This is a genomic window from Desulfosarcina widdelii, from assembly GCF_009688965.1.
In the GTDB taxonomy this organism is placed as follows: domain Bacteria; phylum Desulfobacterota; class Desulfobacteria; order Desulfobacterales; family Desulfosarcinaceae; genus Desulfosarcina; species Desulfosarcina widdelii.
The window spans coordinates 1092916-1208258 of the sequence record NZ_AP021875.1; the positions used below are offsets into that span (position 1 = coordinate 1092916).

The 115343-nt window shown below is 53.6% G+C and carries 100 protein-coding genes and 2 riboswitches (2 of these 102 only partly in view); of the genes, 38 read left to right on the plus strand and 62 right to left on the minus strand.

What is annotated here, in order from left to right; all coding sequences use genetic code 11:
* The 6 genes from GN111_RS05135 to GN111_RS05160 form a co-directional block, all read left to right on the plus strand.
* Nucleotides 1-812, plus strand: partial view of an NAD-dependent epimerase/dehydratase family protein gene (locus GN111_RS05135; RefSeq protein WP_155302726.1) — the 3' portion only. The gene continues 202 nt to the left of window position 1, outside the view; only the last 812 of its 1014 coding nucleotides appear in the window; its start codon lies beyond the left edge, outside the window; the stop codon is at nt 810-812.
* Nucleotides 813-874: 62 nt separating this feature from the next.
* A complete protein-coding gene (locus GN111_RS05140) occupies nt 875-1198 on the plus strand; it encodes a hypothetical protein (RefSeq protein ID WP_155302727.1) in 324 nt (107 codons plus the stop codon).
* 35 nt (nt 1199-1233) lie between these two features.
* The gene (locus tag GN111_RS05145; protein WP_155302728.1) at nt 1234-2352 is read left to right on the plus strand and encodes a M24 family metallopeptidase; all 1119 of its coding nucleotides are present in this window, start codon (nt 1234-1236) and stop codon (nt 2350-2352) included.
* A 3-nt stretch (nt 2353-2355) separates the two neighbouring features.
* Entirely contained in the window at nt 2356-3261 is a 906-nt protein-coding gene (gene xerD / locus GN111_RS05150) for a site-specific tyrosine recombinase XerD (protein ID WP_231715676.1), read from the plus strand.
* A 10-nt stretch (nt 3262-3271) separates the two neighbouring features.
* Entirely contained in the window at nt 3272-4057 is a 786-nt protein-coding gene (locus GN111_RS05155) for an HD domain-containing protein (RefSeq protein ID WP_155302729.1), read from the plus strand.
* A gap of 288 nt (nt 4058-4345) precedes the next feature.
* On the plus strand, nt 4346-5980 hold the full coding sequence (locus GN111_RS05160; protein ID WP_231715677.1) for a PfaD family polyunsaturated fatty acid/polyketide biosynthesis protein: 1635 nt from the start codon (nt 4346-4348) through the stop codon (nt 5978-5980).
* A gap of 209 nt (nt 5981-6189) precedes the next feature.
* On the opposite strand, the gene GN111_RS05165 is transcribed toward GN111_RS05160, so the two are convergent.
* A complete protein-coding gene (locus GN111_RS05165) occupies nt 6190-6756 on the minus strand; it encodes a hypothetical protein (protein WP_155302730.1) in 567 nt (188 codons plus the stop codon).
* A 310-nt stretch (nt 6757-7066) separates the two neighbouring features.
* Between GN111_RS05165 and GN111_RS05170 the strand changes: the two genes are divergently transcribed.
* On the plus strand, nt 7067-13756 hold the full coding sequence (locus GN111_RS05170; protein WP_155302731.1) for a type I polyketide synthase: 6690 nt from the start codon (nt 7067-7069) through the stop codon (nt 13754-13756).
* Complete coding sequence (locus GN111_RS05175) at nt 13753-14466, plus strand: fumarylacetoacetate hydrolase family protein (RefSeq protein ID WP_155302732.1); 714 nt, start codon at nt 13753-13755, stop codon at nt 14464-14466. Before GN111_RS05170 ends, GN111_RS05175 begins: the two co-directional genes overlap by 4 nt.
* A gap of 293 nt (nt 14467-14759) precedes the next feature.
* On the opposite strand, the gene serA is transcribed toward GN111_RS05175, so the two are convergent.
* Nucleotides 14760-16340, minus strand: coding sequence for a phosphoglycerate dehydrogenase (gene serA, locus GN111_RS05180; protein WP_155307915.1), 1581 nt, complete (start codon nt 16338-16340; stop codon nt 14760-14762).
* 492 nt (nt 16341-16832) lie between these two features.
* On the opposite strand from serA, the gene GN111_RS05185 reads away from it, so the two are divergent.
* Nucleotides 16833-17957, plus strand: coding sequence for a DNA-methyltransferase (locus GN111_RS05185; RefSeq protein ID WP_155302733.1), 1125 nt, complete (start codon nt 16833-16835; stop codon nt 17955-17957).
* Between the two features lie 246 nt (nt 17958-18203).
* On the opposite strand, the gene GN111_RS05190 is transcribed toward GN111_RS05185, so the two are convergent.
* Both GN111_RS05190 and GN111_RS05195 read right to left on the minus strand, forming a co-directional pair.
* On the minus strand, nt 18204-18470 hold the full coding sequence (locus GN111_RS05190) for an EscU/YscU/HrcU family type III secretion system export apparatus switch protein (RefSeq protein ID WP_155302734.1): 267 nt from the start codon (nt 18468-18470) through the stop codon (nt 18204-18206).
* The gene (locus tag GN111_RS05195; RefSeq protein WP_155302735.1) at nt 18467-20074 is read right to left on the minus strand and encodes a hypothetical protein; all 1608 of its coding nucleotides are present in this window, start codon (nt 20072-20074) and stop codon (nt 18467-18469) included. The genes GN111_RS05190 and GN111_RS05195 overlap by 4 nt, the downstream gene beginning before the upstream one ends.
* Before the next feature lie 364 nt (nt 20075-20438).
* Here GN111_RS05195 and GN111_RS05200 point away from each other — a divergent pair, with 364 nt between their 5' ends.
* Both GN111_RS05200 and GN111_RS05205 read left to right on the plus strand, forming a co-directional pair.
* On the plus strand, nt 20439-20741 hold the full coding sequence (locus tag GN111_RS05200; RefSeq protein ID WP_155302736.1) for a hypothetical protein: 303 nt from the start codon (nt 20439-20441) through the stop codon (nt 20739-20741).
* A 185-nt stretch (nt 20742-20926) separates the two neighbouring features.
* Entirely contained in the window at nt 20927-21367 is a 441-nt protein-coding gene (locus GN111_RS05205) for a hypothetical protein (RefSeq protein WP_155302737.1), read from the plus strand.
* Nucleotides 21368-21513: 146 nt separating this feature from the next.
* On the opposite strand, the gene yjgA is transcribed toward GN111_RS05205, so the two are convergent.
* The 7 genes from yjgA to GN111_RS05240 form a co-directional block, all read right to left on the minus strand.
* Nucleotides 21514-22005 carry a ribosome biogenesis factor YjgA gene (gene yjgA, locus GN111_RS05210; protein WP_155302738.1) on the minus strand — a complete coding sequence of 164 codons (492 nt, stop codon included), beginning with the start codon at nt 22003-22005 and terminating at the stop codon, nt 21514-21516.
* Between the two features lie 31 nt (nt 22006-22036).
* Nucleotides 22037-22447: a hypothetical protein gene (locus GN111_RS05215; protein ID WP_155302739.1), complete on the minus strand. Its 411-nt coding sequence runs from the start codon at nt 22445-22447 to the stop codon at nt 22037-22039.
* Nucleotides 22448-22588: 141 nt separating this feature from the next.
* Nucleotides 22589-23875, minus strand: a complete 1287-nt coding sequence (locus GN111_RS05220) for a TRAP transporter large permease (RefSeq protein WP_155302740.1) — start codon at nt 23873-23875, stop codon at nt 22589-22591.
* Nucleotides 23872-24372 carry a TRAP transporter small permease gene (locus tag GN111_RS05225; RefSeq protein WP_170302136.1) on the minus strand — a complete coding sequence of 167 codons (501 nt, stop codon included), beginning with the start codon at nt 24370-24372 and terminating at the stop codon, nt 23872-23874. Before GN111_RS05225 ends, GN111_RS05220 begins: the two co-directional genes overlap by 4 nt.
* Nucleotides 24373-24712: 340 nt before the next feature.
* Nucleotides 24713-25720 carry a TRAP transporter substrate-binding protein gene (locus GN111_RS05230; protein WP_155302742.1) on the minus strand — a complete coding sequence of 336 codons (1008 nt, stop codon included), beginning with the start codon at nt 25718-25720 and terminating at the stop codon, nt 24713-24715.
* A 131-nt stretch (nt 25721-25851) separates the two neighbouring features.
* Entirely contained in the window at nt 25852-26769 is a 918-nt protein-coding gene (locus GN111_RS05235; protein WP_155302743.1) for a TRAP transporter TatT component family protein, read from the minus strand.
* Between the two features lie 355 nt (nt 26770-27124).
* Nucleotides 27125-27739, minus strand: coding sequence for a TetR/AcrR family transcriptional regulator (locus GN111_RS05240; protein WP_331457722.1), 615 nt, complete (start codon nt 27737-27739; stop codon nt 27125-27127).
* Nucleotides 27740-28866: 1127 nt separating this feature from the next.
* Between GN111_RS05240 and GN111_RS05245 the strand changes: the two genes are divergently transcribed.
* The 8 genes from GN111_RS05245 to GN111_RS05280 all read left to right on the plus strand — a co-directional run bounded on the left by GN111_RS05245 (nt 28867) and on the right by GN111_RS05280 (nt 39408).
* Nucleotides 28867-29373 carry a hypothetical protein gene (locus GN111_RS05245; protein WP_155302745.1) on the plus strand — a complete coding sequence of 169 codons (507 nt, stop codon included), beginning with the start codon at nt 28867-28869 and terminating at the stop codon, nt 29371-29373.
* A gap of 386 nt (nt 29374-29759) precedes the next feature.
* A riboswitch (cyclic di-GMP riboswitch) is annotated at nt 29760-29839 on the plus strand.
* A 181-nt stretch (nt 29840-30020) separates the two neighbouring features.
* Nucleotides 30021-30695, plus strand: coding sequence for a DUF6160 family protein (locus GN111_RS05250; RefSeq protein WP_155302746.1), 675 nt, complete (start codon nt 30021-30023; stop codon nt 30693-30695).
* A gap of 224 nt (nt 30696-30919) precedes the next feature.
* On the plus strand, nt 30920-31720 hold the full coding sequence (locus GN111_RS05255; protein WP_155302747.1) for a hypothetical protein: 801 nt from the start codon (nt 30920-30922) through the stop codon (nt 31718-31720).
* Between the two features lie 394 nt (nt 31721-32114).
* On the plus strand, nt 32115-33350 hold the full coding sequence (locus GN111_RS05260) for an alpha/beta hydrolase (RefSeq protein ID WP_170302137.1): 1236 nt from the start codon (nt 32115-32117) through the stop codon (nt 33348-33350).
* A gap of 176 nt (nt 33351-33526) precedes the next feature.
* On the plus strand, nt 33527-34258 hold the full coding sequence (locus GN111_RS05265; RefSeq protein ID WP_155302749.1) for a tetratricopeptide repeat protein: 732 nt from the start codon (nt 33527-33529) through the stop codon (nt 34256-34258).
* Nucleotides 34259-35008: 750 nt separating this feature from the next.
* Nucleotides 35009-35752, plus strand: coding sequence for a C39 family peptidase (locus GN111_RS05270; RefSeq protein ID WP_155302750.1), 744 nt, complete (start codon nt 35009-35011; stop codon nt 35750-35752).
* Nucleotides 35753-35955: 203 nt separating this feature from the next.
* On the plus strand, nt 35956-37422 hold the full coding sequence (locus GN111_RS05275) for an SPOR domain-containing protein (RefSeq protein WP_170302138.1): 1467 nt from the start codon (nt 35956-35958) through the stop codon (nt 37420-37422).
* A 267-nt stretch (nt 37423-37689) separates the two neighbouring features.
* Complete coding sequence (locus GN111_RS05280; protein ID WP_155302752.1) at nt 37690-39408, plus strand: OmpP1/FadL family transporter; 1719 nt, start codon at nt 37690-37692, stop codon at nt 39406-39408.
* Between the two features lie 256 nt (nt 39409-39664).
* Here GN111_RS05280 and GN111_RS05285 read toward each other — a convergent pair whose 3' ends face one another.
* Nucleotides 39665-40606 carry an SPOR domain-containing protein gene (locus GN111_RS05285; protein ID WP_170302139.1) on the minus strand — a complete coding sequence of 314 codons (942 nt, stop codon included), beginning with the start codon at nt 40604-40606 and terminating at the stop codon, nt 39665-39667.
* A 594-nt stretch (nt 40607-41200) separates the two neighbouring features.
* Nucleotides 41201-41321, plus strand: a riboswitch (cyclic di-GMP riboswitch).
* 220 nt (nt 41322-41541) lie between these two features.
* Between GN111_RS05285 and GN111_RS05290 the strand changes: the two genes are divergently transcribed.
* Nucleotides 41542-42024 carry a hypothetical protein gene (locus tag GN111_RS05290; protein WP_155302754.1) on the plus strand — a complete coding sequence of 161 codons (483 nt, stop codon included), beginning with the start codon at nt 41542-41544 and terminating at the stop codon, nt 42022-42024.
* A gap of 496 nt (nt 42025-42520) precedes the next feature.
* Here GN111_RS05290 and rlmD read toward each other — a convergent pair whose 3' ends face one another.
* Nucleotides 42521-43909 carry a 23S rRNA (uracil(1939)-C(5))-methyltransferase RlmD gene (gene rlmD / locus GN111_RS05295; protein WP_155302755.1) on the minus strand — a complete coding sequence of 463 codons (1389 nt, stop codon included), beginning with the start codon at nt 43907-43909 and terminating at the stop codon, nt 42521-42523.
* A 673-nt stretch (nt 43910-44582) separates the two neighbouring features.
* On the opposite strand from rlmD, the gene acnA reads away from it, so the two are divergent.
* A complete protein-coding gene (gene acnA / locus GN111_RS05300) occupies nt 44583-47327 on the plus strand; it encodes an aconitate hydratase AcnA (RefSeq protein ID WP_155302756.1) in 2745 nt (914 codons plus the stop codon).
* Between the two features lie 4 nt (nt 47328-47331).
* Here acnA and GN111_RS05305 read toward each other — a convergent pair whose 3' ends face one another.
* Nucleotides 47332-47943: a hypothetical protein gene (locus GN111_RS05305; RefSeq protein WP_155302757.1), complete on the minus strand. Its 612-nt coding sequence runs from the start codon at nt 47941-47943 to the stop codon at nt 47332-47334.
* 334 nt (nt 47944-48277) lie between these two features.
* Here GN111_RS05305 and GN111_RS05310 point away from each other — a divergent pair, with 334 nt between their 5' ends.
* Together GN111_RS05310 and GN111_RS05315 are read left to right on the plus strand one after the other, a co-directional pair.
* Nucleotides 48278-49645, plus strand: a complete 1368-nt coding sequence (locus GN111_RS05310; RefSeq protein WP_170302140.1) for an adenylate/guanylate cyclase domain-containing protein — start codon at nt 48278-48280, stop codon at nt 49643-49645.
* 2 nt (nt 49646-49647) lie between these two features.
* Nucleotides 49648-49863 carry a hypothetical protein gene (locus tag GN111_RS05315; protein WP_155302759.1) on the plus strand — a complete coding sequence of 72 codons (216 nt, stop codon included), beginning with the start codon at nt 49648-49650 and terminating at the stop codon, nt 49861-49863.
* 41 nt (nt 49864-49904) lie between these two features.
* On the opposite strand, the gene manA is transcribed toward GN111_RS05315, so the two are convergent.
* Nucleotides 49905-51107, minus strand: a complete 1203-nt coding sequence (gene manA, locus GN111_RS05320) for a mannose-6-phosphate isomerase, class I (RefSeq protein WP_197740494.1) — start codon at nt 51105-51107, stop codon at nt 49905-49907.
* Between the two features lie 191 nt (nt 51108-51298).
* On the opposite strand from manA, the gene GN111_RS05325 reads away from it, so the two are divergent.
* From GN111_RS05325 to GN111_RS05335, 3 genes are all read left to right on the plus strand, one after another.
* Nucleotides 51299-51988, plus strand: coding sequence for a radical SAM protein (locus GN111_RS05325; protein ID WP_231715678.1), 690 nt, complete (start codon nt 51299-51301; stop codon nt 51986-51988).
* Nucleotides 51989-52237: 249 nt separating this feature from the next.
* Nucleotides 52238-52933: a 7-cyano-7-deazaguanine synthase QueC gene (gene queC, locus GN111_RS05330; protein WP_155302760.1), complete on the plus strand. Its 696-nt coding sequence runs from the start codon at nt 52238-52240 to the stop codon at nt 52931-52933.
* 195 nt (nt 52934-53128) lie between these two features.
* Complete coding sequence (locus tag GN111_RS05335; protein ID WP_155302761.1) at nt 53129-53782, plus strand: lysoplasmalogenase; 654 nt, start codon at nt 53129-53131, stop codon at nt 53780-53782.
* Between the two features lie 4 nt (nt 53783-53786).
* Here the strand turns inward: GN111_RS05335 and GN111_RS05340 are convergent, their stop codons facing one another.
* Together GN111_RS05340 and GN111_RS05345 are read right to left on the minus strand one after the other, a co-directional pair.
* The gene (locus tag GN111_RS05340) at nt 53787-56702 is read right to left on the minus strand and encodes a DEAD/DEAH box helicase (protein ID WP_231715679.1); all 2916 of its coding nucleotides are present in this window, start codon (nt 56700-56702) and stop codon (nt 53787-53789) included.
* 374 nt (nt 56703-57076) lie between these two features.
* Nucleotides 57077-58192 carry an IS110 family RNA-guided transposase gene (locus GN111_RS05345; RefSeq protein ID WP_155301902.1) on the minus strand — a complete coding sequence of 372 codons (1116 nt, stop codon included), beginning with the start codon at nt 58190-58192 and terminating at the stop codon, nt 57077-57079.
* A 695-nt stretch (nt 58193-58887) separates the two neighbouring features.
* Between GN111_RS05345 and GN111_RS05350 the strand changes: the two genes are divergently transcribed.
* From GN111_RS05350 to GN111_RS05360, 3 genes are read left to right on the plus strand one after another with little or no spacing between them, the layout of a single operon-like run.
* On the plus strand, nt 58888-60126 hold the full coding sequence (locus GN111_RS05350) for a hemolysin family protein (RefSeq protein ID WP_231715680.1): 1239 nt from the start codon (nt 58888-58890) through the stop codon (nt 60124-60126).
* Nucleotides 60127-60987, plus strand: a complete 861-nt coding sequence (locus tag GN111_RS05355) for an ion transporter (RefSeq protein WP_155302762.1) — start codon at nt 60127-60129, stop codon at nt 60985-60987. It abuts the gene before it with no gap.
* Nucleotides 60977-61729 (plus strand): DUF3047 domain-containing protein, encoded by a 753-nt coding sequence (locus GN111_RS05360; RefSeq protein WP_197740495.1) that lies wholly within the window; start codon nt 60977-60979, stop codon nt 61727-61729. The genes GN111_RS05355 and GN111_RS05360 overlap by 11 nt, the downstream gene beginning before the upstream one ends.
* A gap of 30 nt (nt 61730-61759) precedes the next feature.
* On the opposite strand, the gene efp is transcribed toward GN111_RS05360, so the two are convergent.
* The 3 genes from efp to mltF form a co-directional block, all read right to left on the minus strand.
* Nucleotides 61760-62320 (minus strand): elongation factor P, encoded by a 561-nt coding sequence (gene efp / locus GN111_RS05365; RefSeq protein ID WP_155302763.1) that lies wholly within the window; start codon nt 62318-62320, stop codon nt 61760-61762.
* A gap of 32 nt (nt 62321-62352) precedes the next feature.
* A complete protein-coding gene (gene trpF / locus GN111_RS05370; protein WP_170302141.1) occupies nt 62353-63114 on the minus strand; it encodes a phosphoribosylanthranilate isomerase in 762 nt (253 codons plus the stop codon).
* A gap of 90 nt (nt 63115-63204) precedes the next feature.
* Nucleotides 63205-64680 (minus strand): membrane-bound lytic murein transglycosylase MltF, encoded by a 1476-nt coding sequence (mltF, locus tag GN111_RS05375; protein WP_155302765.1) that lies wholly within the window; start codon nt 64678-64680, stop codon nt 63205-63207.
* A 213-nt stretch (nt 64681-64893) separates the two neighbouring features.
* On the opposite strand from mltF, the gene guaA reads away from it, so the two are divergent.
* Both guaA and GN111_RS05385 read left to right on the plus strand, forming a co-directional pair.
* A complete protein-coding gene (gene guaA, locus GN111_RS05380; protein WP_155302766.1) occupies nt 64894-66423 on the plus strand; it encodes a glutamine-hydrolyzing GMP synthase in 1530 nt (509 codons plus the stop codon).
* Nucleotides 66424-66430: 7 nt separating this feature from the next.
* Nucleotides 66431-67288: a hypothetical protein gene (locus GN111_RS05385; RefSeq protein ID WP_170302142.1), complete on the plus strand. Its 858-nt coding sequence runs from the start codon at nt 66431-66433 to the stop codon at nt 67286-67288.
* A 37-nt stretch (nt 67289-67325) separates the two neighbouring features.
* Here the strand turns inward: GN111_RS05385 and kdsB are convergent, their stop codons facing one another.
* Together kdsB and GN111_RS05395 are read right to left on the minus strand one after the other, a co-directional pair.
* A complete protein-coding gene (gene kdsB, locus GN111_RS05390) occupies nt 67326-68072 on the minus strand; it encodes a 3-deoxy-manno-octulosonate cytidylyltransferase (RefSeq protein WP_155302768.1) in 747 nt (248 codons plus the stop codon).
* A complete protein-coding gene (locus GN111_RS05395) occupies nt 68069-68398 on the minus strand; it encodes a histidine triad nucleotide-binding protein (RefSeq protein ID WP_155302769.1) in 330 nt (109 codons plus the stop codon). The genes kdsB and GN111_RS05395 overlap by 4 nt, the downstream gene beginning before the upstream one ends.
* Before the next feature lie 337 nt (nt 68399-68735).
* Between GN111_RS05395 and GN111_RS05400 the strand changes: the two genes are divergently transcribed.
* From GN111_RS05400 to GN111_RS05415, 4 genes are all read left to right on the plus strand, one after another.
* The gene (locus tag GN111_RS05400) at nt 68736-69902 is read left to right on the plus strand and encodes a response regulator (protein WP_155302770.1); all 1167 of its coding nucleotides are present in this window, start codon (nt 68736-68738) and stop codon (nt 69900-69902) included.
* 7 nt (nt 69903-69909) lie between these two features.
* Complete coding sequence (locus tag GN111_RS05405) at nt 69910-70707, plus strand: motility protein A (RefSeq protein ID WP_155302771.1); 798 nt, start codon at nt 69910-69912, stop codon at nt 70705-70707.
* A gap of 13 nt (nt 70708-70720) precedes the next feature.
* A complete protein-coding gene (locus tag GN111_RS05410) occupies nt 70721-71491 on the plus strand; it encodes an OmpA family protein (RefSeq protein WP_155302772.1) in 771 nt (256 codons plus the stop codon).
* A 310-nt stretch (nt 71492-71801) separates the two neighbouring features.
* Nucleotides 71802-73550: a transposase gene (locus GN111_RS05415; RefSeq protein WP_155302773.1), complete on the plus strand. Its 1749-nt coding sequence runs from the start codon at nt 71802-71804 to the stop codon at nt 73548-73550.
* A gap of 21 nt (nt 73551-73571) precedes the next feature.
* On the opposite strand, the gene flgL is transcribed toward GN111_RS05415, so the two are convergent.
* The 37 genes from flgL to GN111_RS05600 all read right to left on the minus strand — a co-directional run bounded on the left by flgL (nt 73572) and on the right by GN111_RS05600 (nt 107599).
* Complete coding sequence (gene flgL / locus GN111_RS05420; protein ID WP_155302774.1) at nt 73572-74444, minus strand: flagellar hook-associated protein FlgL; 873 nt, start codon at nt 74442-74444, stop codon at nt 73572-73574.
* Nucleotides 74445-74467: 23 nt separating this feature from the next.
* On the minus strand, nt 74468-75874 hold the full coding sequence (flgK, locus tag GN111_RS05425; protein ID WP_155302775.1) for a flagellar hook-associated protein FlgK: 1407 nt from the start codon (nt 75872-75874) through the stop codon (nt 74468-74470).
* A gap of 52 nt (nt 75875-75926) precedes the next feature.
* A complete protein-coding gene (locus tag GN111_RS05430) occupies nt 75927-76439 on the minus strand; it encodes a flagellar protein FlgN (protein WP_155302776.1) in 513 nt (170 codons plus the stop codon).
* Nucleotides 76440-76458: 19 nt separating this feature from the next.
* Complete coding sequence (locus GN111_RS05435; RefSeq protein WP_155302777.1) at nt 76459-76794, minus strand: flagellar biosynthesis anti-sigma factor FlgM; 336 nt, start codon at nt 76792-76794, stop codon at nt 76459-76461.
* A gap of 136 nt (nt 76795-76930) precedes the next feature.
* Nucleotides 76931-77269 carry a rod-binding protein gene (locus GN111_RS05440; RefSeq protein WP_155302778.1) on the minus strand — a complete coding sequence of 113 codons (339 nt, stop codon included), beginning with the start codon at nt 77267-77269 and terminating at the stop codon, nt 76931-76933.
* Nucleotides 77269-78375 carry a flagellar basal body P-ring protein FlgI gene (locus GN111_RS05445; protein ID WP_155302779.1) on the minus strand — a complete coding sequence of 369 codons (1107 nt, stop codon included), beginning with the start codon at nt 78373-78375 and terminating at the stop codon, nt 77269-77271. The genes GN111_RS05440 and GN111_RS05445 overlap by 1 nt, the downstream gene beginning before the upstream one ends.
* A gap of 78 nt (nt 78376-78453) precedes the next feature.
* Nucleotides 78454-79215 (minus strand): flagellar basal body L-ring protein FlgH, encoded by a 762-nt coding sequence (locus GN111_RS05450; protein WP_155302780.1) that lies wholly within the window; start codon nt 79213-79215, stop codon nt 78454-78456.
* Between the two features lie 11 nt (nt 79216-79226).
* Entirely contained in the window at nt 79227-80225 is a 999-nt protein-coding gene (flgA, locus tag GN111_RS05455; protein WP_155302781.1) for a flagellar basal body P-ring formation chaperone FlgA, read from the minus strand.
* A 4-nt stretch (nt 80226-80229) separates the two neighbouring features.
* Complete coding sequence (flgG, locus tag GN111_RS05460; RefSeq protein WP_155302782.1) at nt 80230-81018, minus strand: flagellar basal-body rod protein FlgG; 789 nt, start codon at nt 81016-81018, stop codon at nt 80230-80232.
* Between the two features lie 76 nt (nt 81019-81094).
* A complete protein-coding gene (flgF, locus tag GN111_RS05465) occupies nt 81095-81841 on the minus strand; it encodes a flagellar basal-body rod protein FlgF (protein ID WP_155302783.1) in 747 nt (248 codons plus the stop codon).
* Nucleotides 81842-82177: 336 nt separating this feature from the next.
* A complete protein-coding gene (locus tag GN111_RS05470) occupies nt 82178-82627 on the minus strand; it encodes a hypothetical protein (protein WP_155302784.1) in 450 nt (149 codons plus the stop codon).
* Nucleotides 82628-82700: 73 nt separating this feature from the next.
* Nucleotides 82701-83459, minus strand: a complete 759-nt coding sequence (locus GN111_RS05475) for a FliA/WhiG family RNA polymerase sigma factor (RefSeq protein ID WP_155302785.1) — start codon at nt 83457-83459, stop codon at nt 82701-82703.
* A 156-nt stretch (nt 83460-83615) separates the two neighbouring features.
* Complete coding sequence (locus tag GN111_RS05480) at nt 83616-84503, minus strand: MinD/ParA family protein (RefSeq protein ID WP_155302786.1); 888 nt, start codon at nt 84501-84503, stop codon at nt 83616-83618.
* Nucleotides 84504-84523: 20 nt separating this feature from the next.
* Nucleotides 84524-85942, minus strand: coding sequence for an Ada metal-binding domain-containing protein (locus GN111_RS05485; protein WP_155302787.1), 1419 nt, complete (start codon nt 85940-85942; stop codon nt 84524-84526).
* Nucleotides 85932-88043: a flagellar biosynthesis protein FlhA gene (flhA, locus tag GN111_RS05490; protein ID WP_155302788.1), complete on the minus strand. Its 2112-nt coding sequence runs from the start codon at nt 88041-88043 to the stop codon at nt 85932-85934. Before flhA ends, GN111_RS05485 begins: the two co-directional genes overlap by 11 nt.
* Before the next feature lie 257 nt (nt 88044-88300).
* On the minus strand, nt 88301-89368 hold the full coding sequence (gene flhB / locus GN111_RS05495) for a flagellar biosynthesis protein FlhB (protein ID WP_155302789.1): 1068 nt from the start codon (nt 89366-89368) through the stop codon (nt 88301-88303).
* Between the two features lie 3 nt (nt 89369-89371).
* Nucleotides 89372-90160 (minus strand): flagellar biosynthetic protein FliR, encoded by a 789-nt coding sequence (gene fliR / locus GN111_RS05500; RefSeq protein ID WP_155302790.1) that lies wholly within the window; start codon nt 90158-90160, stop codon nt 89372-89374.
* Between the two features lie 25 nt (nt 90161-90185).
* On the minus strand, nt 90186-90455 hold the full coding sequence (gene fliQ, locus GN111_RS05505; RefSeq protein ID WP_155302791.1) for a flagellar biosynthesis protein FliQ: 270 nt from the start codon (nt 90453-90455) through the stop codon (nt 90186-90188).
* A 14-nt stretch (nt 90456-90469) separates the two neighbouring features.
* Nucleotides 90470-91279, minus strand: a complete 810-nt coding sequence (fliP, locus tag GN111_RS05510) for a flagellar type III secretion system pore protein FliP (protein ID WP_231715681.1) — start codon at nt 91277-91279, stop codon at nt 90470-90472.
* Nucleotides 91276-91659: a FliO/MopB family protein gene (locus GN111_RS05515; protein ID WP_155302792.1), complete on the minus strand. Its 384-nt coding sequence runs from the start codon at nt 91657-91659 to the stop codon at nt 91276-91278. The genes fliP and GN111_RS05515 overlap by 4 nt, the downstream gene beginning before the upstream one ends.
* A complete protein-coding gene (gene fliN, locus GN111_RS05520) occupies nt 91656-92042 on the minus strand; it encodes a flagellar motor switch protein FliN (protein ID WP_155302793.1) in 387 nt (128 codons plus the stop codon). The genes GN111_RS05515 and fliN overlap by 4 nt, the downstream gene beginning before the upstream one ends.
* A gap of 3 nt (nt 92043-92045) precedes the next feature.
* Nucleotides 92046-93029, minus strand: a complete 984-nt coding sequence (gene fliM, locus GN111_RS05525; RefSeq protein ID WP_155302794.1) for a flagellar motor switch protein FliM — start codon at nt 93027-93029, stop codon at nt 92046-92048.
* Nucleotides 93030-93038: 9 nt separating this feature from the next.
* Nucleotides 93039-93497, minus strand: coding sequence for a flagellar basal body-associated FliL family protein (locus tag GN111_RS05530; RefSeq protein ID WP_155302795.1), 459 nt, complete (start codon nt 93495-93497; stop codon nt 93039-93041).
* Between the two features lie 341 nt (nt 93498-93838).
* The gene (locus GN111_RS05535; protein ID WP_155302796.1) at nt 93839-95086 is read right to left on the minus strand and encodes a flagellar hook protein FlgE; all 1248 of its coding nucleotides are present in this window, start codon (nt 95084-95086) and stop codon (nt 93839-93841) included.
* Between the two features lie 23 nt (nt 95087-95109).
* Entirely contained in the window at nt 95110-95793 is a 684-nt protein-coding gene (locus tag GN111_RS05540) for a flagellar hook assembly protein FlgD (protein ID WP_155302797.1), read from the minus strand.
* A 53-nt stretch (nt 95794-95846) separates the two neighbouring features.
* Complete coding sequence (locus GN111_RS05545; RefSeq protein ID WP_155302798.1) at nt 95847-97469, minus strand: flagellar hook-length control protein FliK; 1623 nt, start codon at nt 97467-97469, stop codon at nt 95847-95849.
* Nucleotides 97466-97927 (minus strand): flagellar export protein FliJ, encoded by a 462-nt coding sequence (fliJ, locus tag GN111_RS05550; RefSeq protein ID WP_155302799.1) that lies wholly within the window; start codon nt 97925-97927, stop codon nt 97466-97468. Before fliJ ends, GN111_RS05545 begins: the two co-directional genes overlap by 4 nt.
* 233 nt (nt 97928-98160) lie before the next feature.
* Complete coding sequence (gene fliI, locus GN111_RS05555) at nt 98161-99480, minus strand: flagellar protein export ATPase FliI (protein WP_155302800.1); 1320 nt, start codon at nt 99478-99480, stop codon at nt 98161-98163.
* Between the two features lie 10 nt (nt 99481-99490).
* The gene (locus GN111_RS05560) at nt 99491-100204 is read right to left on the minus strand and encodes a FliH/SctL family protein (RefSeq protein WP_170302143.1); all 714 of its coding nucleotides are present in this window, start codon (nt 100202-100204) and stop codon (nt 99491-99493) included.
* Nucleotides 100197-101159 (minus strand): flagellar motor switch protein FliG, encoded by a 963-nt coding sequence (gene fliG / locus GN111_RS05565; protein ID WP_155302802.1) that lies wholly within the window; start codon nt 101157-101159, stop codon nt 100197-100199. Before fliG ends, GN111_RS05560 begins: the two co-directional genes overlap by 8 nt.
* 198 nt (nt 101160-101357) lie before the next feature.
* Complete coding sequence (gene fliF, locus GN111_RS05570; protein ID WP_155302803.1) at nt 101358-102959, minus strand: flagellar basal-body MS-ring/collar protein FliF; 1602 nt, start codon at nt 102957-102959, stop codon at nt 101358-101360.
* Nucleotides 102960-102993: 34 nt separating this feature from the next.
* Complete coding sequence (locus GN111_RS05575) at nt 102994-103383, minus strand: four helix bundle protein (RefSeq protein WP_155302804.1); 390 nt, start codon at nt 103381-103383, stop codon at nt 102994-102996.
* A gap of 93 nt (nt 103384-103476) precedes the next feature.
* Nucleotides 103477-103779, minus strand: a complete 303-nt coding sequence (fliE, locus tag GN111_RS05580) for a flagellar hook-basal body complex protein FliE (RefSeq protein WP_155302805.1) — start codon at nt 103777-103779, stop codon at nt 103477-103479.
* The gene (gene flgC / locus GN111_RS05585; RefSeq protein WP_155302806.1) at nt 103776-104216 is read right to left on the minus strand and encodes a flagellar basal body rod protein FlgC; all 441 of its coding nucleotides are present in this window, start codon (nt 104214-104216) and stop codon (nt 103776-103778) included. The genes fliE and flgC overlap by 4 nt, the downstream gene beginning before the upstream one ends.
* A 4-nt stretch (nt 104217-104220) precedes the next feature.
* Entirely contained in the window at nt 104221-104646 is a 426-nt protein-coding gene (gene flgB / locus GN111_RS05590; RefSeq protein WP_155302807.1) for a flagellar basal body rod protein FlgB, read from the minus strand.
* Between the two features lie 51 nt (nt 104647-104697).
* On the minus strand, nt 104698-106056 hold the full coding sequence (locus GN111_RS05595; protein ID WP_155302808.1) for a sigma-54-dependent transcriptional regulator: 1359 nt from the start codon (nt 106054-106056) through the stop codon (nt 104698-104700).
* 496 nt (nt 106057-106552) lie between these two features.
* Nucleotides 106553-107599 (minus strand): sigma-54 interaction domain-containing protein, encoded by a 1047-nt coding sequence (locus GN111_RS05600; protein ID WP_155302809.1) that lies wholly within the window; start codon nt 107597-107599, stop codon nt 106553-106555.
* Between the two features lie 840 nt (nt 107600-108439).
* On the opposite strand from GN111_RS05600, the gene GN111_RS05605 reads away from it, so the two are divergent.
* From GN111_RS05605 to flaF, 3 genes are all read left to right on the plus strand, one after another.
* Complete coding sequence (locus GN111_RS05605) at nt 108440-109258, plus strand: flagellin N-terminal helical domain-containing protein (RefSeq protein ID WP_155302810.1); 819 nt, start codon at nt 108440-108442, stop codon at nt 109256-109258.
* A gap of 275 nt (nt 109259-109533) precedes the next feature.
* Nucleotides 109534-109923: a flagellar biosynthesis repressor FlbT gene (locus tag GN111_RS05610; RefSeq protein ID WP_155302811.1), complete on the plus strand. Its 390-nt coding sequence runs from the start codon at nt 109534-109536 to the stop codon at nt 109921-109923.
* On the plus strand, nt 109913-110284 hold the full coding sequence (gene flaF, locus GN111_RS05615) for a flagellar biosynthesis regulator FlaF (RefSeq protein WP_155302812.1): 372 nt from the start codon (nt 109913-109915) through the stop codon (nt 110282-110284). Before GN111_RS05610 ends, flaF begins: the two co-directional genes overlap by 11 nt.
* An 87-nt stretch (nt 110285-110371) precedes the next feature.
* Here flaF and GN111_RS05620 read toward each other — a convergent pair whose 3' ends face one another.
* The 3 genes from GN111_RS05620 to GN111_RS05630 form a co-directional block, all read right to left on the minus strand.
* Nucleotides 110372-112789: a tetratricopeptide repeat protein gene (locus GN111_RS05620; RefSeq protein ID WP_170302144.1), complete on the minus strand. Its 2418-nt coding sequence runs from the start codon at nt 112787-112789 to the stop codon at nt 110372-110374.
* Between the two features lie 131 nt (nt 112790-112920).
* Nucleotides 112921-114582 (minus strand): methyltransferase domain-containing protein, encoded by a 1662-nt coding sequence (locus GN111_RS05625; RefSeq protein ID WP_155302814.1) that lies wholly within the window; start codon nt 114580-114582, stop codon nt 112921-112923.
* 67 nt (nt 114583-114649) lie between these two features.
* Nucleotides 114650-115343, minus strand: the final stretch of a protein-coding gene (locus GN111_RS05630) for a tetratricopeptide repeat-containing sulfotransferase family protein (protein WP_155302815.1). 1166 nt of this gene lie beyond the right edge of the window; 694 of the gene's 1860 nt are visible here — the last part of the coding sequence; its start codon lies off the right edge, out of view — the gene reads right to left on this strand; it ends in the stop codon at nt 114650-114652.

A 115343-nucleotide genomic window follows, 5' to 3' on the forward strand; every position in this document is an offset into this window, starting at 1 on the left:
AGGGCACTGTTTTTCACGTGGCCGCCAAAGCCGGTGTATGGGGTCCCGACGAGGCATTCTTTCGCCCCAACGTGACCGGCACCCGCAACGTCATCGAGGCCTGCCGGGCCTGCGGTGTGGGACGGCTGATCTACACCAGCAGTCCCAGTGTGGTTTTCGACGGCACGGACATGCAAGGGATGAGCGAAACGGCGCCCTACCCGGCCGACTTTCACGCCCCCTACCCCCGGACCAAGGCCATGGCCGAACAGGAAGTGCTGGCGGCCGCCGATGAAAAACTGAAGACCCTGGCGCTGCGGCCTCACCTGATATGGGGGCCGGGAGACCCCCATCTGGCGCCGCGCATCATCGCCAGGGCCAAAAGCCTGCGGCAGGTGGGCGGCGGCGGCAACCGGGTGGATACCATTTACATCGACAACGCCGCCCGGGCCCATGTACTGGCCATGGAGGCGCTGGAGAGAAAACCCGAAATTTCGGGCAAGGCCTATTTTATCAGCGACGACGACCCCATTTTGCTGTGGGAAATGGTCAACCGCATCCTGGATGCCGGTGGAAAACCTCCGGTGAAACGAAAAATTTCACCGCGAGCGGCTTTTTTCATCGGCGGCCTGCTGGAGTGGATCTACCGCACCTTCGGTTTTAAAGGCGAGCCCAAAATGACCCGCTTCGTCGCCCGTGAGCTTGCCACCTCCCACTGGTTCGACATTTCGGCAGCCAAACGGGATCTGGGTTACACAGCCGAGGTTGCCATCGACGAAGGCATGCACCGCCTGAAGACCTGGCTGACTGAATCCGGTTTACCATGCGAATAAAAAAGTGATATTAAAGACCGTGCACTGAGCGTTAAAGCCCATGTGAAAAAGGAGAACGAACCATGAAAGCCTTTGCTGTCATATTGCTGTCCATCTTTATCGCCTGGACGCCCTGCATCCTGCCGGCCGCGTTCGGCAGCGAGCCCGAAGAAAAACAGCCGTCCAGTCCGGGCAGCGTCTGGCAGGAAGTCAAAGAAGACTGGGTCGAAATCGGCAAAGGAGCCAAGGATGCCGGCGTTGAAGTGGGAAAATCGATCAAAAAGGAGTTCCAGGAACTGCCGGAAAATATGCGCAAGGGCTACCAGGAGACCAAAGAGGCCTTGAAGGGTGGTACCGGTGGCAACTCCGAGGGGACTTCGACGAATAAGGACAATAACCAGCAATAATAATCAGGTATTTTATCAATTGACAAGGAGCACTTTTGAACGCAACGCATCGCAGCCGGATCGCCAAAATCAGGGAGAAACTGGCCGACCTGGAGTTGGACGCCTTGATGGTGTCTATTCAGGAAAACCGTTATTACCTATCCGGATATACCGGTGAAGACGCCCAGTTCGACGAATCGGCCGGCGTGCTGTTGGTCTCTGCCAGTCAACTGGTACTGGCTACGGACAGTCGCTTCGACCTTCAGGCCCGGGCCGAGGCGCCCGACTTCGAAGTGGTCTGTTATCGAAAAGGCCTCGAAAAGGAACTGCCCGCCATCGCCGCCAACCTGGACATTCGCCGGCTCGGTTTTGAAAGTGTGCGCCTTTCCCACAAAAACCATGCCGCCTATGCCAAAGCGCTGCAAACCGTTTCACCACCGGTAGAACTGGTGCCCACGGAAAATCTGGTGGAGGACCTGCGCAAAACCAAGTCCGAAGAGGAGATCCAGGCGACGGTCGACGCCCTTCGCCTGGCCGAAAAGGCCTTTTCCCGTGTGGTGGCAACGATCCGTCCGGGGATGACCGAAAAACAGGTGGCCTGGGATATGGAAAAAGCCATGCGCGAGTTGGGTGCCCAGGGACTCTCCTTTCCCGTGATCGTAGCCTCGGGTCCCAACAGCGCCCTGCCCCACGCCATTCCTTCGGATCGACGAATCGTAGAGGGCGAACCCCTGCTGATCGATTGGGGGGCACGACTGAACGAATACTGCTCGGATACCACCCGGACCCTGGTTGTGGGGAAACCGAAAGATCCCTTCCAAAACGTTTTCGATACGGTCGTCGAGGCCAGGGATCGAGCTATCGCCGCCATCCGGGCCGGCGCCAGCGGCACCGAGGTGGACAAAATCGCCCGCGACTTCATCGATAAAAACGGGTTTGGAGACAAATTCGGCCACGGCCTGGGCCACGGCACAGGCCTGGCGGTCCACGAAGCTCCGCGTTTGAGCCCGATCAAGGACGACCTGCTGGAAGCGGGTATGATCGTCACGGTCGAACCAGGCATCTATCTTCCGAACTGGGGGGGCGTTCGCATGGAAAATCAGGTGGTTGTCATTCAAGATGGGGTTCGGGTACTCAACGATCCCGCCCCTTTCAACCCCTGCATTGGAAACTGACCCTTGGTCCCGCTGTCCGAATACCTGCGATACCTGGATCGCTACCAGTCTTTTCTGGTGGTGGAGAAAGGCCTGAGCCGAAAAACCGTGGATGCCTACAGCGCCGACCTGATCCGATTCGGTCGGTTCCTGGAGAAAAAAGAAACGACCGCCGTGGCCAACATCGACACCCAGTTGATTCTCGGCTACCTGATCCATCTTCGAAAGCGGGAGTTGGGCGCCCGCTCCCGGGCGCGTCATTTAATCAGCCTGCGGGGATTTTTTGCCTTTCTGACCCGCGAAAAAATTATCGAGACCAACCCGGCCAGCCAGATCGACCTGCCCAAAACCGGCATGCAACTGCCCGACGTCCTCTCCGTTGCCGATGTGGAGGCCCTGATCAACGCGCCGGACCGGACCAAGCCCGAGGGCCTGCGGGATGCCGCCATGCTGGAACTGATCTACGGTGCCGGTCTGCGGGTATCTGAACTGATTGGTCTGGAAATGACCGGCATCAACCTGGAAGCTGGATTTGTCCGGGTTTTTGGCAAGGGGGGCAAAGAACGGGTGGTTCCGGTGGGTCGCATGGCCACGGACGCGATCCGGGCCTATCTTGAAGATTCCCGGCCGCAGCTGCTGAAAAACGGCTCCAGCCCCCACCTGTTTGTCACCCGCCGGAAAAGCGGTATGACCCGCCAGAGCTTCTGGAACCTGATCGGCCGATACAGCCGCCTGGCCAAGTTGAAAAAAAAAGTGACCCCCCACACCCTGCGCCACTCTTTTGCCACCCATCTGCTTGAAGGCGGCGCCGACCTGCGTGCCGTGCAGACCATGCTGGGGCACGTGGACATCTCCACTACCCAGATCTATACCCACGTGGCCCAGCGCAAACTGATGGAGGCCCATAAAAAATACCATCCCCGAGGATAACCGTTTCGACATGCAAAGCATTCATCTCTCCGATATACAGTCCTGGTTTAGCGATTATACCCGATCCTTCCTAACCGGCGAACCCAATAAGGACAGTGCCCATCAACTGAAAATCGACCATACTGCCCGGGTCTGTAAAAATATCCGTATGCTGGCAGCATCCATCGACCTGTCTGAAGACCAGATGCGCATTGCCGAAGCCGTGGCTTTGCTTCACGACCTGGGACGCTTCGAACAGTACAAACGATACGGCACCTTCAATGACCGCAAATCTGTCAACCACGCCGCATTGGGAGTCGAAATCATGGAAAAGACCGGGGTGCTGGAAGACCTTGACGACGACGAACGAAAACGGATCGTCGATGCGGTTCGTTTCCATAACGCCCCGGCGCTGCCGTCCGGCAAGCCACCCGAGGAACTGATTTTCCTGCGCCTGATTCGCGATGCCGACAAGCTGGATATCTGGAAGGTGTTCGCCGATTATTACCGTTACGACAATGAACCGGAAACAGCCATCGTCCAGCATCTGCCCGACCGACCGACCTGGGCACCGTCGATCATCGAAGACATCGTAAACAGGCGTATGGCCAGGTTTTCGCACATGGAAACCCTGAACGATTTCAAATTGTTGCAGCTCAGTTGGGTGTTTGACCTCAATTTTCCGGAAACCTATTTTCTGGCCAGGCAAAGGGGAGACCTTGCGGTAATTGCCGGATCCCTGCCCGATGTTCCAAGCCTGCGCCGTGCCGTGGCTGTGGTGATGGAAGAACTGGAGGTGAAGGGAAAGCGGGGGTGAGATATGATATTTGGGATATGGGATGTGCGATGTGAGCTATCGGATTGTTAAATTCGTTGATTGGTTCGATTGGTTGATTGGTTTTCAACTGCAGGCCACATAACAATTTTTAATGATGAATTGTAAATTAGTATTCAGAAATCGGTTAACAATTAAGAATTTAAAACTAAAAATTCATAATTGGACTTGTCCGCGTTTATCCGTGTTAATCAGTGGCCTGTTAGACTCCCTGCGTACTATGCGCTTCGAACGAAATGGGCGGTATTTGTAAAGAAAGGTATTTTATAGGTGACCCAAATAAAGACAACCATCGGCACCTGGCTACCGGCCGGCGATCTGCCGAACACCGAAAAAGGGGCTTTTTCTGAAGCGCTGCGGCAGATCGACCGCCCCTTGTATGCCGTCGATGTGGACGGCCGCCTGGGTGTTGCGCGGGACGGCAGCGCCATTCTTGGTAATCGAGAATTTTCCTCAGCAAACGGCTGCCCTCTTCTGGGATGGTCCCCCCCCCTGCCATTGGAATCTTTGGGCGATCCGGGTTTTAAAAAGGATCACGGTCTTCGCTTGGCTTACGTCTGCGGCGCCATGGCCAACGGCATCACCTCCACAGAAATGGTGGAAGCAGCAGCCCGGTCCGGCATGATCGGATTTTTCGGCGCCGGCGGGCTCTCCATCGGGCAGATCGAAGCCGCCATCGACAGGCTTTCAACTTCTCTCGGCGATTTGCCCTATGGTTTCAACCTGATCCACAGCCCCAACGACATGACCCTTGAACAGCAGACTGTGGATCTATATCTCGCCAAAGGCATTCGTCTGGTTTCGGCGTCTGCCTACCTGGACCTGACCACCCCCTTGGTCCAGTACCGCATCCATGGCATCCATGAAAATGCCCAGGGCGAAGTTGTCTGCCCCAATCGGATCATTGCCAAGGTATCCCGCGAGGAAGTGGCCCGAAAATTCTTTGCCCCCCCGCCTGAAAAGCACCTGCAGCGGTTGCAGGACCAGGGAATCATCAATGCCCAACAGGCTGCCCTGGCCTGCCGGATCCCCATGGCCCAGGATCTGACTGCCGAGGCCGACTCCGGCGGCCATACCGACAACCGGCCGGCCCTGTGCCTTTTCCCCACCATGCTGGCCCTGCGGGACGAAATGGCTCGCCAGTACAATTACAGCCTCCCGTTGCGTGTGGGCCTTGCCGGCGGTATTGCCACTCCCCGATCGGCCGCCGCGGCATTTGCCATGGGCGCGGCTTACATTCTGACCGGATCGGTGAATCAGTCCTGTTTGGAGGCCGACACTTCTCCTTTGGTGAAAAAGATGCTGGCCGAGGCCAGACAGGCGGACATCATCATGGCGCCGGCGGCAGACATGTTCGAGATGGGAGTCAAGGTACAGGTACTCAAACGCGGAACCATGTTCTCCATGCGGGGGGCGCGTCTTTATGACATCTACCGGACCTACGACCGATTTGAAGACGTACCCGAAGACCAGTGCAAACTGGTTGAAGGGTCCTTTTTAAAGTGTTCCTTCGACCAGGAGTGGCAAAATACCCGCGCCTTTTTCCTGGAGCGTGATCCCTCTCAGGTGGAACGGGCCGACAAAGACCCCAAGCACAAAATGGCCCTGGTGTTTCGTTCCTACCTGGGCCGGGCTTCGCTTTGGGCCAAAAGTGGGATCGCCGATCGTGCTATCGATTATCAAATCTGGTGTGGTCCGGCCATGGGGGCCTTTAACGAGTGGGTTAAGGGCTCCTTTTTGGAGGCACCGGAAAACCGTAAAACGGTAACCGTGGCCAAAAACCTGCTATATGGAGCCGCAGTTATCCTGCGTCTCAACAACTTGAGAAACCAAGGGGTATGTCTTTCTGAAGGGGATTTTCGTGTCGAGCCATTGAGCGAAGAGCAGTTGGACCGGATGGCATGAGAGAACCGATGAGGGAAGATGGACGAAGGCTTTTTGTGAGACTGTCATTATTGCCAGGTTCGCAAAAAGTAACCAATTCCATTTTTTCGTCATTTCGGAGAAGGCCGGTGCAGGTAGTGAAGCTTTAGCGCTATCCAGTCTTTTCAATATGTTCTGGATACCGGATCAAGTCCGGCATGACGCTTCTGCGACTTTTTACGAGACCATCATTATTGAGTGAGTTTGGCGACCACCGTGTCGTACAGCGCCGACATGTTGAGCCCGTGCATGTCCGGATGGCGAAGGACACTGGATGCGCTGAAATCCTTCTCAGGAATGAATTCCTCCCCGTAGGTCACCACCGTCTGGCGATTGCCGACACTTCCTCTCGGCTGAACGTCAATGACTTTGCGGATCAGATAGCGAAAGTCAGTTTGCGAATCGCTACCCGGCGATGCAAGCGGACAGAAATAGAGCCACACATCGTTTGAAAATGATTCCGAATCTTTTTTGTTCTTTCCTGAAAAATCCCAATCGAAAAAACCGTTTGATCCCAGCCAGGAAGTCACTTCGTCCAGCACTTTCCGACTGTCTGTCACCGACAGCTTGAGATGGGCCAGGAGATATCCTCCGAAAAAAACTTTGAACAGATCCTTGAATAGATATTGGCGGGCATAGCCCGATTGCATGCCTCCCAGCGGATCGGGCGGCAGAAATGACCGGGACCACCGTTTCCAGCGGGCCAGATTGACCTCAAGTTTTTGTGCCAGTTCCCGATTGGTATAGTAGCGAATCATCTGGGTCCAAAATACAGGCGAAAAAGGAAATACTTCTGTTTTTACAAATTGTTAAAATATTCAAGCGGCTCGACTTCAAACTCAAGGGCGTTACTGAGAGCTCCTGCAGGCGTCAAAGCCAACCTGATAAGTTGTTATATCTACCTAACAAGTAATTTAAAGCTTGTCAAACTCTTGTTTTTTAACGATCAATGAATTATATTACCTCTTTATAATCCATATGGACAAAAACCGGATTATAGGACTGAAAATCCCTATCGATTTTCGGTTTCCGGGAAAACGCATATCAGGCATCTTTCGACTTTTACCCATGAATAAGAAACCATACCAGCAGCCGGTGGCTATCATCGGCATGGGCGGCATGTTTGCCGGATCGGCCAATGTAAAAGATTACTGGCGGGTTCTGCTCAACGGAGTCGACTGCATCAGCGATCCGCCGGCCAGCCACAAGCCGTTGAACGATTATTTGGACGGCGACCCCAAACGTCCCGACCACATCTACTGCAACCGTGGCGGGTTTCTGCCCGAAATGCCCTTTGACCCCACGGAATTCGGCATCCCCCCGGCAGCTCTGGAGGCCACCGACACGTCCCAGTTGCTGGGCCTGGTTGCCGCCAAAATGGCCCTGACCGACGCCGGCTACGGCGATGACCGCGATTACGACCGGGAGCACACCTCGGTAATCTTAGGGGTTACCGGTACGCAGGAATTGGTCATCTCCCTCGGTTCGCGCCTGGGGCACCCTTACTGGCGCAGGTCTTTAGAAGGCAAAGGCCTCAGCGACGAGCAGAAGAAATCGATTCTCGATGACATTGCCGACAGTTATGTTCCCTGGCAGGAAAATTCCTTTCCCGGCCTTTTGGGCAATGTGGTGGCTGGAAGGATCTGCAACCGACTGAACCTGGGCGGCACCAATTGCGTGGTGGATGCCGCTTGCGCCAGCAGCATGGGCGCCATCCATTTGGCTTTGATGGAGCTTGCCGCCGGCAAGAGCGAAATGGTCGTCACCGGCGGCGTCGATACCATCAACGACATCTTCATGCACATGTGCTTTTCGAAAACCGGCGTTCTGTCCCACACCGGTGACGCTCGTCCCTTTTCCGCCGACGCCGACGGTACGGTGCTGGGCGAGGGCATCGGCATCCTGGTTCTCAAGCGCCTTGAGGACGCCCAACGCGACGGCGACCGCATTTATGCCCTCATTCGCGGAATCGGCTCCTCCAGTGACGGCAAATCCCAGAGCATTTATGCACCGCGCGCCGAAGGACAGATGCGTGCGCTTGCCGAGGCATACCGCAATGCGGGCATTGACCCGGAAACGGTTGCACTGGTGGAAGCCCACGGCACCGGTACACGGGTGGGAGATCAGGTGGAGTTCACCGCCTTGAAAAACGTGTTCGGTACTGCCACGCCCAACGGCAACCGCTGCGCGCTGGGATCTGTAAAATCCATGATCGGTCACACCAAGGCCGCCGCCGGCGCTGCGGGACTGATCAAATCGGCCCTTTCCCTGTATAACAAGGTGTTGCCGCCCACGATCAAGGCCGATTCGCCGGACCCCAAACTGGGAATCGAATCCAGTCCCTTTTACCTGAACACCGTCGCCCGGCCCTGGTTTTCTAAAAACGGTACACCCCGGAGAGGCGGGGTCAGTTCCTTCGGCTTCGGTGGCAGCAATTTCCATGTGGTGCTCGAAGAGTATGCGCCGGATAAAAAAGAGATTGCCTGGGATGGCTCCGTTGAAATCCTGGCCTTTTCTGGAAGCGACGCCGACGCTATCATCGGGAAGTTGAAAGACTTGGACCACCAACTGAAAGATGAAACGACGACCGCCCAACTGGCCCGTATGGCCCAGTCCTTGAGGCATCGTTTTTCATCTGCGGACCTTTTCCGGCTGGTTACGGTAATCGATACCGCCCTTGGGTCCCGACCGATTCGAAAACGCCTGGACGAAGCCCTTGGCATCGTTGCCGGCGGCCAGTCCAAAAGCGTGCCCTCGTCCGGCATCTATTTCCATACGGGAGGCAGTTCCGCCGGAAAAATCGCCTTTCTCTTTCCGGGCCAGGGAAGCCAGTATCCGTATATGGGCAGGGACCTGGTCTGCCTTTTCCCCGATGCCATGGGTGCCATTGAAACCGCCAACACACATTGCGACCTCGATGCTCCGCTGTGGGAACTGCTTTTTCCGCGCCCCGCCTTAGATAAAGAACAGAAGCGTTTCCAGGTCGAGGCCCTTCGCCGGACCGATGTGGCGCAGCCGGCCATCGGATCGGTCAGCCTGGCCATGCTGAGCATTCTCGAATTTTTCAACCTGCGGCCCGACGCCGTCTGTGGGCACAGCTACGGTGAATTGCCTGCCCTGTATACCGCCGGTCGCATTGATCGAAAAACGCTTCAGCATCTCAGCGCCTTGCGCGGCCGTTTGATGGCAGAGGCCGGGCGTGGCGGCGATGCGGGCAGCATGCTGGCAGTAAAGGCCCCTGCCGACGAATTGGAGCAGGTGGTCAAGCAGCATCCCGACGTGGTGGTGGCCAATGTCAACAGCCCCGACCAGGGAGTGCTGTCCGGACCGACAACAGCCATCGATGCGGCAAAAGCCGATTGCAACGCGAAAGGCTATCGCAGTGTTGCCCTGCCGGTTGCCGCGGCCTTTCACAGCCCGATAGTGGCCGACGCCGCACGGACTTTCTCCCACGCACTCGAGTCCATCGCTTTTACAACGGGAAAGATACCGGTCTATGCCAATGCGACGGCAGAGCCGTATCCAGACGACCCGCAGGCCGGTATCGAATTGCTGGGCCGACAGATGACATCGTCGGTACAGTTTCAGCGCACCGTCGAACAACTTTACGCATCGGGTGTCCGCACCTTCATCGAGGTGGGTCCTAAAACTGTACTCAGCGGACTGGTTCGCGCCACACTCAAAATGGACGACGTCTCGGTCGTCCCCCTGGACCGCTCCGCCGGAAAAGCCTCGGGAATATTAGACCTGGCCCATGCCATTGGCCAACTGGCCGCTTTTGGCGTCGGTCTCGATCTCACCCGCTGGGAAAAGGAAGCGCCTGCTTCCCGGAAACAAAAGATGGTCATTCCGCTTTCAGGGGCCAATTATCGGTCTCCCCGAAAAACACAACCGAAATCCGAAACGAGAGAAGCGGTTCGCCCTACCCCCGTCCGTAGCGCCCCTTCCGCTTCGCCACAACCCCCAGAGACCTCTTCAAACAGCCAAACGACCATGCGATCAGCCGAAAAAAACAATCATTTCAAAACAGCAGCCGGCTATCCGCCAGCTTCGACCGGACCAACGCAGCCGCCGGATTCAACGACTATGGACAACACGCTGGCCATCGTCCGGCAGGGACTCGCCTCCATGCAATCGCTGCAGGAACAGACGGCCCTGGCCCACCAGAAATTTCTGGAGGCCCAGGCCCAGGCCAGTCGAACCCTTCAGGAGATGATGCAAAGCGCCCGCCTGGCCGCCGGATTACCTCCCAACGAAACGGGCGTGCCCGTCGCTGAACAAACGCCTTTGCCGGTGTACACCCAACCCGTTTCGCCGCAACCACCGCCTGAACCGCTGCCTGTGACGCCGGTGGTGCCGGCAACCTCTGCTGCCAGTGCACCGCCTGCAGAGCCGGCCATCGTAACGACACCGGCCGTTGCCCGCACACAAAATATCGAACTAAAACCGGAACCCGCATCCAAATCGAATGCAAAAATGGATGGTTCCGACACCGTGGCAACCACCCTGTTGTCTGTGGTGTCCGAACTGACCGGCTATCCCGTCGATATGCTGGGGCTGGAAATGGACATCGAGGCCGATCTGGGCATCGACTCCATCAAACGGGTGGAGATCCTTTCTGCCATGGAAGAACGCATGCCCCAACTGCCCCAGGTCACCCCCGACATGGTCGGCAGTCTCAAAACCCTGGGGCAGATCTGCGATTTTCTGGCCGCCGAAGAGACCAGCTCTTCTTCCGTTGAAAACTCGTGTCAAACGCCCGAAGCCTCCAATTCAGATGCGGATGCGGCCGTCGCCGTTCAAAATACCCTGTTGTCCGTGGTGTCCGAACTGACCGGCTATCCCGTCGATATGCTGGGGCTGGAAATGGACATCGAGGCCGATCTGGGCATCGACTCCATCAAACGGGTGGAGATCCTTTCTGCCATGGAAGAACGCATGCCCCAACTGCCCCAGGTCACCCCCGACATGGTCGGCAGTCTCAAAACCCTGGGGCAGATCTGCTATTTTCTGGCCGCCGAAGAGACCAGCTCTTCTTCCGTTGAAAACTCGTGTCAAACGCCCGAAGCCTCCAATTCAGATGCGGATGCGGCCGTCGCCGTTCAAAATACCCTGTTGTCCGTGGTGTCCGAACTGACCGGCTATCCCGTCGATATGCTGGGACTGGAAATGGACATCGAGGCCGATCTGGGCATCGACTCCATCAAACGGGTGGAGATCCTTTCTGCCATGGAAGAAAGGATGCCCCAACTGCCCCAGGTCACCCCCGACATGGTCGGCAGCCTCAAAACCCTGGGGCAGATCTGCGATTTTCTGGCCGGAGGAGGGTCTGCAATTGCAGCGCAGCTGGAACCGGCAATACCGCAGCCTGTCACGTCTGAACCCAACACAACGTCCATCGAGATTCCCCGGCAGATCGTCGATGTGGTGGTCCTGCCGGAACAATCCGGCCGCAAGCTTCGCATCGCGGCGGGTCGATGGATCGGTGTACTCGACGACAAAACCGACTTCGTCAAAGCTGTCGTCCGTTGCCTGGAAAAATCCGATTTTTCATGCCGTATGTTGGACAAGGACCAGATTGCCGATGCTTCGAACCTGTCCGGTCTGACGGGGCTGATCCTCTGCGAGGGAACCGATCCGGAAACCGCATTTCTGGCGGCAAAAGCCGCTGCGGCGAAATTGTCGGATGCCGCTTTAACAGGAGATGCCTTTTTTGCGGCCATTACCCGCCTGGACGGCGCCTTCGGATTTACCGGCAATCCTTTCGACCATGCCGAACAGGGCGCCCTGGCCGGCCTGGTCAAGACCGCCCGGCTGGAATGGCCGTCTGTCGCCTGCCGGGTGCTGGACATTTCACCGGATTTTAACGACATAGAGCTGGCTGCAGAACGAGCCGTAGCCGAACTGTTGACTGTAAGCCCACAAGACCCGGTTGAGATCGGCCTGTTTCCCGGAAAGCGTGTGACGCTGCAGCCGGTACCCGCCGAAACCTCCGACGGCATCCTCGATTTGAAATCATCCGACGTTGTGGCAATTACCGGCGGCGCCCGGGGTGTGACCGCCGCCTGTGCCCTTGCTCTGGCCCATGCCAGCGGTGCCGCCATTGCACTGATCGGGCGTTCACCGGCGCCCTTCCAGGTGCCTTCCTGGCTGGCTGGCATCCAAGACGAAGCGGCCATGAAAAAAGCCATCGTCAACCATGCGTTTGCCGATGCGCAGCCGACCCCCAAGGAACTGGAAGCCGAATTTAAACGGCAAAAGGCCAATCAGGCCATTGCCGGTATCCTCCAGCACCTTGCAGACGCAGGTGTTCAGGCCGCCTATTTCAGCGCCGACGTGACCCGCGCAGAGGGGTTGAAGTCCGCCTTCTCTAAAATCCGAAAGAATCTGGGACAGATCTCAGCGGTCATCCACGGTGCCGGTGTGCTCCATGATCGCCTGATCGTGGACAAATCCCCGGAGCAGTTCCGCCAAGTCTATAGTACCAAAGTACAGGGATTCAAAAACCTTATCGAAGTTACCGCGTCAGACCGGCTGCGCCATCTGGTGCTGTTTTCGTCGGTCAGTGCCCGCACGGGCAACACCGGACAGTGCGACTACGCCATGGCCAACGAGGTGCTCAACAAGATGGCCCGGGTGGTGGCGCAACAGCGCCCTGATTGCCGCGTCAGCGCCATCAACTGGGGGCCGTGGGACGGCGGCATGGTGACGCCTTCCTTAAAAAAGGCCTTCCAGGAACAGCACATCGATCTGATTCCGGTCGAAGCCGGCGCCGATTTCATGGTGGCCGAAATGAAAAACGCCGATCCCGCACCGGTGGAGGTGCTCATCGGCAGCATGCTCGAAACGCCGTCTGTTGAGGATGAAGCCAATGAAACTGCCATGGGCCTTCTGGAGCGGCGTGAACTGGATCTGCTGCGCTATCCGGTGTTAGCCTCCCACGTCATCGGCGGCAAGCCGGTGGTCCCCTTTGCCCTGATCGGCGAGTGGATTGGCCACGGCGCGGTGAAGGAGAATCCCGGTTTTACCCTGCACGGCATCGACGACTTCCGCCTGCTCAGCGGCATCCGAATCGAACAGGAAAAAAAGCTGGTCCGTCTTCTGGCAGGAAAGGCCCGAAAAAACGGGAATGGATGGCATGTGGCCGTGGAACTGCGCAACGGTGTAAAAAACGGCAAGGACGTGATTCACTCGCGTGCCCGGGCGTTGCTGGTGGACCGGCTTCCCGATGCCCCGACCTACAAGGGCAATGGGAAAAACGGCAGCCGCCCCTACCCCAGGGATCTGGATGCCGTCTACGGCGAAATTTTATTCCACGGCGACCAACTGCGGGCCATCCAACATATCGAGGCCTATTCCGACCACGGCATGACGGCCCGATTGACCGGCGCCCCCAAACCCGAGGCCTGGATGCAGGACCCCATCCGCGAGCGCTGGACAGCCGATCCCATGGTGCTGGACGGAGCTTTTCAGATGGCCATTGTCTGGTGTTTCGAGCAGACCGGCAGCGTCTGCCTGCCCAGCTATGCCCAATCCTATCGCCAATACCGCCCGTCCTTTCCCGAATCCGGAGTGACGGCCGTGATGACGGTGACCCGTCACACCCACCGCAAGATGGTGGCCGACTTCACCTTTCTGGATGCCGACGAACAGATCATAGCTACTCTTACGGGCTACGAGGCGACGGTGGACCAGGCCCTCATCCATGCCTTCAGGAATAACACGCAAACATCTGTTATCCAGGAAAATCGATCATGATAAAACTGCCGATCAAAAACAACCGTGAAACCTACACGGTCAATCCCGGCAAACTGATCGCCCTGGGTCTGAATTACCACGCCCACATCGCCGAAAGCGTTTCGGTGAAGGTCAAAGGGTTCACGACAGAGGTCCCCCCGGAACCGCTGCTTTTTCCCAAGACGCCCAATGTTCTTGTCGGACCGGACGCACCCATCGTAATACCTGCGTTTTTAAAAGAGTATGGATTCGACGAACTGCGGACCGATTACGAGGCGGAACTGGCCGTGATCATCGGCCGGCGCTGCAAAAACGTACCGGAAGCCGACGCCATGGACTGCGTGCTGGGTTACACCTGTATGAACGACGTCAGCCAGCGAAACATCCAAAACGGTGATCGCACCGGATGGTTCCGGGGAAAATCCCTGGACACCTTCGGCCCGATAGGACCGTTGGTGGTATTGGCCAAGGACCTGCCCGACCCACAGAATCTGCAGATCCGCTGCCGGCTCAACGGTAAAACCGTGCAAGAAGGGCATACCAGCCAGATGATCTTCACGATTCCCGAGATCATCGCCTTTGTTTCTAAAAATTTCACCCTCGAGGTCGGGGACATCATTCTCACCGGCACACCGTCAGGGGTAGGTCCGCTGCACCACGGAGACAGCGTCGAAGTGGAGATCGAAGAGATCGGTGTTCTGAAAAACACGGTCATCGACGAAACGCGCTGATTTCAACTGAACGCAACCTTTTTGATTTCATTACCAAAAAACAAGCGCCCCATTGGTTGATGATCTACCAATGGGGCGCTTATGTTTCTTTTTTGCGCGGATATCTATTAAGCTTTAGTGTCTGGTTCCCATGCTCCGCGTAAGAACCCATAGCCTGCTACCGTAAAAGAATGCTCCCATGCGGGGCATGTGAAGGCTATGAATTCCCCTCTTGCGGGAATGACATGTCCGGTGACTTTTTGCGAGCCTGTCGACCGCTCAACAATACCATTTCGTTGTTCACCTACCTCCGATCACAGTTCCAGCGGGGTGACCGTATTTACCATCTGCGCCGAGCGCAATTCCTCTATCACCTCAGGGGGCACCTGGGTGTCGGTCTGCAGAAAGATGATATTGTGTTCTCCGTCTTGCTCCTGGCCCACGTGCATGCGCCCGATGTTGATGTTGTGCCGGCCTAAAGTGGTGCCGATGCCGCCGATGGCGCCGGGGCGATCCTTGTTGAATATCAAAAGGATATGGCCTTCGGGAACCAGTTCCAGGCGGAAATTGTTGATCTTGACGACCTTGATGTCCCTGCGTCCGATCAAGGTGCCGGCCACCACGTTTTCCCCTTTTTCCGTGGCCACCCGCAGGGTGATCAGATGGGTGTAATCTTCGGCTTCCGCAGTGGTCGATTCGGTGACCTTGATGCCCATATCCTTGGCGACCACCGGGGCGTTTACCGAATTGACCGCGTATTTTACCATGGGGGTGAGCAGTCCTTTGAGGATGGCCGTGGATACGGGAGCCATGTCCATTCCTTTGAAATCACCAGTATATTCAATGGTTACGGAATTAACCGGCCCATCGGCCAGTTGAGCCTGGAGGCAGCCCATGCGGTCGCCCACCGCCATGTAGGGTCCGATTTTTTTCAGCAGGTCCCCGGCAACCGAAGGCACGTTGACGGCATTGATGACGGTTCCGTTGATCAGGTAGTCGATGATTTGCTGGGCAACGGCAACAGCAACGTTTGTCTGGGCTTCCCGGGTGGAAGCGCCCAGATGGGGGGTGCAGATCAACCGGTCCAGTTCGAACAGCCGGCACTCTCCGGGAGGTTCGGTTTCGAACACGTCCAGGGCCGCACCGGCCACCTTGCCCGATGCGATGGCCTCTTGCAGATCGTCCTCGTTGACGATCCCTCCTCGGGCACAATTCATGATCATGACCCCGTCTTTCATCTTGGCAAAGGCGGTCTTGTCCAACAGCCCGGTGGTTTCCTTGAGTTTGGGGACATGGACGGAAATATAATCGGACTGGGCGTAAAGTTCGTCCAGGGTAATGCTCTCGAAACCTGCCTTTTGGATCTGTTCGGGAGTAACGAAGGGATCGTAAACCACCACCCGCATGCGCAGGCCCCTGGCACGGTCGGCCACGATGGATCCGATCTTGCCGAAGCCGATAACACCCAGGGTCTTGTTGTAGACTTCCCGTCCCTGGAGCTTTTTCTTGTCCCATCGACCGGCTTTCAGGGAAAGCGTGCCCTGGGGAATGTTGCGGGTTAGGGCCATCATCATGGCAATTGCGTGCTCAGCGGTGGTTACCACATTACCCGTGGGGGTGTTCATCACCACGACACCGCGCTTGGTGGCTGCAGGGATGTCCACATTGTCCAGGCCGATTCCGGCACGCCCCACCACCTTCAATTTTTTGGCAGCGTCGAGGATCTCCTCGGTCACCTTGGTTGCGCTGCGGATGACCAGGGCATCGTAGTCGCCAATGATTTTCTTGAGTTCTTCGGGTGGTAATCCAGTGTTCACATCCACTTCAATACCATCGGTGTCCTTAAAAATCTGAATCCCCGCATCGCCGAGTACATCACTGACAAGTACTTTGATCATCTCACTCCCCTTCCTTGAACACACATTGACGACATCGTAAGAAGTCCGATATCTTCGTTACGCTTCATCCCTCGTCACTGCGGAGTACGTTCAGGTACGCCTCATTCCTCGGGATTCGCAAGCCTTGATCTCGAACTTCTTACGACGCCGCCTGAAAATCGATCTATTGGAAACCCTGCAATAATGAAAAAATCGTTTCTATGCACAAAAACAAACCGGTCGTATGAGCCGATTATTCTTGTCCGATTTGAACTTGAAAGTCAAGTTTCAAAGCGAACCCTTCGGTTTTCCTCAATATTAATTTTATTTAGATTTCTTTTAGTTATCTTAAGATATATTGCATATATGGAAGATTTTGGAGGTGAAATTGATGAAAATTTCAGTTGCGATGGTTATCCAATGTGGTCCGCTACATGTAAAAAGATTCAAATTGTAAAAAGGGCCGCCTTGTGTCAGATGAAAAGGCTCAAAGAGAGGAGAATCCGCACAATGCAAACCGAACAGCAGGTTGTTTTTGCCGATGCGGCCCGAATGTCCGGAATTTCATCCCGGAGCGTTCACCTGGCGGTGACCTCACCGCCCTACCCCATGATCGAAATGTGGGATGCGGTTTTTTGTTGCCGAAACGAGACGAAAAAGGCCTTGCGGCATGAAAAAGGGATGCAGGCCTTCGAATCCATGCACCGGGATCTTGATCGGGTATGGAAGGAACTGGACCGCGTGCTGGTTCCCGGCGGCATCGCTTGCATCAACATCGGGGACGCCACCCGGACCCTGGACGGTGAGTTTGCCCTTTACCCCAACCACAGCCGTATCCTTTCCGCCATGCTGGCCCTGGGATTCACCAATCTACCCAACATCCTGTGGCGCAAGCAGACCAACGCACCCAACAAATTCATGGGTTCGGGCATGATGCCGCCCGGAGCCTACGTGACCCTGGAACACGAATACGTCCTGATTTTGCGCAAAGGCGGCAAACGCCTGTTCAACGATCCGGAGGCCAAAACAAACCGCCGGCAGAGCGCCTTTTTCTGGGAGGAGCGCAACCACTGGTTTTCCGATGTGTGGATGGATTTGAAGGGAACCCGGCAGAATACCGGCGACAAGAAGCTGCGGCAGCGCAGCGGGGCCTACCCCGTTGAACTGGCCTATCGACTGATTTCCATGTTTTCCGTTATGGGCGATACGGTATTGGACCCATTTTTAGGCACCGGAACCACCCTGTGGGCCGCGGCCGCAGCCGGGCGCAACGGCATCGGCTACGAAATGGATAGTGCTTTTGCAAAGATGATCGGTGAGAGCTGTCGTCAGGCGGTGCCCCAGGGGCGTCACCGCATCGCCGAGCGCCTGGACGCCCACCTGCAATTCGTGCGTGAACGCGAGGAAAACGGAAAACCCATTAAATATACCAATCAGGTCTACGGTTTTCCGGTAATCACCAGGCAGGAGACCGAACTGCTGCTTCCGCTGCCGGTTTCCGTTGAAGAATCGGCTGAGAATCGATGGCAGGTGAAATACGATGTTCCCATGGCTTCCGCTGAGGGAAAGCCGGCTCCGATTCCGGAAAAGGAGGCGACGCCAATGAAAGCCGGACAACTATCGCTGTTCAACTAGCGAAGCTCATCCGAGCGCAGGAGCGGCTTCCAGCTGCGAAAATATCAAAGATCGCGGCTGGAAGCCGCTCCTACGTTTCCAAGAACCTTGTGATAGGATCAATCAAACCGATCGTCACAGGCGATTGCGTAAGAATGCCGAGATCAAGGCTTGCGAATCCTGAGGAACGAGGCGTATTCGTTATACACCGCAGAGACGAAGGATGAAGCGTAACGCCGATATCGGGATTCTTACGCAATCGCCCGATCACAATTTGCCGTTAAGCCTGTAAATAAACACCAACACCTCCGCCACGGCACGGTAAAGCTCCGCCGGAATTTCCGTTTCCAGTTCCATGGCCTCCAGGACATTGGCCAGATTGGGATCTTCATGCAGGGGGACATCGTTCTCCCGGGCCACCTGCACAATCTGATCGGCAATGTGCCCCTTGCCTTTGGCCACCACCCGCGGCGCCATGCTTTTGGCCTGATCGTACTGGAGCGCCGCGGCCTTGCGAATCCGTTTGTCGTTCATACACTCACATCCAATTGCCGCTGGCCGGGTAGAAACAGCTCTTCCCCGTCGAACGCCTCAATTTTTTTCTCGTTGACCACCACGTTGACGGCAACCGTGTTGAAAACCGGTTTCAGTGCTTCGCCGATGCGGTGCTGTTCGTCCTGAACGAGGGTCTGGATATCGGCGTTGGGAACGAAAAAAGTGACGTTCAGATCCCTTCCCATCATCCACAGATCCGTTCGCACCGCACCCATGGGGTCCATGTCCAGCAGCAGGGAAACCCGCGGTTTTTTTTGTTCGCCATCCCTGCCTTTTCTGGCGTAATACACCTTGAGCTGGGCGTTGCGGGGGTTGTCCGTTAAAAACAGTAGATGCGAAAAGGCTTGCAGAACATCCGGGTCCACCGGTTTTTCCGTGGCCCCGGTCTGCTGATGATCGATGTGGGACACTGCCCGCTGGACAACGCTTTTCAAGGTCTCCAGCAGATGTCGGTCCGCAGCTTGTGCATCTTGAGGTTGGGCGTCCAGAAATTGTCTTAAAACCAAGAGGTTGGGCTTGAGGTCCGTAACCATCAGGTTGCGGATTGCCGGCTGTTCGGCCAGTTCGACGGGCGGCAAAGGCCCGGAGCGTCCCTCCAGCTTCTGGACCGTCTCGGCCAATCGTTTTTCGAAGTAGATGCCAGAATTTTCGACAAAAGCCCTGACCCGTGCCGCCAGGGTACCTACGTCGCCCTCCGGCGATGCCGGGGACAGGATCTGTTGGAGGTTGGTCAGCGCCTTTTTCATGGGATCGGGCAGGTCAGCGTTATTGAAGGAGCTGGAAGGGCGGGAAGGTTGATCCAGCAGTTGACGGATCTGATCGCGCAATACGGCAACCTCTCCGGAAGTTGGGGGTGCCGGTGTAGCAGCGCCCGCCTTTCCGGCGGTCTGCAGCGTGGGCTCCGATGGCATCGATGGGGTCGCTTGACCCTGAACGGCGGGCTGTTTTGGGGCTGCCTGACCGGAAACGACGGCCTGATTCGAGGCTGCATGGGGGGGGAAAGACGCCGGCCCCGGTTCCCGGGCATCGGCGGCGGATCGTGTTTGCGGAGCCAGCGCCAGGGTAATCTCCTGTCCGCTGCGTACAACCTGCAAGGGGACCACCTGCCCCTGTCTAACCGGGAAATCGATTTTGGTAAAGGCCTTGAATCGGCCGAAATCCACCAGTTTGAGACCGTCTTTTTCAAAACCCGTGATTCGTCCCTCGAGCGTTTCACCGGCTTTCAGCATGCCGGCGTTGGGCGAAAGAAAGGGGCGTTCGGACACTGGCTCGAACAGGCGAATCTCCAGGGGACTGCCCGACCGGGCCTGGTTACCTTGACCCTGCTCGGGAACCATCATCAATCGAAGCCCCTGTTCGCCGCCTTCAACCCGGATTTGTACGTTCTGGCCGCTGACGACCGGCATCGGCATGCGGGCGTAGGCCTTGAACTTGCCGAGGGAAAGCAGGGCGTCCCGGCCGTTTTCCACCTCCAGAACCGCAGCCGTCAACTGATCGCCGGCCCGCAGCGCCATGGCGTCAGGGGAAAATTTTCCCCCTTCTGTAGGTTTTTGCTGGAAAAGGGTCGGCCACTGGATTTGCATGGGGAGGTCTCCGGTTGCTTTAACTAAAGCAGGCGATTAGGGCGAAACGCCTGCTTTGGTTAGTGTTCATCCAGAAATTGGAAAATTTGGTCGAGATCGAGGCGCACGAAAAATTTTACCGCAGGAATATAGTTGATATTCTGAGGATAAAATTTTTCGCGCAACAAAGATATCGGGCAAATTGGTCATTTCTGGACGGACACTGTTAATAGATACCAGTTTTTAATCTTTGGCAACCCTGTAGAACCGGTTTTCCAACGATACCGGATTCGAAGCGCATCGCATCCGGTTGCCTAAGACAGACCTTTGTGGTAAACATCAAACCCTTGTAAAAGAACCCGCTTCAGCCTCCAAAAAGGAGCCCATGTTTTCAGGAATACAGGAAATTCTGCTGATCGTGCTCATTGTTCTGGCGATCTTTTTGGTTCCGCGGATGACGAAATCCAAGCCGGTGCCGGAGCCGCCCAGGCTGCGTCGGTCGATCCCTCCCCTTTCCGGGCCCTTGCGTCTGGCCATCGTCATCTCCATCCTCTGGCCCGTTGGCTGCGCGCTATATTTCAAACCCTGGCGCGAGGCCCTTGTCCCTTTTGCCGTGGTCGGTATCGGTCCGGTGGTCGTGGCCTGGAGTTTGAACTGGGTAGTGGCGGGGATGCGGCGAAAACCCTAACTCGTACCCATTCATAAATGGCCAATTCGCTTGATATCTTCGTTGCGCAAAAAATTTAATCCTCGGAATATCAACCATATACCTCCGGGTAAATTTTTCGCTGCGCCTCGATCTCAACCGAATTTGCCGATTTCTGGATAGACACGAACGATTGCTATGTTTTAAAAATGATTTGGAGGTAAACCATGACCCACGAAGATGCCGGCCATTACGCGGCCAAACACCCGAATGCCAAAACCGATTCTGCCATTGCCGCAGCCATAGAGGAAAAACAGACCGACGGGCGCATCACCTGCGCGGCGGCCCACGCGATTGCATCAAAGCTGGATTGTTCGCCGAACACGGTTGGGGTGAACATCGATCTGTTGGAGATGCGAATCGCCAAATGTCAGCTTGGTCTGTTCGGACACGGCAGTGTGAAGGGTAAAACCGTCGCCAAAGCTTCTTTAGTTGCCGGCGAACTGGAAACGGCCATCCGTGCGGCCATGGACGGGGATCGCATCACCTGCAAGGCGGCCTGGGATGTGGCCGAACGGCTGAATCTCAAACGGCTGGATGTGGCCTGTGCCTGCGAGGCACTGGAGGTCAAGATTGGGCAGTGTCAGCTGGGGGCGTTCGGATCGTAATCAGTGCCCATCCAGAAATTGCTAATTCGCCCGATATCTTTGTTGCACGAAAAATTTTATCCTCGAAATATCAATCATATGACTGCGGTAAAATTTTTCGTGCGCCTCGATCTCGACCAAATTTTCCTATTTCTGGACGGGCACTGTTATTCTGCCAGATCCCTGAGGTAGCGAAACAGGTTGCGGGCGGATTTCGGGTGTTTGTTGTTTTGTTTTTCCTTGCGGGCGCTGCGCACCAACTGCCCCAACCGCTGACGATCCGCCTTTGGAAGGGCGTCCAGGATCTCCATCATCGCTTCATCGTCGCCGTCCACCAACCGGTCCCGCCAGGCTTCAAGGCGGTGAAAATCCCTCGCCCGTTGGTATTCGCCCTGTTCGATTTCAAGAAGGGCCTGTTCGATGGGTGCGACATCGACATCGCGCATCAGGGAACCGATGTACTGCATCTGGCGGCGGCGGGCGCCGCGGGAGGTCATGGGTCGGATGTCGGAAATGGCTTCGATGAGTCGAGTGGTAAGGTCCATTCTACGTATCTGCTCGTCGGAGAGCTGGACCAGTTTTTCACCGATTTTCTGAAGGGCGATGGCCTCTTTTTTAAGCTGGGTTCGGCTTTTTTTTAACTCGCCTGGTTCTTCCATTCTTTATTAACTGGTAAGAAGTCGTCATATTTTATTGATTCATGTAGAGTGACTGAAAGTCCACGCGGTTGCCGCTCCAGCCCTCCACCATGCGGGTATTGTTGGTTCGGTAGGTGACGCTTTCCACGTTCATGTGAATGGAAAAGAGTACGTCCGGGTTGGAGGAGCCCGGATGAATGTTCTTGGTGAGGCTGCCGGGTGAGGACATTGTTTGGCCGTTGTCCGTCAACGTCACGCCTGTGGTGTTGTCTATTCCCGGCGTATTGGAGGACGTTAAATCTTTAGGCGCAGCGCTATGGGCTGAAACGATGGTTCCACTGTTGCCCTGGACCGCCCCCATCTGATCGTCGGTCAGCGACTTCATGTCGGCTGTGGCCGGAGATGCCACAGAGATCGTCAACAATACAGCGAATAGGCAGGAAAAGAAGCAGTACCCTTTCATGGTTGCCTCCTCAACTCGAAAATACAATTGTTGTCGCGGCAGAAAGAATCAAAAATAACTGGCTGGATCGTCAAGTCATTTAAAACCAATCGCTTCCATAGGTCAAGGAATAAAAACGAAGTTTCAGGGCTAGAACGATGTTCACGACCCTACAAGAAACAGACTCAACCACGGCACGTAAGTAATCACCACCAGAACAACCAGCAGCAGTAGCAGGTATGGAATCGAGGCTCGGTAAAGCAAAGTCACCGGTTTTTCAAATTTCAGGCTGGAAATGAACAGGTTGATGCCCACCGGCGGCGTGGAGTAGCCGATTTCCAGGTTCACCAGGAAAATCACGCACAGGTGAATGGGATCCACCCCGTAGGACAGAGCGATGGGAATAATGATGGGCACCACGATGACGATGGCCGAAAAGATGTCCATGATGCAGCCTACGGCCAGCAAAAACAGATTCAGACCGGCCAGGAACATCAATTTACTTTCGCAAAAGGTCGTCAGGAAAACGAGGATCCGGTTGGGAATCCGCTCATCCACCAGAAACCCGGTGAACCCCAGGGCGAATCCCAGGATGACGATGATGGCGCCGGACAGGACCGCGCTTTCAACGATGATCGACGGCAACTGGCGCCAAAACGAGACCTCCTTCAGAACGAAGCACTCCACCACCACGGCGTAGACCAGCACCACAGCCGAAACTTCTGCAATGGTGACGAACCCGCCGTACACCCCCGCCAGAATGATGCCGATCACCGGCCAGTCCCAGATGCCGGCGACAAAGGCGGTTTTCACCCGTTGGAAGGAGATGTCGCTTTGGGGACGTCTCTGCGGTGCACCCATTTGTTTGAAAAAAGCGTAGCCACTAAGCACCACAATGAGCAGGATTCCCGGTACCAGCGCGGCCTTGAAAATCCTGCTGATATCCACCTGGGCGATCACCCCGTAAAGGATCACGGGCAGGCTCGGCGGAAACAGCAGCCCCAGGCTTCCAGAAGTGGTCAAGAGCCCCAGGGTGAATTTTTCCTCGTATCCCCTGCTTCGCATCACCGGATAGAGAATGCTGCCCAGGGCCACAATGGTCACACCGCTGGCGCCGGTCAGGGCCGTAAAGAAGGCGCAGGAACACAGGGCTGCGATGGCCATTCCGCCGGGCAGCCATCCCAGCAGGGCTTCGATGAAATCCATGATGCGCTGGGGGGCCCGGGTTTCGGTGAGCAGGCAGCCTACGAAGGTGAACAGCGGCAGGGCCACCAGGACCGGCATGGATCCCAGACGGTTCATCTCGATCAGAATCATCTGCAGGGCCAGAAGGTCATGGTCCACAAAGAATAAACAGGCCATGGACAGCGCCGCGATAACCGTGAACACCGGGGTTTCCAGCAGCGCCAGCGTCAAAATGGCCAGAATGGCGAGGGTCAGTGGATTCATCGGCCCGACTCGCCTGTGGCAGCCGAATCACCGGAGGGGTGGGAATCGGGTGAGACCATCAGCGCAGCCAGGTAGCGAAAGGCGGTGGAACCGAAAAAAATGGGAAAAATAATCGCCAGCCATCCCCAACCGCCGAACATGGCGATTTCGTTGCGCACGAAATCGATGGAGGTGATCAGCAGCCCGGCCATGACCGCGGCACCGAACAGGCTCACGACGCGACCGGACCATTTTCGGACGGTTTGGCTGCAATATCGCAGCACGAGTTCCAGACGGATGTGCCGGCGCTGTTTGAGGGCCAGGGAGGCGCCCAGCAGGGCCATCCACAGAACCAGGCTGGGGGCGGATTCAAAAATTCGATGGGAAGGCAGATGAAAAAGGTTGCGCGACAGGATGCTGAACAGGACGGCAGCCACCAGCAGGGCGAAGCAGGCTACGATGACGCATTTTTCAATCCGCGCCAATGCATCGTCCAGTCGTTTGATAAATCGGGTCACAGATTTTTTGATGGGTAACGTAAGGGTGGAAGATAATAACGACTCATATTCCCGCATGGGGCAAAACACAAATCCCAAATTCCAAATCTCAACCAACTAACCAACCAATAAAACCAACAACTAAAATCCCCACATCCCAGATCTGATCATTCACCGCCCCCTTCGCTCGAGACACAACGATCGTACAGGGTTTTATAGGACACGGATAAACGCGGATGAACACGGATCGGTTAATACGCCCAGCCTTCGGCTGAAAACCAACAAACCAACAAACCAATCCAACCAATAAAACCAATCAACAAATCAACCAACTTTTCCTCTGCGTCTCTGCGGTGAACAATCACTTTTTTCCAGCCCGGTATTCCGCAATCAACCCCCGGATGCGGTCCAGCAATTCCTGGGAGTATAGGGAGGGAACGCTCATCTCGTAATTTTTCTGCGCACTGCGCTGAAATGAAGCGATCTGCTCGGATGTGGGCGCGATCCTTTCGATGCCGGCTTCCTGGATTACCTGCATGGCCTCGTCGTTGTCCCTGCGGGTCAGCCGGACCAGTTCGGCGGAATATTGTTTGACCAGACGGCTGACAATCTCCCGGTTTTCAGGCTTCAGCCGGTAAAAGGCGCTTTTGGTCATCAACAGGGCGCCGGTGGAGTTGACCATGGGAAAATCGAGCAGGTATCGGACCCTCGCGTACCACTGAAAGGCAACGGCTGCAAGCGGCGGAGAATAAAAGGAATCGATCATTCTGGTATCCAGCCCGGTGTTCACATCGGCCAGTTGGAGCGGATATCCCTGAACGCCGAAGGCTTCCAGGAAATTCTCCGCCACCCGGTCCCCTTTCCAGACCCACATCTTGGTCTGTTTCAGGTCGGCCACGCTGCTCAATGGCCGCTGGGAAAAGAGGTAGACGAAACCGGCCTCGGCGAATCCCAGCAATACGTAGCCTTTTTCCTCGAAACGGGCGGCAAAGTCGTCGAACATTCGCTCTTTGACGTAATCGACCTCCTCGTAGCTGTCGAAAAGCAGGGGCGCTTCCAGCACCCGGATTTCGGGCAGCACCATTCCCAGCCCTACCCCGGAAAAACCTCCGGCATGCAGGCGGTTGACGCGCATCTTGCGCAGCACGTCCACCTCGTCGCCGCTGACCCCGCCGGCATAAATCTTGACGGCCACCTCCCCTTTTGTCTCCTTGGCCACCGCGTCGGCAAAATCGTGCAGGGTATTGGTCCAGGTGCTGCCCTCGGGCATGACCACCGCGATTTTGATTTCCGTGGGGGCGGCATGGGCAGGCCCGCTCAGGCTGCATAGGATCAATGCGACAATGAAAATCAATGAAATTTTATTCATATAAAGCTCCAGAAAATATAACCGCCCGCTTCGCTCGAGGCGCAGAGAGCGCAGAGAGGTAAAGCGTTTTGCCCTTCAGGCGAAAGAAAAATCTCTGCGTCCTCTGCGTCTCTGCGGTGAATAAAAATCTTTTAATCAAACAACCGATCCACCGCCGCCAGGTAAATCCCAGCCCGCTTTGCCGCAATGGAATTGTACAGCGCCAGATCGCCATCTTTAGCCGGGTATTCCGCAATGCGCTGCATGATCGCCACGAACCCCTCGCGGTCCTGCTGCTGATGCAGGCAAAAACGCCCGTAAAACAGGTCCGCCAGCAGATAGTCCTCTCCGGCGATCTGCCGCAGCTTCCGGTAATGACCGCCGGCCTTTTCCTGGCTGCCCCCCATCATGGGCGGCCGTGATCCGAAATAGGCCAGCAGGAACAGATGTGCGCCACCGTAATTGTATGCTGGATCCAGGTCGATGACCCGCTCCATCACCTTTCTGGCCACATGGGCCTGGGAAACGGCCCGAATGGAATCGAGATTGCGATTGACCCAGGCCCCCAAATTAAATCCGTACCAGAACAGGGGTGCAACATCGTCCTTGTCCAACTGCTCCAGATACGGGTCGATGTCAGCAACCCTGGCAAAAGCAGTGCGGGCGCCGGGCGTTCCCAATTCCAGGGCATCCATGGCGTAGTTCATGCCCTTTTCGTAAGTGTGGTTGAGTTGATTTTTTAGGTTATCGATGTCCGGTTCCTGATCCGTATCAGCGTAGATGTCCCTTTCGAGTCGGGTTTCCAGAAAACCGAACCCGTAGCTGCCGTACATCCGTGCGATCAAAGTGGTCAGGCGGCGGTCATCGGGGCTGTTGGCCAGCATGGCTTCCAGCAGTTTGATGTTGGCGGGGATGGCCTTTTCCGTTAAATCCAGGTCGCTGTCGCACTCGAAGGCGGTGACGCCGCTGTCCACCATTTCGGTCATCTGGCGCACGATCAGCGTTTTGGGAGAGCAGGCAATGACAAAGGCCGCGATGACAGCCGTCAGAATAATTCGTTTACGCGTCATAGCAATTGGATCTCATATCTAATCGTTCACCGCCCGCTTCGCTCGAGACGCAGAGTTCGCAGAGGTTTAAAAGATTGCGCCTTTCAAGCGCAAAAAAAAGATTCTAGGTTTTCTGCGTCTCTGCGGAGAACGATTTATTCCTGAATTTCCCCAATCTCATATCTCACATCCGGCACCTCACTGCTTTCCAACCAATCCAACCAACTTAACCAACCAACGGCTTTTAACTCTGCGCTCTCTGCGCCTCTGCGGTGAAAGCCCATATCTCACATCCCATATCCCAAATCACCCATCCTGCAACCCACCGCTGTCCAAACAACGAACCAATTCAACAAATTCAACCAACCAACCGCCCTCACTCCTCCCCACCCTTTTCCGGCGCAGCGGCAATTTCCCTGGCCGGCAGTTTCTGAAGATCCTCGGGAATCCTGCCCGTCGTGAAAACGCTGCTGATGATGCGCACCAGCCGGTAGACATGGCGTTTGATCTCCTCCTGGGATCTGCCTGGATAGTTCTTGAAAGCCATGACCACGCCGGTGATGGAAGCATATATGGCGTGGGTGACCAGCCGATTGTTGTTCCCGATATCGGTTTGTTGGTTGACCCGCTCCAGGATGTCCAGAAAATGCCGCTGCATGGCGTTGTAGCGATCCAGGGCCTTGGGCTGAATCTGGCCGGTAACCATGAAATGGCCCATCATCTGGAAGACGGATTCGTTTTCCATCAGGTAGTTCACGCTTCCCATGGCCAGCTCTTCCAGCGACGTACGCCCTTCTTCGAGGTTTTTTTCAAACAAATCCTCCACCACTTGCATGTGGCGCACCAGGGCCTCGACAAACACATCGTCCCGGCTGGGAAAATAGCGATAGATGGCCGCGGCCGATATTCCGGCGCGCTTGGCGATGTCCCGCATGCCGATCTTGTGGAACTCTTTCTGGCTGAACAGATCCATGGCGGCGTCGATGATCAGGTTTTTGCGGGTCTACCGCTCTTCTTTCCTCAGCTTCTGAAAGGTTGACATTTCCGATTCCTGCATCCTTTCCACCTTTGGGGGGAGCAACATCAATGGCTTTGTAAAATGTGCCAGGCTCGTCATGCCGGACTTGATCCGGCATCCAGAAGATATTGAAAAAACTGGATAGCGCTGAAGCTTCACTTCGTGCCCGGCCTACGCCGGAATGACGCCAACCCGGCATATTCGACTTTTTACGAAACCGTCAATATTCGTTTCCCCCGGCAGCATTGTGGGTAATGAATAGGCGGGCTTGGCGATGACGGCAAACAATGGGCTGTGAACGGTGATCGGTACGAATGGCCGGCCGGCCATCGTCCTAATGGAAATGTTAATATAAAACGTTTAAAATGACCGGATTTGCCGTTGGTGGATAGGTACCTCGCCCCCTACCCTCAAAAAACCATAACTGTGCTTCAGTCCATTAACGCAGTTCACTCGTATTAACAACAAAAATCGGAAAAATTTTTAATTGTCTTTTGTGAAATTTATGTAATAGTCATTACCCAAAAATTGTGGCATTAATTTCACAGACATTCTTTCTCGAAGAGGATCAATGGTTTTGAGTATAAACTAATTACTGTTTATTTCCTTTTTTAACTTTTAGTTATGTCGATTTATGAATTTCTCACTTAAACTTGGCACTGGATCTGCATTTATCTCATTTCAGAAAATGAATTGTATTTACAAAAAAATATTTACCTATTTTTCCTGTTGACAAGCGGTTTTTTTTTCGTAAGATGGTGAACATTGTTTACAGCAACATATCGTGTCCCGTTTTACTACCAATGTTAGAACCAGTCTATAATAAGTGAATATGAATACACTTTTCGAATTTGCACTGAATGGCAATTCATTTTTAACCTGAACGGTCATCCCTTGTCGCCTTTAGTTAACGTTGTTCTTGATTTTTACTGCGATATTTCAAGCTGAACGGAATTCAATCGATGCTGATCATGCAAGCTAAACCGACTCGTCGCAATCCCCAATTCAATAAAAGTCATCGTATTCTGTTCCGACGGATTCTTGCTTCGATGATCCTGATGTTGTTGTTCCTGTTCCTGCCTTCTTCAGGAACCTGCGAAATGGCCGCCATGACCGACGACGAACTGGCCCGGGTCACTGGCCACGGCTTTTCCGAATTTACCCTTACCAACGTCGACGGAGTGGACATCGCCCGCATCGATCTCAACCTGCAGGCGTCCACCTACGCCACCATGGACTCCCTGAAAATGGGTTACTGGGATAATGGCGGTACGGGTTGGGACCAGAACTGGCTGGGCGTTTCCATCGGTTCCAACGAAACGGACATGGTGCTGAGCGGCTTCGTTCTCCAGGCGGAGTTTACCGATATCGACAATGCAGCTATTCGCGAATTGAAAAGCATTACCATGGGATTCCAAAGCGCCACCGGTACGCTGTCCGCCAACTTCGCCAGCCTCAGTGAACTCACGGTTGAAAATGCATCACGGGACAGCAGCATCAGTGATGCTACCTACACGTTCACCGGTGGTCCGCTGATGTTGCACATCAATGTGGACGGGACCAATGCTGGGATCTGGTTTGATTTCGGCACGGCCACAAGGGATTGAAGATGTGGGATCTGAGATTTGAGATATGCGATTTGGTGTAGTGAGGAGAGGATTTATGTTCACCGCAGAGACGCAGAGGACGCAGAGAGTATGGGGGAGGAGGAGCCTTTTGGGCTGACATACGCTGCGTGCTCTGCGCCTCGAGCGAAGGGCGTTGAAAAGAGGAAAAGCAATTTTGAATGTTGAATTTTTAATTTTGAATGAAGGAGTTGATTCCGTTTAACAATTCAAAACTCAAAATTAGCTTAACCATTTAACCGTAGTACGAAAGGAGGTGATGAAACCGAAGAGACATTCGAGACGGAAGGACCAATGGGCATAATCGGATCAGGGTTTTGCGCATAAAAACCGGCTCGAATGCAAAAGGAGGAAGTTTCGTGAGGAGCCATAGATAAAGCCAAACTCCGGGCAACCGGAGGACGGAAAGTCACGAATCCGAGTTGTTAGCTCATAGCTCATTGCTTATAGCTCATAGGACAAGGAAAAGAACCTTCGACTATCAGCTATCAGCCACAAGCGACCAGCTCAAGGGAATGGACAAAAACCTTCCAACTATGAGCGATCAGCTATCAGCTACGAGCTGCCACCCGGATGGTCGGGCCGCCTGTGGTAAGAGTTCAAACATCTTATCATAGGAGAAAAAAGAAATGAAAAAAGTTTTAGCAATCATCGCAATCGTTATGTTGGTCCCCTTCACCGCTTTTGGTATGGAAATGATGGCCGACACGGCCTTGGAAGATGTTACCGGTCAGGCCGGTGTGAGCATCTCCATTGACAACGTTCAGATGGATTTCCAGATGGGATACCTTGGTTGGGGTGATAGCGACGGTATCCTCTATCCTGATGACCTCGCTACTGCTGGCCTTTCTGACTTGCTTGATACTATCGAAGATGGTGGTTGGGTTTACCTGAGCCAAATGAAATTCTTAGGCATTGTTATTGACAAATACATGGTAGGAACTGCTGGTATAACACCATTGAATCCAACTTTTCACGACGGAACTGCCTTCGCTGCTGCTGATCTGTCGGCTTTGACAATTGATGTCGGACAGATTTATACACAATTTACTTCAGCATTTGTTCCTGACACTGTGAATAATCTTGCTACGGGCGTTAAGATTGGTGTGCCCACATTATCAATTGTTGTTGTCCAGATTGCACCGTTTAACATTTCTCTGGTTTCTTACGCTACAGACCCTAATACAGGGGATTTGATACCCGCGACTCCCGCTACAGACAGCACCGACACTCTGGGCACTATGGCCATGGGCGCCATTCAACTGGATACCAAGGGCGGCAGCATCACCATTTTCGCCCATTAATTCTTGAAGACACTATTTAATCGCCACTAAAAAACGATGGAGAAGGATGCATATGTTTTTACAGATATTGCCCTTCTCCATCGTTCTCTTTTCAGAGAAAATTCACCAAACCGACAGATATGAAAAAAAATGCATCATCGAAAATCATCTTTGTCACTCTTTTAAGCGTTTTCATTATTGCCACCCCTACAATGGCAGAAATGGAGGCAATGAGCGACAAGGCGATGGAATTAGTGACAGCCCAAAGCGGCTTCAGCGCGTTTTTTTGGGATATCAACTTCGATTGTCAGATTGGATCTCTTCGCATTTACGACACGGATTCCGATCGTTCCACCGATCCTGACGCAGGGGTTCTGGAGTTTCAGAATTACACTGTTTTGAATGGGTACCTGAATACCGAAACCCAACCCGTCTCCTTCGATATTTTTTCAATCGAAGATGAAGCCCACCCCATGGATGGTCATTCGTATATGATGTGGACTGCTCTGGATTGGCAGCAGAATATCAATTATGCAGTCGATCGATTTCTTTTCTGCGGACAGGACATCGGCAGCCTGTTTTTGGATGAAGTCCAGAAACCTTCATACTACATGATGATCGGATCCCATGGGTCCGGCATCGATTTCGAATACGGGATCGATCTTGACATCGGTGCGGCAACGTACCAATACAACGCTTCAGCAACCGATGGATCGTTTACACTGTCCAACATCACGTTGGCCCAAAATTTCAGTGACATGGACGATTTCGACATCGATGATAGCTCAACCTGGAATATTCCCACCGACGCCAGTCTGTGGGAAGCCAACGGACATTTTGTTATCGGGGACGTCGACAATGGCAATCCAGCCACGATAGACATCGGTTACAACACCACCGATAATTTTGGAGCGATGCGGATTTCACTTCCCATGGCGGGCAGCATCCGGGTGGAAAGCCTTGAATTTGGCAGCCGGAATTTCGGTCCTCTCGCCATCGACGGATTGCAGGTGCATCGATTGGACGTTTACCTGCTGACCAATTAACAGCTAAGAAGCATCAATCTTCATCGGCCTGAATACTTTGTACAACGTTCAACTTTTCAGAGATTTTATGTTCTTAGACAAACCCGAGCAAAATCGAAAAAAAATTTCCCACCGTTTTTTATCAATTATCTGGAAAATGCCTCTCTTTCTCGAATTGAGTGCCCTTTTCCTTTTTTTCTTTTTCAGCCTCCACCCCGCATTGGCATCTGCACAATCCCGGCTCAACGAAACCGTCGTTCCTTTTGCCAATGCCGACCATGGAGACTGGCAGATCCATCCCAAATCGTTACAGGTCAGCCGGAATTCAACTCAATTTTCGTGCGTCGCTAAGAAAAATTCTGAATATGCAGCGATTATAAACGGAAAACTCCAACGCCCTTTCAAGAAAATCGGCATGGGAACACCGATAATCAGCCCGAACGGGAAGCATGTGGCCTACACAGCCTATACGCAGGGCAAGTGGCACATGATTATTGACGGGCAGATGCATTCCGGGTTCGATAACGCATCACCCCCCATGTTCAGCCCCGATTCAGATCACATGGCCTACGGCGTTCAGTATGGGAAAAAACAGGCGGTAGTACTGGACGGTAAGATAGGCCCTCACTTCGATGGCATACTGCTTAGACCCGGACAATTCAAATTCAGCCCCGATTCATCGAGGTTGGCTTACATTGTAGCCAAAGACGAAAAAATGGCATTGGTTGTAAACGGCAAGATGGATGATTCTTACGATGCCGTTGCAAAGCCTTCATTCAGCCCCGACGGCAAGCGTCTGGCCTACACCTTGAAAAAGAAAGATCGGTGGCACGTTTCGGAAAACGGCAAGTTGGGACCTGGTTTCGATGCCGTGGATGTTCCTCTGTTCAGTCCTGATTCCAAGCATGTGGCCTATCTGGCCCAAAGCGGTCAAAAAATGCTGCTTGTCGTTGACGGCCAAAAAAACAGCCAATGGGATGCGGTGGCAAATCCCATTTACAGCCTGGACAGCAGGCGTCTCGCCTATGTGGGAGTCAATAAAAACAAATGGCTCATGGTAATTGACGGCGAAGACGGCGAGCGTTTCGACCGTATTGGTGCCTTTAAATTCAGCCCGGATTCCAAACGCATCGCCTACTCGGCCCAGGACGGTCACGAGTGGACAATGATCGTCGATGGTAAAAAACAAGAAAGATTCGATATCGTTTCCATTCCGGTATTCAGCCCGGATTCTGCCACCTTTGCTTACGCAGCCAAAAAAAATGACCTTTGGAAAGTGGTGTTCAACGGCATGCCTGGACCAGCTTACGACACGGTAACTATGCCCGCTTTCAGTCCGGACGGCAACCGCACGGTCTACATGGCCCAGAAATCTGACAAATGGACAGTGGTTGTCGACGGCCAGGAAGGTCCATGGTTCGACGGCACTTCTCTGGCTACCTTCAGCCCGGATTCCAAGCATGTGGCCTATCTGGTCAAACGCGGACAAGCCTGGTCCCTGGCTGTGGACGGCTTGCCTGGCGAGAAGCTGTTTATAGGCGGCGTCAAGGGCGCTGCCCTGGTGTTCGACAGCAAAACGCGTTTTCATACCCTTGTGATGGGGGTGGATGGGCATGCGTTTGCACGGGTGGATGTGGAAATTGCGGAGTGATGATTGGTTCACCGCGGAGACGCAGAGGACGCAGAGATAAAATCGGTTGATATGTTTGATTGGTTGAATTGGTTTGTTGTTTGAGATTTGGAATTTGAAATTTATTTGTGATTTGGTGCTTGGAATTTGGGATTTCACCTAAGGCGCTTGGGGGATTTGAGATGAAAAGAGGATGGATGAAATTCGTTTTTATTGTGTTGCCTTTTCTGTTGATACCTTTTTCTGCATTGGCCGGTACCGTAGCAGAAGCCGACGCGCTGTACGATCAGGGCGGACTGGATAATTTTGGCAAAGCCATCGGAATTTACGAACAATTGCTGGAAGCCGCTCCCGGCGATTTCGATCTCAACTGGAAGTGTGCCCGTGCCTACCGCGAGTATGGCGAAACGGCCAAAAAGCAGGAAGTGGAAGGTTGGAAGGATATCTGCAAGGAATATGGCAAGAAAGGCATGCATTACGCCGCCAAGGCCCGGGAGATCAATCCCGATCACCCGGCAGGACACTATTATTACGGGCTAAGTGTGGGGATCTACTCCGACGGCACCGGCATCCTGACCGCCTTGAAGGAAGGGTTGAAGGACAAAACCCAGAGCAGCTTCGAAAAGGCCTATGAACTGGACAAGATGTACGAGGACGCCGGTAGCATCCTGGCCCTGGGCCGCTTCTGGGCGGTGTTGCCCTGGCCCCTGGCTAGCAAGAAAAAATCCCTGGCCTACTATCGCGAATACCAGAAGACGCCCTATTTCCAGCAACGCGACGAGGGCAAAATCTATCTGGCAGAGTTGCTCATCGACAAGGGCGGCAAGGATAACAAGGCCGAGGCCAAACAGATACTGGAGCAGGCAGTGCAAACCGACGACGCTTATTTTAAGGCGTGGGCCAAACGGCTGATGGTCAAAGTACAATAGGTCGTGCCCATCCACAAATGGCCAATTTGCCCGAGATCTTAGATAGAAACAGGATAGCGTGGGAGCGGCTTCCAGCCGCGATAAATCTGAGGCTATGTTAAAATCGCGGCTGGAAGCCGCTCCCACGTATACTTGCAGCTGTTCAGACAAACAGGGACCCAAGCATTTTTAACCGAGAACGAAACTTTTATTTGCTAAAGTGAACACTGTTAAAAACTATGTTCCTGATTTGCGATGTGTGATATGGGGGTTGGGATTTGTGATCTGAGGCATGAGATCTGAGATATGGGATATGAAATTATAGATATCACCGCAGAGGCTCAGAGGACGCAGAGATATAAACGGTTGATTGGTTAGATCAATTCGTTGGTTTGTTGAATTGGTTGATTGGTTTGCAGCCGCAGGCTTGCCTGGCAACCTATCCGTGTTGATCCGTGTCCTATAAACGCCTCTGCGATCTCTGCGCCTCGAGCGAAGCGGGCGGTGAGTTTTAAGATTTTGATCTGGTTTGAGATTTGATCATTGTCATTTGGAATTTATTTGAGATTTGGTGCTTGTGATTTGTAATTTTTTGGCTTCCGCGGAGAGAATGAACTCGCAGAAAGTCACCAGACTTGTCATTCCCGCGCAGGCGGGAATCTACAACTATCTGAAAGTACTGGATTCCCGCCTTCGCGGGAATGACATCAATGGACCAAATTAGACTTTTTGCGATTTCATCATAATTAAAGGGATTCACTAAACCGAACTATGCACGTACTGGCCGCATTCGTTATCATCATCGCACTCTACTCGGGCTTTCACCCCATCAACGATGCCCCGAAGAACGAGCTGACGGTCACCACCGACGGTGCTGACCGGGTCAAGATGCGCGATACGGTCACCCCCCTGGAAGACCTGAAAAATCAAAATGTGGTCAAACAGACTTACGACTATTCCTGCGGGTCGGCGGCACTGGCCACCCTGCTCAACTTTCATTTCGGCGAAGACTTCGACGAACGCCAGGTAATCCAGGGATTGCTGCGCCACGGCGACAGCGAAAAAATCGCCCAACGGCGGGCCTTTTCCCTGCTAGACATGAAGCGTTTCGTGGCCGTTCTGGGCTACAAAGGGGTGGGCTACAAGGCCGAGTATGAAGATTTGACCACCCTGGACGGTCCCTGCATTCTGCCCATCAAGATATTCGGCTACCGCCATTTCGCCGTTTTTCGCGGGATTTACAAGGACCATGTCTTTCTGGCCGATCCGTGGCGGGGCAACATCAGCTTCACCAAGGACGAGTTTCTGGAGAAGTGGTACCAGAACGTGATTTTCATCGTCTACCCGGAAGGGGCGCGGGAAGTCGGTCTGCTGAGCCTCCGGGAGGGCGACTTGCGCTTCATTGACGAAGACGATGCCCGGAAGATTATTTTCGATCCGGCTCTGGATGTTAAGCCGCCGGTGGATCGGTGGATCGATGATCGGCCGGGGGAGCGGCAGGTTTATAGAAGATAGGGTTCACCGCAGAGGCGCAGAGGACGCAGAGATAAAACCGGTTGATTTGTTTGATTGGTTGAATTGGTTTTCAGCCGCAGGCTTGCAGAACATCCCATCCGCGTTCATCTGTGTTAATCCGCGTCCTATAAAATTTCTGCGAACTCTGCGTCTCTGCGGTTATTATCATTTGAAGTGAAAAGGTATTGCTTACTATGGTTAAAATGAGAACTTTTTTTGCCGTCACAATCATATTGACTCTTTTTTGCACCAGCGCTTTTGGCCAGGATACGACCTACACCGTCCAGGTGGCCGCCTGCGAACGGCTCGACAGTGCGGAAAGCATCGTCAAGGACCTGGAAGCCAAGGGGTACTCTCCGTACATCAAGGAAACCGCAGACCAGAACGGTAAAACGTGGTTTATCGTCCGTCTGGAAGACTTTTCCTTGAAGGGAGCGGCCGAAGCGTCAGCCAGCGAATTCAACGCCGACACCGGTTCGACGGCAGTGGTTACGACAACTGCTGCGGCTGAGCCAGCACAACCGGTTGCCGAAACAGAAGCGGTATCGCCCTCCCCTTCCCCACAGGAAGTTGCCAAGCCATCCGAACCGAAACCGGTGGTTGTTCCGCCGGCCCCGGCCCCGCCCTCCCAACCGGCAGTTGCCCAGCCCACCGAACAGGCCCCGGCCGTGATGGCGATTGACGAGCCGCCTCAGTCGGACCGCCGGATGGACGAACTCCAGAAGGAACTGGAATCGCTGCAGGAAGAGATGAAGCAGATCCGGGAGCAGCAGGAAGCCCGCCGAAAGCTGGAGATCACCGAGGACGAGAAAGCCGCCAAGGAAAAAGAGATCCTGCAGGCCGCCGGCCGCGAATACACGACCATGAAAAGCAACACCTTGGGATTGGAACTCAATTTCAATTACCAGTATTACTCCTACGATGTGATCACCCAGGCAACAGAAGTCGAACAGCACGCCAACCACAATCTTACCAGCTCCATTTTCACCGAGTACGCAGTGCTGGACAACATGACCCTGAACCTCAACGTTCCCTTTTCCTACAAGTGGGACAACACCGGCACGGACGTTGCCAAGGAAGTGACCGATCTGGGTGATGTCTCCGTCGGCTTCCAGTACCAGCCCTTGCGCTCAGGCGGCACGCTTCCCACTACCATCCTGTTCGGCAGCTTCACTTTCGACATGGGACGCAGTCCCTACGAAATCAACGTCGACAAAGACCTGGCCACGGGCAACGGGTATTACTCGGCCGCCGCCGGCCTTTCCATGAGCAAGACCATCGACCCGATCATCGCCTTCGGAAATGTGAGCTACAACTATACGTTCAAGGCGGAAAGTCTTAACCAGCCTCGCAACGGCCTGACCTTGAGGGAAGTCGATCCGGGGGATTCCATCAGTGGCACCCTGGGGATGGGATTCGCCCTTTCCTACAACGTCTCCATGAACTTCAGCTACCAGTATACCTATCGCTTCAGTTCCACCTACACCTGGGAGGAAATCGCCGATACCTACAGCGGCAGCCAGACCCAGTCGATGCTTTACATCGGCACCGGATGGCGCTTCACGCCCAAGACCTCGCTGAACATGAAGGTAGGCATTGGATTGACGGACGAGGACCCGGACTTTGTGGTCAGCTTCCGGTTGCCGTTTGAGTTCGATCTGAGTGACTGAGTGGGGTTTGGGATGTGAGATGGGAGATATGGGATTTGGGATAGCACCGCAGAGGCGCAGAGGGCGTGGAGTTTTAAGCGGTTAGTTTGTTTGATTGGTTGAGTTAGTTGAATTGGTTTGTAGAAAGATTGGATGTGAGATCTGGGATATGAGACTTGTGATGTCAGTGCTGATTTGTGATTTGGAGTTTGGAATTTATTTGTGATTTGGAATTTGTGATTTTACCGAATGGGTTGAAACCTGGGCTGTACGAGTTGAGATGGCGATATGGGTGTGAAAGCGGCGGTTAAAGCGAACGGGTTGATCATGGCGATTGTTTGGATGCTGATCACAGCCGCACCATATGCGTACGCCGCCTTCCACGAACAATTGGCCATCGACACCGTAGCCATTTCCCTGGCCAACACCGTCACCGCCCGGCCGCCGGGCCACGCCTCCATCCATTACAACCCGGCCGGGTTGTCCCAATTGCCCGACGGCAAGTATTTTTCCAACGGCCTGACCGTCCCCGTCATCGAAAAGACTTCCTCCTTTAGTCAGGACCCCGACTTCGAAGGATTTCTGGGGGGATTCAAGGACGATCCCGTAGACGGCAAGAGCGGCACCAGCAGCAGCGGCCGCATGTACCTCCCCTTTTACAACGACACCATCGATTTTCTCTTCGCCCCGACCTTAGGCCTTTCCTACCGTAAGCCCGGTTCCAAATGGACCTTTGCCGTTGGCCAATACGCGCCCTTTGCCGTGGGTCTGGTCCACGGAGACGAAGGCGACCCTTCGGTTTACGGCGGCAAGTCGGTTTACCAGCAGCACCTGGTTTACATCGCCCCGGCGGTCAGTTTTCAGATGACCCCCACCTTTTCCGTGGGCCTGACCGTCGGTCTGGGCCAGACCGCCATGGGGGCCGAGGTGGACATGCGTGCCCCCAACGACATGGTGGCCCTGACCAAGGTGTTGGGCGATGCCACTGCGGGGCTGGAGATTCCCATTCTCTCCGAACTGACCCTGCCTCCACCCTGGTTCGGCGGCGGCATCGGCCCCTACAGTCAGGTGGCCAGTCTGGACATGAGCCTCCGGGACGACTTTTCCCCCAACTACAACGTGGGGCTGTTATGGGAGCCATGGGAATGGCTGGCCTTCGGGGTTTGCTATCAAAGCGAAATCAAAACCCAGCTTACCGGTAACTATCGGATCGATTACAGCGAAGACTGGCAGCGCATGGTCAACTGGTTCGGCAGTTCCCCGTTGCTGGTCATCACTTCGGGGGTGTTCGATTTGCCCATGACCCCTGTTTCCCACCAGGCGGGGACGGTGACCAGCCAGATTACCTTTCCCCAGCGAGCCCAGTTCGGCATCAAGATCAAACCCTTCAGCCGTCTGAGCCTCATGGCCGACCTTCACTGGGCCGATTGGTCGGTGCTCAAGGAAGACAAGTTCATATTCGACCAGGACATCCAGCTCCTTCGGCTGGTCAAGATGCTGGGCTACACCGGCGGCAACGACACCATGGTGCTGACAAGAAATTTCAAGGATACCTGGCACTGGAGCGTGGGCCTCGAATACGACATCCTGGACTGGCTGACCTTCCGCTGCGGCTACGAAAAACGCGAAACCTCGGTCCAGCCGGAGCTGTTCGACCTGATGTACGCCCTGCCAGACCTGGAAAATTTCGGCACCGGCTTCGGCATCAAACTGAAAAACGGAATGACCATCGACATCGCCGCCGGATACGTGATCAACGAAAGCTATGCAGTGCCCAACAACACCAGCACCAACATGAATTCGACGGTTTTCACCAACCCCGTCTACAATCCCTACGCCGGCCTGGATTATGAACAAAAAACAGTCACTTACATGGGATCGTTCAAACTCTCCATGCCCACCCATGTGATGGCCGAGATGCTCCACCATCAGCTGGAAACGATCAAACACATCTTTTCCTACCTGAATCCTTTCAGCAAAAGGGATGGTGATTCCTCACACGAGTAGCTTCATCTTACCAAGCTATTTCTCGTGATTTATGTCGCAATCGAATCTATTCGGATATGGGATTTGAGATCTGAGATGTGGGATATAGGAACATCCTGAAAAAGTTTATTATTCACCGCAGAAACGCAGAGATAAAAGCGGTTGTTTGAGTTGGTTGGTTAGATTGGTTGAATTCGTTAGTTGGTTTTCAAGCCGCAGGCTTGTGTAAGAACTTATCCGCGTTCATCCGCGTTGATCCGTGTCCTATAAAATTTTATCAGTTGCCTATCCTCGTGGCCCCTTCCGGCAGCGGCATCGCCTTGGCCCAGTCTTGTCCCTGCTCTTTTTGCTGCCGGGCGTATTGCCGGGCAGCCTGATCGTTGGAAAAGGCCCCAACGCAGACACGATACCAGGGAGCCGGGTCGCCTTCGATGGAAGCGCGACAGATATAGGCAGAATGGTTCCCTTGGGCCAGGGTGGTAGCCTTTTCACGGGCTGCCCCCTCTTTGCGGAAGGAGAACAGGTGAACGGTGTAGCGCAGATCCGTAACATGGTCAGGTGGGCTTTCGCTTGGCCCGGACTTTCGATCCGGTTTGGAGGGCTTTGGGGAAGAAGAATTGACCGCCACAGATGTTGTGGAACGGTTTGACGAATCCTGTTTTTCCCGGCTTTGGGCGGCCGCCTGATCGTAGGCGTTCAGTCGATTTTCAAAGGAAGTTTTGTCCCCGAAGACGGTTTCCCTTTTCAAGTGCTCGACGGCCATCTGCTGGACCCGGACAGCCGCTTCCATATTGCCCGCTTCGGCATAGGCCGCTGCAAGCGTATCCATGAAGTTGGCTTCGGGAAACCGCTGGACCACTTTTTCGGCCAACGCAACGGCCCGCGTGCCGTCCCGGTAGCGCGGGTCCGGACAGGTGGCCAGCATCCAGGCCAGTTGATTGGCGCCGACGGAATAATACGGGTTGATCTCCAGCGCCCGTGTGGCGTCGTCAATGGCCCGGTCGTAGGTTTTTTTATGATACCAGGCCACGGCCCGATTGCTCAGGGCCTCGTAGTCATGGGGGACGGTCTCTATGGTAATAGTGAAAGCCTTGATGGCTGCGTCGTACTCTCCAGCCTGGAGAGCGCGCAGGCCGGATTCGTAAGGGTTGTCCTGGGCCAGTGCGACCGGAGCGATAGCGACGCACAAAATGATAGATAGGCATAGAATCCAGATCAAAGGGGTTCGGAAGGATTTTTCAGGTTCAGACCTTGAAAAAACGTTACCTATTTTTGAAGAAAAAAATTGCATAAGGAATTCTTGATAAAATCGTAAAAAGCCGGAATTCTCATTTTCTCGTCATTCCGACGCAAGCAGAATCCTTTAATTTCAATTGATTATGGATGCCGGATCAAGTCCGGCATGACGAACCTGAGACTTATTACGAGTTCATCGATTCTTGATAATATCAAGTTTCACAGCTATTTACCGATACCCTTTTAACCGCCAATGACCGATATTACAAGGTCCGAACCGCTGAAAGTCGCATTGCCGACGGACTCGTAAAAAGACCGAGATCAAGGCTTGCGGGCCGCGATAGCGAGCGTGAGCGAGCGAACAGCAAATCGACATTCATCCTTACGGCGAACAGTTATGTTCCATCCTGAGAATACCGCAATCGCGGGTGCCGCAGGCAGCGGACTTTGGCGTACGCCGCAGTGACGAAGGATGAGCGTAACGCCGATATCGGCCTTTTTATGAGTCCGTCAATGCTCTTTGACATGCTGCCAGGGTAACCTCGCACACTGTACCTGCGACAGGTTTTTCAATGCCTGAACGTAACGCCAAACCATAGGTAACTGTGGGACGGAAAGCCACGGGTCCAGGTTAGCTTATAGCTCACAGCTTATAGCTCATAGGAGAAGGTCACGACCTTCGACTATCGGCTACCAGCTACACCCTATAAACTTAATTTGGATAGCCGGGTCGCCTCCTGCGCCAAACCCCGGGTAACCGGGAGACGGAAAGCCACGGGTCCGAGTTAGCTCGTTGCACACGGCTCATCGCTCATAGGAAGGGATTTAATCCGATGCCTATCAGCTATGAGCGACACGCTATGCGCTCAATTCGGACAGCCGGGCTACCTGCGATGAAATTCGCAGAAAGGAGTTGTCATGAAAAAAGGTAGTTTCCTGCTCATCGCATTGATGAGCGTAATGTTGTGCGTGCCGGGTCCCGGGTTTGCGAAAATGACCGCCATGACCGAAAATGAGATGGGAGGGCTTACCGGCCAGGGAGGAATCGCGGTCCTGCCAGGAGATGTTATTCAATCCCTGAGCACGGTCGCACTGACCTCCGGTGGTTGGGCCGCTTCTGCCAACGCGCTTGGCTATGGCACCGCCGGTCTTTACCAGATGGCCGAGGCCGGATGCCTGCCTCTGGACACGCCCATTCAACTGGACATGGTCCTTACGGGCAAGGATGCCGAGCCGCTGGCCCTGCAAAGCCTTACACTGGCTGCGGGTGCTATTGGATTGGTGAATCCCATGATGATCGGTATGATGGGGTTGGGGTCGATTCCCGGAGCCTTCGATGTGTCCATGGGCGATGTCTCCGTGGAGATGTCCGGCACGATCGAGTTTTCTTTGCATCCTTGAAACCGTTCGGGCAAATGGAAGAATCTGTGCCCTGGCAGCATGACCCATTTCAATCAGAAACGGCTATTTTGCCCGATATCGGCGTTATGCTCAACATTTGATCCTCGGAATATCGACCATATGCACCTCAAGGGCATTTCCTTCGGGCACCTGTGGTCAAATGTTTTGCAAGCCTTGATCTCGAACAAAATCCCTCGTTTCTGAGAAACCAAGGAAAAAGCGGGGCTTCGCTCGAGACGCAGAGAGTGAAAGCTTTTCGTCTTTCAGGCGAAAGAGAAACCTCTGCGTCCTTAGCGCCTCTGCGGTGAAAAATAAACTGTTTAAGTACACAAGGGTTTTACAGAACGCGGATTAACATGGATAAATCATTACGCCAGCCAGCGGCTGAAAACCAACCAACCCATTCAACCAAACAAACCAATCAACGAATTAAACGATCTGACCTCTTTGCGCCCTCCGCGTCTCTGCGGTGATATCACTCATCCCAAATCTCAAATCATGTCTTTCGCACCAACCTGGCCACCGATTCAATATGAAAGGTGTGGGGAAACATGTCCACCGGCTGGACCTCCTCCAAGGTATAATCCGCTTTCAGTTCCAGCATGTCCCTGGCCATGGTGGCCGGGTTGCAGGATACGTAGACGATCTTTTCCGGACCCATCCGGCAGACCTGTTTGAGGACGTCCTTGTGCATGCCGGCCCGCGGCGGGTCGATCACCAGCAGGTCAGGTGTCGTCTCGATGTTTTCCAGGGTGTCCTTGATGTCTCCGAGGATGAACGAGCAGTTGTCGATGCCGTTTGAAAGGCAGTTCTTGCGGGCGTCGGCCACGGCGCTTTCCACCAGTTCCAGGCCGATCACCCTGCGGGCCTTAGCCGCCAGCCAGATGGCAATGGTGCCTGTGCCGCAGTACAGATCCACTACGGTTTCGTCGCCTCTCAGATCGGCATAGCGCCCCACCGTTTCATACAACCTGCCGGCCCCGCGCGTATTGGTTTGGAAAAACGAATTGGCTGAAATCTCGAATTCGAAATCGCCGATGCGGTCCGTCAGCACCGGCTCGCCGGCCAAATGGATTTCCCGTTCGCCGATGGCCACGCCCGAGCGCCTGGCGGTGATGTTGTTGACCACACAGACCACCTCGGTAAATTGATCCATGAGTAGGTCAGCCAGCGGTTGAACCGCATCGCGATCCTCGCTGGCCGTGACGATATTGACCATCCACCGGTCCCGGTCCACCGAGTGCCGCAGCATGAGAAAGCGCCAGAATCCTTCGTGGGACCGCAGCCCGTATACAGGGCGGTCGGATTGCCGCATATACCGCCTTACCGATTCCAGGATGCGGTTGCCCGTATCCGGCTGCAGCAGACAGGCATCGGTGTCCAGCACCTTGTGAAAGGTGCCCGGCACATGCAGGCCCAGCGCAAAGCCGATATCGGCATCGGTACCCAGTTCGTGGGGCATCAGCCAGCGGCGGTCCGAACAGGAAAACTCCATCTTGTTGCGGTAGCCGAACACCCGTTCCGACGGCAAAGTGGGATGCACCCGGACGCCTTCCATCATGGCGATATGCTCCAGGGATTCGCTGACGTGACGGCGCTTGAATTCAAGCTGGTGGGGGTAGTCGATGAACTGCCACTTGCAGCCGCCGCAATATCCGCTGTAGGGACACGGTGCGTCCACACGCATGGGAGACGGACGCAGCAATTCCTGAACCACGGCCTCGGCGTAATTGCGTTTTTTGCGGACGATGCGGGCGGCAAGGCGGTCGCCGGTCACGGTTTGATCGATGAACACCGCAAAGCCGTCGATCTTGGCCAACCCCTTGCCGCCGAAGGCCACGTCAATGACATCGCACTCCACGATCTGTTTTTTCTTAACGGTCATTCTAATCCTTTCAAATATTACCGCCCGCTGCGCTCGAGACGCAGAGATCGCAGAGAGTTAAGCGCTTTTCGCCTTTCAGGCGAAATAAAAACCTCTTCATCTTCTACACTTCAATGGTGATTTCAAATATCCCACATCTCACTGCGCAAATCTCAGATCTCAAAGCCCACATCCCGGGTTTCGAACCAATCAACTAATTAAACCAATCAACAAATCAAACGATTTGATCTCTCTGCGTCCCCTTCACCTCTGCGGTGAAACCATTTTGGAACCGTCAATGGGCCATGACCACACGTTTGTCAAGCGCCAATGCGTCCCCAGGGAAAAGATTGCCTGCGGACGGCTTTGAAGCCGCCTGAACCGGAAAATTCCGTTTTTTTGCTTGCCCTGTGGTTCGATTTCCTTTAATTTATGGGGATTGCACGGTTTGGCAAACGATCCCCCGTTGCCGGGTGTGATGCTCACAATTTTCCATTCGGAGAACGACGTACGATTTCATCCATTTTTAATGGTTTCGCAAAAATACGGAAATAGCATGTTGGTGTCATTCCGGCGTATGCCGGAATCCAGTCATTTCAATTTGTTCTGGATGCCGGATCAAGTCCGGCATGACGAGTCTGGAACTTTTTTCGATACTGTCATTTTTAACTGCCAATAAAAAAAAGGACCCGCCATGAAAAACACGGATTACGCAAAGGCCCTTACCATCGACGATAAAAGCTACACCTTTTTCGATTTCAATCAATACGCCGCCGACGCCGACGCACCCATCGACAAGCTGCCCTACTCCATCCGCATCTTGGTGGAAAACCTGCTGCGCAAGCTCGACGGACGCGTGGTCAAGGAAAACGACCTTTCCAACATTGTCCATTGGAAAAAGAGCTACGACGCTCCAGTGGAGATCCCCTATCACCCGGCCCGGGTGTTGATGCAGGACTTTACCGGCGTGCCGGCGGTGGTGGACCTGGCCGCCATGCGCGATGCGGTCAAGGCCCTGGGCAAGGATCCCGCCAAGGTCAACCCCCTGGTTCCCACGGAACTGGTGGTGGACCATTCCATCCAGGTGGACAATTTCGGCACCGACGATTCCCTGGAAAAGAACGTAGCCAAGGAATACGAGCGCAACGGGGAACGCTACGAACTGCTCAAATGGGCCCAGAAAAGCTTTTCCAATTTCAAGGTGGTGCCCCCCAATTCAGGCATCTGCCACCAGGTAAACCTGGAAAACCTCGGCCGTGTGGTGATCAGCGACGAGACGGACGACAAGGCCATCGCCTTTCCCGATACGGTGGTGGGCACCGACTCCCACACCCCCATGATCAACGGCATCGGCGTCATGGGCTGGGGGGTCGGCGGCATCGAGGCCGAAGCGGTGATGCTGGGCCAGCCCTACTACATGTCCATTCCCGAGGTAGTCGGCGTGCGCCTCACCGGGAAACTGAAGCCCGGCGTCACGGCCACGGACCTGGTGCTCACCATCACCGAAATGCTGCGCAAGGTCAATGTGGTCGAAAAGTTCGTGGAGTATTTCGGAGCGGGCATGAAAAGCCTTTCCGTCACCGACCGGGCTACTATCGCCAACATGACCCCGGAATACGGGGCCACCCTGGGCTTTTTTCCCATCGACGAAAAGACCCTGGACTATCTAAAGCTGACCGGTAGAACCGAACGCGCCCGTCTGGTGGAGGCCTGGGCCAAAACAACGGGCATGTTTTACACCGGCGATGCGGATCCCGAATTTACCCAGGTGGTGGAACTGGACCTGGCCACCGTGAAACCGTCCTTGGCAGGCCCCGCACGCCCCCAGGATCGTATCGCCCTGCCCGATCTGAAAAAGACCTTCGCGGATATTCTGGGCTGCGAATACGACCGCGACGCCGAGGTGAAACAGCTATCGGAATTTCACGACGAATCCGGCAGCAAGACCGTGCGTGCACTGCGCTGCCGTCCGGTGGCCCAGCGCCGCTTCGATCTGGAGATCAACGACCGGCCGGTAATCATCGGAGACGGGAACATCGTCATTGCCGCAATCACCTCCTGCACCAACACCTCCAACCCCCATGTGCTCATGGGCGCCGGCCTGATCGCCAAAAACGCCGTGGCCCGCGGGTTAAAGGTGCCGCCGTTCGTCAAGACCTCGCTGGCGCCGGGCTCCAAGGTCGTCGAGGACTACCTCCAGTCGGCTGGCCTGGTGCCCTATTTCGACGCCCTGGGCTTCCATCTGGCCGCCTTTGGCTGCACGACCTGCATCGGCAACAGCGGTCCGCTGCATCCGGCCATCGAAAAGATCATCGTGGAAAACGATCTGAACGTGGCGGCGGTACTCTCGGGCAACCGTAATTTCGAGGCCCGCATTCACCAGAACATCAAGTCCAATTTCCTTGCTTCTCCCATGCTGGTGGTCCTTTTCGCCCTGGCCGGACGGGTGGACATCGACCTGACCATCGAGCCGGTGGGCCTCGATCCCAACGGCCAGCCGGTGTACCTGGATGACCTGTGGCCATCTTCGGATCAAATCGGGGCACTGGTCGATGCCCACGTCAAAGCGGAATTTTATCAAAAGGAATACGCGCGGATTTTCGACGGCGACCGCTTCTGGGGGGCCCTGGACGTTCCCGAAAGCACCACCTTTGCCTGGAACGAGGACTCGACCTACATCAAAAACCCACCCTATTTCGAAGGATTTTCCCTGCAGACGGAACCTGCGGGTGATATCGCCGACGCCCGTACCTTCCTGCTGCTCGGCGACACGGTCACCACCGATCACATCTCGCCGGCTGGCGCCATCCCAGAAGACTATCCGGCCGGTCGCTACCTGATCGAAAACGGGGTGACCAAAGAACAGTTCAATTCCTACGGTTCGCGCCGCGGCAACCACGAGGTCATGATGCGCGGCACCTTCGGCAACATCCGCATCATGAATCAATTGGTAGCACCCAAACAGGGCAGCTACACCCTGAAATTCCCAGAGAAAAAGGAAATGTTCAACTACGATGCCGCCATGGCCTACAAGCAGGAAAACACCCCCCTGATCGTTCTGGGCGGCAAGGAGTACGGCACCGGTTCTTCACGGGACTGGGCGGCCAAGGGCTCCAACCTGCTGGGCATCAAAGCGGTCATCGCCCAATCCTACGAACGCATCCATCGGAACAATCTGGTGGGTATGGGTGTTTTGCCACTGGTGTTCGAAGAAGGTCAGAGCGCCCAAAGCCTTGGGCTGGACGGTTCGGAATCCTACACCATTTCGGGCATCGATGGCATGGCGCCTCGTACACGGCTTTCGGTCAAGGCCGTCAAGGAGGACGGCCAGGAGATCGAATTCAAGGTCACCTCGCGCCTGGATACGGAAGTGGATGTGGAATATTTCGAAAACGGGGGGATTCTACCCTGCGTAATCCGCAAAATGATGGCGGTGTGAAAGGTTACAGCAGGCCGGCTTTTTTCTTGACCATCAGCAGTCCCGGACTCAGGTTCAGGTGCATGAGGCTGGATCGATAGCCCATGTCGAGAAAAACCTTTTCCAGACCATCGAAGAGCACCGGTTGGTCGGGCCATTTGAAGGATTTCTCCTGCCGGCGCAGTTCCTGCCACTGCATTTTGGCCCGGGGATCAGCTTCAAACACCGTCTCCATGGCCCGGTCGCAAAGAAACATGGCGCACACCACCGGCCGCACGGCCCAGATGCATCCATCTTCGGTTAGATAGACGCAGCGGTGTCCGTTGTTGGCCTGCTGCAAAACCGCCTCCATGCGGTCCAGTTGTCCGGGGGTGGCGTGCAGCGCGTTGACCACGGCATCGGCAAAAAAGGTGATGATGCCGTCTTTGGAGCAACAGGCGCTGGTCCGACTCTGGTAGCAAAGACGGGTGCAGACGTCGCTGAAATGGCGTTGCAGAAAATCGTCTACCGCCTGCCTGAAACGGTCATAAGGGCCGATTTCATTTTTCAACGCGCTGCGCTCGGACGCATCCATGCGCGCCAATCCCTGGCGGACGATACGTAGTGTTTCGAGTTGTTCCTGCTGGTAATCGTTCATATTTCACCAACCAAACCAACTAACCGCTTTTATCTCTGCCTACTCAGCGCCTCTACTGTGAATAAAGATACCGATTCTCTGGCACGAATTCACGGATTTGTATACCATAGATCGACCCCGCAAAAAAGAAGTCCGCCGAGGTCTATTTTTTCTTGACCCTGTTCCCCATATTTCGGATAAATGTGAATCCAATTCGACACGATCCTTTACCGATTCGATGACTGCGAGAAACGGAACTGGACGCGATGGAAAAGGAGGAGCCGAGCTTTTCCATTGGAAGCCAGAACCGTTGCCGACCGTAGATGCTGCCTCAACCATACAGGAACTTAGCGCCATGCCAGACGACAACGGCCCCACCGGTCATCCCATGAATGAAATCGCCCGACGGTTCACGGCCGCTGACCAGTCTGGCCGGAGTCGGCCGGAACCGGAACCCAGCGATCCCCCCGCGCCCGTTTCGTCCAATGATGATGCGGCCATGCAGGCCCATTATCCGCCGACCATTCCTGGAGCCCTGCCGCCCTTGTCCCTGATGCCGGATCAAATCGAAGCGCCGGCTTTCTTCGTGGACCGAGACCTTTCCGTCCGTTGGATGGCCGCTAACGGCAAGGACCGTTTTTCCAGTGCCCTGGCCCGAACCTTGGCGCCTTCCGCCGACGATAATATCTTCAATCTGTTGCTCCAACCTGAAATCAAGGAATCCCTTTCGGACTGGCAGGCTTTTTTTTCGTTTGTCTACACCAGCTTGCGTCGCTCCACCGCCCGGGAAACGTTCGACCGACAAACGGATTTTATCGCCAGAGAAGATCGGCCCGGTGCTGACGGCGGCCGGGTTTTGGAATCGCACGTCCATCGGTTTCAAGTGGACAGCACGCTTGTAGGGGAAAAAAACAGGCAGCGGCAATCGGCCCTTCGCGCTTTCTGCCTGCAATTCACCGAAGGCACCCTTTTTCTATTGCGCGGCGATCCATGGTCCAGGTCCGAACCCGAAGACAAAACGACCGACAGGCCTGACGTTTTCATCGAGCCTGCCGACCGCAAGGAGACCATCTGTGTCCTGTCGGCAAGGCTGAACGACTCTCACCGCATCGCCGACACCATGCTTGCCGACGTGTTCTTCAAAATGATGAACCAGGTCTGGGAGGCAACCGACGATGCGGTGGCCGATCTTGGAGGCGTTCGGGTCGGATGCAACGGCGCCCAGATCAGGTACCTGTTCAAGTGTCATGCCGGCAGAAATCCCATATTCAGCGCCATCAGCTGTGCCACCCGTATGAATGAACGGATGCGGCGGCTGCAGGAAAAAATAGCGGCCCGAATGGGATGGGCCGAGGAACTGTGCATGAATATGGGCATCTGTCACGGCGAAACCGACACACAGGTATCGGGCACGGACGACTGCATGGAATTCATGATTCCCGGCGGGGCCTTGGATCAGTCCTCCCATCTGTCGGCTCTCGCCGGCAAGGGAGAGATCTGGATTACGAAACACGCCGTCGTCCAACTGCCCAAGAAACTGGTGGATCGGGTGGTGCTGGGCATCGACCGTCAGGGGGAATTTTTGCGCAACTTTTTTACGCGAATCGCTGACCTGCCGCCCCGGCAGGTTCCCGATCGGACAGCAACGGAAATGGGAACTCTGGCCGTCGCCCGTATCCTCAACATCCAGACCCCGGCACCGCTGGAGACCAAAAAGGATTAGCCATGTCGGAAAACAGCCCACTTGTTCGGGTGCATGTCAATATTGAACTTTCTGCAGCAGCGCTTCAGGCCGTTGTCGCCAACACCAAAAAAAAGGCCGGCACGGACGATAAGGGCCACTACCGGTTGGATACGGCCGATGCGCTTTCGGAACTGATTTCCCGGTTTCTTCAGGAAAAAGACTTCGATGCTTTTTCTAAGGATGAAAACAATTATTAGTAAAATCGTGAAGTTCGTTTTCGGGACGGCTTCGTAAATTATTACGGCAGCGGGACCGAAGCCTTGTAAAGCGTCACTTCGCCGTTAAGGGCATAGTCCGAAAGGCCGGCGGGGACCAGCAGGCTGTCGCCCCTGGCCACGGTCATTTCCTCGGTTAAACCTTCGCAGCAGATCGTCCCCTCCCCGGATGTGCACAGGAGCAACTCCACACTTCTCTTTTTTGAAGAAACATAAGGCCGTTCAGGCGTGGCCTGGATTCGGCCGAGTGCGAACTCCTCGGCCGGGCAGGGATAGACCGTTTCGCCGGGTCGCAGCGGATTCGCCTGGATAATGTCCACCGGCGTGGGTGTGAAACGGACCACCCGCATCAGTTCTTCCACATCCACATGCTTGGGTGTCAAACCGCCGCGCAGTACGTTGTCCGAATTGGCCATCAGTTCGATCCCCACCCCATCCAGATAGGCGTGCAGCTGACCGGCAGGCAGATACATGGTCTGGCCTGGTTCCAGGCGGATAAGATTCAGCAGGACCGTCGATAGGATTCCTATATCCCCGGGATAAGCGCCGGCCAGTTTGATCATCCATTCGTAAACCGGCGAAGAGTTCTTCAAAAGCCCTGCTTTTTCGGTAATTTCCCTGCAGGCGGATTCCTTTTGATCCTCCGATAGTTTCATCATGGTTTCGAACAGATTCCGCAGCCCCTGGTTTCCCGGTTTCAAAAGCTCCGGCAGGGCTTTTTCGAGCACCTTTGGACAGACCGGTGTCATCAGCCGGTGGATCTCTTCCGTTGCGCGAAACCCGTTCAGCCCGAAGAAGGAAGTCAGGGCGCAGATAATTTCCGGTTTGTGATTGCTGTCCCGATAATTGCGGTCCGGTGCGTCCAATGGAATTCCCATCCGGTTTTCCCGTTCAAACCCTTCCTGGGCCTGGGATCTGCTGGGATGGGCCTGAATGGAAAGCGGTTGGGCCGCTGCCAGAACTTTGAACAGGTAGGGCAAGGCGCTGTCGAATTTCTCTACAGTTGATTTTCCTAATATTTCAAATGGATGTCTCTCGATCAGGCGTTGGAGCGGCAACCGTGCGCCGTGGTACAGGACCGTGGACGGCCCCTTGGGGTGCGTACCCATCCACAATTCCGCTTGGGGATGTTCAGACGGAACGGATTGCCCGGTCAGCTCCGCGATGGCGGTCCGCGATCCCCAGGCGTAAGGCTGGATCACGTTTTCAAGGCGGTAAATTTGCACGATTGTTTTCTCCAAAAGCATCGAACTATGGTTTGCCATCCTCCGGCACGTTGGTATATAGGATTCTCAATAAAATTCAGCTTAATTCTTGACAGTCTCGTAAAAAGTCGAAATTTTCATCTTTTCGTCATTCCGGCGCAAGCCGGAATCCAGCAATTTCAGTTGGTTCTGGATGCCGGATCAAGTCCGGCATGACGAATCTGGTACTTTTTACGGGTTCATCAATTCTTATTACCATGAACCTTACGGTAAACGAAATCTTTTACAGTATCCAGGGAGAATCGGTTCACGCCGGGCTTCCTTGCGTTTTCGTGCGTCTGACCGGATGCAACCTGCGCTGCCGCTATTGTGATACCCGTTATGCATTTAATGAGGGAAGCACAATGGCAGTCGGGCAGATTTTAGATCGGGTTGCATCGTTTGGCTGCAGTCTGGTGGAAATCACCGGTGGGGAACCGCTGCTGCAGAAGGGCACCCCTGAACTGGCAACCGCCCTTCTGGCACAAGGTCACGAAGTCCTCGTGGAAACCAATGGTTCTTTGAACATTGATCGGGTGGACCGCCGCTGCAGCCGTATTATGGACATCAAATGCCCTTCCAGCGGCGAGGCGTCCAAAAACGATGCGGACAACCTCGCGCGTCTTACCGCCAATGACCAGATCAAATTCGTCATCGGCGATGAGGATGATTTTCGGTTTGCCCTTCAAACCCTGGACCGGATGCCCGATGTCCTGCCGCGTGACCGCATTCTCTTTTCCAACGTTGCCGAACAGTTGCCGCCGGATCTGCTGGCTCGCTGGATGCTGGATGCGCACATCCGTGCCCGGATGCAGATTCAATTACATACAGTCATCTGGCCCAATCGAGATTGCGGCGTTTGAGAATGAGTTCCTTAGAGGCCCGATATCGGCGTTACGCTTCATCCCTCGTCACTGCGGAGTACGTTCAGGTACGCCTCGCTCCTCGGGATGGAACATAAAGGTTCGCCGTACGGATGATGACCGATTTGCTGTTCGCTTGCTCACGCTCGCTTTCGCGGCCCGCAAGCCTTGATCTCGGGCCTCTAAGAAACTCATTAAGCATAACTTCATTTAATTGAAGCAATTTATTTGTTATTGCAGGAGATATCAATGAACGAAATAAAAAAGGCCGTCGTATTGTCCAGCGGCGGGTTGGATTCCACCACGGTGCTGGCCATGGCCGCTGACCAGGGATTTGAGATCTACAGTCTCAGTTTTGCCTATGGCCAGCGGCACGATTTCGAATTGCAGGCGGCCGAAAAAGTGGCCGTTGCCATGGGGATCAAGCGTCACCTGATCGCCCGCGTGGATCTTGGATCCGTGGGCGGATCGGCGCTGACCGCCGATATTGCGGTTCCAAAATCCCGTAGCGAATCGACCATGTCCGCCGAAATACCTGTCACCTATGTACCGGCCCGCAACACGATTTTTCTATCCTATGCCCTGGCCTGGGCCGAGGTGCTGGGCGCATGGGACATCTTCATCGGCGTGAACGCGGTGGATTACAGCGGTTACCCTGACTGCCGGCCGGAATACATTCAGGCCTTCGAAACCATGGCCAATCTGGCCACCAAGGCGGCCGTGGAGGGCCAAGGCCACATGACAATCCATACCCCACTGATCCAAATGACCAAAGCCCAGATCATTCAGGCGGGAACGGCCTTGGGTGTGGATTACGGCATCACCCACAGTTGCTACGACCCCGCTCCTGACGGACGGGCCTGCGGGTGCTGCGATGCGTGCATCCTGCGTAAAAACGGATTCGCGGCAGCTGGCATTACAGACCCCACACCCTATGCCGGTTGATAATCAAGGCGACAACCTAACATCTTTGTTAAAGCCATATGTTGATATGCCCCAAGCCCGTCATGCCGGGCTTGATCCGGTATCCAGAACATATTGAAATGACTGGATTCCGGCATCCGCCGGAATGACGCCAACTCTCGATTTCAGACTTTGTACGAGTTCATCAACGTTGCGAACGCGAAAGGAGAAACTCAAATGGAATTTGCCGTGGTTCTTGTGTTGGCGGTTGCGCTGCTGGCGGGACTGATCCAGGCTGAAAAAACAAACTCCCCTAAAAAGATCCTGACCTTCAAAACGCCCCTGTCGCTGTTATTCATCGTTGCCTGGACCCTTCAGCCGTCCCAAAACCCTTTTTTCTCCGGCCTGATTCTGGCAGCCCTGGTGTTTTGCCTGGGAGGCGACGTTCTTTTGGGGATGGGGTCTGACAAGGCTTTTCTCGGCGGTCTGGTCAGTTTCTTGCTGGGCCATGTGATGTATACAGCAGCCTTTTTTACGGCCGCTCGGGTCGGCACGATCATGGCCGTGGCCATGATCGTGCTCCTTTTTGCGGCTGCCTTAGTCTGGCGCTGGCTGGGCCCCCATCTGGAAGAGATGAAGGTGCCTGTGCTGGCCTACATGGTCGTTATCAGCATTATGGTGTGCGCCGCGGCAGGACTGGCCGCCAATGCAGCCCTGCCGGGGACCGCGCGAGCTGTCATCCTGCTCGGAGCCGTCCTGTTTTACATCTCGGACCTTTTCGTGGCCCGCCAGCGCTTTCTGGTGGATGCCATCGTTAACCGGCAAATCGGCCTGCCCCTTTATTATTCCGCCCAGTTCCTGCTGGCATTTTCAGCGGGTTGGGTGCCATGAACGTTCACCAATCCACCGGCAGCCTCACGATTTGCTCGGCCTTGTTGCGGAACAGTACGTAACGATTCTCGCGACCGAACCGGAACAGATCCCGGGTGATGGCCACATCCGACCGGCAGTATTCAAGAATTTTGGCCATCTTGCCCTCTTTCCACCAGCGCAACGCGTCCAGGCCGTCGGCCGTTTTGCCGGCATCCAGTGTCTCCGAGGCCAGGTGGTCCAGCGAAAGGCGATAGCCCAGCCGTTCCTTGACTTTTTCCAGCAGGTCCAGGGTGGGAATGCACCCGAAATCCATATCGGTGTAGGCGGAAAGCACCCGATAGTCGAATCGCTTGATGTTGAACCCGATCACCAGATCCAGTTCCCGAAGCTTTTCAAACAATGCCGGGACCTGTCCCTCGACATATTCAAAGAAGGCATCTTCTTTCGAGTCATAGAGCACGGCACAGCTTACCTTCATTTGCGCGGCCCGGTGCCATCCGCCCACCTCCTTGGCGGACCGCTGGGTCTCGATGTCCAGCACGCCGTAACGAACCGCTGCACCATGGGCTTTTTTTTCGTCCGGAGAAATCTTCGCCTTTCCAGGCTCTCCATCTTCTTTTTCAGCAATCGAAAAAAAAGCCGGACTTTTCGGCGCCTGGCTATCCTTTAAGGCGTTCAATAAAAACAAAGCGGCATTTTTGTCGATGGGACGATTCCCGGAGCCGCATTTCGGCGAATGCACGCAGCTAGGGCAGCCGTTTTCACAGGGACAGTCGACAATGGCACCCCGGGTGACGTCCAGCAATTCCCGGCCCTGTTTGAAGGCCTGGATGCACAGCCCGGCACCTCCGGGCAATCCATCGTAGATAAAAATCCCGGCAGCCTCCAGTTGAGGATGGTAGTTGGTTGAAATGCCCCCTAAATCGTTGCGGTCCGCCATCACCAAAAGGGGGAAAACGCCAATGGCCGCGTGTTCCACGGCGTGAAGTCCCCCCATGACATGGATCCAGGCCGTTTCCGCCTGTCCGATAATTGCAGCGGGCACGCTAAACCAGAGCCCCTGGGTTTCGAAGGTCATGGGCGGCAGATCCAGAGGGCAGCGTTCGAGCACTTTACCGTTGCGGGTATCGATGCGGTCGTAACCGCTGACCTGTTCGGTGACCCGCAGCCTGCCGATGGCCATGGTGGTGGCGTAGACCGGCTTTTGCTCGAAAATTTCCAAAATTCGGGTATCCTTCGCGGATCGCACCCGGGTGTGGTAGAAAACCCGTGCGGCAGCGACACGGACCTTTCGCGTTTCCGGCTCCAGGGAGTTTACCCGAAAGGTTTGTCCGCGATGCAGGTAGATGGCGCCCGGATGGGCCTCCCGGTAGACCCGGAAACCGTCGATCTCTCCCAGCACCCGTTCGTCCGATTCATCGACGATGACGAAACGGGAGCCGGAACCCCGCAGGTCCACATGACGATGGGGGCTTTTAAGCGGCGAGTAGCAGGTCGTGCCGTCGGCGCTCAGATAAAGCCGGCCGTCGGTGACCAAACGGTCGATGCCTGCTCTGAACGCCTCGGGTTTCAGCATGGGATCGTCGGTTTTCAGGGCGAGTTCCGCCGCCGCACACACCAGGTGCCGATCCATCACATCCGCATTGGCGGCGTTAACCACGGCGGCTTCCGCCGGCCGCTCTACCAGTTGCTCCGGATGCCGGATGAAAAACTGGTCCAGAGCATCCTCCCCGGCCACCAGAACCACCGCCGACTCCCGCCCGCTGCGCCCCACCCGTCCGCCGCGCTGCCAGGTGGCCACAATGGATCCCGGATAGCCCACCAGAAGGCACAGATCCAGGCTGCCGATATCGATGCCCAGTTCCAGCGCGCTGGTGCTGATCACCGCCAGCAGTTCACCGGAGGCCAGTCTGGCTTCGATCTCCCGCCTTTCCTCGGGCAGAAATCCGGCACGATAGGCGCTGATACGGTCGGCAAAGGCGCCGGAACGGTTTTTGGCCCAGATGGCCAAAAGCTCCGTCAGTTTGCGGGACTGGGTGTAAACGATAGTCCGCAGATTCCGGCTCAGGGCCGCCTTGAGCAGCATCAGGGTGGCAGTCAGGGGCCCGTCCACCGGATCGATCACCAGTAGATGGCGCTTTCCCGTTCCTGCGGTACTTTCCTCGACGGTTTCCACGGTCAATCCGGTCAGTTGAAAAGCCAGTTCCTCGGGATTGGCCACGGTGGCCGACGTGAACACGAAGGTGGGTGCCGCGCCATAGTGACGGCACAGTCGCATGAGGCGGCGGAACACCTGGGCCATGTGCGAGCCGAGGATGCCCCGGTAAGTATGCACCTCGTCAACGACCACGAAACGCAGCCGGGCCAGCAGATCGGCCCAGCGGTCATGATGGGGGCAGATAGAAAGGTGGATCATCTCCGGATTGGTCAAAAGGATGTGGGGTGGATTGTCGCGGATTTTCTTGCGCCGGTAGGCCGAGGTATCTCCGTCGTAAATCTCGGACCGCAGCTCTATCGGTGTGAGGTGGGAAGCGATTTGCCCGATGGTTTTGCGCTGATCCTGGGCCAATGCCTTCAACGGGTAAATGAAAAGGGCGCGAGCTTCCGGATCCTGAAAAACGGATTCGATTACCGGCAGGCAATAGGTCAGGGTTTTGCCGGAAGCCGTGGCGGTGGCGGCCACGACATGTTTCCCCTGACGGATCGCGTCCATGCTTTGAACCTGATGGCGGTATAAACGGTCGATTCCAAGGTTCGCCAGCACGGCTTGAATGGGTTCGGGCCAGAGCTTGGCGGGGGTGGCGTACACCGGTTCGATGGGTGCGAACTCGCGATGGTAGGCCACCTGGCCTTCAAAGGGTTTGGCGGCTTTCAGGGCCAGGATGTATTCCTCGATGGGATGGCTGTGGGTCATGATTTCTTTCGCGTAAGCATTCACAGGATACCGCATCTGCTTTGTTCCCGGGCACTGATATGGTTGACAGTTGTCAAGAGAAAAAATAACTCCCTGCCAACTGTTTTTCAGCGGTCCTTGTCAGTGCTATGTTCCAGGGCACTCAAAGGAGCGGAACCAGAGTTGCGACGGTTGATCACTCTGATATTCGCGGATTGGATACCGCATGACATAGCTTCGTCGTGGAGCTGCCTCGGTCTTGATTCGGGAGTTCGGCCAAACGACCTATCCAATAGTGCCCTCGAGGGTTCTCCTGACCGTGGTTGCGCCCCTGTAACTGCCCTGGAACGTTGTTGGATTTGTTTGTTAAATGATCTCCGTTAGATTGTTGCCAGTTGTTCTTTGATTATCTGTTTGGGTTAGTTGTTTGCCGGTACTTCAATTTCATTTGCGATTGCCCACATGAATCCGCATAGTTCCCGTGCAATGGCCGTTACGACAACTTGTTTCGCTTTTCCTTTGTTCCATAGTCGACGGTAGCGAGAGCAAAGCCGGAGTTGCGCCTTCCACGAAATATCACAGACGGATTCTGGCAGGCCTTCTTGTCGTTTGAGCAATGCCCGGCTGACCCGGGCCGGCAGCCGATATGCCCAGGCTGCCTCGGTCAGGACACGGCGGACATGTCCATTTCCAGCTTTGGTAATCGGACCGCGCTTTGTTTTTGGACCACTGGAGTGCTCCGACGGCACCAGACCCAGATAGCTCATCAGTTCGCTTGGTGTTTGGAACCGTTTCAGGTCGCCGATCTCGGCAACGGTCGTGGCCGCCACAATTGTTGAGACACCGCGCATGCTCTGAAGTGCCTGAACAATTGGGTACAGCTGCCATTCGGGCAGTAGCTGTTGGATTTGTTCGGTCAATCGTTGTGCGCGTTCTTTGCATTGATTCACGGTGCCGATATACTCTTGCAGGACGACCTGTTGGGACTGATGAGGCATCTTGATGTCAGACAGCCAGCGCATATGGGCTATGCTCCACGGCGATCCACCCGTATAGCGGATCCCACTGCGAAGGAGGAAAGATAGCAGACGATGTTTACTTCTTTTCTCGTCATTTTTTACATCTTCCCTGGCTCGGGTCAAATCCCTGATGGCTTCGTCTTCGGCACGGGGAACGTAGACAGCGGTAAGGTTGCCGGAACGATGCAGACGGGCCAGCATCAGAGCATCGCGACGATCATTTTTGATTTGGTTTCCACTGGGCTTGGGAATCCTGGATGGTGCGACCACATCACAATCGAATCCCTGATCGGAAAGATGGCGATAGATCTGATAGCCACAAGGACCGGCTTCGTACACAAAGTGTAGTCGGTTGCCCGTGCTGACCAGTTTGCGAACGACCTTGTCCAAGGTGGAAAGAGTGCCATCGATTTTGCCATAATGACGCACTTGTCCTTTACGGCCTTCGTCAGCAATTGCGATATCAATGGAATTTTTATGGACGTCCATACCGATAAATGTGTTATGCTTTGTCATGACCTGCCTCCTTGATTTTGGCTCTGTGTTGGGGTTTATCAGACGACATCCAACATAACCCACGTTTGCAAGGATGGCAGGTTTTTTTATCCGGGATTGCTGCGGAGTCCAGCGAAAATCATCATGGCCGAGAATGGGCCCCTAAAAATGCTCGTCGGAGGTCATGATGGATTTTCGCGGGTTGCTCTCATAGATTCACCGTGTTGCTCGGTCTAAACTGTCAACCATTATGTCTTGAAGGTTGACCACCAAACCGTCTGCATGCCCGGCGCCTTACATCTGCGGCACCCTGTAAACGCTTACTGATCAGGCAGTTGCGGTACATTGGGCATTTCAACCCCATGAACGGGTACGCTTTCGTGGTGCGCCACCCGATGCTTTTATGTTCAGTATGTCTTGAAAAACTGAAAAAATACGCTATAGTAACGTTGTTCGAGCAAGGCAGATCGCCAAATAACGAGCGGCAACCCTCACCCCAAAAGGCCCTGCTGCCCTGGACGGGAAGGGCCACTATCGCATGACACCATCTCCCAATTCAAGAGGAAGGCATTAGCGTTGGACGATCCTTTTTTATCCGGCCCGGGTAACGTTTGCCCGAACGGGATGCAAGTTCGCTTCGCTTGCTTTGCATGTAAGCCAAACCGACTGATCGGTTTTCATCCCTGCCCATGCACCGGCCATACAGGAGCAGGCGGATGATGGTAAGCCAATTATTGATTCTTTTGGTCCTGCTTTTGCTGTCGGGGTTCTTCTCATCGGCGGAGACGGCCCTGTTTTCCATCAGCCAGACCCGCGCAAGGCATCTGGCCAAGGAAAAAGACCGGGCCTACCAGTTGATCAAGCGCATGAAGGACGACCCTCATAAACTGCTGACCACCATTTTGATCGGAAACAACGTGGTCAACGTGGCCGCTTCGGCGATCGCCACCGCCCTGACCATCAATGTTTTCGCCAACTACGCCGTGGGACTGGCCACCGGTGGCATGACGTTCCTGATCCTGGTTTTCGGTGAGGTCATTCCCAAATCATTCGCCACCCGCAACAACATCCTTATTGCCAGGCTGACGATTTTTCCCATCTACTGGATGTCGCTGCTGTTCTACCCGATCATCCTGTTTCTCAATTTCATCCCCCGCATTACCGGCAAGATGAGCAAGACCCCCTCGGCTACTGAAGAGGAACTGATCACCTTTGTGGAGGTGGTCGAGGAACAGGGCGTCATCAAGGAAGAAGAGCGGGAAATGATTCACAATGTCTTCGAGCTCGACGACACCAGCGCCTCGGAAATCATGACCCCGCGTGCCGACATGTTCGTGGTGGACGCCAACGAACCCCTGGATTTCAAAGCCATTGCCGAATCCGGTTTCACCCGCATTCCGGTGATTGAAGACGACAGCGACCATGTGATCGGCATCCTGAATATCAAGGACATCTTCATGCACCAGGCCACCTCGGACGCTCCGGTCGATGTCCGGGCCATCATGCGCCCGCCCTATTTCGTGCCGGAAAACAAGAAACTGGACCGCATGCTGCATCAGTTCAAGGCCCGCAAAAACCACATGGCCATTATCGTGGACGAATATGGCGGCGTGTCCGGGCTGATCACTCTGGAAGACGCCATAGAGGAACTGGTCGGCGAAATCCGGGACGAAACCGACAAGGAAGAGCCGCACATCGTCCGCAGAAAACCCAAAGAGTGGGTGGTTCTGGGCAAATCCGACATCGAGGAGGTCAATCGGAAAATCGGCATGCCCATTCCCGAGTCCAAGGAGTACGACACCTTTTCCGGATTCATCCTCGACACCATCGGCAGAATCCCCGAGGAGGACGAGGCCTTCACCATTGCCGGCTACAAGGTCGTGGTCCTGGAAATGGACGGCAACCGCATCAAACGCTATCTGGTGCAGGCCCTGGCGCCCCAGGCCGACGGATAGATGAATCCGCGGGCGGCCGATCCGACTCCCCACCCTGCCAGGGACTTCCGCACCGCCTTGCAGTTCTATCTGATCGACTGTACCACCCTGCCCGGCAAACTCATCGACATCCTCATCATCGGCCTGAACCTGGCCGTTTGCGCCATCCTCGTGGTGGAAACGTATCCCGTCTCCGCCGAATTGAGGACGTTCATGTGGCGGGCGGAGATTCTCATCGTCGCCGTTTTCATTCTCGAGTACATGGCCCGGTTATACGGCGCCAGGAACCGCTGGAAACAGGTGCGCGACATATACTCCATCATCGATCTGGTTGCCATCCTGCCGACCTTGATCCTGGTTCTATATTCCGCCGGGGGCATCGAGGCTGACCTTGGAGCACTCGGCGTGGTCAGGGGCCTGCGGATTTTTAGAATCCTGCGCTTTTTCCGGTTTACCGCCGACCCCGATTTCTTTTTCGGGCGCATTACCCATCAACTGCTGCGGGTGCTGCGACTTTTTCTGACCATTGTCATCATTTTCTTCGTTTCGTCCATCCTCTTTTACGAAGTGGAACACCCGGTCAATGCCGGCGTGGGCACCTTCACCGATGCCTTTTACTTTACCGTCGTGGCCCTGACAACGGTCGGTTTCGGGGACATCACACCCCTGTCCGAAGGCGGCAAATGGGTGACCATTTTGATGATCCTGTCCGGCATCGTTTTGATCCCCTGGCAGGTCAGCCGCATCGTCAAGGAGTGGATCCACATCGCCCGCAAACGCGACATCGTCTGTTCCCACTGCGGACTGCGCTATCATGACGAAGATGCCTCGCACTGCAAATCCTGCGGCCACATCATTTATCAGGAGTACGATGGGACCTAAGCAATTGTTACGATATGGTTTTTTCCTGCTGATGGCGGCAGCGGTCCCTGTTGCCGTTTGCGGATCGGACAAGCCCGACATGATCCTGGAGCGTTTTTCGAAAATGGATCCGGGCGGTGCGGTGACGGGCTGGACGCCCATGACTTTCGACAAAATCGAAGCCCACACCCGCTACACCTTGGTCAACGATGGCGGCAGAACTGTCCTGCGGGCCGACAGCCAGGCTTCGGCATCCGGCCTGGTAAGGAAGTTGGATGCGGATCCCGGGGCCTATCCGCTGCTGTCCTGGGAATGGAAGGTAAACCGTGTGATTGCCAAAGGGGATGTGACTCAAAAATCGGGCGATGACTACCCTGCCCGAATATACGTCACCTTTGCCGAGAACCCGGAAGATCTGAGTTTTTTCCAGCGGACCCGCCTGGCCGCTGTCCGGATGGTGTACGGCAAAACGCCGCCTTCGGCAGCCCTGGCTTACGTATGGGGCAACCGGGCCCCGGTGGAAACCATCCATCCGAACCCTTACACGGATCGCGTTCAAATGATCGTTGTGGAGAGCGGCCCGGTGCATTTGAATCAGTGGCGAATGCACCGCAGAAACATCGTCGAGGATTTCAGGCGCGCCTTCGGCAAAAATCCGCCCCGCCTATCCGGTGTTGCCGTGATGACCGACACGGACAACACCGGCGAATCGGCGACCGCCTGGTACGGAGATGTGGTTTTTTCCCGGAAGATGGAAGAGTGAGGATCGACTTCCGACTTCCTTCCTCCGGTTTTATTTCACCCGCTCCACATACTGTCCGGTGCGCGTATCGATGCGGATTTTTTCGCCCTCGTTGACAAAAGGCGGCACCTGAACCACATGACCGGTTTCCAGGGTGGCAGGCTTGGTGGAGCCGGCGGCCGTATCCCCTTTGGCCCAGGGTTCGGCCTCGGTGATGGTCAGTTCCACAAAATTGGGCAGGGAGACGTCCAGGGCCTTTTTCTCGAACATGAGCACGTTACAGACGGTGTTTTCCTTGAGAAAGGCTTTGGCTTCGCCGACCTGTTCTTCGGAAAGAAAATCCTGCTCGTAGTTGGACGAATTCATAAAACAGTAAGCGTTGCCGTCGAAGTAGAGATATTCCATCTCCACCTCTTCCAGATTGGCTTCATTGAATTTCTCGCCGGAACGATAGGTCTTGTCGAACTGCGCACCGGTGATCATGTTCTTGAGCCGGCACTTGTATAGCGCCTGCCCTTTGCCGGGTTTCACGAATTCGAACTGAACGACCACATATGGATCGCCGTCGATTTCAATTTTCAGCCCTTTACGTAAATCACTGCTTTCGTACATATCTTTTGTCCTCCTTCATAAATCTCTTTAAATTAACCTTTATCACCTGCCCGGCAGGTTTCAGCAATGAGTTTTTCCACCCGTTGGGGGTCTTTTTTAAAGCGTATGGGTCGCCCCGTGTCGTCGACCGCATTGGTGCAGGTACAGCTGTCCACACCGAAAGGGCCGACCTGAAGAACCCCTGCGGCGACGTTTTCCGGGGAAATGCCCCCGGCCAGAATCACCGGGATGCGAGACCAAGTCACCAGTTTGGCTGCAACATCCCAATCGCAGGTCAACCCGGTGATGCCCACGAAACCGTTGACAGGCTGCTCGGTGTCGCCGGAGCCCGTCGTCCCGCTGAGCACCGTGTCAGTCAAAAAAAGGTCGCTCATGGGTTCCAACCGCGCGGCCAGCACCAACACCGCCTGGTCGTCGGCCATCCCCGGCCGTCCGATGGGAATGGAGCGCATGATACGGATGTCGGGAAATCGACGCCTGACCGCCTCCTGCAATGCCAGCGCTTCTTCGATGCTTCGCTCCCGGCCGGAATTCAGGTGGTCGCAAAAGTGCACGATATGCGGCCTGTATTCGTCCAGGGTTTCCAGTACCGCGTCCGTATCATTGTACAGGGGGATCAGGCTGCTGACGGCCCCCATTTTGCGGACCGTTGCAACGGTTTCTTGAAGAACCGGATCGTGCCGGTCCTTTTGCGAGGGTACCACGCTGCCGATATGATCGACCCCCAAAGCGATCATCTTGCGGGCCTCTTCGGGGGTCTGTATTTCATAGATCTGTACAATGGGGTGCGTCATTATCTTCAACATTCCTGAACGGTTAAAGGCACCGACCCTGAAGTTCCGGTGGCCGTCTCTACCACATTCGCCGCCTTTGTGCAAACCGGCTCACAATCCCGGGTACACACGGTGAGCGACCTCTTTAGCCAGGTCGGGAGCCAATTCGTCCAGAACCGGCTGAAGCATTTTATAATAGGTCCGGATGCGGTCTACGTAAATCATCGCTTCGCTGCCGCGCGCGTACCGGTACTCTAAAGTGCTGTAATATTTCTTCTGTTGCAGCAGCGGCAGCACCGACCGGACACCGTGCCAGGTGTCATCCGCTTTGCCCAGCCTTTTGGCCAGTAAACGGGCATCTTCCAGATGGCCAAAACCGATATTGTAGGCCGCCAGGGCCATCAAGGTGCGGTCCGGTTCGAGCACGTCCGAGCCCACCTGACGCCGCAATCGCGCCAGGTAGCGGGTTCCGGCAAAAATGGAAGCCTTTACGTCCAGGCGGTTTTCAATGCCTAAAGAGGCAGCGGTTTCGCGTGTCAGCATCATGATTCCCCGAACGCCGGTGTAACTTTTGGCCTTGGGATTCCAGTGCGACTCCTGGTAAGCCATGGCTGCCACCAGCCTCCAGTCCAGTTTGTACTTTTTAGCGGCGGCTTCGAAATACTGACGATATTTGGGAAGCCGCACCTTAATCCGCCGTCGGTACCGGGCCAGATCGACGTAATCGAAAGATTCCAGATGGCTGTAATAATGGTCGACAAGTCCCCGGATCTTTTTGCGGGTCTCTTCCTTGGCGAACCAGGTGTGCATGGACTGGCTCAGATGGCGGTTGCGCGGATCCGTTGCCCAGTTCAGGGATTGGGGCGTTCCCAAGGTCAACAGGATTTTCAACTCGGGGTAATAATAGCGGTTCATGGACAAGATATTGGAATCGACAAGTGTCAACGGCAAAGCACGATTGTACACCATCTGAAGCAGATCTTCGGTATTGTAAGCGGTAAGAATCTGCCACCGAATGCCCGGATAGTTCTCGCGCATGGATTTCAAAATCTCGATACGGGCGCTGCTGCCGGTCATCCACAGGGTATAGTCTTCGAGTTCTTTTTCGCTTTTGATCTCCGGGCCGGCACGGTGTCCCACCACCTGCTGTTCCACATCCAAATAGCCCGGTCCCAATTCAAGTAGACGGGCCGACTGGCGGCCGAAGGGAAAGCCGGCGGCAATCACATCGCCCTGCCCGTCTTTCAGGGCGGCGATCATCCCGGCCTCATCTTCGATGACCTTTACGCGCAGGCTTACCCCCAGGTAATCGGCAAAGTCTCTGGCCAGTTCGTATTCGAATCCGGCGGGACCGTGGGGGCCGATGTAATAGCAGGCGGCATTGTTGCGGGTGATCAACACCAACTCGCCTCTGGATATGAGTCCCTCCAGGTCATTTTGGGTCAGGGGCCCATCGCATCCCCACAGGGTCAACACCCACGACAGGAGCAGCAGGCAAAACCCGATTCGCTTCAGCACATCCATAACCATGTTGGTCGATTCAATCTGCACCCGGATCCGGCAGCAAGCGTCCGGACCGGATTGCATCCTCTTGTTTAATCAGCAACATCGTCCAGTCGATCCGGCATATTCTATAATCGCAGAAGGGGATTTTAGCAACCCGGAGAAGATGCTTCGTCCAGTTGCCTTTTTCCCGGGATAGTGCTATGACCCCCCAAATCGTTCAACCCGTTGAATTATAGCGTATTTGTGATGGTTTAAGTACCAAACGCACCAAATGCGTTCATTTGGAGAATCGCCATGATCGTCATCATCGACTTCGGATCCCAGTTTAACCAGCTCATCGCCCGTCGGGTTCGGGAATGCCGTGTCTATTGCCAGATCGAACCGCCCACCGTCAGCGCCGATCAGATTCGCTCGCTGGCTCCTGAAGGCATTATTCTTTCCGGCGGACCGTCCAGCATTTACGAAACCAACAGTCCCCGGGTGGATGCCGGCATTTTCAAGCTGGGCATTCCGGTACTGGGCATTTGCTACGGCATGCATTTCATGGTGGACAGCCTGGGCGGAAAGGTCAAGCAAGCCGCCAAACGTGAGTACGGCTTTGCCGCCCTGAACGCCAAAAAACAGATTGGGCTTTTCAAAGGCGTCGGCAAGGAAACCGTCACCTGGATGAGCCATGGAGACTCCATCGATACCCTGCCCAAAGGATTTACCGTTACGGCCTCCACCGGCAACACAAAAGTGGCTGCCATGGCCAGCGCCCGCAAAAAATTCTTCGGTGTCCAGTTTCATCCGGAAGTAGAGCATACTGCCGAAGGGCGCAAAATGATCCGTAATTTTCTGTTCGACATCTGCGGATGCAACCCTTCATGGACCATGAAATCCTTCGCCCGGGAAACCATCGACCAGATCCGGGAAACCGTTGGCGACAAAAAGGTGATTCTGGGGCTTTCGGGCGGGGTCGACTCCTCTGTTGCCGCACTGCTGATTCACCGGGCCATCGGCAAAAACCTCACCTGCATCTTTGTCGACAACGGTCTTTTGCGAAAAGACGAAGCCACCCAGTTGAAGCATAAGCTGAAAAGCCGGCTCAACATCAACATTCGTTTCGTCAAGGCCGCTTCCAAATTTGTAAAGGCCCTTTCTAAGGTGACCGACCCGGAGCGCAAGCGAAAAATCATCGGCAAGGTGTTCATGGATGTGTTCGAGGCCGAGGCCAAAAAAATCAAAGATGCCGACTTTCTCGCCCAGGGGACCCTTTATCCCGACATCATCGAATCCCAGTCGGCTTTCGGCGGTCCGACCTCGGTGATCAAGTCCCATCACAATGTGGGCGGGCTGCCGAAAAAAATGAAGCTCAAACTGGTTGAACCCTTAAAGTATCTGTTCAAGGACGAGGTCCGTAAACTTGGAAAAACCTTGGGATTGGACGACGATCTGGTATGGCGCCAGCCGTTTCCCGGACCGGGGCTGGCCATCCGGGTGATCGGGGAGATCACCAAAAAACGTCTGGATGTGCTGCGCGAAGTGGACGCGGTGCTGCTGGAAGAAATCCGGGCAGCCGGCTACTACCGCAAGGTCTGGCAGTCTTTTGCCGTTTTGCTGCCCATCAAAAGCGTGGGAATCATGGGCGACGGCCGCACCTACGAAAACATTGTCGCCATCCGGGCGGTAACCAGCAAAGACGCCATGACCGCGGATTGGGCAAGGTTACCCCACAAGCTGCTGGGCAAGATCTCCAACCGGATTATCAATGAGGTGCGCGGGGTTAACCGGGTGGTCTACGACATCAGTTCCAAACCGCCGAGCACCATTGAATGGGAATAGCCGACCGATGACTACGGAAAACGACGACGCCCGCTTCACCATTCGTGACGAAGAAAATGCGCCGGACTCGCTTTATGTTGCCGATGCGGAAAATCTGCGCATCGAAAAATTGAGCACCCGGATCACTCTGGTTGCCGTACTGATCCCCTGCCTGCTGGTGATCGTATTGGCCATTGCCTATCTGGATATCAAAAACCGGGTGATCAATACCCAGAATACCGGTTCCATGGGGGTCCAGAACCTTTCCAAGGACCTGGAGTCGCGATTTTCGTCCCTTTCCCTCAAGCAGGCCAAAATCGAGGAAGAACTGTCAAAAACATCCCAGACACTGGAAACCGCCACCGCCGCCCTGCAGGTAAATCTTAAAAAGTCCACGGCCGAGATGAAACGCTTGATCGATGCCAAACCGGACCGGTCAGCCCTGGCCGCCGTGGAGAAAAAGACGGACGCGGGCATCGCCGCCCTTCGAAAGGAAGTGTCCGATCTGGACGCTGCGTTGAGCAAGTTCGACGAGGAGTTGTCCGGCCAGATTCAGATCATGGCCGACGGCCTTAGACAAGATCAGGGTCGTCTTGCGGAGATCGAAAGCAAAACCAGCCAGTTAGAAACGGAAAAACTCAACAAGTCTTCGATGGAACTGACCCTGGGCTTGGAACGGCTGGCCCTCCAGGAAATGGTCAAGGAACGGATTCGTGAATTGCAGCAAAAACTGGCTGCCATGGACAAACGCATCGAAGATCTGAATCAACGCCTAAAAAGTCGGCGAACCGAGGTGCCCGCTCCACAACCTGAAACGTCTTCTGCGCCCCAACCGGCTGCACCGCCCTCCCCTACCGAAAAGATCGAGGAACAAACCATAAACTGACGACCCCGCGCATTTGCTTACAGTCCGTTGGAGCGGTTCAGCACAACCCCATAGCCAGCATTTTTTCCCGGATGCGTTGGATGTCCAACGGCAGATCCACCTCCGGCGAATCGTAAGGGGTGACGACCACCCGTATCCGGTGACCGTGTTCCATGGCCCGCAATTGCTCCAGCTTTTCGATCTCTTCCAGCCGTCCGGGTGCCAGGGAGCGAAAGCACTCCAGAAATTCCCGCGTGTAGGCATAGACGCCCAGATGTTTGTAAGTGTCGTACCCTTGAGATGTGTCCCGTCCACGGGGAATGGCGGCCCTGGAAAAATACAGGGCGTCGCCGTGGTTGTCGAAGACGACCTTGACATCCTTGGGGTCGGATATTTCTCTTGGGTCGACGATGGCAAAGGCCAGGGTGCTCATTTTCACCTCAGGCTCCTCGTGAAAAGGACGCACCAGGGCGTCCAGGCAACGTGGGTCCACCATCGGCTGGTCGCCCTGAATATTGACGACTACGTCGGACATGGCTAATTTCAACTGCTCGGCTGCCTCGGCCACACGGTCGGTTCCCGAACGGCATTTCGAGGAGGTCATCAGAACGCTGCCGCCAAATCCTTCCACGGCATCCCGAATCCGCGTGTCATCGGTGGCCACGTGCACTGAATCCACGCAGTCCGCCTGGCTGGCGCGCCGGACCACCCATTGGATCATCGGCTTTCCGCACAGATCCGCCAGCGGTTTGCCTTCGAAGCGGGACGACCCGTAGCGGGACGGAATGATTACCGCGACCTTCAATTCCATCCCCCTATCAGATGCAGGTGCAAATGAAAAATCACCTGGCCGCCGCCTTTTTCCACATTGAACAGCAGCTTGTAACCTGATTCGTTAACGTTCTCTTTTTTGGCCATATCTTTGGCCGTCAGGATCATCTCTGCCAGGATGTCGCTGTCTCCCGGGACAAGGTCGTTGATGCTGCGAATATGTCGTTTGGGAACGATCAAAAGGTGCACCGGCGCATGGGGATGGATATCCCTGAAAACCACCAGCCTTTCATTTTCATAAAGAAATTCAGTGTCCATCCGACCATTGGCGATCTTGCAAAAAAGACAATCTTTTTCCATATCAGGCGTCTCCAGTCCGCTTTTTCATCATCGTTCACGCCAGTCGATGAATGGGTACCGGGGTAAAAAAGAGGGTTGAAAGGTTTCTGTTCCTACCGGTAGCGCCGCTGCCTTGTCAAGCACACAATTTTCTCAAGCTGCGGATTGCCAAACGGCTTTAGCTGTTCTCCGAAAACGGCAAAAATACCTGAAATTCATTATTTAAGTTTTAATATGGCCGGCCGATATTATCGATGAACAAGCGAGATCGACGGCGTTGTGTACCGTGGTATCAGCCTTCCGTCAGACTGTTCTCGCTGCAGGTAGACCCCGAACCGGCAAACGAGCAACCGTTATTATGAACATCCTGATTGCAGACGATGACCCCGTCACCCTGAAACTGCTGGTTTCCCGCATTGAAGCCTGGGGCGGTCATACGGTGGTTGCGGCCGATGACGGCGAGAAGGCCTGGCAGATCGTCCGGGACAGGCCCATCGACATCGTGATCAGCGACTGGCTGATGCCCGGATTGGACGGATTGTCGCTCTGCCGGCAGATCCGGGAACGGACGGCAGCCAAGTACGTCTATGTAATCCTGATCAGTGCTCAGAATTCAAAAAGCGACATCGTCCATGGCCTCGAAAGCGGCGTTGACGACTACATCACCAAGCCCATCGACATGGAGGCCCTGCGGGCGCGCATTGCCATCGGAGTCCGCATCGTCGAACTGGAGCGCTCGCTCAATGCAAAAATCGAGATCATCACGGCCAACCACTACCAGACGATCCGTGTGTTCTCCCAACTGGTGGAGGCTTTCGACAACGATCTGGGTGGACATTGCCGAAGAACCGCAAAACTGGCCGTGGAATTGGCGACCAAACATCCCGATGTCGGGGATGCACAGATCCCGGTCATCGAAACGGCCGCCCTGCTGCACGATATCGGCATGGTTGGCATTCCCAAGGCCATCTTGAACAAACGCCGCACGGAGATGATCGACGACGAAAGGCAGTTGTACCAGTCCCATGCATCCATGGGAGCCCGCATCATCGGTGAAATCGAAATCATGAAACCGGCGGCCCTGCTGGTGGGCCTGCACCACGAACAATACAACGGCATGGGGTTCCCGGATCGATTGGCCGGCGATGAAATCCCCATCGGCGCCCAGTTGATATCGGCGGCATCCATTTACGACAATATGGTTCATAAGGGCGACATCGATCTCGACGAAATCCCGGAGCACCTGAATCGCATCCGCGGCTATCAGTTGTCACCGGAAATCGTAGAAATGCTGATGGAGATCAATGTGGTCCGCCGGCACGAACGGGCCGGCAGAACCGAGGAAAAACGCGACCTGGATTCGTTGACACCGGGCATGACGCTGGCGGCCAACGTTCACATGAAAACCGGCGCTTTCGTCATGGCCGCCGACACCCAATTGAACGCGTACCTGATCGACAAGCTGAAACACTACCACACCGTTGGCACCATTTCCAACAAGGTGCTGATTCGCAAAGATCCGTGAGGAGCGAATGGACTTAGCAACCATCATCGGCCTGGCCAGTGGATCCGTATTGATTCTGGCTTCCATCGTCATCGGCGGCAGTGCCCTGATCTTCATCAATATCCCCGGGCTGCTGATCGTTGTGGGGGGAACGCTGGCCACCACATTCATCAAGTTCACCATGGCCGATGTCATCGGATCCATCAACGTGGCCATGAAAGCGTTCACCGTCAAAATGGAAGCGCCTGAAAACATCATCAGCGAGATGGTGGAATTCACGCGCATCGCCAAAAAGGAAGGGTTGATCGCCCTGGAAAAGGAAAATCCGTCCGACCCCTTTTCCGGAAAAGCCCTGCGATACCTTTCCGACGGCTACGACGAAGGGTTGATTGCCGACATGCTCAACAAGGACATCCGCCTGATGCGGCAGCGGCACACCACCGGGCAGAACGTATTTAAGGGCATGGGTGATTCCGCACCGGCCTTCGGCATGGTCGGCACCCTCATCGGCCTGGTTCAGATGCTGGCATCCATGTCGGATCCGGCCAGTATCGGCCCCTCCATGGCCGTGGCTTTGCTGACGACCCTGTACGGGGCCGTTCTGGCCAACCTCGTGGCCCTGCCCCTGGCTGACAAGCTGTCTTTGAGGAGCGAGCAGGAAAGTCTGAACAAAAGCATCGTCATGGAGGCCGCCATCGCCATCAACCGGGGCGTGTCTCCCATGGTGCTGGAAGAATCGCTTAAAATCTTTCTCTCTCCCAAGGAGCGAGACAAGGCCCAAGCTGGTGAAGCCAATGCCGAAGCCGGCGAGGCCAAAGCCGAATAACACAAGGTAACCGATGTCCGACGATATCCAGGAATGCCCTCCGTGCGAAGCTGGCGCCCCTCGATGGATGACCACCTTCGGCGATCTGATGAGCCTGCTGCTCTGTTTTTTCGTTTTGCTGCTCTCCTTTTCCGAAATGGATCGGCAGAAGTACAAAGTGGTCGCCGGATCCATGGAGCGGGCCTTTGGCATGCAGCGTAAAAAAAATGTCTCCGAATCGCCCCGCCATGGACTCCAAATGATCGCCAAGGATTTCGACCAGCAGTCCATCGCCACGCGGGTAAAGGAGTTTGTCGGGAAGGAAATCGAAGAAAATTTTGATGAACTCTACAGTAAGATTGCCGACGACTTCGAGATCGAAGCCGGTGAGAACGAAGTCGTTATCCGACTGATGGGAGAAAGCACCTTCGACTCGGGAAAGGCCGAAATCAAACCGGAACTCAAACCTCTAATTTTGCGGATCGGAAAGATCCTGGCCACCGAGGCCAATGGCGACATCGTGATTGCCGGCCATACTGACAACGTACCGATTCACGGAGGCCCTTATCAAACCAACCTCAAGCTCTCCATTGCCCGCGCCGCCACGGTGGCCCAGTTTCTGCTGGATCAGAAAACGATCGATCCTAAGCGTGTCTCTACCATGGGATTCGGCGAATACCGGCCCATTGCCGACAATGCAACCGCTGAAGGCCGCCGCAAGAATCGTCGGGTGGAGATTATCGTCGGCACCATACCCCATGCCCGCCAAAACGAAAAATACGGCGTCCCCCCCGTCAATCCTTAGGGAGGCGGTTTCAAAATGTTTCAGCTCGGCTAAGGTCAAGGCAGAGCGACCATTTCAACCGCAGGCGCCCCGAAGGAAGTGCCCTTGGGGTGCATGCCTGTAGTATTCCGAGGATTGAAATGGGAGCCCAACACGGACATTGGCCGAAATGGGACATTTTTAACCTGTCTCTATAATTGATGAACGCGTAAAAACTCACACAGGTCTATCCGTTTGAAAATATTGTTAAAATAGAAAATTAGGCGTTGTCTTCTCCGATCCTGCATGGTATGAATAACATATATTTACAGCACGTTAACCGGGAGAAGGCATGATCCGCATCAAAAACCACAAACAGCAACAACTGTTCGATCCGTGGAGCCATTTAAGCCCCAAAAGGCGAAGAATGCTCGACGAAGACTGGCCGGGGCTTTTCCGGGAACACCTGCTGGAAGTACTTCCCGTCGATCGGATGCTGCCACATTTTACCGATGGAGTCGGGAGGCCCAGCAAGGAAATTCATACGGTGCTGGGGCTGCTGCTGCTCCAGCAAACCATGGATCTGACCGACAGGGCCGCCATCGAACAGTTGGCCTTCAACATCCAGTGGCATTATGCCCTCAACATCCCGGAAGAGAGCGACGATGCCAAATATATCAGTGAGAAGACCCTGTACACCATGCGCCAGGTGATGATCGACAATCAGCTTGACGAAATCATGTTCGATGCCGTCGCCGATAAATTGGCCGTGGTATTCGGGGTCGATATCAAGGACCAGCGTATCGACTCGGTCCATATCCAATCCAACATGCGCAAACTCGGGCGCATCGGTATTTTCAGCCGGACCATCTTCAAGTTTCTGGTCAACCTCAAACGCCAGCATCGGAAGCTTTTTGATACCATCGACGAGAAAATCGTGTCGTGTTATTGGGGCAAGAGAGCCCTGGCCGCCTTTGCCATGGTAAAACCGTCACAATCCGAGAAAACCCTGAAAACCGTCAGCGCCGACCTGTTCGATCTCATTGAGCAGTTCAAGGATCGGCCCAGGGTTTGCTCCATGCACAGTTACAAGCTGATGCAACGGGTGCTGGCCGAGCAGTGCAATCTGAGCAGCGATACCGGCGATAGGCAGGTAACGGTCAAAAAGCCTGCCGAGATTCCATCTGATTCGCTGCAAAATCCCTCGGACCCGGATGCAACTTACAGTGGCCATAAAGGCCAGGGCTACCAGGTTCAGGTGATGGAGACCTTCAGCCGCTGTGAAGATGAAAAGGAGAAACAACAGCAGCTGAACCTGATTACCCACGTCGATGTGCAAACGGCCTGCGAGCACGATTCTCATGCACTGGCCCCGGCCATCGCCGACACCAAGGTTCGGGGTATTGCTCCCGACAAATTGTTGGCTGACACGCTCTACGGTAGCGATGCTAACGACCGGATCGCCCAGGTAGCGAACATTGAACTGGTTGCACCGACGCAAAAGGGTCGCTCCAAACAAGATTTCATGAGCCAGTTCAGCTTCGATGAGAACGGTCTGGTCACGCGGTGCCCAGCCGGCCGTAGTCCGGATCAAACATCACCGAGAACGAAACGATCCAACTACAGTGCCGGTTTTGACCTTCAGCGCTGCCTGGCCTGCCCCCTGCTATCCCAATGCCCGGTGAGGCCCGGCAAGAAAAAGGCATATCTGCGTTACAGTGAAAAGCGCTACCGATTGGCAAAACGGCGGGCTTTGGAAGCAAGCGAGGCATTCATCGACGACTATCGCTGGCGGGCCGGTGTAGAGGCAGCCATGAGCGAGTTTGATCGACGAACCGGAGTGAAAAAACTTAGGGTTCGGGGCATGCCGGCTGTACGGTTTTATGCCCGAATGAAGGCCACCGGATTGAATATTCTTCGCGCGGGAGCTGTCCGCAAGGCCAGAAGAAAAACCCGGGAGGCCGATGGTGTCTCTATTGGCCTTGCCGATCTCTTCTTCCATGCTGTCAAAGAGCGAATGTTACGATTGATTGCCGATTTTGAACCGATTTTTTTCAATCTATCTCAGACTGCCGATAGATATCACAATTTGGCTGCGTGAGTTTTTACAGGACCATCATAATTAGAGAAAATCCATCAATGTCGGTTGGATGACCTGTGCGGCCACATTGAGAAGCACTTCGTAGTGGGTCTGCTGCAGTTGCAGATCGACGGCGGCAGCCGTGATATCGGTATCTTCAATCTCAGATCGCATGGTTTCCACCGCATTGCTGAAGCTGGTCCAACGTTCGTCCGTGGCCTCCAGGCGGTTGTAGGCCGCAGAGAACTCCGACCGCACCAGTTCCAGTTGGTCGTCAATCCGATACAAGGGATCCACGGTCGCGGCGATGGCCACGTCGTCATCGGCAAGCAGGGCCGCTTCCAGATCGTCGAGCACCTCGATCAGGTTGTCTCCGCTCTCGATGAACATGTCACTGCCGTCGGCCTTAAGAGTTATCTGGATATCTTCGCCAACCATCACACTGTTGGATCCGTCGCTGCCGGGACTGGCGTCATAGGCGCCGGTGGCTACGTCGAAAGGCGCAGTGTCTGTAAGGTCCCCATGGAAAAGATAACTGCCCGCGTATTTGGTATTGACCATTCCTGCGATCTGATCCCGAATATTGGCGACCTGCAGGGCAAGAGCCTCCCGGTTCTCCGTATCCGGATTGGAAGCGATGGTCTGGGCGTCGTTCACCAGGTCGTTGATTTGCCCGAGAACCGTTTCGGTGTACTCGACCCGGGTCTTGGCGTCGGTGATGTTTTCCTGGTATTGCTCGATTTTCGACAGGGTTGTTCGGTAGTCGAGCACCTTTCCGATATCGCCTGGCGCGTCGGAAAGGCTGTTGATTTTTTTTCCGGTGGAAATTTGGGTCTGGGTTTCAATCAGTGCGGTGCTCTGCTTGGCCAGATAGGATTTGATGTGCGCTGCCATGATTCTGGAACTGACTCGCATGATGATCTCCTGAACACGCTGGGTTATACCATGTTGATAAGCTTTTCGAGCATCTCGTCCACCGTGGTCACCAGCTTTGCTGCGGCCTCGTAGGCGCTTTGAAATTGAATCAGATCGACCATCTCCTCATCCAGCGATACGCCTGATACCTCCTGCTGGTAGGTGGCCAACTGCTGATTGACCGTTGTCTGGTGATCGCTGTTGACCTCGGCCTGGTAGACATCGTTGCCCACATTGCTGGCAAGGGAGTTGTAGAAATCGTCAAATGTAGCCGTTCCTCCGCCCATGAGCATATCGTTTTGCAGCTCGGCAATGGCAACAGCATTTTCGCTGCCTCCGGGAATCGCTTCGGAAGTTGACGCTGCAGCAATGAGATTTGGATCGTCGGCAATGTTGGTGTTGATTTCGATGTCGGAGGCATCGGCGCCGGTGAAAAAGTTCAATCCCGAGGCGGTTCCGGTCGTACCGGTAAGGTCTGTCCCTGCCGCGTGCAATCCGTTGACGGCACTGATAATGCCCGCGGCCAGATCGTCCAAATCTTCCAGATAACCGGGTATGATCGTATCGCGAGCTTCGATCCATCCTTTCAACTTACCATTGTCAATCGCTTCGGTAATATTTTCCTCCGTGCCCGTCCCGCTGACCCAGTAGACATCCTCGAAACCGTCGACCGTATGGGTGGTCAGTTCCCACGAATTGGTTCGATCCACCAAAGTATTGCCGTTGGCTGTGGTGATCGTCAGATATCCGTCGGCGTCCTCGAAGCTGTCCACATCGATCAGCGCAGACAGTTCCTGAAGTTTTAACTCTCGTTGGTCCCTGAAATCGTTGGCACTGTGCAGCCCGCCGGCTTCTACCTCCGCAATTTTCAAATTCAGGTCCGCAATTTCGCTGGCTAACGTGTTGATCTCTTCGACCGCCTCTGCGATGCTGGCATCGCTGTCGGATTGGACCTGGGTCAGGTCCGCGGACAGATGGTTGAATACATCGGTCAAATTCTGGGTATCGGCAATCAAGGTGGCCCGTTCCGTATATCCGTCGGGATTGTTGGAAAGCTCCTGCCATGAATTCCAGAATTCAGATAGAGCATCGTTGAGCCCGTACCCGGACGTCTCATCGAACATCAACTCCGCTTTTTCCAAAGTTTCGAGCTGCGCATCCCAGCGACCCAGGTCCGATTCGGATTCGGCCAGTTGCTGATTGACAAAGCGGTCGTAAATTCTCTGAATCACCCGGTTGGCCTGCACGCCGGTGCCCAGCGTGCCTCCCTCGTAATAGACCGGTTCGTTTTGTTCCAACGTGACCCGCTGGCGGGAATACCCTTCCGTATTGACGTTGGCAATGTTGTTGGCCGTTACGTCAATCGCTTTTTGCTGGGTGATCAAAGCGGTTCTGGCAACGTTGAACATGCCATAGATGATGTTTGCCACGTCGGGTTCCTTTCTTTTACGGCTTCTTAAAAAGGCCGATACCTGCTCCAGATCATATGCTGCCGCGAATGATTCTTCCACTGTTGCTGCGATAACCGTTGTTCTCCAACCGGATTCCCGGTTTTCGATAAACCGGTTGTTCGTCGAAAATATCGGTCAACAGATTCAGGGCATTGTTGACCCATTTCATATAATATTGCAGCAGTTTCCGGTTGGCGCCGTTTTTCAAACGCACTTCTTCGATGAGCGAGCGAAGACCATCGGCGCAAATTCGCAGTTTTCGATCGTAAGGGGCCGGGAAATACGCGGCAAGGTCGCTCACTTTCACCATCGATGCGTCGATTCCTAAGGTTATCGCCAGTTGTCGAACCGATGATTCTCTTTTCCGCTCGAGGTTCTGAATCCTGGCCACCACCTTCTCTTTTTGCAACCTGGCCCGGTCTATCCCTTGCCTGTTGGAAAGAGGAATCGCCTGGGCTTCGTCCTGCAAAACGGCTTTCATCTCGCGATAGCACTCGGTTTCTTCGTTGAGGATCAAGATCAGTTCGTCAATCGTTGCATTCATATGCGCATCCTTTAGGCCGTCAAACGTTGGTATCGATGTGGTTCAGCACATTATCGTTTTCAAGGCTCTCGTCGATCATATTGACTGCGATCCGGTCACCCATTACACGGTAGGTTCCTTGTGCCAGTTGACGTTTCAGTTCCATTACTCGATCCACGCGGGTATCTGCCATCGTTCGTGCATTGTTGACGGCATTGATGAAATCAAGTCCTTCTTCCGTCAGACGAACCGCATCCGTCCTGCTATCGTTGCCATCCGGTTCGCTCGCTTCCGTCTGCGACGGTTGGTGTTGCTCATCGGCGGAGATCTTTTCAGCGGGATTGGGATGAAAAGCGCCATTTTCCGGTATTTCCATTCATGATCTCCTGATCATTTCGGGTTGCGACGGCCATGATCGAAGTCCATGGTCCGTTTTCCCTCTTATCGGCGCTTTTTTTCCCTGGCTTTAATCAAAGCCGGGGATCACAAGCAAACCGCAGATCAAGAGTCGCTTATTCCGACGGTTTCAACTGGTCGAAAATCAGTCGCGAAAGTCCGATTCCCCCGCTTTCGGCCATATCGCCGGCAATTTTTTCGTCCATCATACCGGTAAAAATCTCTTCGGCCATGGATCGGGGCAGCAAGCTGCTCTCCGGGACCGTCGCCCGCATTTCGCGAATCATGAAGTTGAGCAGCAGCGATTCAAACTGCTCGCTGGCCTCTTGCAGTTCGGCGTCCGTGCATGTCTCTTTTCGCTCTTTCGAGGCTAAAGCGGCAAGGCTCCGGTCGGCCGATGAAGCCCTTGCTTGAGCAATCGATATGCCCGGATCAAAGCCATTTAAATCCGCCATCAGATCACCTCCAGATCTGCCTGCAGGGCGCCGGCCGCCTTAATGGCCTGGAAAATGGCGATCAGATCCCTGGGGGTGACGCCCAAAGCGTTGAGTGCGTTGACGACATCACCGATACTCACCCCTTGGGGAACCACCATGAGTTGACTGGACTCTTCGCGAACATCGACCTGGGTGCTTGGCGTAACGGCTGTCTGCCCTTCGGAAAAAGGCAGCGGCTGCGAAACGTTAGCCTCCTCTTTGACGATGATGCTCAAATTTCCGTGTGCGATGGCGATGGTGGAAATACGCACCGATGCGCCCATGACCACGGTGCCGGTCCGTTCGTTAATCACCACCTTGGCGTCATTATCCGGATCGACCTCCAAGGTAATCAATGACGCCAATAGCGGAACCGTGTTGCCCATATATTGTTGGGGAATACGGACCTCGATGGTTCCGGCATCCTCAGCGCGGGCCAGCGGTTCGGGAAATTGCGCGTTAATGACTTTGACAACACGAGCAGCCGTATTGAAATCCGGATTGTGCAGGCTGAACAGCAGGCTGTCCCGGGAGCTGAAATGATTGGGCACTTCCCGTTCGACGACGGCTCCGGACAGCACCCGGCCCACGGTAGGAAAATTCTTGGTCACCGAAGAGGCTGTACCGCCGGCCCCGAATCCGCCGGTGTTCACCGGTCCCTGGGCTACCGCGTAGATCCTTCCGTCAACCCCTTTAAGCGGCGTCAACATCAGCGTGCCGCCTTGAAGATTCTTGGCGTCGCCGATGGAACTGACCAGAACGTCAAGGCGGTTGCCTCTTTTCGCAAAAGGGGGCAGGTCGGCCGTAACCATCACGGCGGCCACGTTCTTCACCTGGATATCCCCTCGATCAACGGTGACTCCCATTTTTTCCAGCATGGAGGCCATGGACTGCAAAGTAAAGACGGACTTTTTACCGTCACCGGTCCCATCCAGGCCGACCACCAGCCCGTACCCCACCAGCTGGTTTTTGCGGACGCCGCCGATCTCGGCGATATCTTTAAGCCTTACGGCCTGTGCTTCGAACTGCCAGCCTAGACAAAAAATGAGCATCCATGCGATGGTCCATATTCGGTTTGGCTTCATGAAATCGTCCGTCCTATCCTTGTAATGCTATGAGGGATGAAGCGGTTCGCAGATATCGCCTTTTTGGGGAAGCCATCGTTAAAACGGCCACACCGCCATTACAATATTGGTCAGCCAGCCCGGTTTTTGCCTGTCATTGACGACGCCGCTGCCGCTGTAAGAAATCCTGGCATCGGCCACATAGGTCGAAAGCACCTGGTTGTCGGCATCGATGTCCCTGGGGCGCACTACACCGGTGAGCTGGATCACCTGGTTTTCGTTGTTGATCAGTACTTCACGAGACCCGCTGATCACCAGGTTGCCATTGGGCAGCACCTGGGTCACCAATGCGGTGATGGTCGCATTCAGGTCGCCGCTTCGTTTTGTCTTGCCGGTACCTTCGAATTCGCTCTCCACGCCACCGGCTACCTTGGAAAAGGGATTAAAAAAGGGGTCGGTACTGGTGTAGCGATTTTCAGCCCCCAAAAAGGAGTCAATACCAGCGCCCAATGAGGAGGAGCGGTCGGTCTCCGTGCTGGCCTCATTGGTGGCATCGGAGGATTCGCTGATCCGGATAGTAATGATATCGCCGACGGTTCGCGCCTTCTGGTCGCTGAACATGGCGGTCAGGGGAGCGTCCTCGCGCCAGAGCGACCCCCCGGTGTCGGCTTTCTGTGCCACCGCCGGCACAACCGGTATCGGTGCCGATTGGACCGGCGTGTAGGCGATTGGAGGAGATTGCACGGGACCGTTTGCGCCCGGAAAACCGTTAGCGCACCCAATCAAACCGCATCCCAAAAGAAAACCGGCCGCCATGGCCAAAAATTTTTTCGAATCCCGGCTCATCAATGGATGAATCATCTTGCACCTCGTTAAAAATCGACGGCTACAGCATCCGGACCGGTGACCCGGGCCAGGATGACGCGGTTGGAGTCCGTATTCATTACCTGAACCATCTCGCCCTTGCGTCCCTGCTGCTTGACAATGCCGGTTGCCGTAATCGTCATCGGTCCCGTTTCCGCTATGATTTTGACGACGTCGCCGCGTTTGACCACGGGAGGCTGGTCAATCATGCTGGTTTGCAGCACGGTTCCCGGATAAATCATTCGCGTAGCTCGGTTGCCCAGGGCATCGTCCACGCTCCGTATCGTTTCCGAACCCAGGCCCGTCAGATCGCGGCGCTCCACGCGGATGTCTTCCAAATCGATGTGCTGATGTTTGCCCAGTGGCCGAACCACGGTGACCACATCCGCCATGACGGTAATCGTTGCGTTGACCCACATTTTGCGAACCGGTTCGCCGTTCACGAACAGGTGCAGGGCCAAAATGGTGGATCCCAGATAATCCTCATGACGTTTGGGAACGATTTGGTAGGTCAACTTGCCCACCGGCAACTGCACGGCTTCATCGAACTGGATGTCGCTTATGGCTACATCTTCGGTATTCCATGGCATCCGACTGCGAATGGCAGCTTCCACGGCGGCACGAATATGTCCGGCGGGCAGCGATGCCCAGGGTCGTGAAACCTTAACATCCTGCGGGCCCTTGAATGCTATCGCGTCTGTATCGAATCCGGCCTGCCGGAGTCGGATGCGAATATAATCCGTACTGACAAAACGGGTCTGACCAGGATTAGGAGATCGACCCACAACGGTTTTCAGGATGGCCACGTTTGCGTTCTCATTGTTCAATTGGGCCACATCGCCAAGACGCACATTTTCCGTATTTACGGCGGCAGTCGTTTGCAACGTAAGGCAAAGACGTTCAGAACAATGGGCCGAGGCGGAAAGCAGAAAAAGGATCGCCGCCGATATCCCGCAGGCAAGCCTGATTGTATTGCCTTTCAGTCGTTGTCTTTTAAAGGTGACCATTGGATTACCTTCTCAGATTTGTTGCGGTCTGAAGCATTTCATCGGATGCCTGGATGGTCTTGCTGTTGGTTTCATAGGCCCGCTGGGCCACGATCATGTTGACCATCTCGTCCACCACGCTGACATTTGACAACTCAAGATATCCCTGGGCGATGCTTCCCAGTGCATCCTCACCCGGCGTCCCGGTCGTGGCGTCTCCGGAGGAGGCCGTGGGAATGAACAGGTTCCGGCCAATATTCCTTAATCCGGCGGGGTTCACAAAATTGGCCAGCTCAATGTTACCGATTTCCGAAGGCTCGTTATCACCTGCCAGCAATACCGACACCGTTCCATCGGTTCCGATGGACACGGCAATGGCATCGGTGGGAATGGTCAGTTCCGGTTCCATGGGAAATCCATCGGATGTCACCACCCGTCCGTCGCTGTCCAGTTTGAAGGTTCCCGCGCGGGTGTATGCGGTTTCGCCGTTGGGCTGGATGATCTGAAAAAAGCCCTGCCCTTCAATGGCCATGTCCAATTGATTCTCGGTGTGACTGAATTCTCCCTGGGTAAACATCTTCTGGGTGGCCGCAGGCCTTACGCCATGGCCCACCTGGATGCCGGTGGGCACCTGGGTGTCAGCCGAAGATGATACTCCCGGGGACCGCAGGGTTTGGTAGAGCAAATCCTGGAAATCCGCACGGCTCTTTTTGAATCCCGACGTGCCGACATTGGCAAGGTTGTTGGAAATCACGTCGATATTCAATGTCTGAGCCTGCATTCCGGTGGCGGCAGACCAAAGGCTTCTAATCATGGGTTCCTCCTGTGCATGAACGTCTCTCAATCGGGCTGTTGGATCATACCCGCCCGCTTGTTCGTGGCATTCGGCGCTATGCGACCTTGCCTACGTTGTTGATGCTTTTTTCCGTGGCTTCGTCGGCGCTCTGGATCACTTTCTGATACGCTTCAAACGCCCGTGAGGTTTCGATCATCTCGGTCATGGCCTGCAAGGGGTTGACGTTGGCGGACTCCAGGTGACCTTGCCGCACGGTCGTATTTTCCGGTCGATTGCCGGCCATGGCCGGATCATTGGAAACAAATCGGCCGTTGCCGGTTTTTTCCAGGCTTTCGTTGTCCGCAAACGCTGTCACCTGCAGACGGCCGACCTCATCGCCGTCCACATAAACGCCCCCTGTGGCGTCGATTTCGACATTTCCACCCTCGATGGTAATTTCCCCGCCCTCGCCCAACACCGGATAACCGTCCTGGGTAACCAGAACACCATCGACATTCAGGGAAAAGCTTCCCTGACGGGTATACTGGATGCCGTCGGGCGTTTGAACGTTGAAAAAGCCCTCACCGTTTAGAGCTACATCCAGGGGGTTGCCGGTCTGGTGGATGGCACCCTGACTGAAATCGACCATCGTCAAAAATGGAGGTGCGTACGGAGACAGGGACTGCGATCCTTCTTCTGACGGTAATTCTTCTCCCGTCGGTGTCTCTTCAGGCACCCGGAAAACGGATTTTTCGCCTTTGTATCCGACGGTGTTGATGTTGGCCACATTGTTGGCCAGCATTTCCAGCCGCATCTGCTGGACCAGGGCGCCGGCAGCGGCAAGATACATTCCACCACTCATGGGGCACACTTTCGAAATATTGTTTCAGGTGCGTTCATGGCAACAGTATCTGCAACCTGTGTGCCACTGCAGAACGAATCCATTGTGTCAATGATCCGAGACGATTAGGAGAAATAAAAATGGTGGGAAGACTTGGAAATAGAAAGACCGGTAGGCAACTTATGCCCCACCGGCCTTTTTTTCCTATCGGAGAATGCCTTGTAAAGCATCCGATATCCGCGAACCGCTTTATCCCACGTCAGTGCGGAGTACGTTCAGGTACGCCTCCTTTCTTGGGACTCGCAAGCCTTGATCTCGGGCGTTTTTCAAGACATTCGAAAAAATTCATGGATTGCCTCAGGCGGCGTTCAGGCGCATGACCAGGGAGACTTCGGCTTCGGGCAACTGCAGTTGTCGGGCGATATCGGCCTCATCCATTCCGCTGCTGGCCATGGGAATGACCCGCTCGTAATTCGTCTTTGGGTCCCCGGCGGGGGATGGTGCGGCCGCCTGAATGGCATCCAATGCCTCGGCCATCGACGGATTTCTGACGACACCGCCCAGTTTTTGTCGTTCCTGGTCGATCGCCTGCGCCAATGCTGCCAGAACGGAATCGGTTTTCTGGGCCATTAAAAACATTAGCGCCCGGTGTTCGAAATCACTGCTATGCGATGTCCCCCTTTTACCGGGCAGCAGTTCATGTCCGCGCCGGTTGCGCCTGCGTCTCAAAAGCACCTTGACGATCAAGATCCCGATAAACAGCGCAACCAAAACAAACCCCCATATTTCATAGCTGGCGTGTAACATACTCACCTCTTTATCTTTTAAAAAATTCCGATTTGGGCATCACCTATTGCCCGTGGATACTAAAGATACTCTGTCAATCTTCCAGCAATCCCTCGCGCCTCAATTTGCTTCTCAGGTGAATAATCGCCTGGGCATGAATCTGCGACACCCGGGACTCGGTGATGTTCAGCACCTGCCCGATCTCTTTCATGGTCAGTTCGTCGGAATAATACAGGGAGACAACCAGCTTCTCCTTTTCCGGCAGCAGATCGATATTCTTGGCGATGGTGGCCTTGATTTCCTTCATGGTGGTCAGCGACAGGGCGTCGTCGGCATCGCCGCTGGCCAAAGAGCTTGAAAGGGACGCCGGTTCGTTGCGCGAAGCATGGCCAATCTCCTCGAAACTGACAAAAGAGATGCTGGACATCCTTTTTACCTTATAAAATTGTTCAAGATCCATGTCCATCTCTTCGGCAACCTCCTCATCGGTAACCTCCCGACCATATTTCTGCTCCAGTTTCAGATAGGCTTTTTCCAGGTCCCTTATTTTCCGGCGGGTGGTGCGCCCTAAAAAATCCCTCGACCGCAGTTCGCTCAGCACGGCGCCCTTGATTCGGAAAACCGCGTAGGTGATGAATTTGTTGTCCCGGGATGGATCGTAGCGTTCAATGGCCTGGATCAAACCGATGACGCCCACATTGATCAGATCGTCGGTGTCGATCATCGCCGGCAGATGAACGGCGATCCGGTTGACGATACGCTTCACGTAGGGGAGGTATTCATTGATGATCTGGTTGCGAAGCAGATGGCTGTCTTTACCGAAGCTTTCTTCTCGCGATTGCGCCAAATCCATTCGATTACTCCATGTTTAGGAATTCTTCCATAACGCTTTTACGACATGCGCTTTTCCTGAAATTACTGAAAAACGGCTGCCGCCAGGTCATTCTGTCCCGATCCATGGTTGGGTGCCCGTGTTCACTGGTTCACCCTGCTGCCAAACGAAACGGTGTCAAACGATATCCTGCCAGATCAGGGGCCGGTTGTCCGAACGGGGGATCATCGGTTCGGACCGCATGAATTTATGGGCCAGCTCGGCAAAATTTCTGCTGGCCTGGGTCATGGGAGCCATTTCACTGATCACTTTTTGTTTGCGAACACCGGACTTTACGTTTTCGTCCATCAGCACGCTGCCAAAATACTCGATGGATACGTCTAAAAAGCGATCGGCGACCAGGCAAAGTTGACGACTGACGTCGCTGGCTTCACGGGTGCTTTTGGCCAGGTTGACGAGCAGTCGAAAGTGTTTTTCCCGATATTTCACGGACAGCACCTTCATCAATGCGTAAGCATCCGTAATCGATGTGGGTTCGGGGGTGACCACTACCATGATTTCATCGGCCGAGGCATTGAAGAACAGCACGTTCGAGGAGATTCCGGCGGCCGTGTCGATTAAAACGATATCGAACTTGGACAGCAGCGCATTGAGTTCGTTAAAGATTTCAACTTTTTGATCAAAAGTCAACTTTGTCATTTCCTGAATGCCCGATGAAGCCGGTAGAATTTTCAAATTTCCCGGCCCGTTGACAATGATGTCGGGCAGTCGTTTGGTTCCATCGATCACATGGGAAAGGTTGTAGCGGGGCGTCAAGCCCAACAGCACGTCCAGGTTTCCTAGCCCGAGGTCCGCATCGAAAACGAGGACCCGCTGGCCGAGTTTCCCCAGCGCATACCCCAGGTTGGCGACAATATTGGTTTTGCCGACACCACCCTTGCCGCTGGTAATCGCAACCACCCTTGCCTGTGTATTGAGCATGTCGACCTTTTTCGTCATCGATGCGTTCTGCCTTCTTTTCCGGTTCAGGCTGATGACCCGCCCGCTGTTTTCCATTTTTGACATTGCCGTCTATTCTCCTCAGGTTACATGGCCTTGGCGTGTTGGAACGCAACGCTGCCGGACGCTATTTTTCTGACCATGTCAACGTTGCAGCATGCCCGGCAGGGTTTGAACCCATCGCTTATGGCCTGCTCGATGCTGTCGAAAGCGATAATGTTCTCCGCGTTGATCCGTTTCACTGACTTGCAGGCGGGATCGTGAAACAGCTCCGAATTCCGATTGGCCAGGAAACGGGCCGATGCCGATCCATTTGAATCGCTTTTCGTTTGTGCGCGAAGACGATTTTTCTTGCCCGGGAAAACCGTTACCCGGCCTCCGTCATGCGCCTTGCTGGAGGTAAGCGACTCCAATCGCTCTGGCGTGGAGATCTTCAGATTCTCGTACAGGTCAACGCCGTCCGCCAGAAAGGCCGATGGGAGGCGGATCTTTTTTAATAACTGCGAAGAAACCGAACGGCTGTCGCATTCGTCCAGGTGAGTGAACAGCAGTCGATTCGGATCAACGGACGTAAAGTTCTCAGCGGCTGCAGCCAGAACGGACTCCCTCACGGTGGCATTGAGAACCAGGTGGGTTTCGTCCGGAGCGGCCGCCTTAAGGAGAAGGCGAACCGTTTCCATCATCGATTGATCACTACGACCGACACCCGGCGTGTCGATCAGGATCACGTCGGCGTCCTCAAGTTCGTTCAATGCGGACTGGAGCCCGTCAACATCCTGGATCACAAACATCTTCAGGTTCACGATGCGGGCAAATCGTTCCAGCAAACTGTTGGCCGCCATACGATACCGGTCGAGGCTGATCAGCCCGACTGTCTGTCGTTCTACCACCCGGCAATGCCAGGCCAGTTTGGCCAGTGTACTGCTTTTACCTGCACCGGGCGGGCCCACCAGGGCGATGACCTGCTTTTTGTTCCGGCGGTCGTTAAAGGGATCGGCCAGCAAAGGAGCGCCATCCGTTTCATGCAAAAAGACATCGTTGCCTTTTCCCAAACCGCCACTTCGGATGTGCTCATCTTGATTTTGATTTTCGCCTTTTACCGGGAATTGCCCGGCAAAAGCTGCATCAGGACGAAAAGAGACGCTTTTTTCCCGTTCCGGGCCGACCGCGCCTTTGGTCGGTTCCTTACGGGAAACAATGGGACGGTGGCCATCGGTAAAAGGTCCGGATGGCGGCGGCGTTGTCGACAGGGATACCCGGTCCGCAGCGTTGATCTCATCCAGTTGCCGGGACAGCAAGCCTGTAAATTCGTTTTCATCTTCAGCCTGATCCAGCGGGTAATCCGTCGCGGCGGTGATTTCGACCTGATTTTTCTTCCATGCACCGAAAAATCCGCGCGGCTTGGCTTCCTTGGCGGAAAGGATCACTGCATCGTCGCCGAACGCCCGCTTGACCAAACGAAGCGCTTCGGTCATATCGGCTGCTTCGAAACGTTTAATCTGCATCTGAGGCCTCCACGGTTCCTACGATTTGTATCTTGGCGCTACTGACAATTTCGTCATAAGACAGTACGGCCAGTCCGGGAATAAACCGGTCGGCCAGTTTTTTGAGATGGCTTCGGATCTGGGCGGAGCAGACGAGCAGCGGTTGCGTGCCCAAGGTTTTGTAGTCCTCCATCTTGACGGCCAGGTCATCCATGATGGACTTGGCATAGGCCGGCTCGATGGCCAGAAAGGTTCCCTGGTCGGTCTTCTGGAGCGACTCGGCAACTTTTTTCTCCACCCGCTGGTCCAACGTGAGGACATGCAGCTGGCCGTCACCCGCCTGGTAAAAACTGGATATGGTTCGCGCCAGCGCCTGGCGGACGTGTTCGGTGAGAATATCGAGTTTTTTCGTTGTGGCGGCCCAATCCGCCAGGGTTTCCACAACGGTGAGCATATCCCGTACCGGCACCTGTTCCTGCAACAGATTCTGGATCACGCGAACGACGCCGCCCAGTGAAATGAGATTGGGCACCAGCTCCTCGACGACCTTGGGATGGCTGACCTTCAGCGTGTCCAGCAGCTGCTGGACTTCCTGTCGGCCTACCAGCTCATGGGCATGGCGTCGGATCACGTCCGAAAGATGGGTGGTCATCACAGTTGCCAGATCCACCACGGTGAATCCTTTGGCGTTGGCTTCTTCCCTTGCGGCGGGTTTGATCCAGTATGCTTCCAGCCCATAGGTGGGTTCGGTGGTGGCGATGCCGGAAATGGTTTCACCGACGTTGCCCGGGTTCATGGCCAGCAGATGATTGACCATCAGATCGCCGCTGGCGATTTCGATTCCCTTGAGAAGGATCGAATAGGCTCCCGGTTTGAGTTTCATGTTGTCCTGAATGTGAATGGACGGCACGACGATACCAACCTCCTGGGCAATCTGGCGACGAATGGACTTGATGCGTTCCAGCAGTTCACCATTTTGCTCCACATCCACCAGAGGAATCAGGCCGTATCCGACTTCCAGGGCCAGTACGTCGATGGGCGGCAGGGGCTTGAAGGATTCCGGGGGCTTTTCCTGCGCTTTTTTCTGCTGCTGCAGTGCAAGCTCCCGCTCTTCTTCGATCTTTGCCCGGTCAACCTGAACAACCAGGTAGGCCACCAGTCCGGCCGTTGCGGACAGCACCCAGAAAGGAATGGTGGGCATGCCGGGAACCAGACCGAATCCGAACAGGATGGCGGATGCTACTACGAACGCACGGGGTTGAACCAGCAACTGGCTGCCGATGTCCAACCCCAGATTTTTTTCGGCACCGGCGCGGCTGACGACGATACCGGCGGCGGTGGATATGATCAATGCGGGAATCTGGCTGACCAGGCCGTCGCCGACGGTAAGCAGGGTATAGGTCTGGGCAGCATCGGCAAAATTCATGTCTTTTTGAAACACACCGATGGCAAAACCGGCCAATATATTGACGAGGGTAATAATGATGCCGGCGATGGCGTCGCCGCGAACGAACTTGTTGGCACCATCCATGGCTCCGTAGTATTCCGCCTCACGGCTGATCTTCAACCTTCGATCCCTGGCTTCGGCCTCGTCGATCAAACCAGCGTTCAGGTCGGCATCGATGCTCATCTGTTTGCCGGGCATGGCATCCAGAGTGAAGCGGGCGGCCACTTCGGCAATACGTCCGGCACCTTTGGTGATCACCATGAAATTGATCACCACAAGGATGACGAAAACGATCAATCCAACCAGGTAGTTGCCTCCGACGACGAAGTTGCCGAAGGCCATGATCACCTTGCCGGCGGCGTGCGTGCCCTCGTTTCCGTGCAGCAGGATGATTCGCGTGGAGGCCACATTCAGAGAAAGCCGGAACAGCGTCGCCATTAACAAGAGCGATGGAAAGGAGGACAGATCCAACGGCTTGAGAATGTACATGCCCACCAACAGAATGATCAGTGCCAGGGTAATGTTGAAAGAGAGCAGCAGATCCAGCAGCATTGCTGGTATGGGGATGACCATGACCATCAGAATCGTCATGGCAGCCAGGCCGATGAAGACATCGGTGTTGTTGGAGATAAAGGCAAAACGGTTCAGATAGCTTTTCGATTCGGCAATTTCCATAATCGGCGGTGACGCTCCTCGATGGCAGAAGGTTTTGCATTGGAATTAGCATTTTCCATGCCTATTGGCGAAGCACGAGTCCCCTCTATACCAGATCGCAAGCAACCTATTGATTATAAATATTTTTACTACACATCTATTTTAAGGAAGAGGATAACGGGCGGTGGGAGGCCAAGGAAAATAGGTCGGACGATTACAGGAGCGTCAATTTATTGTCCCGACCGAACCCAATAGAAAAAATTTGGTTTCGAACGGTATCATCCGCTTACCAGCCCTTTCAGGCGGTAAACATAGGCCAGAATCTCGGCAACGGCACGATACAACTCCGCAGGAATGAGGTCGCCGATCTCGGTTGCTTTGAACATGGTCCGAGCCAGCGGTTTGTTTTCCACCAGCGGCACATCGTTTTCGGCAGCGATGGCTTTGATTTTCTGGGCTACAAAGCCCGCCCCCTTGGCCACAACCACGGGCGCCGGCATGCCTTCCTCGTATTTCAGGGCAACGGCCAGGTGGGTCGGGTTGGTGATGACCACGGTCGCATCGGGAACGGCCTCCATCATCCGTCTTCTGGCCATTTCCCGCTGAACGGAACGAATTCTGGCCTTGACCGCGGGATCGCCCTCGCTCTGTTTATGTTCGTCCTTGACCTCCTGCTTGGTCATTTTCAGATCGTGGGTGTGCTGCCATTTGTTATACATAAAATCGACAGCGGCCATGACGAAAAGAATCAAGCATGTGTAAAGCGCCAATTGGAAGGATACATGCCCGATAAAAGAGAGGATTTCGCCGACACTCAATCGCATGAGGCCGGGAATTCGATCCATGTATCGAAGAAGTACCAGATAGACCACGCCTCCGATAATGGTCAGCTTCACTATCGATTTGAGCAGTTCCACCAGACTGCGAAGAGAAAAGAGCTTTTTAATTCCGCTGACCGGATTCATCTTGGCCAGGTTGGGAGCCATTTTCTCCCCGGTAATCAAAAAGCCGAACTGGGCTACATTGCCGAACACGCCTGCGGTCATTACCACCAGCATCAGGGGAATGAGGACACCCACACAGGAAAGAAATACCTCCCAAAACAGGTTGTGCATGGTTTCGGTGGCCATATTCAGCGTTCCCGCCCGCTGATACATGGCCCGCATTATGTCCCTCAACCGTTCCAGCATCCATGATCCACCGAAAAATAGCACGGCGGTGCTGCAGGCAAGAATCAAAACTGAAGGGACCTCCCGGCTCTGAGCTACGTTGCCCTTGTCGCGTTCTTTAGCGAGCTTCTTTCCAGTTGGCTGTTCGGTTTTGTCCTGGCTCTGGTCTCCGGACATGGGTCACCTTCCGCCGGCCATCAGCTGTATCAGCTCGTACAGGGTCGTTCGATAGGACGAAAAGATGTCGATGAGAAATGCCGTCAGGTAAGGGGCCAGGACAATCATGAAAGCCAATCCGATCAGAATCTTCAGCGGCATGGCCACGATAAAGATGTGCATCTGGGGAACCGTGCGGGAAACCAGGCCAAGTCCGGCAGTAACCAGCAGCATGACGGCGATCAGCGGCGCGCCTACTTTGATGCCGACCACAAACATGTTGGCGGCCAGGCGCATCATCATCCCCACCAGTTCGGAATGAAGCTGCAGGGAAAGGGGCGGCACGAGGGTGTAGCTTTCCACCAGGGCTGAAAAGAACATATGGTGGGCGTTGACGGCCAGAAATACCAGCATGGCCGTTAGATTATACAATTGGGCCAGAATCGGGATCTGCGCACTGGTGGCCGGATCAACCACATTGGCCACGGCAAACCCCATCTGGAACCCGGCAATCTGGCCGGCCAGTTGGATGCCGGTGAACAGCAGTTTCACCGAAAGGCCAATGGTCACACCGATGGCGATCTCGGAAAGGATGCCGATAACGAAGGTTGCAAGACCCAGGTTCGCCACGTTGACCCCGCTGCCCACCACTGGAAAAAGCAGGACGCTGACCGCAATGGCCAAAGCGGCTTTGAAAAGCACTGGAATGGTGGCGCTGTCCAGCACCGGAGTGCTGAAAACGATGCCCACGACCCGCAGGAAAATCAGCAGTACGCCGTAAAATGCATCCAGCGGGATATTGAAGGTCGCCATCGCTTCGTTCCATTACCCATACATACTATCGAATATAGGTCGGCAGATTGATGAACAGGTTCTGGGTGAATCCGATAATGACTTTCATCATCCAGGGGAAAAAGAACAGCAGGGCCAGGGCCACACCCAGCATTTTGGGCACGAACACCAGGGTCATTTCATTTATCTGGGTGGCCGCCTGAAACATACTGACCAGCACGCCGCTAATGAGCCCCACGGCCAGCATGGGCGCCGCCAGAAAGATGGCCGTCTTGATCGCCTCCAAAAAAAAGCCGGTAACAAATTCAGGGGTCATGGGAAATCGCTCCTTTACGCAAAACTTTTTACCAGGGATCCGACAATCAGATACCAGCCGTCGGCAAGGACAAAAATCATCAGTTTGAACGGTAGGGAAACCATAATGGGCGGCAGCATCATCATACCCATGGAGAGCAGCACACTGGCCACCACCATGTCGATAATCAAAAAGGGCACATAAAGCATGAAGCCGATCTGAAAAGCGGTCTTCAATTCGCTGATGATGAAAGAGGGAATCAGCACCGTGGTGGGCACTTCGTCAACATTGGCCGGCCGGTCCAATTTGGCCACATTGACCAGAAGGGCCAGATCCTTTTCGCGGGTCTGGGAGACCATGAAGTCGCGGATGGGCCCCATAGCCCTGTCGAAGGCCTGTTTCTGATCGATCTCTTTGGCCATCAGCGGCTGGAGGGCTTCCTGATTGACCTGCTGCCACACCGGGGCCATCACGTAAAACGTAAGAAATAGGGAAAGTCCGATGACCACCTGATTGGGCGGAAGCTGGTTGGTGCCCATGGCCTGCCGAAGCAGGGAAAACACGATGGCAATGCGGGTAAAGGAGGTCAGCATGATCAGGATCGACGGGGCCAGGGAAAGGACCGTCATCAGCAAAAAGAGCTGCATCACCACGGCCACCTTGCTCTGATCGGCCTGCTGGTCCAGCCCGATGCTGATCAAGGGCGCCGGTGCCTGGGCCCACGCGTTGGCTACCGGCAGGAGTAAAACCAGCAAGATGACCAGGACAGCCCCCATCCCAACCGTTTTTTTCGCGCATCTAAGGCCGTGGCTGCGCTCCTTTGGGGGAAAGGCGTTTATTCTCACTGCCGGTCCTCCTTGCCTTTCCATCCACGTCCCAGTTGCCGCAATCGCTGAGACAATATGGGCCCGAAGGATTGTGGGGGGGCATCGGAGGCGATGCGCGAAAGCACATCGTCTTCTTCCAGGGTGTCCAGCAGGTTGATGCGGTCACCGGCAACCCCGACAACCAGCACTTTGCCGGGAACATGGACCAGGGAAATGGTCTTTTTCACGCCCATGTAATGGCTTTCCAGCACCTGGATCTGTTTTCCGCCTCCGGTACCCATGCGCTGACGGGTCAATCTCCTCAGGCCGTATAAAAGGGCCAGGATCATCACCAGCACGACACCCAGCGACGCGATCATCTTCAGTCCGGCCGTCAATATATCCGGTGCTCCGTTCATCCCAGTTTCTCCACCCGTTCCACGGGACTGATCACCTCCGTAAGGCGAATGCCGTACTTTTTGTTCACCACGACCACGTCGCCTTTGGCGATGAGCCGGTTGTTGGCCAGGATTTCAAGCGTGTCCCCGGCCTCCTTGGTCAGCTCGATCACGGACCCCTGCCCCAGTTTGAGCAGGTCATTGATCAGCATTTTGGTCCTTCCCAGTTCAATGGTGATCTCCAGCGGAATGTCCAGCAACAGATCCAGATTCTCTCCGTCACCGGCTACCTTACCGGCAGCCGTTTTGGGGATTTCGAACCCGCCGGCTACCGGAGATGGCGGATTGGCCGCCTTTTTCGCTCCCGCCCCATTGGGTGCATTCCGTGTATTGTTTTCAGCCATGGGTTATCCCTTTCCCTGGTCCTGGTCGATCGCTTCGGTGATCTGCACGGCCTTGCTCCCTTTGACGACGCCGGGCATTCCTAAAAATTTGGGCACGCGCTCGATGTTCATGATCACGTGGTTCTGGGGACCGGTATTCAACCGCAACACATCGTCCACTTCAAAATTCAATATGTCCTGCACCGAATAGATCGTCTTTCCCAATTCGGCCACAATGTTGACTTCGGTGCGACCCAGCAGTCTGCGGATTTCATCGCCGAACGAGCTGGCGCGGTCTTTTTCGCGAAGGTAGCTGGAACTGAGCTGGTCCTTGATGGGTTCCAGCATCAGATAGGGCAAACAAAGGTGAATGTTGCCTGAAAAGAACTCGGTACTGATGGCAAAGACAACGATGATCAGCTGATCGCTGGGATTGACCAAGTAAACGAATTCCGGTTTGGTTTCGATTTTTCGCAAGGAAAGGTTCAGGGGATAGGCCACGTCCCAGGCCGTCTCCAGATCTTTTAATACGGCCATGGCGATTTTCTGGAGCATGCGCCGTTCAATCATGGTAAATTCTCGGATCTTCTCCATGGGCTTGCCGTCCCCGCCAAACATGCAGTCGATCAAAGAAAAAACCAGGTTTGGCTCGAAGGCCATCAGCGCGGAGCCGATCAAGGGTTCCATGCTAAAAATGATGAATCCGGTGGGGTTAGAAAAGGCCTTGATGAATTCGCCGAACTTGACGGTTTCACGGGAGATGACCTTGACGGATATGGTTCGCTGAAACAGGTTGGAAAGGGAACCTTGAAAAAGGTTCACGAATTTGTCGTATACCTCCTCCAGTGCATCGAACTGGCCGCGCTGCATGATATTCTGGGCGGTGAGATCGTAGGAATGGACCTCGACAGGGGCCTCCTGTTTTTCCTCGACAACATCGATTTCCCCGCTGTCCATTGCCGAAAGCAGCGCATCGATCTCCTCCTGGGATAGAATCTGGTCGGCCATGGTCGCTTCCTATTGTACGACGAATTCGGTAAAATAGAGGTTGTTGACCTGCCCTTTGGTCATCAGGCTGTTGATCTTTTCCATGATTTCCTTTCTCAGGGCGATTTTTCCCTCCGTGGTACTCACATCTTCATACTTCTTGGTGGGCAGGATCATCAAAATCGCATCACGAACCTGGGGCAAACGACTTTCGATGGTCGTCATCGCCTCGGGGTCGCTGAGTTCCAGGGCCATGGTCACCCGCAGGTAGCGCTTGCCGCCGCGATCCGCCAGGTTCACGATCATGGTGTCCAGCGAGTACAGCGGGCCAATGGCGTTTTCCTCTTCTTCCACCGGGATCTCCTCCACCGTGGCCGGATCCTGGGGCAACTGGGAAATCTTGTTCCAAAGGATGAAGAAACCGCCCCCCACGGCCCCCATGAAAAGCAACACAACCGAAATAATAATGATCATCAAAGTTTTCGACATACGCCTGCCTCCGCCGGATAATAAATCGGATTCGTATCGACCCGATTTGGATCGATGATGACATTAAATAGCATGTTGCATGCCATAGTAAAAAAGTGAGAGCGCGGGCAGTTTAGAACCGTAATAGATGCGAAATTACGGCCTTAATTTACCGGTTGGCGGGGGAAAGCGGCTCTGTTGCGTCAAAAAGCTTATGTTGGCAAAGGTGTAGGTGAGAAGAAAGAGGAAACGAAGCGCGTCAATAAATACGAACAAGGGTCAAGGTCTTGACAGGCGACAAGCGGTTTCCCGGATTTCAGGAAACCGCTTGTTTATGTCCAATCGTCAGCCCCGGCAAAAGGCTATCGCTTGATATTGATCAACTCCTGGAGGATCTCGTCGCTGGTGGTGATCACCTTGGAATTGGCCTGGTAGGCGCGCTGGGTGGTGATCATCTCCACGAATTCAGTGGCCATGTCCACATTGGACATCTCCAGGGTGCTGGGTGCGATGGCGCCCAAGCTGGCAGTGTTGGGGGCGCCCAGCAGGGCCTGGCCGGAGGCCAGCGATTCGGAGTAAAGGTTGCTGCCCTGTTTGGCCAGTCCGGAGTAGCTGGCAAAATCGGCCAGGGTGATCAAGGCAAAGGGGAGCATGGAACCGTTGGAATAGATTCCCGTAAAATAACCGTCTTCGTCCACGGCTACCGATTGAAGACTGCCGGAGGGGTAGCCGTTCTGACTCTGGGCGGTTTTGGTGGATTCGGAACTGTAGCCGGTGACGCTGCCGTCGGATCCGACAGCGTCTAAATATACCCATGCAACTTCCAAGGGATCCGTAGCGTCCGTAAACCCGGTTATCTCGAGTATCGGATTGCCGTTGGCATCCGTATTGGTCGCAGTCGAAGTGGTTCCGGTGGGATCCAGGTTCCCGTCCACATCGAATTCGATATGCCCTGTGGTAGCACAGCTCAGGGACGTGGGTTCCACGCTTACCGCCCAGTCCCAGCCATCGGCGACCCGTGTGAAATTAATATCCAGAATCACCTCGGATCCAAGGGAATTATAGGTCGTGATGGAACTTGTGAATGTATCCGGGACAGATGGATCGGCGTTGCTGTCCAGGTTGAGCCCGAAACTGATTTCGCTGGTGGCGTTGGGTTCGCTGCTTCCGTTGGGCAGGGTGATGTCGCCGATAGTACCGATGTTGCCCGTGGACGGATCGACCGAATACCCCTGAACGACAAATCCGTCCGGTGTAACCAAATTGCCTTCATTGTCCCATTCGAACTGCCCGGCACGGGTGTAGTAATTAATGTTGGTGGAAGGGTCGCTGACCATGAACAGGCCGGCACCGTTGACCGAAAGGTCGGTGGCACTGGTGGTATTCTCCAGGGACCCGGCTTCCCACTGGGGGTTGACCCCGTTAAGGGTTACACCGCGCCCAATCTGGACGTTGGTCTGGCTTAAGGTGGAACTGAAAATATTGGCGAAAGATACCCGCGAGGCCTTGAAGCCGTTGGTATCCACATTGGCGATGTTGTCGCCGATCACCGCCATGGCGCTGGTATTGGCTTTCAAACCTGAAATTCCCGAGTACAATGAACCGATCATAACCGATCTCCTTTATTTTTCCATTAGACGTTTTCGTCAACGCCGGCAGCTTCAACCCGCACCAGCGAAGAAATGGCGACTTCCTGATCGCCGACCAAAAGCAGCGTCTCGCCAGATTGATAGTCGATACCCGTCACTTTCCCGCTGACATAGGAGGTGGAAGAAACGCTATCGCCATTGGCATCGACAGCCATGACCGAAAAGGTATACACTCCGTCGCTGACCGTGGTGCCGTTCGCGTCGGTACCGTCCCAGTCGATGGTATGGGTACCTGCAGCGAGGCTGCCGGCATCGATGTCGGTCACGAACCCGCCGGAGCTATCGTAGATCTGGACATACACGCTAGTGGAAGCGTCACCCAGCTCAACGGAAATGCCGTCGGCGACCCCGTCCGAAACGGAAAGCGTGTCACCGGCGGCGGTAATCGTCGAACCAATGAAGCCCGCGGCTTCGATGTTATTCAATGTGGACTGATAGACTTCGAAGTTCGCCAGCGTATCATTTACGTTTTGAAGTTGTTCGAGGGAGCTGAACTGGGCCAACTGGGCCGTGAACTCGGTGCTGTCCGAGGGGTTCAGCGGATCCTGGTTCTGCAATTGGGCCACCAGCAGCGTCAGAAAATCGTCCTTGTCCAGAACCGTGTCGTCGGTGCTGTCAGTCGTTGTGGTGGATTGGCTGTATACTTGGGAAACGCTCGTAACGGTCATTGTCTTTTCCCCTTGAATGTCATTGTTCAGGCCTTGCGGTAATCCGCAATAAATCAGGCGAAATAATTGACGCGGTCTGTCCTTGCATCCGTCGGATGGTCATCCTCACGATTGCCGTTCTCCCGATGGTTCGTTTCCGGTTCCTGCTCGGAATCCTGGCGCCGACCGTTTTGAAAGGACGGGTTTTTGAACATCTGGGCAAACTGTTCCCGCTGCTGCTGCTGCCCCGCGTCGGGGTTGACCGTCACCTCGAAGCGGTCGATGGTCAAGCCCTGATGCTGCAATTCCGTTTTCAGGTGGTGCAGGTTGGCCTCGACAACTTCCTTGACCATCGGATGATCGGTTACCATGCGAACCACCACCTGTTCCTTGTCGGCGGCGATATTCATCTGGACATTGCCCAGAAAATCAGGTTTCAACCGAATCTGAATCTCGCTGCGCCCCTGGACGGAACGCAAATTGGCTTTGTCCACGATCTGGTCCATTACCGTGGTTTGGAAACGCTGGGCTGCCGATGCTTCCGCCCTTTCCGAAGGTTCGGCCTGAATGGCACCGGATTTTTCGGTCATCGTCCGTGTGGCATCCTGAATCGTATCGAAGAAACGATTTTGTTCCGGGCTTGCCGTTTTTACCGGTTCCGATGAAGTCGATCCCTTAGACAGTTCCTTTTCACCGGCATCCGACGATTGATTTCTGTCCTGTATTTCACTTCTCACAACGCGACTGTTATCTGGATCGACTTCATCTGCTGTCGTCGAATTTCCATCTTCCTTGACGGTCGAAACCGACAGCGGCTGTTGGGTCTGTTTTGTATCTTTTGGAGATGAGATTGGATTGTCGCCCTGAAAGACTTTCTTTGCCCCGTCAAACATGCGCTGCGAATTGATTTCGGGACTTTCTTCATCAATTGTATCGTCAGTTAAAGCAGCCGATGAATCGACCGGAGATACTGGTTTTTCCTTATTTTTCGTGGTCTGCAAGGTCTGGTTGAACTCGGCCGTTTTGATCTCATCCTGAGCCTGAGCCAAGTGCCCGGTATCGGGACTCTGTTCCGTCGTCACGGTCAACCCCGATGCTGTATCGATTTGCGCCAATGTACCGGACGCGGTCGCCCCTTGACCTTGGCCATTGGTCTGCGCTTCCTGTCCGGCACCGGGTATTTTTTGAACGGTTGCCGCCGGCTTTTCGTTAGAATTCAGGAGCTGATCGGACCCGTTGGCCGAATCCATAACGAGATTCGTCAGCACCGGCAAAGACGAACCTTCGCCCGTATGTAGGTCGGTATTCGCCAATTGCTGAAGGGCATCTTGAATGCCGGAAAGATCAACATCGCTTAAATTTTGCAAGTCCTGGACCTCATCGGAGAACTCCGGTGACAGTTCCATGGCGTCGGTAATCATGGTCAACAGTTGATCCCAGTCAACGGCTTCCAATTTGGTTGTTTCCGATTCTGCGGATTCACTTTGAAGAAGTTGATCCGGGATCTCTCCGTCGGAGGCTAACGTGGCGTTGTCTCCAGTGAGTTTCCGGACCCATGCGGAAAACGAATCGAAGGCTTCGCCACCGGTTTGTGCAGTTCCAGCATTGGCCGCTGCCGGATTTACGGTTCCGGTGCCGCTTTTTCCCATTGCGGGCAGCGCCCCGGTGGCCTGCATAAGAGTGCCAAAAGGAATCATTCGCTCTCTCCGTTGGCGTTAATCATTTTTCTGGCAAAACGGTTCACCGCGACTTCATCGATCAGTTCCATTTCCTTTTTCAATATGGCCCGATTGTAGCGATCCAACCCCTGCTCCTTGAGTTTTTCCAGAATCTGACGCCGCTTCATGGCTTCAAGCAGCTCGTTCTGTTTTTTTGATTCGACCTCAACAAGCTTTCCAAGCGTGGATGTTTGGCGGTCGATTTGTTCGGCAAGCCTTTTGAGATAGGCATGGTAGGCAATCACCCCGTCACTGGAAAGGCCTTTGGATTGTTCTTCCTTCAATACCGTTGCTGTATCCATCTCTTTCCTTTTCATCGTGTCCAGTTGCTGCCGCGCCCTGGTCACCTGCTGTTTGATTTCGGCAAGTTCCTTTTTCAGGTTGTCTTCGATAAATTGCCGATGATCCAGAACAATTTGCAGGTTGAAGGTATACATGGTTTTGCAACTATCGATTCGGGTTCAATCTGCTCTTGTTTTAGCAGCTAGCATACCTCGTGCCAGATATTCCCATCTCTATTTCTGCCTGTTTTTACAGCTTTTTTTATTGCTCTCTGTTTCTGTTTGAATTCCCTGAGGCTTTGTCGACCGGCAACAATTTCCTTCGGCAGCACTTTTTTCCCCGGTCGGTTTCCCGAATGAAAAAACCGCTCCAGCGCAAAAGCCTCTGGCTATTGCATCATGGCCTGCAACGCCGCGACGCTTTCTTCAAACGTTGTAGCTTCCTTGATTCCCTGTCGGAGATATCGGTTGACGGACTCGATCATCTGGATGGCGAAGTCGATATTGGGGTTGCTGCCGGCCTCATAGGCCCCGATATTGATCAGGTCTTCGGCTTTGCGATATGTCGCCAGCACCTCCTTGATCTTTCCCACGTGGTGTTTGTGGTCGAGATCGGTAATATCTTCCATCACCCGGCTGATGCTTCTAAGGATATCGATGGCCGGATAGTGGTTCTGGTTGGCCAGATCCCGGGTGAGCACGATGTGTCCGTCGAGAATGGAGCGCACCGCATCGGCGATGGGTTCGTTCATGTCGTCCCCTTCCACCAGGACGGTATACAATCCGGTAATGGTACCGCGATGCGACGACGTACCCGCACGCTCCAGAAGCTTGGGCAAAATGGAAAAGACGGAGGGTGTGTAGCCTTTGGTCGTCGGCGGTTCGCCTAAAGACAAGCCGATTTCCCGCTGGGCCATGGCTAGCCGGGTGACCGAATCCATCATCAGATTGACATGCTTGCCCTGGTCGCGGAAGTACTCGGCAATGGCGGTGGCAATGAAGCCTCCCCGCAATCGCACCAGTGGCAGGTGATCGGAGGTCGCAACGACGACAACGGATTTTTTCAACCCTTCCTCGCCAAGATCTTTCTGAATGAACTCGTTGAGTTCACGGCCACGTTCACCGATCAGGCCGATGACGTTTACCTCGGCCGCGGTGTTGCGGGCGATCATACCCATCAGGACACTCTTGCCGACACCGGAACCGGCAAAAATTCCCATGCGTTGGCCGCAGCCAACGGTCAGTAGCCCGTTGATGGCCCGGATGCCCAGATCCAGGGGGCGCTCGATGCGGTTGCGAAGCAGCGGATTGACCGGGTTGGCATAAATGGGATAGTTGTTTTCGACCGGTATGGGCCCCTTGCCGTCAATGGGATTGCCGAGTCCGTCGATTACTCTGCCCAGCAAGGCCGGCCCGACGCCGACCTGCGCCTTTTCGGTCCGGGCCACCACCTTGCAACCCGGTCCCAGGCTGTGGATGTCTTCCAGGGGCATCAGCAAAACGGAGTCTTCTCTAAACCCCAGAACTTCAGCACTTACCGGTCTCGTGCTGTTCTCGGCAAAGATATCGCAAACGCATCCGATCTGCGATCCCGGCCCACTGGCTTCGATGACCAACCCGACCACTTTTTTAACACGGCCGTTGGCGCGTATCGCCGCTACGGAACGAACGGTGTCATAGTATTTCTCCAGGGAAAACGGCTGATTCATGGCGTCGGGTTTACCCTTCGGCAATGGGTTTGGGCAGTTGATCGTTCAAACGTTCTTCAATCACTTTGATCTGCTGCTCGATTCTCGCGTCAACATCGCCGAGTCGGGCCTCGATCACGCAGCCTCCCCGGCCAACGTTTTCATCGCCTTCCAACGCCAACTGCGCATCGGCATCTCCGCCGTTTTGCAATTGATCGCCCAGCGCTTCTACCGCCTCTATATCCCGAGGGTTAAGGCGTACCGTCAATTTTCGGGGGTCGGCCACCTGTTGCATAGCAGCCTTGACCACCTGTTCGATGACGTTGCCGTGTTCGGTTTCGTAATGCACGATCTTTTTGGCGATGGCCAGTGCCAGACGAACGGTCTCGATCTCCATCCGCTCGCGATCCCGGCTACGGATTTTTTCCGTCTCTTCGATGGCAGTCCGCATCGCTGCAACGGCCTGGTCTATCTTTTCCCGGCTTGCGGCCGCCGCCTCGGCGATCCCTTGCTCCATTCCCTTGTTGAACGCCTCATCGACCAGTTGACGCACTTCTTCCGAATCTTCCAAATTCCCGGTAGGTGCGGAACAATCATGATCGGAGCCAATCCCCATCCCCACAAAACTGTCCGGTTTGGGCTGCGGGCGGCGCTCTTTTTCCGCACCACAGGGAATCTCGGGGAAATAGTAGAGCGCACAAGATTCGGATAACGATGACCGGTTGTCTTCGGGTGCGTCAGCCAACAAATTCCTCCCCTCCCCTTCCGCTGATGACCAGCTCTCCTTTTCGTTCCATATCCTGAACGATCTTGGTAATCTTCTGCTGGGCATCGGTGACATCCTTGATGCGGACGGCTCCGGACACTTCCATCTCCTCTTTAAGAATCTCGGCCGCCCGCTGGGACATATTGCGGAAAATTTTATCTTTGACCTCATCGGTCGAGGCCTTGAGCGCAACCGCCAGTTCCTGGGATTCCACGGAACGCAGTACCTTCTGCAGGCCGCGGTCGTCCACGAGTACGATGTCGTCGAAGATGAACATGTTCTGCCGGATCTCTTCGGCCAGTTCGGGGTCGTCTTCCTCGATCTCTTCGATGATCTGCTCGGCCGCGGTACCGTCGATCATGTTCAGTATTTCGGCCAAACGGGGCACGCCCCCGGCTTTCTGGGTACTTGAGGTTTCCTTGTTGGCCAGAATTTCCTCGAAAGCCCGGTCGATCTCCTCGAGCATTCCTGAGGCGACTTTATCCAGATTGGCGATGCGGTAGGCCACATCGGCCCGCAATTCATCAGGTAGCAGCCCCATCACTTCACTGGCAATATGGGGCTGCAGGTGGGCGATTATCAGAGAGATGGTCTGGGGATGTTCGCTTTGAATGAGCTGAATCAGCAGATCCGGCGGTATGGACTGGATGGCATTCAGATTTTTTTCCCGCCGCTCATCCGCACCCTCTGGGGTCGCCTTCTCCCCCCCTTCCTTGCTTTCGATCTGTTTTGGGGGCGCCGCCTTTTCCAAAAATTCCCGGGCGACACTTTCAACCAGGGCCGGTGAGATCGATTCCAGCTTGGCCTGAAGTTTGAAGATCAGATTGCGTTCGGCCTTGGTAAGCTGGTCGACCACCGGAGAAATCACATCCCATCCCAGGGCGTGGACAAGAATAGCTGCTTTTAATGATCCGATGAGGTTTCTGGGGTCCATGGTCGATGGTTTCGGGTTTAACGTTTGGGGTTCAGGGTTCAAGGGTTCCAGGGAATACGAATAATGTTCTCAGCGATTTCGTAAAAAGGTCGAGATCAAGGCTTGCGAGTCCCGAGGAAGGAGGCGTACCTAAACGTACTCCGCACTGACGAGGGACGAAGCGTAACGCCGATATCGGGGTTTTTACGGAATCGCTTATCATGTTTCTTTAAGCCACGTCTTCATTAGCTGGGTAGACCCGGAACGGTTCTCCTTGATCAGGTTCTCGATCTGTCGGGTGTAACTGTTCTCTTTGTCAGCCTCCGCGTAGCGGCGCTCCAGCTCCTTGATGGTCTGGGGAAGCTGCTCCAGCATCTGGATCTCCTCGATGGGCGTCGAGGTCAGCCAGCGCGCCAGCGGCTTGATGATCATCATAAAAGACATCAGGAAGAACAGGGCTGCCGCGGCATATTTGATCAGGGTCTGGTGGGTTTTGAGCATGTCCATCCATCCCGGAGACTCGGGCTCGATTACCGTATCCACGGCCATGTCCACCTCAAAGGGGATATTGGCCACTTCGATGACATCGCCCCGGGCAGCATCGTAGTTCACCGCACTTTTAACGATACTCTCCAGTGTGGCCATCTCTTCGGGCGTCCTGGGGACATATTGTGCCTGCTCCCCTTCGGCCCCTTCTTCGGGCTCACGGTAGGTTCCATCCACGACCACTGCAACGGACAGCCGCTGGATGCTGCCGACGGGCATGATCTCACGGTTGACGCGTTTGCTCACTTCGTAATTCTTCGTGTACTGCTGTTTCTGGTTGTTGCGCCCGCCACTATCGGTGGCCATGCCCGTATTTCCAGGCACCACATTGGCCTGAAGACCGGGAACGCCGGCGGCGACGGCATCGGCATCGCTGGAAAGGGAACTGGATCCCTGTTCACTTCGGATGACCGATTTGTCCGGCAGGTAAAGCTCCTCGGTTTTCTCCTGCTGGGTGAAATTGAGCAGGCAGGAAACGCGGACAATGGCCTTGTCCTGTCCCAGGACGCTTTCCAGCATGGTCTTGATGCGGTTTTCCATCAGCCGTTCCTTCTTTTCCTGGAAGGCCAGCTGATTGGATGTCACCTGGCTGACGGTGGATTTTTCCTTGAAACCAGCCAGCATCTTTCCACTGTTGTCGATGATGGTGACATCTTCCGGATCCAGCCTGGAGACGCTGGAGGAGACCAGGTGGACGATCCCCTGGATCTGATCCTTGCTGAGGTATTTGCCGCGCCTCAGCTTCAGAATCACCGAGGCCGTGGCCGGCTCCTCTTCTTCGATAAACAACGAACGCGCCGGCATAACGATATGGACCCGGGAGCTTTCCACCTCCATCAAGGTGTTGATGGTCCGGCTCAATTCCCCTTGCAGAGCCCTTTGATAATTGACGTTCTGGACGAATTCGGTCATTCCTAATTTCGTGTCGTCGAATACTTCGAATCCGATTCCAGTGCCCCGGGGCAGTCCCAGGGAGGCCAGGTTCAGCCGGGTTTCGTATATTTTGTCATAGGGAATGCGAACCCCCGCACCGTCCATGGTCAACTGGTAGGGGATCTGGTTTTCTTTCAAATGGGCAACGATTTCGGCTGCATCTTCGGGCGCCAGATTGCTGTATAGCGGATGCATATCGCCGGTTTCCGACCAGGTCAGCAAAAAGGCGAAAGCGGCAATGGTACCGCCCACCAGGATGGCCATGGCCACCAGTTTTCCCGTCGATAGCCCTTTTAAGGCCAGTTTCAGTTGCTGCGGCAGCGTGGATAACGAAAAAGCCATTGGTACTCCGTTTACTGGTTTAGAGGTTCAGGGTTCAGAGTTCTTTCTTTCGTTGATCTTTCTCATAGACCAGCAGGTAGTTGATGAAACCTCGAATGGTGGCGCGGGTTCGTCCGGCATGATCATAAACATCCTGAAACTCAGATCTGGTTATGTATTGTTGATCCACCGCCATGTAGAGCTCACTCTGGACTTCGGTACAAAACCGTTTTGCATACCGAAGAAAGCGAACAAACTCGTTGTTTGTCTCTGAATCGAACCCTTCCGCTATATTGTACATGGATGAGCCTGCTGCATTCTGAATTTGCTTTTTCAAACCGAAGTCACGAACAAACTCACCCTTTTTTGTCAGTCCATAGACCTTGCGGGCTAACTGTCTGGCCAACTGCCATGCCTCAATATCCTCAAATCGTTTTATTCTCATACTTTCTCAAATCAGCGATTACCAATTCGCGCTGAAATTACGATTAGTAAGAAAACCCGACAACCGCGGAACCCTGAACCTTTTAACGGTTTCTCATATCGACATGCGGCGAATCTCGTCGTAGGCGGAGATGAGTTTATTGCGAATCTGCATCACCAGTTCGAAGGAAATCTCCGCTTTTTGCATGGAAATCATGGTGCTGTGGATATCCTGATTTTTGCCGGTGGCCAGCTCGTCAATGGCCTGATCGGCGTCCACCATTTGCCGGTTGACATCGTCCAGGGAGCGTTTGACGAAATCGCTGAATGGTGTCTGGGACGCATTATCGGTCTGTTTCTTTTCAACCCCGGCTTCCGGCAGCAAGGGCTGCAATTTGGAAATCGTCAGATCGTTCATGAGCTTCTCCCGATATCCAGTGCGGTCCCCGCCATGTCCTTGGTCGCCGCAACGGCCGTTGCATTGGCCTCGAAGCTCCTGCTGGCGGATATCATGTTGACCATCTCCTCGACGATGTTGACGTTGGGCAGCCGAATGTATCCGTTTTCGTCCGCATCCGGATGGTTGGGATCATATTTTTCAATAAAAGGCTTTTCGTCTTCGATGATGCCGGCCACCTTGACACCATGCCCTTCCTCTGTCGTGCGTTCGTCGAGAATTTCCTGGAAGCTTTCCCCTTGCGCCGCCTTGAAGATGACATCCTTGCGTTTGTAAGGTTCGCCGGTTTCGGTGCGCGTTGTGTTGGCATTGGCCAAATTGCTCGATATGAGGTTCATGCGCAGGCGCTGGGCGCTCAATCCGGTCGAACTGATGGATAGGCTGTCCATAAAATTCATGGGTCTAATTTCCTCCCTTGATGACGTTTTTCAATCCCGACAACTTGGATTTGACCATCTGGGCCGAGGCCCGGTAAAGCAGGCTGTTTTTGGCCAAGGAGGTCATCTCGGCATCGATGTCGACGCCGTTTTGGTCCCCCCGGAACAACAGGGGGTTGTCGCCATCGGCTGTGTGGGCAGTTTCCGGGTCGTCCGGTGCAGGGCGCCCGGGCAGGTGACGTTCATCGGTTAGCTGCATGGAGCCGGATACGGACGCTTGGGGCTCTTTTTGAAGGGCCGCTTCCACATCCATCACAAAAGGCTTGTAGTTGGGCGTATCCGCATTGGCCACGTTGTTTAAAATGGTTTCATGCTTGCGTGCCCGCAGGTCTAACGATCGCGATAACGTCGAGATCGTACCGCCGAACAGATTGACTGGATGCTGGTCCATACTACCCTCTGCTTAATGTCGTTGTATCTTTGATCAGCAAATAATGTACCATTACTTTACGGTTTCGATTTCTTCCTTATATTCGTTCAATTTGTTACGCAGTGTCCGGATACTGATTCCCAGCATTTTGGCCGCATGGGTGCGGTTGTCGTTGACGGATTGTAACGTATTGGTAATCAACTGTTTTTCCATCTCCCGGACCGTCATTCCCATTGCCGGGGTTACAGTGGCCGACATATCCTTTGGCCCGGTGTCAAGGATTAAATCTTCCGGCAAAAGGGTTTCGCCGCCGCCGATAAGAACCCCGCGTTCAATGGTGTTTTCCAGTTCGCGGACATTTCCAGGCCAGTTCTGGCGCATCAACAGGTCCATGGCTCCTCCGGAAATGCGATCCATTTTTTTTCCGTTCTGACTGCTGAAACGCTTCAGAAAGGCTTCAGCCATCAAGGGAATGTCGTTTTTTCGTTCCCGTAAGGGCGGAATCGTCAAAGGAATGACGTTCAACCGATAGTAGAGGTCCTCCCGGAAGTTTCCCGATGCCATTGCCTCTTTCATCATCCGGTTGCTGATGGCAATTACTCTGGCCTCAATGGAAATGGAGCGGTTGCTGCCGACTCTTACGATTTCCCTCTCCTGCAGGGCACGCAGCAGTTTGGCCTGAAGCGGCAATGCCATCTCGGTAATTTCATCCAGGACCAGGGTTCCTTTCCCGGCGCTCTCGAACTTACCGATTTTTCGTGAGATGGCCCCGGTAAAGGCCCCTTTTTCATGGCCGAACAGCTCGCTTTCGGCCAATTGTTCCGGCAGGGCGGCGCAATTGATAGCCACATAGGGCTCGCTGCTGCGTTGGCTGTGGGCGTGAATGAAAGCGGCCAGCAGTTCCTTGCCCGTGCCGCTTTCTCCGGTAATCAGAATACTGGCCGTGCTCGGTGCCACCTTGCGTGCGATCTCCAGCGTTCCCAGCAGGGCGACGTCCTGGGTAATGAAGGTCTTGTCGTTTCTGGTCCGAACGGGTTGCGAACCTTCTCTCACGGCGATATCCCGGGCCGCCTTCTGGAATGCTTCCCAAACCAGATCGTTTTCGAAGGGATCGAGAATAAAATCGGTCGCACCGGCCTGCATGGCCGCAATGACGTCCCCAGCCGTCCCTTTTGCGGCACCGATCAGAATAGTAATATCGGGATATTTCCGCTGGACCTGTTCGCTCAAGGCTACTGCCGAAAAGTCGTTGAGCCGCATATCGGAGTACAGGATCTGGATAGGATACTTCTCCAGTTTCTCTATCGCTTCCCGGCCGGTTGCACACCCTTTGATTTGGAATTGTCCGACCTCTTCCAAGACGCTGTACAAATGATGGCGCAGTTCAGACTCCGAAGTGACCAGCAATACTGAAATTGGATGATTCACCATGATCGAGATGCCATAATTCGTTTAAGAGAATAGACAGACCGAGTTTCTGCAGCGCAAAATATCGTATCGCTACACAACGCAAATAAAATGCCAGCTATCGTCTATCCGTTTAATATAGCGCCGAACAAGCGTGTAATTATTTGTTTTATCAATATTTATTTTAAATGTCCGGAGTTGATGTCGAAGGGAGAAAAAGCTTGGTAGGGTAGGCACTTCGGTGTCAATTCGGCAAAGAGCCGTCACCCCATTGACAGGGAAGTGAGATGTGGGAGATGAGATATGGGGTTCACCGCAGAGGCGCAAAGGACGCAGAGATAAGTTCTGTTGATTTGTTTGATTGGTTTTCAGTCGGGGGCTTTCGCGATAACCTATCCGCATTCATCCGAGTCCTATATCCCCTTCGAATATGCGTTTCAAACGAAGTCCCGCTCTGGCAGGATAAACCGGGTGGTAAAAATCCAAAGTGGAACGGGAAAAGTGAGATGGGAAAGCCACATCAAGCGCATTTTTGCAGGTCGTACCGCTTGATCTTTTCCACCAGCGTAGTCCGCTTTACGTGCAGCAGTTTAGCGGCCCGGTTTTTCACCCATTTGGTCTTTTCCAGACTCTGATAGATCAGGCGTTTTTCGAACTCGCTGACTGCGGTACTCAGGCAGAGACCCTCACCGGTGATTTCAGGTGACAGGATACAGTTCTTAGGCGCCTCGTCTCTCATTTTCCGCGGCAGATCGTCGATTTCGATCTCCCCTTGCCCTTTGATGACCACAATCCGCTCCATCAGATTGGCCAGTTCCCTGACATTGCCGGGCCAGGTGTACTGTATCATCACGTTCAAGGCCTCTTCGGATATCGAATCTACGGCGGTGGTTTTGGTCGAATTTAACCGATCCATGAAGTGGGCCACGAAATGGGGAATATCCGAACGCCGTTCTTTAAGGGCGGGCAGTTTTATGGGGATTACGTAAAGTCGATAAAACAGATCTTCCCGGAAATTCCCTTTCTGAACTTCCTCCTCGAGGTCGCGGTGGGTCGCCGCGACAATGCGGACATCCACTTTTGTCGTTTTACAACCTCCCACCGGCTCGAAGCAGCGCTCTTCGAGGACCTTGAGAATCTTGACCTGAAGATCCTGACTCATATCCCCGATTTCGTCCAGAAAGATAGTGCCGCCGTTGGCAGCCTCGAATTTGCCTACTTTGTTGGCCGTTGCACCGGTAAACGAACCTTTGACGTGACCGAACAGTTCGCTTTCCAGAAGGTTTTCCGGGATGGCGCCGCAGTTGATGGAGACAAACGGCTGATCCCTGCGGTAGGATTGCTTGTGAATGGCATGGGCGATCAACCCTTTTCCCGTACCGGTCTCGCCGTTGATTAAAATAGTGCTGTCGCTGTCCGCTACCCTTTCAACCAGCCGGAAAATATCCTGCATTTTTGTGCTTTCACCGACAATTCCATCGAAAGCGTCTGTCTTGTCTGAGTCAACCGGCGTTTCTTGAAGGGTCTCATTCAAAGCATCGTTTTCGATAATGGGTGAATTTTGCACGACTACACCTCCTGAAAATTATTGATCGTTGACCTGGGTTAAAGATAATCGAGGGATGGTTTCTGAGGTAGCAATTTTGTTGCCGAAATTCAAAAAAATGCTGTTTTTCCTTTCGCTTCATTTTCTGTATACTTTGAATGTCTCCCGTTACCCCAATATATAGATGGTGGTTCTCCCATTAATCCTTACCCGTTGTGTTGAGAGAAATTTTAATCCACGAACTGAGATTTATTTTTACCCCGACAACTTGAAGTTTTTTCTATTACAAGCAGGATAGTTTTACTTGGTTTGTTGCAAATTGCAAAAGGAGGTCGTTTATCACGAACTGGCCCCATTAAGCCATCTGTTCGCTTATCGTCAGTGAAAATTTTTGTCCCACCATTGTTTCAACATTTCGCAAAAAATCGCCCGACATGTCATTCCCGTGAAGGCGGGAATCCATAATCATTTGTAAAATTTGTATAAACATACGCTTGTGGATATTAGCAATGGGTCCAAGTCAAAATTTTGGGAAACCGTATATATCTCAGATCTATATTATTTAAAATTTGATTTTCCCTACCGCACCCGATTTTTCACGGAACGCTCCTTCAATCCTAATATTTTGCAATTTGCATATTTTTGCATTCTGCAAAGTAAAATCTTTGAATAGGTAAGGCGAAAAGATAAAGGTTAGAAACTTTTTTCTAAAGTAAATGCCGTGCAGAACGATAATAGGGTTGTAACGCGCAAATAAATTCGAAAGGAGGCGATGATCCAGCTTTCACGATAAAAACGCGCGGACCACACAAAAATCCGGCAAGAATGCCGATCTAACAAACCTAGAAAAGGAGATTTATCATGGCAATCGCACTTACCGCAGGAATGAGAAGCAACCTTATCGCTCTTCAGAACGTGGACAGCTTGATGCAGACCACCCAAAACCGTCTGTCCACCGGTAAGAAAGTCAACTCGGCCCTGGACGATCCAGTCAACTTTTTCAAAGCTGAAGACCATTACAACCGTGCCAGCGATCTTGCCGCCAAAAAAGACGGTATGAACGAGGCCATCAAAACCATCGAGGCCGCCAACACAGGTATCGAAGAAATCGAAAACCTTCTGGCCCAGATGAAGTCCCTGGCTTCTGCCGCAAAGACTTCGGATAATACCGGCGACCTTAGCGATCAATATGACCTGTTGATCAGCCAGGTGTACTACATGGCACAGGATTCCAACTACGGCGGCCAGAATCTGCTGGACAGTGACAGTCTCTCCGTGGAGTTTAACGAAGATGGAAGCAACACACTGTCCGTCTCCGGATTTGGGGTAGCTGCTAACGGCACGATTACCAGTTCCGGTGGAACTACAACGGCTCTCAGCGCATCCGATTTCGCCAACAACACCACCGTTGAAGCGTCTATATCCGAAATCGATGCCGCCATCTCCATGTTGAGGACCGAATCCCAAAAATTGTCTTCCAGCCTTTCCACGATTCAAATTCGGGCCGATTTTACCACTGAGATGGAAAATACACTGAATACCGGCGCCGACGGACTGACGCTGGCCGACATGAACGAAGAAGGCGCTAACATGCTGATGCTGCAAACCCGCCAGAATCTGGGTACCACTTCTCTCAGCCTGGCTTCCCAGGCTGCGCAGGCTGTATTGCAGCTGTTCTAATTTTGGTATTGTTTTTCGATTCATTTATAATCAAAGCATGGACAAGCGGGCTTCCCCTTGTCCATGCTTGCTATGACGCCGAACAGTTCTCTGAAATCGTCTTTTTTCGACTGTCCCATTAATTTATCTTATATGTCAGTTTTTCAATGCAAGATTTGATGAAATTTCTGAGTTACGTATTGATTTCAATTAATTTTTTGGCATGATTATACGCATGATCTGTTTCATAATGTAGAGTACCAATCCTTCTCCTAACTTAAAAAGGCCAAAAAATTATGGGACTCAAAATAACACTGAAGCCCGGAGAACGGATGATTATCGGTGGTGCCGTTATCACCAACGGTGGTCAGAAATGCAATTTCATTGTTGAAAACAAGGTCTCTATTCTCAGAGATAAAGATATCCTGAGCGCCGAAAAAGCCAACTCCCCTGCACGGCGCATCTATTTTGCGATTCAATTGATGTACATCGATGCAAGCAATTTAAAAACGCACCACAAATCGTACTGGGAACTAGTCAAAGATTTTCTCGAGGCCGCCCCCAGTGCCCTTGGCATCGTTGATCAAATCAGTGAATATATTTTAGAAGGAAATTATTACCAGGCTCTTAAAAACTGTAAAAAACTTATTGCATTCGAAGAGGAGATCATCGCCCGTGTACAATAAAGCGCTCAATGCCTATAAATCAGTTGAAAAAACAACTGTATCCGGCAGGGAAACCGAAGCCAGGGTTTTAACGGAAGCAGCATCCAAGCTTCGGTCCTGCCAGAAAAACTGGGATAGCAATGATCGGAAGGAATTACTGGACGATGCCCTGAACTATAATCAGCGCATCTGGACCATATTCCAGGCGGAACTCGGAAAGCAGGACAACCCGTTGCCGGACAATATTAAACTGGACCTGTTGAGGCTCAGTTCGTTTATTGACAAACGCATCTTCGAAGTTTTGGCATACCCAGACCCAGAAAAGCTGAACATCATCATTAAAATAAATGAAAATATCGCTGCCGGGCTGAGGGGAAATTAAATCAAAAACGCTGTGCCTTCCCGTTCAGGTAGTTAGCGAATCCCCAACCGTTTATCTGAAGATCCTGACCTTTAGAAGAAAATCCATTTATCTCGTGTCTTTGATATGTTGGATACGAGGTTTCTTCCCCGCCTGATATCGTTCCCATATTTTCAAATATGCGCTTTCCAAATGGGTGACGAAACGAGGGGCATCAAATAAGGGTTTTTCAACAAGATTGATCCGTAATCGATCTTTCAAAATGTTGGATTTTAAAGGATTATTCCCCAATTCGATTGCCTTTTTTTCGTAAACTTCCTGTGATTCGCACACAAGATCTTCCATCCCAATCGCATCCAAGATGCTTGCAGACATTCTGGAGGCAAAATGTGTCCCTTTCATCGTGACTACCGGGACCTCGGCCCACAATGCGTCACTTGTTGTCGCTGCTCCATTGACCGATAGTGTATCAAGTGCGAGATCGGCCATTTTCAAACGTTCCAGATGATTCTCTTTGGGCATTTTTTCAGCGAAAATGATCCGCGAAGGATCTACATCTCGATTCTCCGCTTCTTTCCTCAAATTTGAAACTACGGTGTCGTTGCTTTTCAGTAGCCACAAGACACTTTTTGGAACTGACTTTAAAATGTTCATCCAAAGATCAAATACTTTTGGTTCAATCTTGTAACTGGAACAGAAAGAGCAGTAGACGAACCCATCTTCCGGGAGGTTGGCATCTTGCCTGTGAAACCGCGTTGTCGACTCGTTGAATAGGCCGCTGTTTACCTGGTATGTATCCGGCATATAAATAAATTTTTCACTGTAATAATGGGCCTCTTCGGAGGGGGTAACGATTCTGTCAGTGATCAGATAGTCGAAAAAACCGACGCCGGTGGTACCGGCCATTCCCAACCATCGCACCTGAATCGGAGCAGGACGCAAGGACGCAATCTCGAGGCGATGGTTACGCATGTAACCGACCAAATCGATCAAAATATCTACTTGGTCGTGGTAAATACAATTTGCCGCGTCCCAGTGACCCAACAATTTAATGTCTGTAAATTTGTCACAATCACTTTTAATACGTTTTCGATGTTCGCTGGAATCATCTTCGCCATAGGAATATACATTGACATTAAATTGTTTCCGATCATGAAGACCGAAAATTTTCCATGTAAGCTGAGCGGTGGGATGGTTTTTGAAATTATTGGACAAATAACCGATCGTGAGCTTTTTAGTGCTTTTTTCATATTGTACCTCTCGGGGATTATCTCTTGGTTCCAGATGCGCAGGCACAAGCAGGTCGCTCCACTTTTGAGTCACTTTATAATTGATCGACGGATCGCTACACCGTATTAAATTTAGAAAGGGCATCTCTTCAGGACGTTGTCCTTTTTTCAATCTTTTGTAGGTGAACCGGTCTATTTTTCGGTTAAGGGGTTCTAAGAGATCCCACTGGCAACGCTGGTACATTTCATGGACAAGGTGGCAGCAGGCTTTCTCATTTTCAGGATCAAGGACAAGTACCTGTTCGAAAAGGTCAACGGCCATGTTCGAATCACCGTTTTCCTGGAAACAAATACTCATATTGATCATGGATTTGACGGAATGCGGATCGACAGTTAACGCTTTCCGATAACAGGCAATCGCCGATTTGTAGTTGGACCGGTCATAGTAGACATTTCCCAAATTGTGATAGGCTTCTACATCATGGGGCATGAATCTGATTGACTTTTCGAAACAGGCAACGGCATCATCGAGCTTTCCCTGAGTGCGTAGTAATGTCCCCAAGTTGTTGTATAGTTTTCCATTGGAAGGCTGAATTGCAATGGCTCGATTATAGGTTTCCAAAGCGTCATCATAATTACCCGCTTCGCAAAGGGCATTTCCCAAATTTCCTAAGGTTTCCGCACATTCTCCGGAAATTTTGATCACGCTTCTGTAAGATCGAATTGCCTGTTCGATTTCTCCAAGTTCCTTCTGCGCGTTTCCCAAATTGTTGAATGCTTCCGGGTAGTCCGGTTTCAACCGAATTGCCTTCAGGCAGCTTTCCCGCGCCTCGGAAAAATTGCCGATCTCGTTTAAGGCGGCACCTAAATTGTTGCAGGCTTCGGCAAAACTAGGATTAATCCGAATAGCATTCCGATAATTTCCTATTGCTTCCTCTAAGTTTTTCAAAGCATGATAAACAGTTCCGAGATTATAATACGGATCTGCATAGTTATGTGAAAGATGAATCGATTTTTCATAGCATTTTATCGACTGACCATATCTTCCCACCTCCTTCAAAACTATTCCTAAGCTATTGTAATAAATCGGATTTTCTTTTTTTATGGATATCGCTTGAGAAATATAATCAAAGGCTTTTTCCGTCATTCCCATTTGATGGACAACAACACCCATCAGATGCAGCGCATCGGCTTCCTGAGGTTTCCTTTTTAAAACCATTTTGCAAAGCTTATAGGCAAGTTCGATATTTCCTGATTTATGGGCAACGAAGGCTTTCTCTAAATCTTTTTTGGTCATTCTTTTAACCATCATCAGACCCAATTAAAAATTTTTAGGGATCTTTTTAGAGCTGACAATATTTAAACAGTATCCTGTTATCTATCACCACATGGATTTACTGTAACTTGGATATAGGAAGGCTTGCATGATTAACTTGGAGGTATGACTACATATAAATGATAAAAAGGACCCAACCCATTATCAGATAAAGGGCAGGGCTTATCATGAAGGATTCTAGCGCCTAATTTGTTAAATATTTTGGGGTAATTCCAAAAGTAACTATAATCAGCTTTGGCAAAATTTTTTGCATTTATGTTGGCATCGATGAATGGCTCTATTGCGATAAAATAATGTTTTGATATTCGCAAAAGCTCCACTAAAATTTTTTCCATGTCAGGTAAATGATCCAATACTGAGACTGTAAAAACGGCGTCATACTCTCCATCTTTCATTGATGATAATTTTTCTTCACTACCAATTTTTAATGGCAGATTATATTTTTCTTTCCCTAATCTTATTGCATCTTTATTAATATCAATTCCAAAAAGATCTATTCCAGGGATATCCCTCCTTAAGCAATTTAAGTTTCTACCAACATTACAACCAAACTCAAATATACTTTTGATTTCACTTTTATTGTTCAAATAACTGACCGTCTGAACTATGGTGGAGCTTTGTCTGCCTTCCGTATAATAATGCTCAATGACCTTTCTTTCACACCAATATTCTTTTGCCTTAATATCCTCTTTTGGTTCATAAATATAATCATTCGATAAAGGTTTTTTAATAATTCTATGGTAAAATTCAACTAATCGCCCAATTTCGCTTTCATATGTAAATATGCGTTTGGAAAAATCTATCGATTTTTTCATTTGATTAAGTCTTGGTAACTGCTCTATGATATCCGATGGATTTTTGAAAACCACGCCTACCGGATTGTCTTTAAAATAATCATCATATGTTTTAAGGGCGGAAGCGATTATTGGCAAACCTGCAGCTTGATATTCATAAAGTTTATTTGCAATTGTAGAATCTAAAAAACGTTTGTTCCCCTTTTTCAGATTAAATGGTATTATACCGAAATCATATTGAGTCATTACCTGAATGATTTCTTTAGGCGAAACCGGATTGTAATAACTCACATTTTCATATTTCATAAAATATTCAGACAACTGCTTACTAAAAAATGTAGGATAAATATGTATTTGGAGATCCTTCTCAGCCAAGTAAATAAAAATTTCGGTAAAATCTCTATGGGCAGTTCCACCAACACTTCCCTCGTAGACGATATGGACCTTCCCATCTTTTTCCGAAAGCTTAGGAAGTAATCTTTTTGGAAGATCGCCTTCAGATGCAAAATTATTGAATACAACCGAAGGGCCTTCTACACCGTATAACCTCTCGGCTTCTTTCAACTGGTAGGAAGTGGTATATACTCTTCCAGCGGAACCTCGATTGGCAACACCTTCAAAATAGGATAAATTTGAATTTCCACCTGCTCGCAAAGATATAAGATCGTGAGTATCATGGATGACCGGAGCGTCACCTGCGAGGGCCGCAACCGTGAGGATATCAGGCTCGTTATGGCAGTGAATAATGTCATACTCTTTTGATATATCCCATAGATGGCGCATATCTCTAAGATGAATAGACTTATTGTAAACATTGTCGTCAAGCCCCTTGTACATTTGGCTTAACCTAGCTTTTGTATAGGCCAAAATAACTTTATGGCCTACTGAACGTAAAGCAACAGCCATTTTGTAATTTCTGATACACGGCGCTTCTTGTACAAACAATATTTTCAAAACCATTTTTTGTTTCCTGTTTTCTGAATTGTGTTTTTGAAATATAGAATAATTTTACAATATTTTTATTTATTTAATTCTCTTTGGTTCCCAAAAATGAATGTAAATGAAATAGGTATTTTTTATAATTACGCCACAATTCTATGGAATCCTTATAGAACGGTCGACGAACTTGTTGCGTGCTTGCGGTCATTACCGGACGGCGAGAACGATGAAAGTTCAAACAATCATCACTCCAATCAAGATTACAATATTCGATGATCGCCCTTACATGATAGTCGGGGTCCGAAACCAGTTCTTCGTAGCAAATATCATAAATACAATCAGGCGAAACATCATGCCAATGTTTCATCAGGTCTTGATACAACCGGTAATAGAATCCTATTTCTTTTAGACTATGCGAATATTTATGCAATTTGGTAAAGTTTGTTTTAAAAATAGAAAAGCAGGTATCCATTGGAGAACGACGGCAATGAATAATTTTGGCTTGTGGAAGAATCAATTTGATCATTCCCACGAATAAGAAATTTTGCGGCATCTTATCGGTGATAAAGCGGGCCTTTGGAGCCAATTTACGGATTTCCCGGACATAGGCCAAACCAATTTTTTTGAAATCTTTAGGTCGAAGCATATGTATATATTCCGGAAACTTTCCCTTTCCATACTCTCTACTTTTGGCTGAAAGGATCGCATCCAAGTGATATAGTTCACCTGCTCCGAAGACGTCCGGATGAGATGACAGGATCTGTTCTACAAGGCTCGTACCA

Bases quoted from the DNA above. Each gene is read 5' to 3' on its own strand.
- GN111_RS05310 (WP_170302140.1), top strand. From the start codon at position 48,278: ATGCCAGACGACAACGGCCCCACCGGTCATCCCATGAATGAAATCGCC.
- GN111_RS05545 (WP_155302798.1), bottom strand. From the start codon at position 97,469: ATGATTCCTTTTGGCACTCTTATGCAGGCCACCGGGGCGCTGCCCGCA.
- GN111_RS05165 (WP_155302730.1), bottom strand. From the start codon at position 6,756: ATGATTCGCTACTATACCAATCGGGAACTGGCACAAAAACTTGAGGTC.
- GN111_RS05275 (WP_170302138.1), top strand. From the start codon at position 35,956: ATGAGAACTTTTTTTGCCGTCACAATCATATTGACTCTTTTTTGCACC.
- GN111_RS05620 (WP_170302144.1), bottom strand. From the start codon at position 112,789: ATGACCAAAAAAGATTTAGAGAAAGCCTTCGTTGCCCATAAATCAGGA.
- fliM (WP_155302794.1), bottom strand. From the start codon at position 93,029: ATGGCCGACCAGATTCTATCCCAGGAGGAGATCGATGCGCTGCTTTCG.
- GN111_RS05155 (WP_155302729.1), top strand. From the start codon at position 3,272: ATGCAAAGCATTCATCTCTCCGATATACAGTCCTGGTTTAGCGATTAT.
- trpF (WP_170302141.1), bottom strand. From the start codon at position 63,114: ATGACGCACCCCATTGTACAGATCTATGAAATACAGACCCCCGAAGAG.
- GN111_RS05610 (WP_155302811.1), top strand. From the start codon at position 109,534: ATGGGACTCAAAATAACACTGAAGCCCGGAGAACGGATGATTATCGGT.
- efp (WP_155302763.1), bottom strand. From the start codon at position 62,320: ATGTACGAAAGCAGTGATTTACGTAAAGGGCTGAAAATTGAAATCGAC.
- GN111_RS05140 (WP_155302727.1), top strand. From the start codon at position 875: ATGAAAGCCTTTGCTGTCATATTGCTGTCCATCTTTATCGCCTGGACG.
- fliR (WP_155302790.1), bottom strand. From the start codon at position 90,160: ATGGCGACCTTCAATATCCCGCTGGATGCATTTTACGGCGTACTGCTG.
- queC (WP_155302760.1), top strand. From the start codon at position 52,238: ATGAACGAAATAAAAAAGGCCGTCGTATTGTCCAGCGGCGGGTTGGAT.
- GN111_RS05480 (WP_155302786.1), bottom strand. From the start codon at position 84,503: ATGTCAAAAATGGAAAACAGCGGGCGGGTCATCAGCCTGAACCGGAAA.
- GN111_RS05350 (WP_231715680.1), top strand. From the start codon at position 58,888: ATGATGGTAAGCCAATTATTGATTCTTTTGGTCCTGCTTTTGCTGTCG.
- GN111_RS05235 (WP_155302743.1), bottom strand. From the start codon at position 26,769: ATGACGCGTAAACGAATTATTCTGACGGCTGTCATCGCGGCCTTTGTC.
- flgG (WP_155302782.1), bottom strand. From the start codon at position 81,018: ATGATTAGAAGCCTTTGGTCTGCCGCCACCGGAATGCAGGCTCAGACA.
- flhB (WP_155302789.1), bottom strand. From the start codon at position 89,368: ATGTCCGGAGACCAGAGCCAGGACAAAACCGAACAGCCAACTGGAAAG.
- GN111_RS05335 (WP_155302761.1), top strand. From the start codon at position 53,129: ATGGAATTTGCCGTGGTTCTTGTGTTGGCGGTTGCGCTGCTGGCGGGA.
- flgA (WP_155302781.1), bottom strand. From the start codon at position 80,225: ATGGTCACCTTTAAAAGACAACGACTGAAAGGCAATACAATCAGGCTT.
- GN111_RS05415 (WP_155302773.1), top strand. From the start codon at position 71,802: ATGATCCGCATCAAAAACCACAAACAGCAACAACTGTTCGATCCGTGG.
- GN111_RS05530 (WP_155302795.1), bottom strand. From the start codon at position 93,497: ATGTCGAAAACTTTGATGATCATTATTATTTCGGTTGTGTTGCTTTTC.
- GN111_RS05325 (WP_231715678.1), top strand. From the start codon at position 51,299: ATGACGAATCTGGTACTTTTTACGGGTTCATCAATTCTTATTACCATG.
- GN111_RS05200 (WP_155302736.1), top strand. From the start codon at position 20,439: ATGTTTTCAGGAATACAGGAAATTCTGCTGATCGTGCTCATTGTTCTG.
- flhA (WP_155302788.1), bottom strand. From the start codon at position 88,043: ATGGAAATTGCCGAATCGAAAAGCTATCTGAACCGTTTTGCCTTTATC.
- fliE (WP_155302805.1), bottom strand. From the start codon at position 103,779: ATGAACGATCTGACGATTTCCAAATTGCAGCCCTTGCTGCCGGAAGCC.
- GN111_RS05445 (WP_155302779.1), bottom strand. From the start codon at position 78,375: ATGAAGCCAAACCGAATATGGACCATCGCATGGATGCTCATTTTTTGT.
- fliI (WP_155302800.1), bottom strand. From the start codon at position 99,480: ATGAATCAGCCGTTTTCCCTGGAGAAATACTATGACACCGTTCGTTCC.
- GN111_RS05255 (WP_155302747.1), top strand. From the start codon at position 30,920: ATGGAATTAGTGACAGCCCAAAGCGGCTTCAGCGCGTTTTTTTGGGAT.
- GN111_RS05280 (WP_155302752.1), top strand. From the start codon at position 37,690: ATGGGTGTGAAAGCGGCGGTTAAAGCGAACGGGTTGATCATGGCGATT.
- GN111_RS05250 (WP_155302746.1), top strand. From the start codon at position 30,021: ATGAAAAAAGTTTTAGCAATCATCGCAATCGTTATGTTGGTCCCCTTC.
- GN111_RS05515 (WP_155302792.1), bottom strand. From the start codon at position 91,659: ATGAACGGAGCACCGGATATATTGACGGCCGGACTGAAGATGATCGCG.
- GN111_RS05195 (WP_155302735.1), bottom strand. From the start codon at position 20,074: ATGCAAATCCAGTGGCCGACCCTTTTCCAGCAAAAACCTACAGAAGGG.
- GN111_RS05395 (WP_155302769.1), bottom strand. From the start codon at position 68,398: ATGGAAAAAGATTGTCTTTTTTGCAAGATCGCCAATGGTCGGATGGAC.
- GN111_RS05355 (WP_155302762.1), top strand. From the start codon at position 60,127: ATGAATCCGCGGGCGGCCGATCCGACTCCCCACCCTGCCAGGGACTTC.
- rlmD (WP_155302755.1), bottom strand. From the start codon at position 43,909: ATGACCGTTAAGAAAAAACAGATCGTGGAGTGCGATGTCATTGACGTG.
- GN111_RS05260 (WP_170302137.1), top strand. From the start codon at position 32,115: ATGGGAACACCGATAATCAGCCCGAACGGGAAGCATGTGGCCTACACA.
- flgL (WP_155302774.1), bottom strand. From the start codon at position 74,444: ATGCGAGTCAGTTCCAGAATCATGGCAGCGCACATCAAATCCTATCTG.
- GN111_RS05540 (WP_155302797.1), bottom strand. From the start codon at position 95,793: ATGACCGTTACGAGCGTTTCCCAAGTATACAGCCAATCCACCACAACG.
- acnA (WP_155302756.1), top strand. From the start codon at position 44,583: ATGAAAAACACGGATTACGCAAAGGCCCTTACCATCGACGATAAAAGC.
- GN111_RS05535 (WP_155302796.1), bottom strand. From the start codon at position 95,086: ATGATCGGTTCATTGTACTCGGGAATTTCAGGTTTGAAAGCCAATACC.
- fliF (WP_155302803.1), bottom strand. From the start codon at position 102,959: ATGGCTTTTTCGTTATCCACGCTGCCGCAGCAACTGAAACTGGCCTTA.
- GN111_RS05345 (WP_155301902.1), bottom strand. From the start codon at position 58,192: ATGACAAAGCATAACACATTTATCGGTATGGACGTCCATAAAAATTCC.
- GN111_RS05220 (WP_155302740.1), bottom strand. From the start codon at position 23,875: ATGAATCCACTGACCCTCGCCATTCTGGCCATTTTGACGCTGGCGCTG.
- GN111_RS05575 (WP_155302804.1), bottom strand. From the start codon at position 103,383: ATGAGAATAAAACGATTTGAGGATATTGAGGCATGGCAGTTGGCCAGA.
- GN111_RS05625 (WP_155302814.1), bottom strand. From the start codon at position 114,582: ATGGTTTTGAAAATATTGTTTGTACAAGAAGCGCCGTGTATCAGAAAT.
- GN111_RS05190 (WP_155302734.1), bottom strand. From the start codon at position 18,470: ATGAACGACAAACGGATTCGCAAGGCCGCGGCGCTCCAGTACGATCAG.
- flgC (WP_155302806.1), bottom strand. From the start codon at position 104,216: ATGAATTTTATGGACAGCCTATCCATCAGTTCGACCGGATTGAGCGCC.
- GN111_RS05400 (WP_155302770.1), top strand. From the start codon at position 68,736: ATGAACATCCTGATTGCAGACGATGACCCCGTCACCCTGAAACTGCTG.
- GN111_RS05265 (WP_155302749.1), top strand. From the start codon at position 33,527: ATGAAATTCGTTTTTATTGTGTTGCCTTTTCTGTTGATACCTTTTTCT.
- GN111_RS05405 (WP_155302771.1), top strand. From the start codon at position 69,910: ATGGACTTAGCAACCATCATCGGCCTGGCCAGTGGATCCGTATTGATT.
- fliN (WP_155302793.1), bottom strand. From the start codon at position 92,042: ATGGCTGAAAACAATACACGGAATGCACCCAATGGGGCGGGAGCGAAA.
- flgB (WP_155302807.1), bottom strand. From the start codon at position 104,646: ATGGACCAGCATCCAGTCAATCTGTTCGGCGGTACGATCTCGACGTTA.
- GN111_RS05170 (WP_155302731.1), top strand. From the start codon at position 7,067: ATGAATAAGAAACCATACCAGCAGCCGGTGGCTATCATCGGCATGGGC.
- GN111_RS05440 (WP_155302778.1), bottom strand. From the start codon at position 77,269: ATGGCGGATTTAAATGGCTTTGATCCGGGCATATCGATTGCTCAAGCA.
- GN111_RS05385 (WP_170302142.1), top strand. From the start codon at position 66,431: ATGACTACGGAAAACGACGACGCCCGCTTCACCATTCGTGACGAAGAA.
- GN111_RS05485 (WP_155302787.1), bottom strand. From the start codon at position 85,942: ATGCAGATTAAACGTTTCGAAGCAGCCGATATGACCGAAGCGCTTCGT.
- GN111_RS05175 (WP_155302732.1), top strand. From the start codon at position 13,753: ATGATAAAACTGCCGATCAAAAACAACCGTGAAACCTACACGGTCAAT.
- GN111_RS05410 (WP_155302772.1), top strand. From the start codon at position 70,721: ATGTCCGACGATATCCAGGAATGCCCTCCGTGCGAAGCTGGCGCCCCT.
- GN111_RS05475 (WP_155302785.1), bottom strand. From the start codon at position 83,459: ATGGATTTGGCGCAATCGCGAGAAGAAAGCTTCGGTAAAGACAGCCAT.
- GN111_RS05430 (WP_155302776.1), bottom strand. From the start codon at position 76,439: ATGAATGCAACGATTGACGAACTGATCTTGATCCTCAACGAAGAAACC.
- GN111_RS05470 (WP_155302784.1), bottom strand. From the start codon at position 82,627: ATGTTACACGCCAGCTATGAAATATGGGGGTTTGTTTTGGTTGCGCTG.
- GN111_RS05435 (WP_155302777.1), bottom strand. From the start codon at position 76,794: ATGGAAATACCGGAAAATGGCGCTTTTCATCCCAATCCCGCTGAAAAG.
- fliJ (WP_155302799.1), bottom strand. From the start codon at position 97,927: ATGTATACCTTCAACCTGCAAATTGTTCTGGATCATCGGCAATTTATC.
- GN111_RS05270 (WP_155302750.1), top strand. From the start codon at position 35,009: ATGCACGTACTGGCCGCATTCGTTATCATCATCGCACTCTACTCGGGC.
- GN111_RS05360 (WP_197740495.1), top strand. From the start codon at position 60,977: ATGGGACCTAAGCAATTGTTACGATATGGTTTTTTCCTGCTGATGGCG.
- GN111_RS05185 (WP_155302733.1), top strand. From the start codon at position 16,833: ATGCAAACCGAACAGCAGGTTGTTTTTGCCGATGCGGCCCGAATGTCC.
- GN111_RS05215 (WP_155302739.1), bottom strand. From the start codon at position 22,447: ATGAAAGGGTACTGCTTCTTTTCCTGCCTATTCGCTGTATTGTTGACG.
- flgF (WP_155302783.1), bottom strand. From the start codon at position 81,841: ATGAGTGGTGGAATGTATCTTGCCGCTGCCGGCGCCCTGGTCCAGCAG.
- GN111_RS05230 (WP_155302742.1), bottom strand. From the start codon at position 25,720: ATGAATAAAATTTCATTGATTTTCATTGTCGCATTGATCCTATGCAGC.
- fliQ (WP_155302791.1), bottom strand. From the start codon at position 90,455: ATGACCCCTGAATTTGTTACCGGCTTTTTTTTGGAGGCGATCAAGACG.
- GN111_RS05290 (WP_155302754.1), top strand. From the start codon at position 41,542: ATGAAAAAAGGTAGTTTCCTGCTCATCGCATTGATGAGCGTAATGTTG.
- guaA (WP_155302766.1), top strand. From the start codon at position 64,894: ATGATCGTCATCATCGACTTCGGATCCCAGTTTAACCAGCTCATCGCC.
- yjgA (WP_155302738.1), bottom strand. From the start codon at position 22,005: ATGGAAGAACCAGGCGAGTTAAAAAAAAGCCGAACCCAGCTTAAAAAA.
- mltF (WP_155302765.1), bottom strand. From the start codon at position 64,680: ATGCAATCCGGTCCGGACGCTTGCTGCCGGATCCGGGTGCAGATTGAA.
- fliG (WP_155302802.1), bottom strand. From the start codon at position 101,159: ATGGACCCCAGAAACCTCATCGGATCATTAAAAGCAGCTATTCTTGTC.
- GN111_RS05245 (WP_155302745.1), top strand. From the start codon at position 28,867: ATGGCCGCCATGACCGACGACGAACTGGCCCGGGTCACTGGCCACGGC.
- GN111_RS05450 (WP_155302780.1), bottom strand. From the start codon at position 79,215: ATGATTCATCCATTGATGAGCCGGGATTCGAAAAAATTTTTGGCCATG.
- GN111_RS05605 (WP_155302810.1), top strand. From the start codon at position 108,440: ATGGCAATCGCACTTACCGCAGGAATGAGAAGCAACCTTATCGCTCTT.
- GN111_RS05305 (WP_155302757.1), bottom strand. From the start codon at position 47,943: ATGAACGATTACCAGCAGGAACAACTCGAAACACTACGTATCGTCCGC.
- GN111_RS05595 (WP_155302808.1), bottom strand. From the start codon at position 106,056: ATGGTGAATCATCCAATTTCAGTATTGCTGGTCACTTCGGAGTCTGAA.
- GN111_RS05315 (WP_155302759.1), top strand. From the start codon at position 49,648: ATGTCGGAAAACAGCCCACTTGTTCGGGTGCATGTCAATATTGAACTT.
- GN111_RS05205 (WP_155302737.1), top strand. From the start codon at position 20,927: ATGACCCACGAAGATGCCGGCCATTACGCGGCCAAACACCCGAATGCC.